The 111,617-nt window shown below is 61.8% G+C and carries 109 protein-coding genes, 1 tRNA gene and 2 pseudogenes (1 of these 112 running past the window's edge); 64 read left to right on the forward strand and 48 right to left on the reverse strand.

What is annotated here, in order from left to right:
* Positions 1 to 299: 299 nt before the first annotated feature.
* Positions 300 to 827 carry a phage tail protein gene (locus RFM52_RS22050; RefSeq protein WP_320293458.1) on the forward strand — a complete coding sequence of 176 codons (528 nt, stop codon included), beginning with the start codon at positions 300 to 302 and terminating at the stop codon, positions 825 to 827.
* A 27-nt stretch (positions 828 to 854) separates the two neighbouring features.
* On the opposite strand, the gene RFM52_RS22055 is transcribed toward RFM52_RS22050, so the two are convergent.
* On the reverse strand, positions 855 to 1,199 hold the full coding sequence (locus RFM52_RS22055) for a hypothetical protein (RefSeq protein WP_320293459.1): 345 nt from the start codon (positions 1,197 to 1,199) through the stop codon (positions 855 to 857).
* A gap of 159 nt (positions 1,200 to 1,358) precedes the next feature.
* On the opposite strand from RFM52_RS22055, the gene RFM52_RS22060 reads away from it, so the two are divergent.
* From RFM52_RS22060 to RFM52_RS22075, 4 genes are all read left to right on the forward strand, one after another.
* Positions 1,359 to 1,919 carry a DUF4142 domain-containing protein gene (locus RFM52_RS22060; RefSeq protein WP_320293460.1) on the forward strand — a complete coding sequence of 187 codons (561 nt, stop codon included), beginning with the start codon at positions 1,359 to 1,361 and terminating at the stop codon, positions 1,917 to 1,919.
* 325 nt (positions 1,920 to 2,244) lie between these two features.
* Positions 2,245 to 2,637: a RidA family protein gene (locus tag RFM52_RS22065; RefSeq protein WP_320293461.1), complete on the forward strand. Its 393-nt coding sequence runs from the start codon at positions 2,245 to 2,247 to the stop codon at positions 2,635 to 2,637.
* A gap of 167 nt (positions 2,638 to 2,804) precedes the next feature.
* The gene (locus RFM52_RS22070; RefSeq protein WP_320293462.1) at positions 2,805 to 3,593 is read left to right on the forward strand and encodes a type I restriction enzyme HsdR N-terminal domain-containing protein; all 789 of its coding nucleotides are present in this window, start codon (positions 2,805 to 2,807) and stop codon (positions 3,591 to 3,593) included.
* 17 nt (positions 3,594 to 3,610) lie between these two features.
* Complete coding sequence (locus tag RFM52_RS22075; protein WP_320293463.1) at positions 3,611 to 5,227, forward strand: RNA-directed DNA polymerase; 1,617 nt, start codon at positions 3,611 to 3,613, stop codon at positions 5,225 to 5,227.
* Between the two features lie 15 nt (positions 5,228 to 5,242).
* Here the strand turns inward: RFM52_RS22075 and carB are convergent, their stop codons facing one another.
* The 4 genes from carB to RFM52_RS22095 form a co-directional block, all read right to left on the reverse strand.
* Positions 5,243 to 8,746 (reverse strand): carbamoyl-phosphate synthase large subunit, encoded by a 3,504-nt coding sequence (carB, locus tag RFM52_RS22080; protein WP_320293464.1) that lies wholly within the window; start codon positions 8,744 to 8,746, stop codon positions 5,243 to 5,245.
* A gap of 236 nt (positions 8,747 to 8,982) precedes the next feature.
* The gene (locus RFM52_RS22085; RefSeq protein ID WP_320293465.1) at positions 8,983 to 9,795 is read right to left on the reverse strand and encodes an SH3 domain-containing protein; all 813 of its coding nucleotides are present in this window, start codon (positions 9,793 to 9,795) and stop codon (positions 8,983 to 8,985) included.
* A gap of 16 nt (positions 9,796 to 9,811) precedes the next feature.
* On the reverse strand, positions 9,812 to 10,570 hold the full coding sequence (locus tag RFM52_RS22090) for a metallophosphoesterase family protein (RefSeq protein ID WP_320293466.1): 759 nt from the start codon (positions 10,568 to 10,570) through the stop codon (positions 9,812 to 9,814).
* Positions 10,571 to 10,573: 3 nt separating this feature from the next.
* A complete protein-coding gene (locus RFM52_RS22095; protein WP_320293467.1) occupies positions 10,574 to 10,930 on the reverse strand; it encodes an ArsR/SmtB family transcription factor in 357 nt (118 codons plus the stop codon).
* A gap of 194 nt (positions 10,931 to 11,124) precedes the next feature.
* On the opposite strand from RFM52_RS22095, the gene RFM52_RS22100 reads away from it, so the two are divergent.
* Positions 11,125 to 12,303, forward strand: coding sequence for an MFS transporter (locus RFM52_RS22100; RefSeq protein ID WP_320293468.1), 1,179 nt, complete (start codon positions 11,125 to 11,127; stop codon positions 12,301 to 12,303).
* A gap of 31 nt (positions 12,304 to 12,334) precedes the next feature.
* On the opposite strand, the gene RFM52_RS22105 is transcribed toward RFM52_RS22100, so the two are convergent.
* Positions 12,335 to 12,799 (reverse strand): MarR family winged helix-turn-helix transcriptional regulator, encoded by a 465-nt coding sequence (locus tag RFM52_RS22105; protein ID WP_320293469.1) that lies wholly within the window; start codon positions 12,797 to 12,799, stop codon positions 12,335 to 12,337.
* 190 nt (positions 12,800 to 12,989) lie between these two features.
* Between RFM52_RS22105 and RFM52_RS22110 the strand changes: the two genes are divergently transcribed.
* Entirely contained in the window at positions 12,990 to 13,784 is a 795-nt protein-coding gene (locus RFM52_RS22110) for an SDR family NAD(P)-dependent oxidoreductase (RefSeq protein WP_320293470.1), read from the forward strand.
* 317 nt (positions 13,785 to 14,101) lie between these two features.
* On the opposite strand, the gene RFM52_RS22115 is transcribed toward RFM52_RS22110, so the two are convergent.
* On the reverse strand, positions 14,102 to 14,701 hold the full coding sequence (locus RFM52_RS22115) for a LysE family translocator (RefSeq protein ID WP_320293471.1): 600 nt from the start codon (positions 14,699 to 14,701) through the stop codon (positions 14,102 to 14,104).
* A gap of 95 nt (positions 14,702 to 14,796) precedes the next feature.
* Here RFM52_RS22115 and RFM52_RS22120 point away from each other — a divergent pair, with 95 nt between their 5' ends.
* Complete coding sequence (locus tag RFM52_RS22120) at positions 14,797 to 15,663, forward strand: LysR family transcriptional regulator (RefSeq protein WP_320293472.1); 867 nt, start codon at positions 14,797 to 14,799, stop codon at positions 15,661 to 15,663.
* A 16-nt stretch (positions 15,664 to 15,679) separates the two neighbouring features.
* On the opposite strand, the gene RFM52_RS22125 is transcribed toward RFM52_RS22120, so the two are convergent.
* From RFM52_RS22125 to RFM52_RS22140, 4 genes are all read right to left on the reverse strand, one after another.
* Positions 15,680 to 16,330, reverse strand: a complete 651-nt coding sequence (locus RFM52_RS22125; RefSeq protein ID WP_320293473.1) for a glutathione S-transferase family protein — start codon at positions 16,328 to 16,330, stop codon at positions 15,680 to 15,682.
* Between the two features lie 91 nt (positions 16,331 to 16,421).
* A complete protein-coding gene (locus RFM52_RS22130; RefSeq protein WP_320293474.1) occupies positions 16,422 to 17,072 on the reverse strand; it encodes a dihydrofolate reductase family protein in 651 nt (216 codons plus the stop codon).
* A 155-nt stretch (positions 17,073 to 17,227) separates the two neighbouring features.
* On the reverse strand, positions 17,228 to 18,070 hold the full coding sequence (locus RFM52_RS22135; protein WP_320293475.1) for a protein-L-isoaspartate O-methyltransferase family protein: 843 nt from the start codon (positions 18,068 to 18,070) through the stop codon (positions 17,228 to 17,230).
* A 38-nt stretch (positions 18,071 to 18,108) separates the two neighbouring features.
* Positions 18,109 to 19,467 carry an Nramp family divalent metal transporter gene (locus RFM52_RS22140; protein WP_320293476.1) on the reverse strand — a complete coding sequence of 453 codons (1,359 nt, stop codon included), beginning with the start codon at positions 19,465 to 19,467 and terminating at the stop codon, positions 18,109 to 18,111.
* Positions 19,468 to 19,693: 226 nt separating this feature from the next.
* Between RFM52_RS22140 and mntR the strand changes: the two genes are divergently transcribed.
* The 4 genes from mntR to RFM52_RS22160 all read left to right on the forward strand — a co-directional run bounded on the left by mntR (position 19,694) and on the right by RFM52_RS22160 (position 22,951).
* Entirely contained in the window at positions 19,694 to 20,152 is a 459-nt protein-coding gene (gene mntR / locus RFM52_RS22145) for a manganese-binding transcriptional regulator MntR (RefSeq protein WP_040996705.1), read from the forward strand.
* Positions 20,153 to 20,249: 97 nt separating this feature from the next.
* Complete coding sequence (locus tag RFM52_RS22150; protein WP_140640705.1) at positions 20,250 to 20,438, forward strand: hypothetical protein; 189 nt, start codon at positions 20,250 to 20,252, stop codon at positions 20,436 to 20,438.
* A 177-nt stretch (positions 20,439 to 20,615) separates the two neighbouring features.
* The gene (gene ypfJ, locus RFM52_RS22155; protein ID WP_320293477.1) at positions 20,616 to 21,518 is read left to right on the forward strand and encodes a KPN_02809 family neutral zinc metallopeptidase; all 903 of its coding nucleotides are present in this window, start codon (positions 20,616 to 20,618) and stop codon (positions 21,516 to 21,518) included.
* 164 nt (positions 21,519 to 21,682) lie between these two features.
* Positions 21,683 to 22,951 carry a TCR/Tet family MFS transporter gene (locus tag RFM52_RS22160; protein ID WP_320293478.1) on the forward strand — a complete coding sequence of 423 codons (1,269 nt, stop codon included), beginning with the start codon at positions 21,683 to 21,685 and terminating at the stop codon, positions 22,949 to 22,951.
* A gap of 108 nt (positions 22,952 to 23,059) precedes the next feature.
* Here RFM52_RS22160 and RFM52_RS22165 read toward each other — a convergent pair whose 3' ends face one another.
* Genes RFM52_RS22165 through carA form a run of 3 tightly spaced genes read right to left on the reverse strand, consistent with a single transcriptional unit; the run spans position 23,060 to position 24,970 of the window.
* The gene (locus tag RFM52_RS22165; RefSeq protein ID WP_320293479.1) at positions 23,060 to 23,443 is read right to left on the reverse strand and encodes a helix-turn-helix domain-containing protein; all 384 of its coding nucleotides are present in this window, start codon (positions 23,441 to 23,443) and stop codon (positions 23,060 to 23,062) included.
* 14 nt (positions 23,444 to 23,457) lie between these two features.
* Positions 23,458 to 23,709, reverse strand: coding sequence for a type II toxin-antitoxin system RelE family toxin (locus RFM52_RS22170; RefSeq protein WP_320293480.1), 252 nt, complete (start codon positions 23,707 to 23,709; stop codon positions 23,458 to 23,460).
* A gap of 58 nt (positions 23,710 to 23,767) precedes the next feature.
* Positions 23,768 to 24,970, reverse strand: a complete 1,203-nt coding sequence (gene carA / locus RFM52_RS22175; protein ID WP_320293481.1) for a glutamine-hydrolyzing carbamoyl-phosphate synthase small subunit — start codon at positions 24,968 to 24,970, stop codon at positions 23,768 to 23,770.
* 317 nt (positions 24,971 to 25,287) lie between these two features.
* Here carA and RFM52_RS22180 point away from each other — a divergent pair, with 317 nt between their 5' ends.
* Complete coding sequence (locus RFM52_RS22180; protein WP_320293482.1) at positions 25,288 to 25,737, forward strand: GatB/YqeY domain-containing protein; 450 nt, start codon at positions 25,288 to 25,290, stop codon at positions 25,735 to 25,737.
* 102 nt (positions 25,738 to 25,839) lie between these two features.
* Here the strand turns inward: RFM52_RS22180 and RFM52_RS22185 are convergent, their stop codons facing one another.
* Positions 25,840 to 26,838: a hypothetical protein gene (locus tag RFM52_RS22185; protein WP_320293483.1), complete on the reverse strand. Its 999-nt coding sequence runs from the start codon at positions 26,836 to 26,838 to the stop codon at positions 25,840 to 25,842.
* A gap of 283 nt (positions 26,839 to 27,121) precedes the next feature.
* Here RFM52_RS22185 and RFM52_RS22190 point away from each other — a divergent pair, with 283 nt between their 5' ends.
* Together RFM52_RS22190 and RFM52_RS22195 are read left to right on the forward strand one after the other, a co-directional pair.
* Complete coding sequence (locus RFM52_RS22190) at positions 27,122 to 27,832, forward strand: DNA helicase (protein WP_320293484.1); 711 nt, start codon at positions 27,122 to 27,124, stop codon at positions 27,830 to 27,832.
* Between the two features lie 46 nt (positions 27,833 to 27,878).
* Positions 27,879 to 28,436: a GNAT family N-acetyltransferase gene (locus RFM52_RS22195; RefSeq protein ID WP_320293485.1), complete on the forward strand. Its 558-nt coding sequence runs from the start codon at positions 27,879 to 27,881 to the stop codon at positions 28,434 to 28,436.
* Positions 28,437 to 28,439: 3 nt separating this feature from the next.
* Here the strand turns inward: RFM52_RS22195 and RFM52_RS22200 are convergent, their stop codons facing one another.
* A complete protein-coding gene (locus RFM52_RS22200; RefSeq protein ID WP_140804369.1) occupies positions 28,440 to 28,826 on the reverse strand; it encodes a DUF983 domain-containing protein in 387 nt (128 codons plus the stop codon).
* Between the two features lie 115 nt (positions 28,827 to 28,941).
* On the opposite strand from RFM52_RS22200, the gene RFM52_RS22205 reads away from it, so the two are divergent.
* The gene (locus RFM52_RS22205; protein WP_320293486.1) at positions 28,942 to 30,318 is read left to right on the forward strand and encodes an aminotransferase-like domain-containing protein; all 1,377 of its coding nucleotides are present in this window, start codon (positions 28,942 to 28,944) and stop codon (positions 30,316 to 30,318) included.
* 28 nt (positions 30,319 to 30,346) lie between these two features.
* Here the strand turns inward: RFM52_RS22205 and RFM52_RS22210 are convergent, their stop codons facing one another.
* The 3 genes from RFM52_RS22210 to RFM52_RS22220 form a co-directional block, all read right to left on the reverse strand.
* Entirely contained in the window at positions 30,347 to 31,528 is a 1,182-nt protein-coding gene (locus RFM52_RS22210; RefSeq protein ID WP_320293487.1) for an MFS transporter, read from the reverse strand.
* A gap of 126 nt (positions 31,529 to 31,654) precedes the next feature.
* Positions 31,655 to 31,864 carry a DUF2061 domain-containing protein gene (locus RFM52_RS22215; protein WP_320293488.1) on the reverse strand — a complete coding sequence of 70 codons (210 nt, stop codon included), beginning with the start codon at positions 31,862 to 31,864 and terminating at the stop codon, positions 31,655 to 31,657.
* Between the two features lie 185 nt (positions 31,865 to 32,049).
* Positions 32,050 to 33,714, reverse strand: coding sequence for a Na/Pi cotransporter family protein (locus tag RFM52_RS22220; protein ID WP_320293489.1), 1,665 nt, complete (start codon positions 33,712 to 33,714; stop codon positions 32,050 to 32,052).
* A 363-nt stretch (positions 33,715 to 34,077) separates the two neighbouring features.
* On the opposite strand from RFM52_RS22220, the gene RFM52_RS22225 reads away from it, so the two are divergent.
* The 6 genes from RFM52_RS22225 (at position 34,078) to RFM52_RS22250 (ending at position 40,811) form a co-directional block, all read left to right on the forward strand.
* On the forward strand, positions 34,078 to 34,440 hold the full coding sequence (locus tag RFM52_RS22225) for an RcnB family protein (RefSeq protein WP_320293490.1): 363 nt from the start codon (positions 34,078 to 34,080) through the stop codon (positions 34,438 to 34,440).
* Positions 34,441 to 34,576: 136 nt separating this feature from the next.
* The gene (gene dnaG, locus RFM52_RS22230; protein ID WP_320293491.1) at positions 34,577 to 36,523 is read left to right on the forward strand and encodes a DNA primase; all 1,947 of its coding nucleotides are present in this window, start codon (positions 34,577 to 34,579) and stop codon (positions 36,521 to 36,523) included.
* A gap of 429 nt (positions 36,524 to 36,952) precedes the next feature.
* Entirely contained in the window at positions 36,953 to 38,980 is a 2,028-nt protein-coding gene (gene rpoD / locus RFM52_RS22235) for an RNA polymerase sigma factor RpoD (protein ID WP_320293492.1), read from the forward strand.
* A gap of 198 nt (positions 38,981 to 39,178) precedes the next feature.
* Positions 39,179 to 39,472 carry a GYD domain-containing protein gene (locus tag RFM52_RS22240; RefSeq protein WP_320293493.1) on the forward strand — a complete coding sequence of 98 codons (294 nt, stop codon included), beginning with the start codon at positions 39,179 to 39,181 and terminating at the stop codon, positions 39,470 to 39,472.
* Positions 39,473 to 39,635: 163 nt separating this feature from the next.
* Positions 39,636 to 40,016 (forward strand): thiol-disulfide oxidoreductase DCC family protein, encoded by a 381-nt coding sequence (locus RFM52_RS22245; protein ID WP_320293770.1) that lies wholly within the window; start codon positions 39,636 to 39,638, stop codon positions 40,014 to 40,016.
* A 138-nt stretch (positions 40,017 to 40,154) separates the two neighbouring features.
* On the forward strand, positions 40,155 to 40,811 hold the full coding sequence (locus tag RFM52_RS22250) for a PadR family transcriptional regulator (RefSeq protein ID WP_320293494.1): 657 nt from the start codon (positions 40,155 to 40,157) through the stop codon (positions 40,809 to 40,811).
* Between the two features lie 176 nt (positions 40,812 to 40,987).
* Here the strand turns inward: RFM52_RS22250 and RFM52_RS22255 are convergent, their stop codons facing one another.
* Together RFM52_RS22255 and RFM52_RS22260 are read right to left on the reverse strand one after the other, a co-directional pair.
* The gene (locus tag RFM52_RS22255) at positions 40,988 to 41,248 is read right to left on the reverse strand and encodes a YiaA/YiaB family inner membrane protein (protein ID WP_040996673.1); all 261 of its coding nucleotides are present in this window, start codon (positions 41,246 to 41,248) and stop codon (positions 40,988 to 40,990) included.
* Positions 41,249 to 41,301: 53 nt separating this feature from the next.
* The gene (locus RFM52_RS22260) at positions 41,302 to 41,979 is read right to left on the reverse strand and encodes a PspA/IM30 family protein (RefSeq protein ID WP_320293495.1); all 678 of its coding nucleotides are present in this window, start codon (positions 41,977 to 41,979) and stop codon (positions 41,302 to 41,304) included.
* A gap of 175 nt (positions 41,980 to 42,154) precedes the next feature.
* Here RFM52_RS22260 and RFM52_RS22265 point away from each other — a divergent pair, with 175 nt between their 5' ends.
* A complete protein-coding gene (locus tag RFM52_RS22265; RefSeq protein WP_320293496.1) occupies positions 42,155 to 42,796 on the forward strand; it encodes a TetR/AcrR family transcriptional regulator in 642 nt (213 codons plus the stop codon).
* Positions 42,797 to 42,847: 51 nt separating this feature from the next.
* Positions 42,848 to 43,141, forward strand: a complete 294-nt coding sequence (locus RFM52_RS22270) for an HlyU family transcriptional regulator (protein WP_320293497.1) — start codon at positions 42,848 to 42,850, stop codon at positions 43,139 to 43,141.
* Positions 43,142 to 43,174: 33 nt separating this feature from the next.
* Here RFM52_RS22270 and kce read toward each other — a convergent pair whose 3' ends face one another.
* The 3 genes from kce to RFM52_RS22285 all read right to left on the reverse strand — a co-directional run bounded on the left by kce (position 43,175) and on the right by RFM52_RS22285 (position 45,225).
* Complete coding sequence (kce, locus tag RFM52_RS22275; RefSeq protein WP_320293498.1) at positions 43,175 to 44,107, reverse strand: 3,5-dioxohexanoate:acetyl-CoA acetone transferase; 933 nt, start codon at positions 44,105 to 44,107, stop codon at positions 43,175 to 43,177.
* On the reverse strand, positions 44,068 to 44,430 hold the full coding sequence (locus RFM52_RS22280) for a hypothetical protein (protein ID WP_320293499.1): 363 nt from the start codon (positions 44,428 to 44,430) through the stop codon (positions 44,068 to 44,070). The genes kce and RFM52_RS22280 overlap by 40 nt, the downstream gene beginning before the upstream one ends.
* Before the next feature lie 156 nt (positions 44,431 to 44,586).
* Positions 44,587 to 45,225 (reverse strand): FMN-dependent NADH-azoreductase, encoded by a 639-nt coding sequence (locus tag RFM52_RS22285; RefSeq protein ID WP_320293500.1) that lies wholly within the window; start codon positions 45,223 to 45,225, stop codon positions 44,587 to 44,589.
* 115 nt (positions 45,226 to 45,340) lie between these two features.
* On the opposite strand from RFM52_RS22285, the gene RFM52_RS22290 reads away from it, so the two are divergent.
* Positions 45,341 to 46,288, forward strand: a complete 948-nt coding sequence (locus RFM52_RS22290) for a LysR family transcriptional regulator (RefSeq protein ID WP_320293501.1) — start codon at positions 45,341 to 45,343, stop codon at positions 46,286 to 46,288.
* On the opposite strand, the gene RFM52_RS22295 is transcribed toward RFM52_RS22290, so the two are convergent.
* Positions 46,230 to 46,856: a TetR/AcrR family transcriptional regulator gene (locus tag RFM52_RS22295; RefSeq protein WP_320293502.1), complete on the reverse strand. Its 627-nt coding sequence runs from the start codon at positions 46,854 to 46,856 to the stop codon at positions 46,230 to 46,232. The genes RFM52_RS22290 and RFM52_RS22295 overlap by 59 nt on opposite strands.
* A gap of 66 nt (positions 46,857 to 46,922) precedes the next feature.
* Here RFM52_RS22295 and RFM52_RS22300 point away from each other — a divergent pair, with 66 nt between their 5' ends.
* Entirely contained in the window at positions 46,923 to 47,348 is a 426-nt protein-coding gene (locus RFM52_RS22300; RefSeq protein ID WP_320293503.1) for a VOC family protein, read from the forward strand.
* A gap of 15 nt (positions 47,349 to 47,363) precedes the next feature.
* On the opposite strand, the gene RFM52_RS22305 is transcribed toward RFM52_RS22300, so the two are convergent.
* Complete coding sequence (locus RFM52_RS22305; RefSeq protein WP_320293504.1) at positions 47,364 to 48,311, reverse strand: S1C family serine protease; 948 nt, start codon at positions 48,309 to 48,311, stop codon at positions 47,364 to 47,366.
* A 169-nt stretch (positions 48,312 to 48,480) separates the two neighbouring features.
* Here RFM52_RS22305 and RFM52_RS22310 point away from each other — a divergent pair, with 169 nt between their 5' ends.
* The 3 genes from RFM52_RS22310 (at position 48,481) to RFM52_RS22320 (ending at position 50,983) form a co-directional block, all read left to right on the forward strand.
* Positions 48,481 to 49,356 (forward strand): S1C family serine protease, encoded by an 876-nt coding sequence (locus RFM52_RS22310; RefSeq protein WP_320293505.1) that lies wholly within the window; start codon positions 48,481 to 48,483, stop codon positions 49,354 to 49,356.
* Positions 49,357 to 49,364: 8 nt separating this feature from the next.
* On the forward strand, positions 49,365 to 50,012 hold the full coding sequence (locus RFM52_RS22315) for a helix-turn-helix transcriptional regulator (protein WP_320293506.1): 648 nt from the start codon (positions 49,365 to 49,367) through the stop codon (positions 50,010 to 50,012).
* A 104-nt stretch (positions 50,013 to 50,116) separates the two neighbouring features.
* Positions 50,117 to 50,983: an SDR family oxidoreductase gene (locus RFM52_RS22320; RefSeq protein ID WP_320293507.1), complete on the forward strand. Its 867-nt coding sequence runs from the start codon at positions 50,117 to 50,119 to the stop codon at positions 50,981 to 50,983.
* 11 nt (positions 50,984 to 50,994) lie between these two features.
* Here RFM52_RS22320 and RFM52_RS22325 read toward each other — a convergent pair whose 3' ends face one another.
* Together RFM52_RS22325 and RFM52_RS22330 are read right to left on the reverse strand one after the other, a co-directional pair.
* Complete coding sequence (locus tag RFM52_RS22325; protein WP_320293508.1) at positions 50,995 to 51,513, reverse strand: TIGR00645 family protein; 519 nt, start codon at positions 51,511 to 51,513, stop codon at positions 50,995 to 50,997.
* 405 nt (positions 51,514 to 51,918) lie between these two features.
* Positions 51,919 to 54,309 carry an OmpA family protein gene (locus tag RFM52_RS22330; RefSeq protein WP_320293509.1) on the reverse strand — a complete coding sequence of 797 codons (2,391 nt, stop codon included), beginning with the start codon at positions 54,307 to 54,309 and terminating at the stop codon, positions 51,919 to 51,921.
* A 195-nt stretch (positions 54,310 to 54,504) separates the two neighbouring features.
* On the opposite strand from RFM52_RS22330, the gene RFM52_RS22335 reads away from it, so the two are divergent.
* Complete coding sequence (locus RFM52_RS22335; protein ID WP_320293510.1) at positions 54,505 to 54,951, forward strand: YcgN family cysteine cluster protein; 447 nt, start codon at positions 54,505 to 54,507, stop codon at positions 54,949 to 54,951.
* Between the two features lie 276 nt (positions 54,952 to 55,227).
* Positions 55,228 to 55,587 (forward strand): hypothetical protein, encoded by a 360-nt coding sequence (locus tag RFM52_RS22340; RefSeq protein WP_320293511.1) that lies wholly within the window; start codon positions 55,228 to 55,230, stop codon positions 55,585 to 55,587.
* A gap of 209 nt (positions 55,588 to 55,796) precedes the next feature.
* On the opposite strand, the gene RFM52_RS22345 is transcribed toward RFM52_RS22340, so the two are convergent.
* Positions 55,797 to 56,507 (reverse strand): SIMPL domain-containing protein, encoded by a 711-nt coding sequence (locus tag RFM52_RS22345; protein ID WP_320293512.1) that lies wholly within the window; start codon positions 56,505 to 56,507, stop codon positions 55,797 to 55,799.
* A gap of 224 nt (positions 56,508 to 56,731) precedes the next feature.
* Between RFM52_RS22345 and RFM52_RS22350 the strand changes: the two genes are divergently transcribed.
* Positions 56,732 to 56,807: transfer RNA gene (locus RFM52_RS22350), tRNA-Ile, on the forward strand.
* Between the two features lie 143 nt (positions 56,808 to 56,950).
* Here RFM52_RS22350 and RFM52_RS22355 read toward each other — a convergent pair.
* From RFM52_RS22355 to RFM52_RS22375, 5 genes and pseudogenes are all read right to left on the reverse strand, one after another.
* Positions 56,951 to 58,003, reverse strand: a pseudogene (locus RFM52_RS22355) (tyrosine-type recombinase/integrase); the annotation flags it as partial.
* 15 nt (positions 58,004 to 58,018) lie between these two features.
* Positions 58,019 to 58,264 (reverse strand): hypothetical protein, encoded by a 246-nt coding sequence (locus tag RFM52_RS22360; RefSeq protein WP_320293513.1) that lies wholly within the window; start codon positions 58,262 to 58,264, stop codon positions 58,019 to 58,021.
* Positions 58,265 to 58,737: 473 nt separating this feature from the next.
* A complete protein-coding gene (locus RFM52_RS22365; RefSeq protein WP_320293514.1) occupies positions 58,738 to 59,790 on the reverse strand; it encodes a CBASS cGAMP-activated phospholipase in 1,053 nt (350 codons plus the stop codon).
* A complete protein-coding gene (locus RFM52_RS22370; RefSeq protein WP_320293515.1) occupies positions 59,787 to 60,236 on the reverse strand; it encodes a type II CBASS E2 protein in 450 nt (149 codons plus the stop codon). The genes RFM52_RS22365 and RFM52_RS22370 overlap by 4 nt, the downstream gene beginning before the upstream one ends.
* A 1-nt stretch (position 60,237) precedes the next feature.
* Positions 60,238 to 61,497: a nucleotidyltransferase domain-containing protein gene (locus RFM52_RS22375; protein ID WP_320293516.1), complete on the reverse strand. Its 1,260-nt coding sequence runs from the start codon at positions 61,495 to 61,497 to the stop codon at positions 60,238 to 60,240.
* 214 nt (positions 61,498 to 61,711) lie between these two features.
* Here RFM52_RS22375 and RFM52_RS22380 point away from each other — a divergent pair, with 214 nt between their 5' ends.
* From RFM52_RS22380 to RFM52_RS22395, 4 genes are all read left to right on the forward strand, one after another.
* A complete protein-coding gene (locus RFM52_RS22380) occupies positions 61,712 to 62,032 on the forward strand; it encodes a helix-turn-helix domain-containing protein (protein ID WP_292316533.1) in 321 nt (106 codons plus the stop codon).
* A complete protein-coding gene (locus RFM52_RS22385) occupies positions 62,029 to 62,952 on the forward strand; it encodes an ImmA/IrrE family metallo-endopeptidase (RefSeq protein ID WP_320293517.1) in 924 nt (307 codons plus the stop codon). Before RFM52_RS22380 ends, RFM52_RS22385 begins: the two co-directional genes overlap by 4 nt.
* Before the next feature lie 107 nt (positions 62,953 to 63,059).
* Positions 63,060 to 66,473, forward strand: coding sequence for a type ISP restriction/modification enzyme (locus RFM52_RS22390; protein ID WP_320293518.1), 3,414 nt, complete (start codon positions 63,060 to 63,062; stop codon positions 66,471 to 66,473).
* 120 nt (positions 66,474 to 66,593) lie between these two features.
* Entirely contained in the window at positions 66,594 to 67,514 is a 921-nt protein-coding gene (locus RFM52_RS22395; protein WP_320293519.1) for an HNH endonuclease, read from the forward strand.
* A gap of 620 nt (positions 67,515 to 68,134) precedes the next feature.
* On the opposite strand, the gene RFM52_RS22400 is transcribed toward RFM52_RS22395, so the two are convergent.
* From RFM52_RS22400 to RFM52_RS22415, 4 genes are all read right to left on the reverse strand, one after another.
* Positions 68,135 to 69,487, reverse strand: coding sequence for a hypothetical protein (locus tag RFM52_RS22400; protein WP_320293520.1), 1,353 nt, complete (start codon positions 69,485 to 69,487; stop codon positions 68,135 to 68,137).
* 900 nt (positions 69,488 to 70,387) lie between these two features.
* Positions 70,388 to 71,671, reverse strand: a complete 1,284-nt coding sequence (locus RFM52_RS22405; RefSeq protein ID WP_320293521.1) for a HEPN/Toprim-associated domain-containing protein — start codon at positions 71,669 to 71,671, stop codon at positions 70,388 to 70,390.
* 257 nt (positions 71,672 to 71,928) lie between these two features.
* A complete protein-coding gene (locus RFM52_RS22410) occupies positions 71,929 to 73,995 on the reverse strand; it encodes a hypothetical protein (RefSeq protein ID WP_320293522.1) in 2,067 nt (688 codons plus the stop codon).
* Between the two features lie 96 nt (positions 73,996 to 74,091).
* On the reverse strand, positions 74,092 to 74,301 hold the full coding sequence (locus tag RFM52_RS22415) for a hypothetical protein (protein WP_320293523.1): 210 nt from the start codon (positions 74,299 to 74,301) through the stop codon (positions 74,092 to 74,094).
* Between the two features lie 393 nt (positions 74,302 to 74,694).
* Here RFM52_RS22415 and RFM52_RS22420 point away from each other — a divergent pair, with 393 nt between their 5' ends.
* From RFM52_RS22420 to RFM52_RS22430, 3 genes are all read left to right on the forward strand, one after another.
* On the forward strand, positions 74,695 to 74,886 hold the full coding sequence (locus RFM52_RS22420) for a hypothetical protein (protein WP_320293524.1): 192 nt from the start codon (positions 74,695 to 74,697) through the stop codon (positions 74,884 to 74,886).
* 676 nt (positions 74,887 to 75,562) lie between these two features.
* Positions 75,563 to 77,677: a ParB/RepB/Spo0J family partition protein gene (locus tag RFM52_RS22425; protein ID WP_320293525.1), complete on the forward strand. Its 2,115-nt coding sequence runs from the start codon at positions 75,563 to 75,565 to the stop codon at positions 77,675 to 77,677.
* Between the two features lie 881 nt (positions 77,678 to 78,558).
* Complete coding sequence (locus RFM52_RS22430; RefSeq protein ID WP_320293526.1) at positions 78,559 to 78,870, forward strand: DUF736 domain-containing protein; 312 nt, start codon at positions 78,559 to 78,561, stop codon at positions 78,868 to 78,870.
* A gap of 97 nt (positions 78,871 to 78,967) precedes the next feature.
* Here RFM52_RS22430 and RFM52_RS22435 read toward each other — a convergent pair whose 3' ends face one another.
* The gene (locus RFM52_RS22435) at positions 78,968 to 79,486 is read right to left on the reverse strand and encodes a Ros/MucR family transcriptional regulator (RefSeq protein ID WP_320293527.1); all 519 of its coding nucleotides are present in this window, start codon (positions 79,484 to 79,486) and stop codon (positions 78,968 to 78,970) included.
* Between the two features lie 416 nt (positions 79,487 to 79,902).
* On the opposite strand from RFM52_RS22435, the gene RFM52_RS22440 reads away from it, so the two are divergent.
* The gene (locus RFM52_RS22440; RefSeq protein ID WP_320293771.1) at positions 79,903 to 81,108 is read left to right on the forward strand and encodes a DUF932 domain-containing protein; all 1,206 of its coding nucleotides are present in this window, start codon (positions 79,903 to 79,905) and stop codon (positions 81,106 to 81,108) included.
* 175 nt (positions 81,109 to 81,283) lie between these two features.
* Here RFM52_RS22440 and RFM52_RS22445 read toward each other — a convergent pair whose 3' ends face one another.
* Positions 81,284 to 81,517, reverse strand: a complete 234-nt coding sequence (locus RFM52_RS22445; RefSeq protein WP_320293528.1) for a helix-turn-helix domain-containing protein — start codon at positions 81,515 to 81,517, stop codon at positions 81,284 to 81,286.
* Between the two features lie 79 nt (positions 81,518 to 81,596).
* Here RFM52_RS22445 and RFM52_RS22450 point away from each other — a divergent pair, with 79 nt between their 5' ends.
* From RFM52_RS22450 to RFM52_RS22560, 23 genes and pseudogenes are all read left to right on the forward strand, one after another.
* Positions 81,597 to 81,875, forward strand: coding sequence for a DNA -binding domain-containing protein (locus RFM52_RS22450; RefSeq protein ID WP_320293529.1), 279 nt, complete (start codon positions 81,597 to 81,599; stop codon positions 81,873 to 81,875).
* Positions 81,876 to 82,012: 137 nt separating this feature from the next.
* On the forward strand, positions 82,013 to 82,222 hold the full coding sequence (locus RFM52_RS22455) for a transcriptional regulator domain-containing protein (protein WP_320293530.1): 210 nt from the start codon (positions 82,013 to 82,015) through the stop codon (positions 82,220 to 82,222).
* A 70-nt stretch (positions 82,223 to 82,292) separates the two neighbouring features.
* Positions 82,293 to 82,811 (forward strand): DUF2285 domain-containing protein, encoded by a 519-nt coding sequence (locus RFM52_RS22460; protein ID WP_320293531.1) that lies wholly within the window; start codon positions 82,293 to 82,295, stop codon positions 82,809 to 82,811.
* A 118-nt stretch (positions 82,812 to 82,929) separates the two neighbouring features.
* Positions 82,930 to 83,226: a helix-turn-helix transcriptional regulator gene (locus RFM52_RS22465; RefSeq protein ID WP_320293532.1), complete on the forward strand. Its 297-nt coding sequence runs from the start codon at positions 82,930 to 82,932 to the stop codon at positions 83,224 to 83,226.
* A 21-nt stretch (positions 83,227 to 83,247) separates the two neighbouring features.
* Positions 83,248 to 84,114 carry a replication initiator protein A gene (locus tag RFM52_RS22470; protein ID WP_320293533.1) on the forward strand — a complete coding sequence of 289 codons (867 nt, stop codon included), beginning with the start codon at positions 83,248 to 83,250 and terminating at the stop codon, positions 84,112 to 84,114.
* A 307-nt stretch (positions 84,115 to 84,421) separates the two neighbouring features.
* Entirely contained in the window at positions 84,422 to 84,886 is a 465-nt protein-coding gene (locus RFM52_RS22475; RefSeq protein WP_320293772.1) for a DUF2840 domain-containing protein, read from the forward strand.
* Positions 84,883 to 85,443, forward strand: coding sequence for a S26 family signal peptidase (locus RFM52_RS22480; RefSeq protein ID WP_320293534.1), 561 nt, complete (start codon positions 84,883 to 84,885; stop codon positions 85,441 to 85,443). The genes RFM52_RS22475 and RFM52_RS22480 overlap by 4 nt, the downstream gene beginning before the upstream one ends.
* A 35-nt stretch (positions 85,444 to 85,478) precedes the next feature.
* Positions 85,479 to 85,805, forward strand: a complete 327-nt coding sequence (locus RFM52_RS22485) for a DUF736 domain-containing protein (protein WP_320293535.1) — start codon at positions 85,479 to 85,481, stop codon at positions 85,803 to 85,805.
* A 59-nt stretch (positions 85,806 to 85,864) separates the two neighbouring features.
* Entirely contained in the window at positions 85,865 to 86,899 is a 1,035-nt protein-coding gene (locus RFM52_RS22490; protein ID WP_320293536.1) for a lytic transglycosylase domain-containing protein, read from the forward strand.
* Positions 86,900 to 87,146: 247 nt separating this feature from the next.
* Positions 87,147 to 88,886, forward strand: a complete 1,740-nt coding sequence (locus RFM52_RS22495) for a relaxase/mobilization nuclease domain-containing protein (protein ID WP_320293537.1) — start codon at positions 87,147 to 87,149, stop codon at positions 88,884 to 88,886.
* Between the two features lie 34 nt (positions 88,887 to 88,920).
* A pseudogene (locus RFM52_RS22500) lies at positions 88,921 to 90,908 on the forward strand (conjugal transfer protein TraG).
* Between the two features lie 9 nt (positions 90,909 to 90,917).
* Positions 90,918 to 91,352 (forward strand): CopG family transcriptional regulator, encoded by a 435-nt coding sequence (locus RFM52_RS22505; protein WP_320293773.1) that lies wholly within the window; start codon positions 90,918 to 90,920, stop codon positions 91,350 to 91,352.
* Positions 91,353 to 91,670: 318 nt separating this feature from the next.
* On the forward strand, positions 91,671 to 92,588 hold the full coding sequence (gene trbB, locus RFM52_RS22510; RefSeq protein ID WP_430699217.1) for a P-type conjugative transfer ATPase TrbB: 918 nt from the start codon (positions 91,671 to 91,673) through the stop codon (positions 92,586 to 92,588).
* A 108-nt stretch (positions 92,589 to 92,696) separates the two neighbouring features.
* Entirely contained in the window at positions 92,697 to 92,975 is a 279-nt protein-coding gene (locus RFM52_RS22515) for a TrbC/VirB2 family type IV secretion system protein (protein WP_320293774.1), read from the forward strand.
* On the forward strand, positions 92,975 to 93,256 hold the full coding sequence (locus RFM52_RS22520) for a VirB3 family type IV secretion system protein (protein ID WP_320293539.1): 282 nt from the start codon (positions 92,975 to 92,977) through the stop codon (positions 93,254 to 93,256). The genes RFM52_RS22515 and RFM52_RS22520 overlap by 1 nt, the downstream gene beginning before the upstream one ends.
* A 12-nt stretch (positions 93,257 to 93,268) precedes the next feature.
* A complete protein-coding gene (trbE, locus tag RFM52_RS22525) occupies positions 93,269 to 95,818 on the forward strand; it encodes a conjugal transfer protein TrbE (protein ID WP_320293540.1) in 2,550 nt (849 codons plus the stop codon).
* A complete protein-coding gene (gene trbJ, locus RFM52_RS22530) occupies positions 95,815 to 96,564 on the forward strand; it encodes a P-type conjugative transfer protein TrbJ (RefSeq protein WP_320293541.1) in 750 nt (249 codons plus the stop codon). Before trbE ends, trbJ begins: the two co-directional genes overlap by 4 nt.
* A gap of 10 nt (positions 96,565 to 96,574) precedes the next feature.
* On the forward strand, positions 96,575 to 96,883 hold the full coding sequence (gene trbK-alt, locus RFM52_RS22535) for a putative entry exclusion protein TrbK-alt (protein WP_320293542.1): 309 nt from the start codon (positions 96,575 to 96,577) through the stop codon (positions 96,881 to 96,883).
* Entirely contained in the window at positions 96,880 to 98,274 is a 1,395-nt protein-coding gene (gene trbL / locus RFM52_RS22540) for a P-type conjugative transfer protein TrbL (RefSeq protein WP_320293543.1), read from the forward strand. The genes trbK-alt and trbL overlap by 4 nt, the downstream gene beginning before the upstream one ends.
* Positions 98,271 to 98,957 carry a conjugal transfer protein TrbF gene (trbF, locus tag RFM52_RS22545; RefSeq protein WP_320293544.1) on the forward strand — a complete coding sequence of 229 codons (687 nt, stop codon included), beginning with the start codon at positions 98,271 to 98,273 and terminating at the stop codon, positions 98,955 to 98,957. Before trbL ends, trbF begins: the two co-directional genes overlap by 4 nt.
* 47 nt (positions 98,958 to 99,004) lie before the next feature.
* The gene (gene trbG, locus RFM52_RS22550) at positions 99,005 to 100,015 is read left to right on the forward strand and encodes a P-type conjugative transfer protein TrbG (protein WP_320293775.1); all 1,011 of its coding nucleotides are present in this window, start codon (positions 99,005 to 99,007) and stop codon (positions 100,013 to 100,015) included.
* A complete protein-coding gene (locus tag RFM52_RS22555) occupies positions 100,012 to 101,223 on the forward strand; it encodes a TraB/TrbI/VirB10 family type IV secretion system protein (protein WP_320293545.1) in 1,212 nt (403 codons plus the stop codon). The genes trbG and RFM52_RS22555 overlap by 4 nt, the downstream gene beginning before the upstream one ends.
* A complete protein-coding gene (locus tag RFM52_RS22560) occupies positions 101,220 to 101,447 on the forward strand; it encodes a DUF2274 domain-containing protein (protein ID WP_320293546.1) in 228 nt (75 codons plus the stop codon). Before RFM52_RS22555 ends, RFM52_RS22560 begins: the two co-directional genes overlap by 4 nt.
* Here the strand turns inward: RFM52_RS22560 and RFM52_RS22565 are convergent.
* From RFM52_RS22565 to RFM52_RS22590, 6 genes are all read right to left on the reverse strand, one after another.
* The gene (locus RFM52_RS22565; protein WP_320293547.1) at positions 101,439 to 101,849 is read right to left on the reverse strand and encodes a LysR family transcriptional regulator; all 411 of its coding nucleotides are present in this window, start codon (positions 101,847 to 101,849) and stop codon (positions 101,439 to 101,441) included. The two genes, RFM52_RS22560 and RFM52_RS22565, sit on opposite strands and share 9 nt — an antisense overlap.
* 78 nt (positions 101,850 to 101,927) lie before the next feature.
* Positions 101,928 to 102,518, reverse strand: a complete 591-nt coding sequence (locus RFM52_RS22570) for an acyl-homoserine-lactone synthase (protein WP_320293548.1) — start codon at positions 102,516 to 102,518, stop codon at positions 101,928 to 101,930.
* Positions 102,519 to 102,595: 77 nt separating this feature from the next.
* Positions 102,596 to 103,279 carry a helix-turn-helix transcriptional regulator gene (locus RFM52_RS22575; RefSeq protein WP_320293549.1) on the reverse strand — a complete coding sequence of 228 codons (684 nt, stop codon included), beginning with the start codon at positions 103,277 to 103,279 and terminating at the stop codon, positions 102,596 to 102,598.
* Between the two features lie 315 nt (positions 103,280 to 103,594).
* Positions 103,595 to 104,839 carry a porin gene (locus RFM52_RS22580; protein ID WP_320293550.1) on the reverse strand — a complete coding sequence of 415 codons (1,245 nt, stop codon included), beginning with the start codon at positions 104,837 to 104,839 and terminating at the stop codon, positions 103,595 to 103,597.
* Positions 104,840 to 105,509: 670 nt separating this feature from the next.
* Entirely contained in the window at positions 105,510 to 106,763 is a 1,254-nt protein-coding gene (locus RFM52_RS22585) for an MFS transporter (protein WP_320293551.1), read from the reverse strand.
* On the reverse strand, positions 106,756 to 108,186 hold the full coding sequence (locus RFM52_RS22590; RefSeq protein WP_320293552.1) for an FAD-dependent oxidoreductase: 1,431 nt from the start codon (positions 108,184 to 108,186) through the stop codon (positions 106,756 to 106,758). The genes RFM52_RS22585 and RFM52_RS22590 overlap by 8 nt, the downstream gene beginning before the upstream one ends.
* A 397-nt stretch (positions 108,187 to 108,583) precedes the next feature.
* On the opposite strand from RFM52_RS22590, the gene RFM52_RS22595 reads away from it, so the two are divergent.
* The gene (locus RFM52_RS22595; protein ID WP_320293553.1) at positions 108,584 to 109,603 is read left to right on the forward strand and encodes a LacI family DNA-binding transcriptional regulator; all 1,020 of its coding nucleotides are present in this window, start codon (positions 108,584 to 108,586) and stop codon (positions 109,601 to 109,603) included.
* A gap of 146 nt (positions 109,604 to 109,749) precedes the next feature.
* On the opposite strand, the gene RFM52_RS22600 is transcribed toward RFM52_RS22595, so the two are convergent.
* Positions 109,750 to 110,520: an HAD-IIA family hydrolase gene (locus RFM52_RS22600; protein ID WP_320293554.1), complete on the reverse strand. Its 771-nt coding sequence runs from the start codon at positions 110,518 to 110,520 to the stop codon at positions 109,750 to 109,752.
* A gap of 546 nt (positions 110,521 to 111,066) precedes the next feature.
* Positions 111,067 to 111,617, reverse strand: partial view of a LysR substrate-binding domain-containing protein gene (locus RFM52_RS22605; protein ID WP_320293555.1) — the 3' portion only. Its footprint extends 337 nt past the window's final position; 551 of the gene's 888 nt are visible here — the last part of the coding sequence; its start codon lies off the right edge, out of view — the gene reads right to left on this strand; it ends in the stop codon at positions 111,067 to 111,069.

The raw sequence follows: 111,617 nt of genomic DNA on the forward strand, positions 1-111,617 counted from the left end.
GCTTTAAGTCTTTGTTTTGATGCATGTCGTTGTCCCAGAACCGCTGCACACTTCTGGGCGACATGCATTAAAGCGCGGCGTTGCAACCACCTGCGCGCATTCATTGTGAACGACTTCACATAGGCTGACGTTAGGGCATGCTAATGCGTCGTCGTGCCGGGCGGCCGATCGGCGGATCGACGCGGGCAAGGCGTCGGAGGAGGCTGTGCCGGCATGCGTCAGCCACTCCCAGGCGGGCTCCGGGGCGGGGGTTTCGGAGCCCGTCCGCTTTGCGTGTAGCGAGATGAAGGAGATCCGGCATGGCCCCGTTCACCGTCAATCCGCAGCGTTTCGACCCTTACAAGAACTACCGGTTCCGCTTGAAATGGGACGGCAAGTATGTTGCCGGCATTTCGAGGATCAGCGGGTTGAAGCGCACCACCGAAGTGGTCGAGCACCGTGACGGGGGTGCTGCCGGCAACACGCGCAAATCGCCCGGCATAACCCGCTTCGAGCCGATCACCATCGAACGCGGGGTGACCCACGACCTGGAATTCGAGCGTTGGGCGAACAAGGTGTGGGATCTGCAGATGGGGGTCGGCGCGGAAGTTTCGCTGAAGGACTTCCGCAAGGATATCATCCTCGAATTCCTCAACGAGGCCGGGCAGCTGGCGCTCGCCTACAGGATCTATCGCTGCTGGCCTTGCGAAGTGCAGATGCTGCCGGAACTCGATGCCAACGCCAATGCGGTGGCGATCCAATCGATGAAGCTGGAAAATGAAGGCTGGGAGCGCGACACCGCCGTGGTCGAGCCGGCCGAGCCCGGCTTCAGCGATCCGCCCGCCTGACCAACGCGAACCCTGAGCACCGCCGGTTCAGATATCCGGCGCGTTGCCGACCTTCTTCTTCATGTCGAGCGCCCAGGCGCGCCCTTCGTCGCCACCCCACAGCAGCCAGGCGATGTAGCCGGCCGAGGGATTGTCCTCGTTGCCGTAGTTCTTGCCCTTCTTGTCGACCTCGTGGCGGGCGAAATAGCTGACCATGCGCCGGATCGTCGAGGGCGACAGGGTCCTGCGGTTCTTCAGCTCGGTGGCGCGGGCGACGCCGATCTCGGTGCCGCCGCGGCCGAATTCTGCGCGCAGCCTGAGACCCTTGGCGGCATTGTCGGCCACGATCTGCGGGCAGCGCAGGTCGATTTCGTCGCTGTCGGTCTGGCGCATTCTTTGTCCCCCGTTCGGAAGGTTTAGCCTATGAAAGGGAATGCGGCAAAGCGGGGCGGGTTTCGGCGCGGCTTTTCTGGCAACCCGGGTTTTCAGGCAACCTGGGGGCCAATGCCGCGTTGGGGATAGCGGAGGGGCTGTTTCGGATCGGAGATCGAGATGAAAACGCTGCTGCCCCTCGTCGCCGTCGCGCTGCTTGCCGGCGCGCCCGCCGCGTTCGCCCAAACGAACGACACCAACACGGATGCGGTGGGACCGATGGTGACCGACAACAAGGTCGACACCCAGACCTTCGTCACGACCGTGCCCAACGCCAATGAATTCGAGATCCAGTCGAGCAAGCTGGCGGAGGAAAAGTCGGCATCGGCCGACGTCAAGGCTTTTGCCGCCGATATGATCAAGGACCACACCAAGGCAGGCGAGGACTTCAAGGCGGCACTCAGCCAGGGCCAGACCACCGCGTCGATCAAGCCCGCCGGCCCGGCGCTGCAGCCGAAGGAGCAGCAGATGCTCGACGAGTTGAAGGCTGCCACCGGCAAGGACTTCGACGCCAAATACATCAAGATGCAGACCGACGTGCACAAGGATGCGGTCGCGCTGTTTTCCACCTATGCCAATTCCGGCGACGACCCGACGATGAAGGAATTCGCCAAGAAGACGCTGCCGGTGCTGAAAATGCACGAGAAGCATGCGAAGGAACTGGCGGTCGCGCATCAGTGAGGGCTCTGGCCGAAGCTAATCGGCCAGCGACGCGCTCTACGGCCCCCCTCTCTGTCCTGCCGGACATCTCCCCCTCAAGGGGGGAGATCAGCCGTCACGCCGGCTTTCGCCAAATCTCCAACGTTGCAGGAAAGGTGAGGCGCAGAAGCTGCCAATCTCCCCCCTTGAGGGGGAGATGTCCGGCAGGACAGAGAGGGGGCGAAGGAACGCTACGTTGCGCGCTTTCCACTGGCAAATGCCGAACCGCCCGCCCACAGGGGGAGAAGGGAAGGCTGGCGTTCCCTTGCCGCCACTGTAATCTCCTCCGCAACAAGGGAGGACCACCATGGACAAGGAAGTCATCGAAGTGCCCGTGATGTCGGCGAAGGTGCGCGCGCTCGGCCTGCCGTGCTCGACAGCGGTGAGGGCCAACGGCTTCGTGTTTATCTCGGCGACGCCGCCGGTGGACATGGTCACCGGCGAGATGGTGCGCGGCGACATCGAGGTCCAGACCGAGGCGTCGCTGAAGGCGCTGAAACATTGCCTGGAAGCGGCCGGCACCTCGCTGGACAAGGTGGTGATGGTGCGCATCTACGCCGTCAATTCCGGCTTCTACAACGCCATCAACAGGGTCTATGCGAGGTATTTTGCGACCAACCCGCCGGCGCGGAGTTTCGTGCCGGTGGCGTCATGGCCGATGGAGTTCGATATCGAGATCGAGTGCGTGGCGGTGGCGTGAGGTTTCATTGTCCTCTCGAACTTAGGCCTGCCGACCGCGGTGACGACGGCTGCTCAAAGCTGGTGATTTCGCCATCGACTGAACACATTTTTCAAGCCGGCGTAATTTCTACTTGTCTTTAAAGTAAAGTCGTCCTCAAATCCCGGTGGGGATAGGGAGGGCGAGTCATGAATAAGCTACCTAAGAAGTTCGTCGACCGGATCGCGTCGAATATCAAGAAATACCAGCGCATTGCCGTAACACAGCAGAAATCGGATGTGGCCGAAGCCGACACCGTTACGCTAGTAAAAGACATCCTTGCCGAGGTGTTCGGCTACGAGAAATACGAGGAGCTTACCTCCGAGCATCAGATAAAAGCCACTTACGTCGATCTTGCGATTAAAATAGGCGGCAAACTTCGATTGCTTGTCGAGGTGAAATCAGCGGGTGCGGAACTCGCCGACAACCATTTGCGCCAGGTCATCGACTATGGCGCTCATCAGGGGATCCACTGGGTAATCCTGACGAATGCCGTCGAGTGGCGGCTGGTTCGGATCTATGTGGCGAACCAAATCAGCCACGAAGAAGTTTGCCGTATCGTATTAGCCGACGTGAATCCAAAAAATGAAGACCACCTGCAGTGCCTGTTCCTTTTCGCCAAGGAAGGGCTGACAATCGACGCCATGGACGCCTTTCATCAGCAGGCCCAGCTTTTCAACAAATTTACGGTCTCTGCGATCATGCGCTCCGAACCGGTGATAGCTCTTGTTCGGCGCGAGATTCGAAGGCTTTTCCCCGATCTCAAGGTTGGCAATGAAAACTTATCGCAGCTGATCGAAAACGAGGTGATTAAGCGCGATACGATCGAAGGGGACAAGGCGAAGGAGGCAGTGACCAGGATCAAGAAAGCAGTAAGCAAATTAGAAAGGGCCAAGGCCAGCGCCGCTGCCAAGACGCCCCCGGTCGCTGTGAACTAACTCTTTGGCTGTGCTGAATGTCCAAGCTACCGAACAAGGATACACGGCTGAAGCGTTTGCTGGAGGCAGGATACTTCCTAGAAGAACTGCCTCCACCATTTGTGAGCTCAGAATTTGCGAAGTTCCGTTCCCATTTCCAGAAAGTTCTTGATCCGAAGGTCCAACATTCAGCGTATGCTCGCTATTCCGTCCCACGCCATAATTCGGCTCGTCGAACGTTAGGAATTCCAAATCCAATTAACTATTTCTTTTTGGCGAAAGAGTTGAGCGATAACTGGGTAGAAATTCGAAAATTCTTGCGTCAATCATCGATTTCTGAGTTTAAACCGATCTTTGATACCTCCGGTCCTCGCGCGTTGTTTGGAATTAATTTCGAGCACGTGGAGGCTGAAATATCAAAATTGCAGGCGCTGCACAACAAATGCGTCAAGGTTGATATTTCTCGTTTCTATCCCACCGTTTATACACACTCACTTGGCTGGGCATTATACACGAAAAAGTTCGTTAAGGCCAACTTGCATAAAATTTACAAAGGTAGTTTGGGCGATAGGTTAGATAGGTTAGTTAGGTATTGTCAAGAGAATCAATCGATTGGATTACCAATTGGGCCGGATACTTCTAGAATTCTTTCTGAGATAATCTGTGTTGCAATTGAAAAATGCATCGCTGATAAAATTGTCCAATTTTCGGATAGGGCAGTCCGTTATGTTGACGACATTGCTATAGGGCTGAGTATCGAGGATAATCCGGAGCAGTTCGTATCTCATATTGCGTCGGCATTCTCCGAGTTTGGACTTGAGATAAACATTGACAAGACAAGAGTCATAGGTAAAGGGGAGCGGTTTCACCCGGAATGGATTTCTATATTGCGGGGCTACCGGATAACTGGAGTCACTAAGAGAAAAAACGAGATAGTCGAGGACTATTTTAAAAACGCATTGCACCTCTCATCCGATCACGAAAGAGACAATGTATTAACTTATGCCGTGAAGCGCTCCAGGTCGTTTAAAATAGATGATGACGAGTGGGATTATTACGAGAATTATTTATATAGGTGCGCGCGATACAATACGAATTCAATTGCTGCCGTTTCGCAAATTTTGATCGAAAGAAACTATAAGATGGCTATGAAGGGAAAATCGATAAACCTTTCGATGGCCAAGGCCCTAGTGTTAGACATGATAAAGCAGTACTCACCATTGGGCTTTGACTATGAAGTCAGTTGGGCTCTGTTCTTATGTAAAGCGCTTAAGATATCTTTAAATTCCAAGGAAGTAGCGCCCGTCCTAGGTATGACTAGCCCAACATGCGCGCTGATTGCGATTGATCTCCAGAACCTAGGATTACTTCCGAAAGGCTTGAATCTGAAATTCTGGCGGTCTTTCGCCAACGCGGACGGGCTGCGATCCGAAATGTGGCTGTTTGCTTACGAAATTGCCCGGAAGGGATGGCTGCCCACTATACCGAAAGATTACGTTAAAGACGACGATAATTTTGGAAAACTTCTTGAAAAATCAGTCTATTTCTATGACGAAACGAAAAATGTGAAATCGACGGCGTCGGAACAAAAAAAGGCCGCATCTCAGCTTTGGAAGATTAAGCTGGTCACCAGCAAGTGGAATGAATATTTCTAGAAATTTGAGTGACTTTCACCCAAAATACTCCTGCAGCGGCCGCACTTCGAGGTTCCCGGCCCGCAGCGCCGCAATCGCCTCCGCCACCGCGGCGGCACCCGACAGCGTCGTATAATATGGCACCTTCTGCATCAGCGTCGCGCGGCGCAGTGACTTCGAGTCCGACACCGCCTTCTGGCCGTCGGTGGTGTTGAAGACGATCTGGACCTGGCGGTTGCGGATGGCGTCCTCGATGTGGGGCCGGCCTTCCAGCACCTTGTTGATCTTTTCGGCCGTCACGCCGTTCTCGGCGAGGAAGCGTGCAGTGCCGGAGGTGGCCAGCACCTTGAAGCCCTGGCCGGCGAGGCGCTTTACCGCCGGCAGGATGCCTTTCTTGTCCTCATCGCGCACCGAGACGAACAGGGTGCCGGAGCGGGGGAGATCAACACCGGCGCCGAGCTGGCTCTTGGCGAAGGCCAGCGCGAAATCGCGGTCGAGGCCCATGACCTCGCCGGTCGAGCGCATTTCCGGCCCGAGAAGGATGTCGACGCCGGGGAAGCGGGCGAAGGGGAAGACGGCTTCCTTGACCGCGATGTGGCCGGGATTGCGCGGGTCGGGCATTGCGCCGTAATGCGCGAAGGCATTTTCCAGCGTCTCGCCGGCCATGATGCGCGCCGCGATCTTGGCGATCGGCCGACCAATGGTCTTGGCAACGAAAGGCACGGTGCGCGACGCGCGCGGGTTGACCTCGAGGACGAAAACTATCCCGTCCTTGATCGCATATTGCACGTTCATCAGGCCGCCGACGTTCAGCGCGCGCGCCAAGGCGGCGGTCTGACGCTCAAGCTCGTCGACGAGGTCGGACGGCAGCGAATGCACCGGCAGCGAGCAGGCGCTGTCGCCCGAATGGATGCCGGCCTCCTCGATATGCTCCAGGATGCCGGAGACGAAGGTCGCCTTGCCGTCGCACAGGCAATCGACGTCGACCTCGATGGCGCCGGACAGATAGGTGTCGAACAGCAGCGGGTTCTTGCCGAGCAGCGTGTTGATCTGGCCGGTCTTGTCGTTGGGGTATTTCTGCTTGATGTCCTCCGGCACCAGGCCGGGCACGGTGTCGAGCAGGTAGGTCTGCAGCATGCCCTCGTCATGGATGATCTGCATGGCGCGGCCGCCGAGCACGTAGGAGGGGCGCACGACCAGCGGGAAGCCGAGCTCGCCGGCGACGAGGCGCGCCTGCTCGACCGAATAGGCGATGCCGTTTTTCGGCTGGCTGAGGTTGAGCTTGTGGAGCAGCTTCTGGAAGCGGTCGCGGTCTTCGGCGAGGTCGATCATGTCGGGCGAGGTGCCGAGGATCGGGATGCCGGCCTTCTCCAGCGCGTCGGCGAGCTTCAGCGGCGTCTGGCCGCCGAACTGGACGATGACGCCGACGAGCTCGCCAGACGCCTGCTCGGCGCGCAGGATCTCGAGCACGTCCTCAGCCGTCAGCGGATCGAAATAGAGCCGGTCGGAGGTGTCGTAGTCGGTCGAGACCGTCTCCGGGTTGCAGTTGATCATGATCGCTTCATAGCCGGCGTCGCGCAGCGCGAACGCCGCATGGCAGCAGCAATAGTCGAACTCGATGCCCTGGCCGATGCGGTTCGGACCGCCGCCGAGGATGACGACCTTTTTGCGCGACGACACGCGCGCCTCGTTGGCGGGCTCGCCGACGAAGGGCACTTCATAGGTCGAGTACATGTAGGCGGTCGGCGAGGCGAACTCGGCAGCGCAGGTGTCGATGCGCTTGTAGACCGGATGAACGTCGAGCTTTGCGCGAGCCTTCTGAATCACGTCCGCGTCGGTCTTCGTCAGCGATCCGAGGCGGGCGTCGGAGAAACCCATCGCCTTCAGCATGCGCAGATTGACGGCGTCCTGCGGCAGGCCATGCTCGCGGACGCGCTCCTCCATGGCGATGATGCCGGCGATCTGCTCGAGGAACCACGGATCGATCTTGCACATGGCGTGCACGTCTTCCAGCGAAGTGCCCATGCGGATCGCCTGCGCCACCATGCGCAACCGGTCCGGCGTCGGCGTGCCGAGCGCTGCGCGGATCGCGTTGCGATCGTCGACATGGCTGGCGGGCGCGCTGCCGTGGCCGAGCCCGGGGATCTCGATTTCGTCCAGGCCGGTGAGGCCGGTTTCCAGACCGCGCAGGGCCTTCTGCAGCGATTCCTGGAAGGTGCGGCCGATGGCCATCACTTCGCCGACCGACTTCATGGCGGTGGTCAGCACCGGCTCGGCGCCGGGGAATTTTTCGAAGGCGAAGCGCGGGATCTTCGTCACCACGTAGTCGATGGTCGGCTCGAAGGAGGCCGGCGTCGCGCCGCCGGTGATGTCGTTCTCCAGCTCGTCCAGCGTGTAGCCGACGGCGAGCTTGGCCGCGACCTTGGCGATCGGGAAGCCGGTTGCCTTCGAAGCCAAGGCAGAGCTGCGCGAGACGCGCGGGTTCATCTCGATCACCACCAGGCGGCCGTCGGCCGGGTTGACGGCGAACTGCACGTTGGAGCCGCCGGTCTCGACGCCGATCTCGCGCAGCACCGCGATCGAGGCGTTGCGCATCATCTGGTATTCCTTGTCGGTCAGCGTCAGCGCCGGCGCGACGGTGATGGAATCGCCGGTGTGCACGCCCATCGGATCGAGGTTCTCGATCGAGCAGATAATGATGCAATTGTCCGCCTTGTCGCGGACGACCTCCATCTCATACTCCTTCCAGCCGAGCACGCTCTCCTCGATCAGCACCTCGGTGGTGGGCGAGGCGTCGAGGCCGGACTGGACGATGTCGTAGAATTCGGCGCGGTTGTAGGCGATGCCGCCGCCGGTGCCGCCCATGGTGAAGGAGGGACGGATGATGGCCGGCAGGCCGACATGGTCGAGCGCCTGGGCTGCGATCGCCATGCCATGGCTGATATAGCGCTGCTTGCGGTCGCCTTCGCCGAGGTTCCAGCGGGTCTCCAGCGCATCGAGCGCGGCATCGAGGTTTTCCGGGTTCTCCGCCTTGAGTGCTGCGCGCTCTGCCTCATGCGTCTTGCGGTCGGCATTCTTGACGTCGGTGGCGTTGGCCAGCATCGACTTGGGCGTCTCCAGCCCGATCTTGCTCATCGCCTCGCGAAACAGCGCGCGGTCCTCGGCCTTGTCTATTGCCTGCGCGTCGGCGCCGATCATCTCGACTTGATAGCGCTCCAGCACGCCCATGCGGCGCAGCGAAAGTGCTGTGTTGAGCGCCGTCTGGCCGCCCATGGTCGGCAACAGCGCATCCGGCCGCTCCTTGGCGATGATCTTGGCCACCACTTCGGGCGTGATCGGCTCGATATAGGTGGCGTCGGCCAGCTCCGGGTCGGTCATGATGGTGGCCGGATTGGAGTTGACCAGGATGACGCGGAAGCCTTCTTCCTTCAGCGCCTTGCAGGCCTGGGTGCCGGAGTAGTCGAACTCGCAAGCCTGGCCGATAACGATGGGGCCGGCCCCGATGATCAGGATCGACTTGATGTCGGTGCGTCTTGGCATATTCGAAAAATCCGTTCGGCGAGCAGCTTGCACGAAAAACCGGGACGGGAGGACCCGGCCGGTTGTGCTTGCGATTCTGGTATCAGGCTAGGAGGGCCTTATAGGGAAGAGTTTTGCGCGATGTAACCCCGAAAATGCGGGAGTAGGGCAGTAGGCAGTAGGCAGTAGGCAGTAGGCAGTAGGGGGATGCGTCCGCCTGCCCTACCGCCTAGTCCCTATTGCCTACTGCCTAATCCCTAATCTCCCAGCGCTAGCGCATCGGTGATCTCGAAACGCTCGGAGACGCCGATGCGGATCATGTTGAGGTTGCCCTCGCGGGTGAAGCGGAAGTCGTCGGGTGAATCCGAGCCGCTCGGCTTGCCGCCATGGAAGGTGATGACGCGGCTACCGCCATCCGGCCAGGTCACAGTCACGGTGCTGTCGCCGTCCTTATGCGCGACGCTTATCTCGCAACGGGTCATTGGCTGGCCGACCTGACGAGCGCAGGGGATGCCGGCGCCCGGGGCAGGGGCGTCGGGATCGGCGCTTGCCGAGGCCGCGAAGGCGAGGCCATAGGCGTCCTGCATGGCGGTCCTGCCGATCTCGGCCGCGGAGGGCGGCTCGGCCGGCTCACTGCCGCCCAGGCGCGCAGCGATATCAGGCGGCGGCTCCTCGGAAGGTGGCTGAGGCGCGACGGCTTCGGCGGCGGGCACGGAGACGTCTTCAGGCGCCGGCGCAGGATTGCTGGGGCTGAGATAGCGGGCGGGCGCCCATCCGGTGATGTGCGCGTCCTGCGTATCCTCGACCTTGCACCAGGGATAGTTGTTGACGGTCTTGCAGCCGAAATTCTTGACGGCCGTGCCGTTCGGCAGGCGCGCCGCCACCTTGCCACTCGGTGAAGCGGTGGCGCGGATGTTGAGGAGATCGTCCGGCGCGAGGCCGCCGATAATCGAAATGATCGGTTGCGGCGCATTCTGAGCCAAGGCCGGCAGCACGGCGAGCACTAATGGAGCGGCCAAGAGCAGCGTTGATGGGAGCGTGACCTTGCGCTTCATATGAGCTTCGCTCAATGGATATGAACTCCGTTCAATCCTTCATGAACCCGGTCCGCAGCGCGTGCGCCCACTCCGGCCGCCCCGCCTGTTCGGCCTGCTTTGCGGCGGCTTCATGATCATAGTCGACGGCGATGCTTTCGAAGCGGCTGGGACGGCCGTCATTGCCAAGCTCGACGATACCGTAGCGGGCGTGCGGTGAGCCCTGTTCGGAGACATGCGCCGGCGGCGTGTCGTCATCATAGGCCGGGCAGCCGACGCTGCCGGGATTGAAGAGGACCGGACCTCCAGGAATGCGGATCAATTCGTTGCGGTGGCTGTGGCCGCACAACACCAGGCGGCAGGCCGGATCGAGCGATTTCAGGCGGCGCGTTATGGCGGCGAGCGGCGCCCGCACCAGCTGGCCATCGACAATGGCGTCAGCGAGATATTTCTCGTCATGGTCCGGCCGGGCGTGGAAGGCGACGATTCCGGGCGCGACATCCAGCGTCATCGGCAGGGCGAGCAATGCCTCGCGCTGCGGCGCGGTCAGCCGCTCCTGGGCGTAGCGATCGGACGGCCACATGGTCTCATCGGCCGCGTCCTGCGCCACGCGACGGTCGTGATTGCCGCGCACCGTCGGCAGGTTGAGCGCCTGCAACCGTTCCATCGTCTCGCGCGGCCAGAGCGGGCCGGAGACGCAGTCGCCGAGATTGACGGTGATGTAGGCGCCGCCGCGCTGCTGGAGATCGTTCAGCACGGCGTCCAGGGCGAGCACGTTGCCGTGAATGTCAGCAAGGACAGCAATGCGCATGGGTCAGACCGAAACCTCGGCTTCGGACACACCGACGGCCGGCAGCGCCGGGTCGCCGTCGGCCGCGGCAATCACGCTGTCGAGCAGGCCGGGGAAACGCCTGTCGAGGTCGTCGCGGCGCAGCGTTATCAGCCGGCTGGTGCCGACCGCTTCGCTGCGGGTGACGCCCGCCTCGCGCAGCTTGGCGAGGTGGTAGCTGAGATTGGTCTTCGAGGCGAGGTCAAGGAACTTGCTGCAGTTCAGCGGCACGCCTTCCTTGCTCGCCAGATAGCGCACGATGGCAAGCCGGGTCGGGTCGCCGAGCACGGCAAGCACGATAGGCAGGCTGATCTGGTCGGCGGTTGGATGGGGCAGGCTCATGACCCAGAATTAAGCACAAACGGCACGAACTTCAACGCGGCTCCTTTCTTGGCCGACAGGCGCAGCTTCTTCATTTCCCGCCCGTCCTGACACAGGGCTGTCAGCAGGGTTCAGCTATTTTGTCCCGGCTCGGTTGACATCATGCCCTGCTGTGTCCAATTGTTCAATAACTTTTGAACTAAGGACAATTCCCCATGGACAAGCGGATCTTCTGGCTTGCGCTCGGATCGTTTGCGATCTCGACCGAAGGCTTCGTCATATCGAGCCTTCTTCCCGATATCGCCGCCGATGCCGGCATATCCGTGCCGCTCGCCGGCTCGCTGATCACCGCCTTCGCCCTCGCTTATGCGATCGGCGCGCCTGTGCTGGCGACGCTGACCGGCGAATGGGACCGGCGGCGCGTCATCCTGTGGACGCTGGTCTTCTTCGTCGTTGGTAATGTTGCTGCCGCGCTCAGTTCGTCCTTCGAGCTGCTTTTGATCGCGCGCATCGTCATGGCGCTGTCGTCCGGCCTGTTCGCGGCGACCGCGCAAGGCACGGCCGTGGCGCTGGTCGACGACCACCACCGGGCGCGCGCCATCGCCGTCGTCGTCGGCGGCACCACTGTGGCCGTGGCGGTCGGAGCGCCGCTCGGCGCGCTGGTCGCGGCGATTGCCGGCTGGCGCGGCACGTTCTTCGCCATCGCGGCGCTCGGCGCGCTGTCCGGCGCGATCCTGTGGTGGCGGCTGCCGCGCGGCATTATCGGCACCAGGCTGCCGCTGAAGCGCCGGCTGGCGGCGGCCATCCGCCCCGGCGTGATGCCGATCCTTGTGACGACGGCGCTTGCGCTGGTCGGAGCCTTCACGGTGTTCGCCTTCATTGCGCCCTTGGCCATCGAAGGCGGCGGGCTCTCGCCGATCGCGCTGCCGGGCATGCTGCTTGCCTTCGGCGTCGGCGCCGTCATCGGCAACATCGCCGGCGGGCAGGCCGCCGACCGCTTCGGCGCCACCCGCACCGTCGCCTGGTCGCTGACACTGTCGGCCGCGATGCTTGTCACCTTCTCGCTGATCCCGACCTTCCTGCCGCACCATTTGGCCGGACCGGCGCTGATGGCCATGATGGTGCCGTGGGGCATCGTCGGCTGGGCTTTCCCGCCGGCGCAGGCGAGCCGCATCATCAAGCTGGCACCCGACGCCGCGCCCATCGTTTTGTCGCTCAACGCCTCGGCGCTCTATCTCGGCGTCGCCCTGGGCGCGGTGGTCGGAGCCGCGGTGCTGCGCTTCGGCGCCCCGGCCGATCTCGGCCTGATAGCCGCCGTGTTCCCGATCATCGGCCTGGGCGTCGTGCTTGCCGGCAGAGCTCTGGCCCGACCGGTGGCGATGCCTGCCGAATAAAGCTGCTTCAAACCTCAATGGCGGCCGCTTCTCAGTTTGAAGGAGCGGCCGTTGGCATTTCCAAGTTCAAGTCGGCGACCGCGTCCAACGCCGCGCGCAGCTTCGCCGCCTGTTCCGCGCCGACCTTATCCTCGAATTCCCGCTGGGCGACGCTCCAAAGCTTGAGCGCCTCGTCGAGCTTGGCCTGGCCTTGCGGCGTCAGCCGCACGCGCTTGACGCGGCGGTCGTCCTTGTCGGCAAAAGTCTCGACATAGCCGTCGCGGATCAGCGGCTTCAGCGTGTGGCCGAGCGCGGAGAGATCCATGATCATCGCTTCAGCGATGGTGCCCATCGCCGGCTCATCGCTGATGTGGATCTGAAAGATCAGGCCGAACTGCGTGCTCTTCAGGCCCGAAGGCGCCAGCGCGTCGTCGTAGAAGCGGCCGAGGCTGCGCGCGGCGCGCCGCAGCGTGGCGTTGTTGCAGTCGCTGAATCCTGGCTTCCGAGCTTCGGTCATGATCACTCCTTGCCGGCGATGAGATCCGCCAGCCTGTCGCAGAAATAGTTTTTGCCGCTGCCGTTGACAAGATAGTGGCATATACCTACTTCGGAGAAAGTGGCATATGCCACTAATTGAAATCATAGGCTCGGCGGATGATGTCGTCGTCGGCGCCGAACCAAAAGAAGCCAAACAAAGGAACAGGACAATGAGCACGAAGGACAACAAGGGCACGGCCGTCATCACAGGCGGATCGTCGGGCATCGGTGCGGTCTATGCCGACCGGCTGGCGGGGCAGGGCTACGACCTGGTGCTGGTGGCGCGCCGCGCCGACCGTCTGCAGGAAGTGGCCGACAGGCTGGCCTATGCCTATGGCCGCAAGGTGAAGACGATTGTCGCCGATCTCTCCGTCGATGCCGATCTGCGCCGCGTCGAGCAGGCGGTCGCGGCGGACGACAGCGTGACGTTGCTGATCAACAATGCCGGCGTGGCCGGCCTGGAGACGATTGCCGACGCCGACGCCGACACGGCGGAGCGCATGATCAAGGTCAATGTCGTGGCGCTGACCAGGCTGACCAGCGCGGTGCTGCCGGGCCTGCTTGCGCGCAACCGCGGCGCGATCATCAACATCGCCTCGGTCGTCGCCTATGGCATTGCCGTCGGCGGCATCTACAGCGGCACCAAGGCCTATGTCGCCAACTTCACGGAAGCGCTGCAGAAGGAAGTCGCCGGCACCAGTGTAAAGGTGCAGTCCGTCGTGCCCGGGCCGATCCGCACCGAGCTGTGGGACGTCTCCGGCATCAGCCTCGACAGGATCAATCCGGACTGGATCATGAGTGCCGAAGATCTGGTCGACGCGGCACTTGCCGGGCTCGCCCAGGGCGAGACCGTCACCGCGCCCGGCCTTGCCGATGCGGCCGGGCTGGCCACCTATCTCGGTGCCCGGGACCAGTTCTTCGGCAGCCTGTTCTCCGGCAAGCCGGCGGCGCGCTACGCCGTCTGAGGCTAGTTCCTCGCCCCACGAAGTGGGCCACGGCATGCACACATCTTCTGTGATTGGCGAGACTGATCGGCCTGAGGCTTGATTGCCACGTGGTTCCCCCAATCCGTCGCTGCTTCGCAGCGCCACCTTTCCCCCCTCCGGAGGGAAAGGAAGGGAGCCCCGCTGGACGAGCGTTGAGGGCAAAAAAGCCTGGCGCCTTTCCTCTACCCCGTCGATCGGGGGAGAGGTGGCTCGGCGAAGCCGAGACGGAGTGGGGGTCGACCAGCGCAGCATAAGACAATGCATGCGCCAAGCCGTGGGGGAGAGGAAACAGTGTCTCAGGCCGACCGCCACATCGGGACGATCGAAGCGGCCAGCACGAGCGCCAGCACGACGTTGAGCGCCCGCCATTGCCATTCGGTCTTGAGCAGCCGCGCCAGGATCATGCCGGCCACGCACCAGATGGACAGCGAGATCGCGGCGGTGAGGCCGAAGGTCGAGCCGAGCAGCAAAGCGAGTTGCGCCGGCCCGTCGGCCAATGCAGCGAACGAAGCCGCCGCCCCCAGGCCCATTGCCCAGCCTTTCGGATTCATCCACTGGATGCCGGCGCCGCCGAAGAAACTGTTCGGCTTGGCCATGGTCACGTCGAGATTGGGCGGCCCGGCGCGGCCGATCTTGATTGCGAGCCAGACGAGGTAGAGCGAGCCGGCGATCTTCATCGCAAGCTGCAAGGACGGCATGGCAAGCAGCAGGCCGGCGAGCCCCGCGGCCGCCGCACCGGTTACCGTGGCGAGGCCCGCAGCGCTGCCGGCCATCAGCGGCACCGACCGGCGAAAGCCGAATTGAGCGCCCGATGCGGTGGACAAGGTGGTGGCGATGCCGGGCGTGGCGGTTGCCACGAAAGCGAACAGGATGAGGGGTAGGATAGGCTGAAGCATGGCGCGTTCCTTTTGGAAGGCATCATGTCGGGCTTGAGTAGCCATCAGTAAATGCAATGTTTGATATGGTTTGCATTAGGGATTATAATGCCGACATGACCCGCGACCTCGACATGACTCTCATCCGCACCTTCGTCACGACGGCCGACAAGGCCAGCATGACGGCGGCGGCCAATGCACTTCACCTGACGCAAGGCGCCGTCAGCCAGCAGGTCAAGCGGCTGGAAGAGGTGCTCGGCCAGAGCCTGTTCGAACGCGACCGCCGCGGCCTGAAGCTGACGCGATCCGGCGAGCGGCTGCTCGACAGGGCAAGGCGCCTGCTGCAGCTCAATGACGAGATCCTAGCCGAAATCAGGGGCGGGGCGGTTGCCGGGCAGGTGCGGATCGGCGTGCCTTACGATCTCGTCGGGACGCTGCTCGCGCCGGTGCTGAAGACCTATGCCGAGGCCTATCCGCAGGTCGAGATCTCGCTGGTCTGCGCTTCCTCGCCGGAGCTCGCGGCGGCCCTGGCGGCGGGCACGATCGACCTTGCCGTCATCGAGGAGCGCGTCGGTCCCACTGCCGGCGAATGCCTGCTCGTCGACCGGCTTGTATGGGTCGGCGCCAGAGGCGGGGCGGCACGCCTGAAACGGCCGCTGCCGGTTTCCATCGTCGCCGACACCTGCGCCTTCCGGCCGGCGGTGCTGGCAGCGCTTGGCGAGCACGGGCTCGACTGGCGCACCGTGTTCGAGAACGGCAACATCGATGCGACGACCGCGACGGTGCGCTCGGACCTCGCGGTGACCACCTGGCTTGCCTCGACGGTTCCGGCCGATCTCGACATCCTGTCCGATGCCGGGCTTCCGGCGCTGCCGAATTTTTCCGTCAACCTGCATCTGCCGAAGCACGCCACCCAGCCGGCCGCGCAGGCTTTTGCCGGCCATATCCGCGAGGGCCTCTCACGCTACCGCCAGGCGGCGTGAACGGCTGGGGGGCCGGTCAGCCGCTCGACGCGGCGATGGCGACCGCCAGTTGCGCCTCGAAAGCGCGCTTGAAAGCCGGCCGCGCCTCGCCGCGGGCGACATAGGCGGCGAGGTTCGGGAACTCGGTCAGCAGACCCGATCTTTGCAACCGGCGCAGCACGCCCACCATGACGAGGTCGCCGGCGCTGAAGGCGCCTTCGAGCCAGTCGCGATCGCCCAAGTGGCGGGAGAGCTCGGCCAGTCGCTTGCGGATCCGGTCGTCGACCAGGGGCAGGCGCTGGTCGCGCCACGGCGCGTCGCGCTCCAGGATCACGGCCGTCGTGCGGTCGAGGATCGGCTGTTCCATGGTGCTGAAGGCCGCGAACATCCAGGCGATCGCGCGCGCCTGTGCGTTTGCATCCTCGGGCATCAGGCCAGGGTGACGCACCGCGATGTGAAGGACGATCGCGCCCGACTCGAACAGAGCGAGATCGCCTTCTTCATAGGTCGGGATATTGCCGAAGGGGCTGATCGCAACATGCGCGGGTTGCTTCATCGCATCGAACGAAACGAGACGAACGTCATAAGGCTGGCCGACTTCCTCAAGCGCCCAGCGCACGTGCATGTCGCGCGCCAGCCCCCTGCCGCCGTCGGGCGAGCGTTCGAAGGCGGTAATGGTGGGTATCATCGGCGGCTCCTGACCGTTCAGTCGTCGTTGCGAAAGGGGCTTCATAAGGCGAATACGCGGCGGGGCCCGGCCGCCGCGCCGCAGCCTTGTGCTACTTCCAGTTCTTGCGCCGTTCCATCTCGGCTTGCGAAGGCTCCTGTTGAGCAAACGAGCCGGTGCGGATTTCGCCCGCGCGCTCATAGGTCGCGATGATGACGCCGGTGGTGGAGGTCTGCGATTTGACGAGCCTGAAGGCCGCCGGCATCGCGTTGTCGCCGAACAGCCGCTTGCCCTTGCCCAGCACCAGCGGGAAGACCATCAGCCGGATCTCATCGATCAGTCCGTTGGCGAGCAAGGTCTGGATCAGGTTGCCCGATCCCTGGATGAGCAGGTCGGGTCCGTCTTCCTGCTTGAGTTCCTTGAGCCTTGCAACGATATCGGGCCCGAGCGACTGCGTGTTCTGCCAGGTCAGCGTATCCGGCCGGTGCGTCGCCACATATTTGACCGCGGGGTTGAAGACATCGGCGATCTGATCGTTCTGATACGGCCAATACGCGGCGAAGATGTCGTAGGTTCTGCGGCCGAGCAGCAGGGCGAAGGGCTTGGAGAACAGCTCCTCCATTGCCGCGCCCCCCACCTCGTCGAAGTAATGGAAGGTCCAGCCGCCGAACTTGAAGCCGCCGACCGGATCCTCTTCCGGGCCGCCGGGCGCCTGCATGACGCCGTCGAGGCTTACGAATGTGGCGGCGATGATCTTGCGCATCTGGTTTTCCTTTTGGCTGATCCGCGCCGTCGCGGCCGGATTTCTGGTTAGAGCGTTTTGACGCAATTCCCGACGGAAAACCGCTTCGCACTTTTCCCGGAATTGCTCCTAGGACGAACGGCAAGGCGCGTTTTCGACAAGGGCCTTTAAAATTTCTATCGCGTGCTGTCGGCGGGGACAGCACGCGATGAGAACCAGACGTCGCCGAACACGGCGGTTGCCGTCCGGTCCGGTGTCCTGGCCGCCGCCAGCCAGATCGAGCGGGTGCGCGCGGCACGCTCGCGGGTCGGTATTTTCGCGCCCGGCTCGGCCGTGGAGGCGCCGACGCAGGGGATGAACCAGGAACCCATGAAGGGTCGGCAAGCAAAGCCGTTTTCCAGGCGGGTTACGAGGACCGCGAGGCCGACGGTTTCGGACGGGCGCCACGGAAAGATCATGCGGCCGCCGGGCTTCAACGCCTTCAGCCATGCGGCGGGCGGAGCAACGACGCCGGCATTGACATAGATGATGTCGGATAGCGGCAGCGGATTGGCGACGGCGTCGCCATGGATCACTTCGATGTTGCCGTATCGGGCGAGGTTCGTCCTGGCGCGCGCGGCGAGACCGGCCTCGAGTTCGAAGGCGGTAACGCTGCCGCCCGGCTCGACCAGCTTCGCCAGCAGCGCCGTGTAGTAGCCCGTGCCGGCGCCGATATGGGTGACGTGCTCGCCAGGCTTCGGCCCGACCTTGCCGAGCCACATGGCATGCAGCAGTGGCTCGCCATTGTTGATGGCCTTGTCGGCATCGAGCACGACAAGCACGTTCTGGTAGATATAGCTTGGATCGGCCGTCGGCGTTTGGATCCTGCCCTCGCCGGCGAAGACGGTCCAGGGCCCGGAGCCGAGAAAGGCCTCACGCGGAACGGAAGCAAACACCTGCTCGATGCGCGGGTCGGCCGAACGCGCCTGTGCGGCCATCAGCCTGGCGTAGAATTTGCGGGCGTCGTCCGATCCGGCCATGCTTGAAGAAGATAGCGCGGCCGGGCGCGAATGTCGCGTCAGCCGGCGATGGTGTCGTAGAGCAGCTTGAAGTTGAGAACGAGGATGACGGCGGCAACCACCCAGGCCAGCGCCGCGACGCCGCGCGGTATGGCGAAATTGCCCATCTTCTTCTTGTCCGACACGAACTGCACAAGCGGGATGACCGCGAAGGGCAGTTGCATCGACAGCACCACCTGGCTGAAGACCAGCAAATGAGCTGTGCCCTTCTCACCGTAGAACGCGGTGACGGCCACCACCGGCACGATGGCGATGCCGCGCGTCAGGAGGCGCCTTGCCCATTGCGGGATGCGCAGCCGCAGGAAGCCTTCCATCACGATCTGGCCGGCAAGCGTCGCGGTGACCGTCGAGTTGAGGCCGGAGGCCAGCAGCGCGACCGCGAACAGGATCGAGGCGATGCTCAAGCCCAGCAGCGGCGACAAGAGCTCGAAGGCCTGGCCGATCTCGGCAACGTCCTGGTGCCCGGTGTTGTGGAAGGCGACCGCCGCGACGATCAGGATCGAGGCGTTGACGAACAGCGCAAGGATCAGCGCAATGGTCGAATCCGTCGTCGCCCATTTGATGGCGTCGCGCTTGCCTGCATCGGTGCGCTCATAGGCGCGGGTCTGCACGATCGAGGAATGCAGATAGAGATTATGCGGCATGACCGTCGCACCGATGATGCCGATGGCGATGTAGAGCATCGTTGGATTGGTGACGATCTCCGGTGACGGCACGAACATCGAATGCAGGATCGTGCCGGCCGGCGGCGCGGCGACGAAGATCTGGATGGCAAAACAGCCGAAGATGATGATCAGCAGCGCGATGACGAAGGCTTCGAGATAGCGGAAGCCTTTGTTCATCAACAAAAGCACCAGGAAGGCGTCGAGCGCGGTCAGCACGGCGCCGCCGATCAGCGGAATGCCGAACAGAAGCTGCAGCGCGATCGCCGTGCCGATCACTTCGGCGAGGTCGCAGGCGATGATCGCCAGCTCGCAGGCGATCCAGAGCATCAAATTGACCGGGCGCGGATAGTAGGCGCGGCAGGCCTGGGCAAGGTCGCGCCCGGTGGCGATGCCAAGGCGGGCTGACAGTGCCTGCAGCAGGATCGCCATCAGGTTCGACAACATGATGATGAAAAGCAGCGTGTAGCCGAACTGGGCGCCGCCAGCGAGGTCGGTCGCCCAGTTGCCCGGATCCATATAGCCGACCGAGATCATGTAGCCCGGCCCCATGAAGGCGAACAGGCGGCGGAACCAGACGCCGGACTGGGGCACCGCGATCGAGGCATTCACCTCGCGCAGACTCGGCTGCTCGTCGTCGGGCCTGTCGAATCGCCATGCGGGTCGGGCTACGGTTGCTGCATCGGCGTCGGACATTGGGGGGATTTCCGCTGGAATGTATCGAATGTGCCTTTTATCTACGCCATGGCTCAACATTATGCAATAGGCTATATTTCATTGATTATGCTTTCGTGTACGCTAAAGCAAGGCTGGCGGCAGGCTGCCGCAGACGCCGGTTGCGCATGCGCGGGAATGCAAATAAACGGCCGGACCATCAGGGTTCGTGTTATGGATGCGATCCCGATTCAAGGAGGAGCGCGTATTGGCGCTGAGGAACAAACCAGTTCGACGCGAGGAGCCGCTTCCCGATGCCGAAATCCATTCGGAAGGGTTCCGGCAGCAGCGCCAAGCGCGCCGCAGCGCGCTGGTTGAGGACTATGTCGAGCTGATCGCCGACCTGATCGAGGACGGCAACGAGGCGCGGCAGGTGGATATCGCGGCAAGGCTCGGCGTTGCGCAGCCGACGGTGGCAAAGATGCTGACCAGGCTGTGCGCCGATGGGTTGGTGTCGCGAAAGCCCTATCGCGGCGTGTTCCTGACCGAAGCCGGCCGCAAGGTCGCCGAGGAAAGCCGCATCCGCCACCAGACGGTTGAGGCGTTCCTGCGCTCGCTCGGCGTCAGCGCCGAGACGGCGCGTATCGACGCCGAGGGCATCGAGCACCATGTCAGCGCCGAAACGCTGGAAGCTTTCCGCCGGGCGATGACGCATCGCCAGGCCTAGGTCTCCGGCCAGTCCGATTGGATTGAAGCGGAACCGACGCATCTCCGCCGCATTACTTCCCACACATCGCGCGATTATCGCGCTCAAGGAGGAAGCAATGGGCGTCGAACAGGCACCGACCGCTAAAGGAAAGCAGGCAGCCAGGGGATTGCGGCAGGCGGCCGCCAAGGACGAGCGCAAGACCGAGGCCGAGACCGGCCATCCGCTGAAGAAGGGCGCGGCGCGTTTCGAGGAACGTTCGAAGAGTTCGGACGGCAAGAGCGCCGGCGCCAAGCAGAAAAGTTGAGGTTTTTAGCCAGTTTATGGTCGGTCGGCTTTACCTGCCTGATTGAAGTTTCCGGCGCGGCCGACATCTGGCCGGAGCGAAAAATTCTGTGACTTAGGCCAGCCGTTGCGATAATTGTCTGTAGGGGGCGGTCGCGGGCCAGTCCCTCCAGGACATTCGCGTTTGCGAGGAGTTGCCATGCTTTGGAGAGGCCGTCGTCAGAGCGACAACATCGAGGATGAACGCAGTGACAGCGGCGGTGGCGGTGGATTGGGTGGCGGCGGCCAGTTCCAGCTTCCCATCGGTGGCCGTACCGGCGGTGGCGGCAGCATCCTCCTGGTTATCCTGGTCGTGCTCGCGGGATGGTATTTCGGCTTCGACCCGTCGCAAATCCTGGGCGGCGGCGATGGCGGCCAGATCACCGACAACAGCGGCTCGCAGGACAATGGCGGCGCGCCCGCCAATGACGAGATGAAGCAGTTCGTGGCGACGGTGCTGGCGGAAACCGAAGACACCTGGACCGGCATCTTCAAGTCCCAGGGCCTGACCTATGAGGATCCCAAGCTGGTGCTGTTCAGCGGCCAGGTCCGTTCGGCCTGCGGTTTCGCCTCGGCGGCGGCCGGGCCGTTCTATTGCCCGGGCGATCACAAGGTCTATCTCGACATGACCTTCTTCCAGCAGCTCGACCAGCAGTTCGGCGCCTCCGGCGAGTTCGCGCGTGCTTATGTGGTGGCGCATGAGGTCGGCCACCATGTGCAGAATCTCACCGGCATCATGGAGAAGTTCAACCAGATGCGGCAAGGCATGAGCGAGGCCGACGCCAACCAGCTCTCGGTGCGCATCGAGCTTCAAGCCGATTGCTTCGCCGGCGTGTGGGCCCACTACACCCAGCAAAAAGGCATATTGGAGCAGGGCGATATCGAAAGCGCGCTGAATGCCGCCAAGCAGATCGGCGACGATACGCTGCAGAAGAAGATGCAGGGCTATGTCGTGCCGGAAAGCTTCAACCATGGCACCTCGCAGCAGCGGCAGACATGGCTGGCGCGCGGCTACAAGAGCGGCAAGCTGTCCGACTGCAACACGATGAGCGGTCCGATCTGAGGCGTCGCTGCCGCTTCTTTTAGGGTGACGACGACGATCGAAGATGGCTGGCAAGGGATGTCAGCATAAGACTGTTGCCTTCGTTCGCGGATTGTTCCCGCCGCCAACCTCGCCTATAAGGTCCGTCCCGCCCGTGCCCCAGGGCGGATGAGGAGCTTGTCACCATGATCGACCCGAAAACCGCCAAGCGGGGCCTTGCGCTCGTTTTCACGACGCTGCTGCTCGACATCATCGGCTTCGGCATCATCATGCCGGTGCTGCCGGCCTATCTGGAGGAACTGAGCGGCGTCAGCGTCAGCCAGGCCGCGATCGAGGGCGGCTGGCTGTTCTTCGTCTATGCGGCGATGCAATTCTTCTTCGCGCCGATCATCGGCGGCCTGAGCGACCGCTTCGGGCGCCGGCCGGTCCTGCTTGCCTCGGTGCTGACCTTCTCGATCGACAATTTGATCTGCGCCGTCGCCTGGTCCTATCCGATGCTGTTCATCGGCCGCGTGCTCGCGGGCATTTCCGGCGCCAGCTATTCGACGACATCCGCCTTCATCGCCGACATCTCGAACGACGAGAACCGGGCGAAGAATTTCGGCCTGCTCGGCATCGCCTTCGGCGTCGGCTTCGTCATCGGCCCGGTGCTGGGCGGGCTGCTCGGCACGTTCGGGCCGCGCGTGCCGTTCTATTTCGCCGCCGCGCTTGCCTTGGTGAATTTCCTGATCGCGATGTTCCTGCTGCCGGAGACGCTGGATGAGAAGCATCGTCGCCGCTTCGAGTGGAAGCGCGCCAATCCGGTCGGCACGCTGATGCAGATGCGCAATTATCCGGGCATCGGCTGGATCGGGCTGGTGTTCTTCCTGATGACGCTCGGCCACATGATGTATCCGGCGGTCTGGTCATTCGTCTCCACGTATCGCTACGGCTGGAACCAGCAGCAGATAGGCCTTTCGCTCGGCGCCTTCGGCCTGTGCGGCGCGATCGTCATGGCGACGGTGCTGCCGCGGATCATTCCGAAACTTGGCGAGTGGAAGACGGCGGCGATCGGGCTGACCTTCACCGCGCTCAGCGCCTTCGGCTACGCGTTTTCGACGCAAGGCTGGATGATCTATGCGGTGATCGTGGCTGGCTGCCTGGAAGCGCTGGCCGATCCGCCGCTCAGAAGCCTCGCCGCCGCCAAGGTGCCGCCTTCGGCGCAAGGCGAATTGCAGGGCGCGATGACCTCGATCTTCTCGATCACCTCGATCATCACGCCGCTGCTCTACACCGCGATCTTTTCCTGGTTCACGAGCCCGACGGCGCCGATTGTGTTCGGCGGCGCGCCCTATGTGCTCGGTGCGATTTTCCTGACGCTGGCGGTCATCGTCTTCGTGACGAAAGTGGCCAGGCCGACGCCGAGGGAAGTCGAGCGCATGCACACACAGGAGGCTGTGACGGACCCGGCCTGAGGACGACTAAAGCGCGTCGCAATCTTCAGATTCGCTCCATGCGCTTTAGGTTTTTGATTTACGCATGTCTTTATCCCGAAACCGGTTCCCACTTTCGGGAGACATGCTTTAAGGCTCGATCCATTCTCCGGGGATATCGAGCGCCTTCGCCAGCATTGCGCTGGTCTGCTCAGACGGCTTGCGACGATTGGATTCGAGGTCCGACAGGAAACCCTGGCTGACACCGATCGCCGCGGCCAGCTCGGCTTGGGTAAGCTTTCGCCAGTTGCGCAGCGCCTTTAGTCGACTGGAGCCGCGCAAGACATCCATGGTCACGTCCGCCGGCAGCGCCCTTTCGGTTCTGAGATCGGCTTTGCGCTCGTCATAGATGGCGACATCCGCAGCATCTTCGAGAGCCTCCTCGGCGGCATGCAGCAACGCCTCGTAATCCGCTTTAGGGATCACGACCAATTCCTCGCCGGTTGAGGTTTTAATGATTTGCGGGGCATTCATGACTTCTTGTCCTGCTATGACCTGCTGTAGGTTGTTGTCTCGCGTTTTCCTATGTAGATCGCCAGGATAGTGGCGCGGTCCTCATCGAATATAACTCGGTAGCGACCGATGCGCAGCCTGTAGCCGTCTCTACCAGCTAAACGCTTGACATCTCCTCGACCGCTTATCGCGTAACCTATCAGGCCCTCGGATACCTGCCCCCGAACGTCGGCGGGTAGATTGTCGAGATCACGAGCCGCGGCTGCCGAGAGGATGATAGTCTTCACCGGATATCGCCGCAGCTATCTCTATTTCGGCGATATTATAGCTAACATGCGGAGCGTGTCAACGCTCCGCCAACGCGTCCTCGCCGCGCCGCTCGCGGATCAGGTTGACGAAGCGGCGGAAGAGGTAGTGCGAATCCTGCGGGCCGGGCGAGGCCTCGGGATGATGCTGGACCGAGAACACCGGCCGGCCGGTCAGCGCGATGCCGCAATTGGAGCCGTCGAAGAGCGAGACATGGGTTTCCTCGACGCCTTCGGGCAGCGAGTCGGCGTCGACGGCGAAACCATGGTTCATCGAGACGATCTCGACCTTGCCGGTGGTGTGATCCTTGACCGGATGGTTGGCGCCATGGTGGCCCTGATGCATCTTCTCGGTCCTGCCGCCGAGCGCGAGCGCCAGCATCTGATGGCCGAGGCAGATGCCGAACACCGGGATGTCGGTCTTCAAGAGGTTCTGGATCACCGGCACGGCATATTCGCCGGTCGCTTCCGGGTCGCCGGGGCCGTTCGACAGGAAAATGCCGTCCGGCTGCATCGCCAGGATCTCCTCCGCACCCGTCTTGGCCGGCACGACGGTGACCTTGGCGCCGAGGCCCGCCAGCAGACGCAGGATGTTGCGCTTGACGCCATAGTCGACGGCCACGACATGCATCGAAGGCTCGCCCTGCTCGCCATAGCCTTCATTCCAGATCCAAGGCGTCTCGCGCCAGACCGAGGACTGGCCGGACGTGACTTCCTTGGCGAGATCGAGGCCGATCAGGCCTGACCAGGCCGCGGCCTGGCGCTTCAGGTCCTCGATGTCGAAGACGCCATCGGGCGCATGCGCGATGACGGCATTGGGCATGCCCTTCTCGCGGATCAGCACGGTCAGCGCGCGGGTGTCGATGCCGGACAGCGCGACAATGCCACGCCGCTTCAGCCACTGGTCGAGATGACCGGCTGCGCGATAGTTTGACGGGTCGGTGACATTGGCCTTGAAGATGGCGCCGACAGCGCCCGCGCGGGCGGCCGGATGCAAATCCTCGATATCCTCGTCATTGGTGCCGACATTGCCGATATGCGGGAAGGTGAAGGTGACGATCTGGCCGGCATAGGAAGGATCGGTGAGGATTTCCTCGTAACCGGTCAGCGCGGTGTTGAAGCACACTTCCGCAACGGCCGATCCCGTGGCGCCAAGGCCGCGGCCCTCGATCACCGTGCCGTCGGCGAGGACCAGAAGGGCGGTCGGCTTTTCGGTGGCCCATGGGGCGGTGGTCGTGGCCATGGCGGCACTCCTGTCGGTCGCCTCAATCGGTCGGCGGGACCGTTTGCGCGGCAAGGCGCGCAAGCTGGATATTTCAGCTCCCACGCGTTGATTCTCGTTGGTCATGTCGTTTTCCCAAAACCGCTAAGCACTTTTGGGCGACATGACTCCATTGTCTCATGCAGGACCGAGTACATAGGGGAAGGCGCCCAAGCGGTCAATGTCGCGACCTCAGACCAGACACAATTTGCTTTCGTCCAGCAATATCAGCGGCTTGCAAGGATTTGCCTTGCCCGTTCGGCAAAGCTATTGTCCGCCGCATTCGAAGGAGAAGCACGATGCGCGAGAAAATCGCCGAATCCACCAAGAGCGCGATGAAGGCGCAGGACAAGGATCGCCTGCCAACGTTGCGGCTGATCCAGGCCGCGATCCACGACCGCGACATCGTCAATCGCGGCGCCGGCAGGCCGGCGGCGGGCGATGACGAAATCCTGCAGATCCTGTCCAAGATGGCCAAGCAGCGCGAGGAATCGGCCAAGGCATTCGAGGACGGCAAGCGGCCGGAACTTGCCGCCAAGGAACGCGCCGAGATGGAGGTCATCCTCGGCTTCCTGCCGAAGCAGCTCGACGATGCGGCGATCACGGCCGCCGCGCGCGAGGCGATCGCGGCGACGGGTGCCGCCAGCCAGAAGGACATGGGCAAGGTGATCGGCGCGCTGAAGCAGAAATATGCCGGCCAGATGGACTTTGCCAAGGCGAGCGCCATCATCAAGGGGCTGCTTCAGTAGACAACAGCCTAGAGCGGTTCAGCGTTTCACGGAATCGCTCTAGGTTTTTGTTTTTACGCAATTCCGAACGGAAAACCGCTACGCACTTTTCCTGGAATTGCTTTAGTCCTTGCACATCGGCACCGGTTGCGGCGGCGGCGCCGGATGGTCCTTCTTGTACTGCGCGATGATCGGCTCCAGCGACTTCTTCGGCCAGAACTTGGGCGTGCCGATCTCCTTCAGGCAGGAGGCGTTCCAATAGGTAGCTGAGCCTGAGAGCGCCTGGCCAGCGGCCTTGGCCCGGACGACAGCGGCGATGTCGCGCGATTCCGGATAGATGTAGAGCGTCGTCGGGCTGTTCTTGACCATCGGGATGATCTGCTCGGCATCGGCGGGCGACCAGCTGGTGCAGCCGTTGCTGCGGCCGCCAGCATAGTTCACCAGCTTGCCGAACGGGACAAAACCGTCATGGTCGGCGTAAGAGCTTTGCGGGTTCTTGCGCATGCACAAGCCCTTCAGAATAGCTGCAGGATGGCCGCCGATGACGCGCTCCCGGGCATTGGCGGCCTCGCCCTCGCCGTCGAACTGGATGAAAGTGCGCATGAACACCGCGTTCTGCGCGCCGACGCGGTAGTAGCCCTTGAAGGAGGTCTTGGTCTCGGCGGTCATATAGGCGCCGCCGGCCGTCAGCTCGGAGTCCATCGCGTTGCCGAAGTTCTTCGCGCAACGCCGGCCGTTTGAGAAATCGGCGACCCCTTTCAGGTTGCGGCCGCCGCCATGCCCCGAGGAAACCGCGCGGAAAAGCTGCTTGGCTTCGCAGATGACGTAATAGCGCTGGCCGAGCACGTTGTTGCCCAAATCGCCGGGACGCGTCGCGTCCATGGCGAAATAGCAGGGGTTGCTGACCGAGCCATCGCTGACCTTCTTCTGGTAGAGCGCGCGCGCCCGCTCCAGAACGACCTGCGAAATCTGGCCCTCGCCGTCGCCGACATGGCGCTGCAGCCAGTCGGGAACGGTCGACGGTCGCAAGGCCGCGAACGAGCTGACGGACGCCGTCAAGGCGGCGAGGGTCGCGACAAGACAAAAGATGGCCGCGCCCAGCGGAACAGATCTCAACCGCACCGGTTTGCCCCTCCTGTCGAAATGTCTCGCACCCGTGAATCACACGGGCCGATCATAGAAGGTCTTGCATCGATCGGCGAAACACTTCTAGTTCAGCGACGCCTTTTGCAGGTCGGATTTTCGGACCGCTTCGATTGCGCTATGATCTGATTCCGGCGCGCCCACGCCTCCTCCCTCCATCGGGATGCATCGTTCATGCAGGGCAATCCGTCACCCGACCAACTGTTCGCGCGCCAGGCATAAGGAGGGGTTGTCGAGACTGCTCGCGGCAGGAGGTTGTTCGATGCGGCTTTCCGCACCCGTCTATCATCTGAAGCGCCGGGCGAGGCTCCTGTCCCGCCGGGAAAATGTTCCACTCCATACGGCACTCGACCGCATTGCCGGTGAAGAAGGTTTTGGCAGCTGGAGCCTGCTTGCGGCGAAAGCCGCCGAGGTCAAGCCCGCCGGCACCCTGTTGGCGCGGCTGCTGCCCGGCGACATGGTTCTCGTGGCGGCGCGGCCGGGCCAGGGCAAGACGCTGATGAGCCTCGAGCTCGCCGTGGCGGCCATGAAGCAAGGCAGTCGCGCCGTCTTCTTCACCCTGGAATACATGCATGCCGACATCCTGGACCGGTTCCGCGACATCGGGATCGACCCGGCCGCCTTCGACCATCAGTTCGAGTTCGACAATTCCGACGCGATCAACGCCGACTACGTCATCGAGACGTTGCGGTCGGCTCCGCGCGGCACGCTGGCGGTCATCGACTATCTGCAACTGCTCGACCAGAAGCGGGAGAATCCCGAGCTCATGGTCCAGATCCGCGCCTTGAAGTCGTTTGCCAGGGAACGGGGACTGGTGCTGGTCTTCATCTCGCAGGTCGACAGGTCCTTTGATTCCTCCGGGAAACCGGTCCCGGATATCGGCGATATCCGGCTGCCGAACCCGCTCGACCTGTCGCTGTTCGACAAGGCCTGTTTCCTGAACAAGGGCGAAATCCGGTTTCACGCGACTTGAGGGCGATCCGTGCCGCGGCTATGCGGGGCATGACAGGAAACGAACCATGATCGAAATCGTCAGACCGGCGCTCGAGCATTTGCCTTCCTACAAGGCGGCGCTGGAGCGCGGGTGGTCGCCCGACAATGTGCGGCTCCTCGAAGCGACGCGCGAGCAGCTTGAGGCGATTGAGAAAGATCCCATTGAATTTCTCGCCGGCCTTGACGACCCCGAAGCGAAGGGGTCGCCCATCACCTTGCCCGACGGCACCAAGGTCGCGCGGCTGCCTGGCTTCCGGCGCTGGATCTGGGATGGCGAGGCTGCCGGCTCGATCGGCTTTCGCTGGCAGAAGGGCACGTCGGCGCTGCCCTCGCATGTGCTTGGCCATATCGGCTATGCGGTGGTGCCGTGGAAGCGGAACCGGGGCTATGCCACCGAAGCGCTGCGGCTGATGCTGGACGAGGCGAGGGCGGTCGGGCTCGACCATGTCGAAATCACCGCGAAGCCGGGCAATCCGGCTTCGCACAAGGTCATCACGGCCAATGGCGGCAGGCTGATCGGTCGCTTCTTCGAGGATGCGGCCTATGGCGGCGCGGAGAGCCTCAAGTTTCGCATCGACCTTTGAAGGTTACTCGCCGGGCCTGGCCAGCCGTCCTTCTTCCGCCTTGTGGTAGAACTGGCTTGCCACGAGCCAGCCTTTGAGTGGCCTCAGCGGCGGGATGCAAGTCGCCAGAACGATCGGGATCGAAACGAAGGCGTGGAACCACATGGAGGGCTCGAAAGTCACCTGCGCCCAGACGGCGAACAGCACCGAAGGCACACAGGCAAAGCAGATGACGAAGAAGGCCGGGCCGTCGGCGGGATCGGCAAAGGAATAGTCGAGCCCGCAGACATCGCATTTCGGAGCCAGCTTCAAGAACCCCTCGAACAGGTGGCCCTCTCCGCAACGCGGGCAGCGGCCCCGGATCCCTACCTGCCAAGGTATCAGACGTGGATAATGTGCAAGGTCTTCCATGATCGTCGCTCCAACGGACCTCGCGTGAGGCCCAGCCTGGCCTTGAGGTCTCGGATGCATACATATATCATACTTGTATGCATACAATGCGACAAAATGTATGGATTGGTGATAAGTGACCGGCGAAAGCGACATCGGCTGGCTCCCGGTCCTGGAGACAGGGCCGCGACCGGTCTATCTGAAGATCGTCGAGGCGCTCGCGGATGCCCGCTCGAACGGCCGATTGCAGCCCGGCGACAGGTTGCCGCCGCAGCGGGAACTCGCCCGGTCGCTGGGGGTCGACCTCACGACCGTCACGCGGGCGTTTTCAGAAGCCCGCCGCAGGAACCTTATCGACGCGACGGCGGGCCGGGGCACCTTCGTCACGCCAGGCGAACCGGAAGAGCCTGTCCTTGATCTCAGAATGAACATTCCGCCGGCACCCGTCGGTCTCAACCTGCCGACCTTGATCAGGACGGGGATCGAGGGGTTGCTCAAGCGCTCCAGCGCCGAAGCGCTGCTTTCCTACCATCCCGGTCCGGGCTCGCCCGTGGAGCGCGCCGTCGGCTCGTTGTGGCTCGCCGAAGCGGGGGACAGGCCGCCGGTTGACAGGGTCGTTGTCGGATCGGGCGCGCAGGCGTTGCTCACGGCCGTCGTGCTTTCTCAGACCCGCGAGGGCGATACGATCCTCGCCGATACGCTGACCTATCCCGGGCTGATCGCGCTGGCCGGAGCCGCGCGACGCAAGCTCGCCGCTGTCGCAAACGACGGCGAGGGTATGCGGCCGGACGACCTCGAAGAGGCGGCGCGGCGGCATGGCGCCCGTGTCCTCTACCTCAATCCGACGCTTCAAAATCCGACCGCATCCGTCATGCCCGAAGGCCGGCGGCGGGAACTCGTCCGCATGGCCGACAAGCTCGAGCTGACCGTCATCGAGGACGATCCCTACAGAAGGTTGCTGGCAGGCCCTCCACCGGCCTTTCTGAACCTGACGCCGAAGCGGACTTTCCATGTCGCGACATTGGCGAAATGCATCTCGCCTTTCCTGCGCACGGCCTTCCTGGCGGCCCCTGACCCGCTGGCCGCCGAGCGGATCGCGGCTGCGATACGCGGCACGACGATGATGGCGCCGCCGCTGATGACGGGCCTCGCCTGCGAATGGCTGCGCAGCGGTCTTGCCGGGGAAATCGCCGCCGCCGTGCGCACTGAAGCGCAGGCCAGGCAGGAGATCGCGCGCAGCATCCTGCCCAACGGTTTTGTGGCATCGGAGTCCGGCCTGCATCTGTGGTATCCGCTGGAGAGCCAGTTGCGCTCCGCAGAACTCGCCGACATCGCCCGTCGCCGAGGGCTCGCCATCAGCCCGGCGGAAGAGTTTGCCGCCGGGCAGGAGTTTCCCAACGGCTTCCGCCTGGCGCTGGGCGCCACGCCCAACCGCGAACGGTTGAAGGAAGGCCTTGAAAGCCTGGCCTCCATCCTTTCGGGAGCGCCAGACTCCTCGCGACCGAAGGTCTGAGGCAGCAAATTGAAAGCTTGGCGGCCTGTTACTCGGCCGCCGCGGGCAGCGGCGGCGTCGCCCGGCTGCGCCATTCCCAGGCCTGCGAGGCGGCAGCCACCACCACCGCCACAAGCATGGCCAGGGCGCCGGCCAGCGGCAGGCTGCGATAGCCGTAGCCGGCATTGAGCATAGCCGCGCCCAGCGAGGCGGCCAGCGCGATGCCGACATTGAAGCCGGACGGGATCAGCGAGGAGGCAAGGTTGGAGGCATCGGCCGTCCAGGCGAGGATGCGCGTCTGGATCGGCGCGCCGATGGCGAAGTTGAGACCGCCCCAAATGACGATGGCGACGACCATCGGCACCGGGTAGGGGCTGACGAGATGGATGACGCCAAGCGCCACCGCCTGCAGGGCGAGCATGACGATCAGCGACGGCATCAGCTTCCAGTCGGCGAGCTTGCCGCCGACCAGGACGCCGATCGTGGCGCCGACGCCGTTGAGCAAAAGCACAAGGGGGATCAGGCTCTCGTCGAGGCCCGTCACTTCGAGCAGCATCGGCGTGATGTAGGTGAACAGCGCGAACTGGCCGATCATCAGCATCAGCATCAGCATCAGCGACGTCCAGACCTGCTGGCGGCCGAGCACGCGAACCTCGCGCGCCAGCCCGGCCGGCCGGTTGGCGGCGCCCGCCGTGCGCGGCAGCAGCGCCAGCATGGCGACGATCGCGATGATGCCCAATGCGCCCATCACCCAGAAGGTCGCGCGCCAACCCCACAGGCTGCCGATCGCCGTGCCCACTGGCACGCCGATGATATTGGAAACCGTCAATCCCGAGAGGATGACCGCGACCGCACGGCCGCGCTGGTCCTCGCGCACCAGGCTGACCGCAACCACCATGGCGACGCCGAAATAGCAGCCATGCGCCACCGCGGTTGCGATACGCAGCAGGAGCATCGAGGTGAAATCGGGGGCCAGCGCGCAGGCCACCTGGCCAAGGGTAAAGGCGATCGTCAGCCCGATCAGCAGCGTCTTGCGCGAGACCTTGCCAGTGGCCAAAGCCAAGAGCGGGCCGCCGATGGCAATGCCGCAGGCATAGCCCGAGACGAGATAACCGGCGGTCGGCACCGAAACGCCAAGGCCCTGCGCCACCTCCGGCAGGACGCCGGCGATGACGAATTCGGTGGTGCCGAAGGCGAAGGCGGCAAGGAAAAGGGCAATCAGCGGCAGCATGGTTCAAAACATAAGCGAGGAATGCATGCCTCAAACCACGCCCGGGCGGGCGCGGCAATGCAGAAATTGGCGATGGCGCTTTAGCTTTTCTTGACTGGACCGATCAGAACCGGCCTGTCGCCGCGACTATGCCGCCGTTTTGCGCCCGTAGGGGATCTTCAGCCAGGCCCGTTCATGCAGGTAGTAGAGCAGCGACTTGGTGGCGACTTCGGTGAGCCCGATGGTGGCCGCGAGCTTGATGCTGCCGGTGACCACCAGGGATATGATCATCGTGTCGATCGTGCCGGTGGCGCGCCAGGAAAGCGCCTTGACGAAGCTGCGCGAATGCGTGTCCATTGACGGATCGTCCTCCCAACAGGTCCTCAGGCGATCCTTAGCCGACGGAAGCGAGGATGAGCAAAGACTAATTTTTCCGGCTGCCTTCGATAGCGGTTGACCGTCTCACAAAAACCGGTCAACCGCCTTTTTGTTTTGCGCAAATTCCGGACGGAAAACCGCTTCACACTTTTCCTGGAACTGCTTTAGCTCGCCTTCAGCCGCGAGCCGCCAAGCAGGCCGCGCTCCTCGAGCACCGGATAGGCGATCGAGGCGAGCAGCGAGTTGATCTGCTTCAGGTCGCGGATGGTGTCGAGGTGGATCGAGCTCGTCTCGACGCTCTTGGCGGTGCCTTCGCGCAGGCGCAGGAAATGGCTGGCGCTGGTTTCCTTCTCGCGTTCGCGCAGCAGGTCCTTTTCCAGCACCAGTTGCCTGGCGGTTTCCGGATCGCGCGAGACCAGCACGTTGAAGGCGAGCCGTGCATTGGCGAGCACCGAGGAATGGAAGGCGCAAAGCTCCTGCCAGCCTTCGGGGGTGAACTCCAGGCCGCGCTCCAGCTTCTTCCTGACATGCACCAGCATGTTGCGCACGATGATGTCGCCGACCTGCTCCAGCTTGACGCAGGCGCCGATCAGTTCCTGGCACCGCAATGCCTCGTCCTCGCTCAGCGGATTCCTGGTGATCTTGGCGAGATAGAGCTTGATCGCGGCGTGCTTCCTGTCGACGCGGTCGTCGAGCGCGGCAAGCGCCTTGATCTTGGCGGGATCGGCATCCTCGTAAAGCTCGATGATGCGCTTCAGCATGATCTCGACCGTCTCGCAGACCCGCACCACTTCGCGCGTCGCGTTGGCCAGCGCCTGGCTCGGCGTATCGAGGGCGCTCTCGTTCAGCGCCGACAGCTCGACGACCTCGAGCGCGGCGGCCGGTTGCGGGTCGCTGCCCAGCGCCACGATCTTTTCGGAAGCGCGGTAGACGAGCCCGGCCAGCGGCAGTCCGGCCAGCAGGATCAGCACGTTGAACAAGATGTGGGCGTTGACGATCTGATCCGGCGCGGTCTTGCCGAGGAAGGCGACATCCGGCTTGAAGGTCATGATCAGGACCAGCATGATCAGCGAGCCGAGGCCGCGCATCAAAAGGTTGCCGATCGGCACGACGCGCACTTCCGGTGGTGCCGACCGCGTCAGCATCGGCGCGATCAGCGACGAGCCAAGGTTGACGCCAAGCACCAGCACCACGCCGAGTTCCGGCGTGATCAGCCCGCGGCCCGCCAGCGTCGCCATCAAGAGCACCGCGGCGATGCTCGACTGGAACAGCCAGGTGACCAGCGCGGCCAGGAGATAGGTGGTGATGGAATCGCCCGAGAAATAATTGATGATCAGCGGCATCAACTGGCTGTTGCGCAGCGGCTCCGACGCCTGACCGATCATCTCCAGCGACAGGATCAGCAGGCCGACACCGATCAGGATACGGCCCACCTGGCGCCAGTCGCGCCGCTCGGTGGCCATGAACATGACCGTGCCCGCGATCAGGCAGAGCGGCACCAAAAGCGTGAGGTCGAAGGTGAGCAGCTTGGCGACCAGCGCCGAACCGATCTCGGCGCCCCGCACCGCCAATTGTCCGGCGGCGCCCGAAACGATGCCGGCGCCGGCGAAGGAGCCGACCAGCAGCGTCACCGCGGTCGAGCTCTGCAGCGCGACCGCCAGCCCACAGCCGGCCAGCACCGCCATGATCGGATTGCGCATGGTGGCGCGCAGCCTATGGCGCAGCACGTCGCCATAGGCGCGCTCGACGCCTGTCTTCACCATGCGGGTAGCGAACAGCATCAACGCCACCGCGCCGGCAAGGTGCAAGAGGACGACGGAGCCGCTCATGGCCGACCTCGCGGGGCGGCTCCGGCGACGCGGAGAGGGATGCGAATCTTAGCCATATCGTGGCCTGGAAATATACCAGTTAAGATTAGCCGAATAATAGATTTTTCTGATGCGATGATAGCCTTTGGTCGACGCGCCATGTCGGAAATGAACGCGGAGCGCATTGGTTGCGCGGGCCGCGCGACGACGCTTCGCCCGGAATGAAGCGACACCTGGACGGCTGGGCCGGGCGCGATCCGGAATCTTGTTGAAGCAGTCTGCGCAAGCATCGGAAACCATTACAGAATTGTAATTCTCATGTTCAGTTTCAGTTCATCCATCGGCGGCTACTCCTCTGCCTATCGACAATAAGGAGTACTGACCATGAAGCGTCTCATACTTTGCGCCGTCACCGCCTCGATGCTGGCCGCTTCGGCCTTCACCGGCCAGGCCGCGCCGCTCGCCCAGCCGAGCGCGCCGCGGTCGAATTACACCCAGGTCGACTGGCAGAAGCCCGACCGGCATGTCGACAAGCGCGTCATCGTCAAGAAGAAGGTGGTGAAGCGCAGCCATTGGCGCAACGGCCAGAGATACTCCAACTGGAAGCGCCACCAGCCGGTCCGCGACTGGAACCGCTACGGCCTGCGCCGTCCCGGCCCCGGCCAGGAGTGGATCCGCGTCGGCAACGACTATGTGCTGGTCAGCATCCTCTCCGGCATCATCTTCGGCGCGATCGCCGCGCAGTAATCCGCCGCAATCCGGAAATTCAGAAGGCGGCCGCCCGGCCGCCTTCTTTTCGTCTGTGAAAAGCGGGTACGATGAGTGAGACAGAGTCGCCGTGCCCGGGCGGCTTGATTATATGGAGGGCAAACGAGCTTTCCCGATGCGCTTTCCGCCCGCCTTCCTCGACGAGATACGCGACCGCGTGCCGATTTCGCAGGTCATCGGCACGCGCGTCGCATGGGACAGGAAGAAGACCAACGCGTCGCGCGGCGACTACTGGGCCTGCTGTCCGTTCCACGGCGAGAAAAGCCCGTCCTTCCATTGCGAGGACAAGAAGGGCCGCTATCACTGCTTCGGCTGCTCGGTTTCGGGCGACCATTTCAAGTTTCTCACCGAGCTCGACGGCATGAGTTTTCCCGAGGCGGTCGAGAAGATCGCCGAGATGGCCGGCGTGCCGATGCCGGTGCGGGACGAACGGGAGGAACGGCGCGAGAAGGAACGCGCCAGCCTGACCGACGTCATGGAAATGGCGACCGCCTTCTTCCAGGACAGGCTGCAGAGCGCCGACGGTGCCAAAGCCCGCGCGTATCTGCGCGACCGCGGCCTGACGCCGGCGACGCAGCAATCCTTCCGGCTGGGCTATGCGCCCGACAGTCGCAACGCGCTCAAGGAACATCTCGCCGCCAAGGGCGTGCCGAAGGCCGACATCGAGGCCTGCGGCCTGGTGCGGCATGGCGACGACATTCCGGTCTCCTATGACTGGTTCCGCGACCGCATCATGTTCCCGATCCCGGATTCGCGCGGCAAGATCATCGCCTTCGGCGGGCGGGCCTTGGCGCCCGATGCGCTCGCCAAATACATGAACTCGCCCGAGACGGAGCTCTTCCACAAGGGCAATGTGCTCTACAATTTCGCGCGCGCCCGCAAAGCCTTGGCAAAAGGCGGCACGGTGATCGCGGTCGAAGGCTATATGGACGTGATCGCGCTGGCCCAGGCCGGCTTCGAGAACGCCGTGGCGCCGCTCGGCACGGCGCTCACCGAAAACCAGCTCGAGCTTCTGTGGCGCATGGCGCCGGAGCCGGTGCTTTGCTTCGACGGCGACAAGGCCGGGCTGAAAGCGGCGTGGCGGGCGGCCGATCTGGCCCTGCCTTCGGTGCAGGTCGGGCGCTCGGCTCGTTTTGCGCTGCTGCCGGAAGGCAAGGACCCCGACGATCTGGTCAAGGCCGAGGGGCCGGACGCTTTTCGAACTGTGTTGGCGGAGGCGCGGCCGCTTGTCGACCTTCTGTGGATGCGGGAGACCGCCGGTGGCGTCTTCGAAACGCCGGAGCGGCGCGCCGAGCTGGGAAAGAGGCTGGGTGAGCTCGCCAGCCGTATCCGCGACGAGAGTGTGCGCTACGAATATCAACAGGTGATGCGCGAGCGGGTGCGGAGCTTCTTCGGCTCCCAACGCGAGGCCAGGCAGGGTCGCCCGGACCGCGGCCGGCCGGGAGAGCGCGGCCAGGGCAAGGCCACGACGCCCGGCGGACAGTTCGCCAAGGGCGGAGGCGGCCGCATCGCGATCACCGAAAGCCTCGGCCAGTCGGCGCTGGTCAAGCGCGGCGGCGAGGGCATGTCGGTGCGCGAGGCGACGATCATCGTGGCTCTGGTCAACCATCCGGCGCTGATCGACGAGAATTTCGCGCATGTCGAATTCCTTGACCTGGCCAATTCGGATTTGCGAAAACTCCACGCGGCCATTCTCGACGCCATGGCGCATGACGCGGCTGATGAGCGCGGCGCGGTCATCGCCACCATCGAGCGCGCCGGTTGCGGCGGCATCTGGGAGCGGGCGGTGGAGTTGATCAAGCGCGCGCGGCAGTGGCCGGCGCTGGAGACCGCAGCGCTCGACGATGCCCGCGACGCCTTCAACCAGGCGCTGCACTTGCAGCGCAGCGCCCGCACATTACATAGAGAGCTGAAACAGGCGCAAGCAGCGCTCGATGCAGACCCTTCGGATGAAAACTTCCGGCATCTCATCGAGATTCAAGCGCAATTCAACGATGTGCAGGCAACGGAAGCGCTGATCGAAGGGTTCGGCGTTTCATCGGGCAGGGTTGGCCGCGTTTAGGGCCGGACACCAGCCATTGGAAGTGAAGTGGAAATGCGCAGCGCGTCGAATCGACGCTTCTAAGTCGGGTAATTGATTCGCTTTTTTCATGCGAATCATGCCAGAGGCGCTTGACCTTCTGGCAGATTGGCGGAATCAGGACGATTCGAAACGTTAACCGTGCCCCGGCATCGGCGGGAAATTCGAGCGATGTGAGGTGCCGGTGACGGCTGGACAGGCAAAACGCCTGCTCCAGATATCAGGGTTAATCTGGACTTAATGCATGTCGCCCAAAAGTGGAAACCGGTTTGGGGCAAACGAGATGCACAAAACAAAAGAGATGACGCGGTTGCCGGGCCGGTAAAAAGCGTTCCGGTGCGAGCGCATCAGGCCTAACCGGTCCGACAGTTTACGCGGCCTCGATATTCGGCCGCTTGGAGACGACAAAGAATGGCGACAAAGGAAAAGGAAGAGGTCGAGACCGAACGCGAAGGCGCCACCGATGGCCCTCTGCTCGACCTTTCCGACGATGCTGTCAAGAAGATGATCAAGGCCGCGAAGAAGCGCGGCTATGTCACGCTCGACGAGCTAAACGCGGTGCTCCCCTCTGAAGAGACGGATCCGGACCGCATCGAAGACATCAATGCGATGCTCAGTGACATGGGCATCAACGTCGTCGAGGACGACGAGCAGGGTGAAGAGACCGAAGCCGAGCCGGCCGCCGACGCAGAGGAAGACGCCAACGAACTCGCCGAGCAGACCGGCACCGCCGTCGCCGCGACGCCCGCCAAGAAAGAGCCGACCGACCGTACCGACGATCCGGTGCGCATGTATCTGCGCGAGATGGGCTCGGTCGAGCTTCTGTCGCGCGAGGGCGAAATCGCGATCGCCAAGCGCATCGAGGCCGGCCGCGAAACGATGATCGCGGGCCTGTGCGAAAGCCCGCTGACCTTCCAGGCCATCATCATCTGGCGCGACGAGCTCAACGAATCGAAGATCCTGCTGCGCGAGATCATCGACCTCGAGGCGACCTATGCCGGCCCCGAGGCCAAGCAGGCGCCCGTCGTCGAACGCATCGAGGAAGCGCCCAAGCCCGAAGAGAAGCCGCGCGGCCGCGCGGCGGCGCGCGAGGAAGAAGACGACATCACCAATGTCGGCGGCGACACGCGCGGGCTTGAGGAAGAGGAAGACGACGAGGACGAGGCGAGCCTGTCGCTGGCCGCGATGGAAGCGGAACTGCGCCCTCAGGTAATGGAGACGCTCGACGTCATCGCCGACACCTACAAGAAGCTCAGGAAGCTGCAGGACCAGCAGGTCGAGAACCGTCTGGCCGCCGCCGGCACGCTCTCGCCCAGCCAGGACCGCCGCCTGAAGGAGCTGAAGGATCAGCTGATCAAGGCGGTGAAGTCGCTGTCGCTCAATGCCGCGCGCATCGAGGCGCTGGTCGAGCAGCTCTACGACATCAACAAGCGCCTGGTGCAGAACGAGGGCAAGCTCTTGCGTCTCGCCGAAAGCTATGGCGTGCGCCGCGAGGAATTCCTCAAGGAGTATCAGGGCTCCGAGCTCGATCCGAACTGGACCCGCTCGATCGCCAACCTGACCTCGCGCGGCTGGAAGGAGTTCACCAAGAACGAGAAGGATGCGATCAAGGAGCTGCGCGCCGAGATCCAGAACCTCGCCACCGAAACGGCGATCTCGATCCTGGAATTCCGTAAGATCGTCAACCAGGTGCAGAAGGGCGAGCGCGAAGCCGCGATCGCCAAGAAGGAAATGGTCGAGGCGAACCTTCGCCTGGTCATCTCCATCGCCAAGAAATACACCAACCGCGGCCTGCAGTTCCTGGATCTCATCCAGGAAGGCAATATCGGCCTGATGAAGGCGGTCGACAAGTTCGAGTACCGCCGCGGCTACAAGTTCTCGACCTACGCCACCTGGTGGATCCGGCAGGCCATCACCCGCTCGATCGCCGACCAGGCGCGCACAATCCGCATTCCGGTGCACATGATCGAGACGATCAACAAGATCGTGCGCACCTCGCGCCAGATGCTGCACGAGATCGGTCGCGAGCCGACGCCGGAGGAGCTGGCCGAGAAGCTCGCCATGCCGCTGGAAAAGGTGCGCAAGGTGCTGAAGATCGCCAAGGAGCCGATCTCGCTCGAAACGCCGGTCGGCGACGAGGAGGATTCGCATCTGGGCGACTTCATCGAGGACAAGATGGCGATCCTGCCGATCGACGCGGCGATCCAGGCCAATCTGCGCGAGACGACGACGCGCGTGCTGGCCTCGCTCACGCCGCGCGAGGAGCGCGTTCTGCGCATGCGCTTCGGCATCGGCATGAACACCGACCACACGCTGGAAGAAGTCGGCCAGCAGTTCTCGGTCACCCGCGAGCGTATCCGCCAGATCGAGGCCAAGGCGCTGCGCAAGCTCAAGCATCCGAGCCGGTCGCGCAAGCTGAGAAGCTTCCTCGACAGCTGAGCGGAAACGCATCCATACGAAAATCGAAAGGGCGCCACGGCGCCCTTTTTGTATTTCCGGCCTGCCGCCTTGCCGGGTTCGCTGGACAGGAGGATAATTCGGGGTCGGATGCATTTATGGGCGACAAGCCGGATGCCCGCCCGACGCCAGCCGTCAATGGCCAGGCGCCCGCACCGTGGCCCCGGAGGGAGGTGTGCCATGACAACCTACATCGTGCTTATCAACTGGACCGAACTGGGCGCCAAGAATGTGCGGGAGTCACCCAAACGGCTCGATGCCGCCAAGAAGCTGCTGGGGGAAATGGGCGGCTCGTTCAAATCGTTCTACCTGACCATGGGCGAATTCGACATGGTCGCCATCGTCGAAGCCCCGGACGATGCGGTGCTCGCCCGCTTCGCGCTGCTGTTGTCGTCGGGCGGCAACGTCAAGACGCGGACGATGAAGGCATTCCCGGAATTCGCCTATCGCGAGATCATCAGCTCGCTTGGGTAAGGCGACTTAAAGCAGGTCGCGTGAAAAAGGATTCACGCAACCTGCTTTAAGTCTTTGATCTTAAGCATGTCTTTGTCCCGAAACCGGGACCACTTTCGGGAGACATGCTTTAGGGATCGGCGTGGCTGTTGCGAAGCCGCGCCGCATTCCCGATAGTCGCGCCATGCCGAAGCCTTTGCTCACCGTCTGGTACAACACACGCTGTCCGGTGTGCGATGCCGGCATCAACCACCAGAGGCGGCGGCTGGTCGAAGCGGTCAAGGCCGGCCGCGTGGAATTCCGCGACATCAATTTCGAACCTGAGGCGCTCTCTGCCTTTGGCGCCTCGCTCGAGGATATTCGCCGGCGGCTGCACGCGACCGATGCCGGCGGACGGCTGCTGGTCGGCGCCGACGTGGCGATCGCGGTGTGGCGGATCACGCCGGGCGAGGGATGGCTGGCGAGCTTGTTCGGCAACCCCGTCGCGCTGCCGCTCACGCGCTTTGCCTATAACCGTTTCGCGGACCTTCTCTACGCCTGGAATCGGCGCAAGGGCCTTTGGTAGGCGGCTTCGCCTCTCGCATCACCGCGACATGCGACGGGTCTTGGTGCAGCCTGCGATACATCGTAAGATATATCTTGACTCCGCGAAAGGTGCGCCTTACTTACGATGTATCGTAAGATATAACTCAGGGAGCAATCCATGCACAGACACAACCACTTCGGCGAGCGCATGTTCATGCATATGGCCGGCAAATTCGGTGGCCGCGGTGGCGGCGGCTTCGGCCCCTTCGGCCATGGCGGCAGGGGCGGCGGACGCGGCGGCCCGGGTGACATGTTCCGCGCCGGGCGCATGCTGGCCGACGGCGATCTCAAGCTGATCACGCTGTCGCTGCTGGCCGATGCGCCGCGCCACGGCTACGACATCATCAAGGCCTTGGAAGAGCGCACCAGCGGCATCTACAGCCCGAGCCCGGGCGTGGTCTATCCGACCCTGACCTTCCTGGAGGAGGCGGGCTACGCGGTGTCGTCCAGCGAAGGCAACAAGAAGGTGTTTTCGATCACCGAGGCCGGCAAGGCGCATCTCGAGGAGAACCGCGAGATGATCGACAGCGTGCTCGAGCATCTCGAGCGTTTCGGCCGCAAGATGGCCGCGGCGCGCGAGTGGTTCGGCTGGGGCGATGACAAGGACGAGGGGCGCCGCGGCCGTTCGGAAACGCGCGACCGGTTCCGGGCGCTGCGCCATCGGCTGCGCGCCGCGCTCGGCGACATCGCCGACGCACCGGAAGACAAGCAGGCCGAGGCAATCAGCATCCTCGAAGACGCCGCCGAGGCGATCGAGGCGCTGTCGCGCCGCTAGAGCGTTTCACCGTTTCACGGAAACGGCGAACCGCTCTATCCCTTTGTTTTTACGCAATTCCGGACGGAAAACCGCTCACACCTTTCCTGGAATTGCTCTAAGGCATTTGATTTGGAAAGCCAAGAAGCCCGGAGTGATCCGGGCCTCTTGCATTCAGTCAGAGATCGGGCAGGGGATTATTCCTTGCCGACATATTCGCTGATCAGCTTCTCGTTGCGCGCCTTCTCGATCTTGGCGGTGGTCTCGGCCGCGATCCGCTCGTCGGTGCGGTACTTGACCAGGTTCACCAGGCTGCCGGTGAGCAAGAGCACGCCCATCGCCCAGTAGCCCTTGGTCGAGAGGTCGACCGGCGCCAGCCACAGCGACAGGCCGAGCATGAAATAGGCGGCGCCCACCGACACGGTGTTGAACAGGATGTAGGTCTGATTGCCGTTCATCGTAGCGTTCCTTCGGTTTGATCTGATTTGATCTGTCTGGGGAAATTACGGGTTCAGTTCAGCGATTTCAGGCGTGCCAGGACGTGCTCGGCGCGCACCTTGGTGGCCGGTCCGTGGCCCGCTTCGGCGAGGCGCTCGCGGATCGCCTCATGGCGCAGCTCGCCGTCGATCTCGTCGAGGATACCGGCCTCCTCGAACGGGTCGGAGCTGTCCTTGATGCGGGCGAGCAGGTCCTCCGCCTCGTTGATGCTGGCGGTGCGGCCGATCGAGCGGTTGAGGCGCGACTGCGCCTTGCGTTCGGCATCGATCGCCCTGGCGGAAATCATGCCCTGGTTGAGATCGATGATGCGGCGATGCGCCTGCTCTACGGACAGACGCATCCGCAAGGTCTTCTCGCCGAGGCTCTTGACGGTGGCGCGGCGGATCTCGCGCTCGTTCTCGAGCTCGGCGATCGCTGAAGCGCCGCCTTCGGCAAGCGCCTGGTTGTTGGCCGAAAGCGCGCTGAGCGTGCGGGTCTCCAGGTCGGCGATGCGGCGGTCGAGCTGGTCGAGGCTGGTCTGCTCTGAGCGCTGGCGCACGATCAGCGAGCCGAGCGTCTGCTTGGCGGCGGCGAGGCCCGCCTCCGCGTCGCGGATGCGCTGGGCCAGGAGGTCGATGGCGAAGCGGTCTTTCAGATTGTCCTCGGCCCGTGCGCTGGCGCCGTCCAGCAATGTCTTGATCAGGCTAAGCATGGTCTTCTCCCTGTTTTCGTGAACGCTGTTCACAAATTCAACATAACAGGAAATGAACATTGTTCAAGGTCTATTTTGAACGCTGTTCACGAGACGCTGGACATGGTAAACGCAAGCGAATGGAATGCATTCCGAACCGGGTTTGCCGACTCCGGACATAAGGACAGGAAAGAGCATGGCGCTGGACAAGGAAGAGATGAGCGAGAAGGTGCTCGCCATTGCCGAGGCGCTGCTCAACGAGGGCGGCGCCGACAACCTGAAGGCGCGCACCATCGCCGAGCAGGCCGGTATCTCGGTCGGATCCGTCTACAACCTGTTCGCCGATCTCGACGAGGTGCATCGGGCGGTCAACATGCGGCTGCTCGACCGGCTCGGCGCGACAGGTATCGCAGCGATGGCCGATCTCGAAAGGCAAGGGGTGACCGATGTCCGGCACCGCATCCTGGCGATGGCCGCCGCCTATGTGCGTTTCGTCGAGGCGCATCCCGGCAGTTGGCCGGCGGTGCTTGCCTTCAACCGCCGCCGCGCGACGCAACCCGGCCCGGATGCCTATGACGCGCTGCTCGACGCTCTTTTCGACATCGTCGCCGGCGTGCTCAAGGCAGGCGATTTCGACCTCGACGATGATCGCCGGGCGCTTGCGGCGAGGGCCTTGTGGTCAAGCGTGCATGGCATCGTGACCAGCGGCTATGTGGCGAATTCGAACAGCAGGCAGGCCGAGGAGATCTGGCATCAGATCGAGCTCTTGGTTGGCGTTTTCGTCAAGGGACTGGAACACGGCGGCGCATTCGCGCATGCTGAGACAAAGTCCGAATGAACAGGGGCGCCGTGAATCCTCGGGTGCCCGCGTGAATGGGAGTTTTGAAAAATGTCTTTTCTGAAAAAGCTTTTTGGCGGCGGCAGTAGTGAGGCGACGGAGACCGGTTCCGCCAAGCCGGCCAAGCAGGTCGAACACAAGGGATTCCTGATCAGCGCGACGCCCTACAAGGCCGAAGGCCAGTACCAGACCTGCGGCGTCGTCTCGAAGGAAGTGGACGGCGTGATGAAGGAGCACCGCTTCATCCGCGCCGACCGCTTCGCCGGACTGGACGATGCCGTCGACATATCGATCAAGAAGGGCATCCAACTGGTCGACGAGCAGGGCGAGCGGATATTCGGCTAGCCATTACGGCGGCTCGTTGCCCTTTCATCTCGCTCAGAACGCGACCTTGTCGCCGCCCTTGAGCTGCAGGATCTGGCGGGCCTCGTCGGGCGTGGCGATCGAGGCGCCGAGGCCTTCGATGATCTGGCGCACCTTGGTCACCTGCTCGGCGCTGGAGCGGGCGAGCTTGCCCTTGCCGATCCACAGCGAGTCCTCGAGGCCGACCCGCACATTGCCGCCCAGCGCGATAGCCTGCGTGGCGATCGGCAATTGATGGCGGCCGGCGCCCAGCACCGACCAGTGGTAGTCGTTGCCGAACAGGCGGTCGGCCGTGCGCTTCATATGCGCGACGTCTTCCGGATGCGTGCCGATGCCGCCGAGGATGCCGAACACGCTCTGGACGAAGAACGGCGCCTTGACCAGGCCCTGGTCGACAAAATGCGCCAGCGTGTAGAGATGGCCGATGTCGTAGCACTCGATCTCGAAGCGCGTACCGTTGTCGGCGCAGGTGCGCAAAATGTGCTCGATGTCGCCAAAGGTGTTGCGGAAGATGCGGTCGCGCGAGGATTCGAGATAGGGCCGCTCCCAATCATGCTCAAAGGTCTTGAAGCGCTCCAGCATCGGGAACAGCGCGAAATTCATCGACCCCATGTTGAGCGACGCGACTTCCGGAGCGAACACCTTCGCCGGCCTGACGCGTTCCTCCACGCTCATCGTCGCGGCGCCCCCGGTGGTGATGTTGACGACGCAATTGGAGCGCTGCTTGATGACCTGCAGGAAAGGCGCGAAGGCCTCGGTCGACTGGTCGGGGCGTCCGTCGACCGGATTACGGGCATGGAGGTGGACGATCGCCGCACCCGCCTCGGCCGCCTCGATGGCCGCGGTCGCGATCTCCTCGGCCGTCACCGGCAGATGCGGCGACATTGACGGGGTGTGGATCGAACCCGTTACCGCGCAGGTGATGATGATCTTGTTCTGGTTCGCCATTTGATGCCCTGACTCGCTGTGACCGCGTCTTGTTTGACGGCCCGCCTATTGACCGCGCCTTGCGTGATGCCGGAGATGAACTGCTTCGACAGCACGATGTAGAGCAGCGTAATCGGCAGCGCCGCCAGTGTCAGCCCGGTGAACAGCACCCCCAGTCGGTGGTGAATTCGCCGACGAACACGGTCAGCCCTTGCGGCAGTGTCTTCAAATTGTCGGACGTGATCAGGACCAGCGGGGAGAAAAAGTCGTTCCAGCTTTTTTATTGCGCCGACGCCGATCGCCGTCAGCACGCTGGAAGATGTCGGAACCGCGCTCGGCGCCATGAAGCTGGCGCTGGATGACAGCCTGGGACTAATCCTGCGCGAGAACCGCCATCCGCCCGTGGTGCTCCCCACTTAGGAAGGGCAATAGAAAGACCAGACGCAAAAAGAGGCAGGCGCTGGCGGGCGCCTGCCTATCTCATTTTCCGGCGTTGGCGGTCAGGCCGCGACGGCGGCGTGGTCGGCGGTGGCGGCCGCGATCGCGTCGACCTTGGCGGTGGCCTTGGCAAGGGCTGCGGTGACGGCGTCAGCGCCCATGCCGACGCCCTCGACGCGGATGACTTCTACGTCGGTCATGCCGAGGAAGCCGAGCACGCTGCGCAGGTAGGGGACCGCATGGTCCATCTGCACTGCGGCGCCTTCCGAATAGATGCCGCCGGAAGCGAGCACGATATAGACCTTCTTGCCGTTGACGAGGCCCTTCGGACCGCCTTCGCCATAAGCAAAGCTCTTGCCCGAGCGGGCGACGTGGTCGACCCACGACTTCAACGTCGATGAGATGTTGAAGTTGATGAAGCCGGTGGCGAGGATCACGGTGTCGGCGGCGAAAACCTCGTCGAGCACGGCGTCGGAAACGCCGACGACCTCGGCCTGGCGCGCGGTGCGGGCCTCGGCGGGCGTATAGATGCCGGTGGCGTAATCAGGATCGATATGCGGCAGCGGATTGGCGACCAGATCGCGCACGACGAGCGTGTTCGACGGATCGGCGGCAACGAGCTTCTGGGCAAGATCGGTGGCGACGCGGGTCGAGTGCGAAGCGTCGCCGCGCGGGCTGGACGTAACGAGAAGAATAGACATGGCGGTGTCCCCTTGGGGTTGGATTGAACTTTCCCCGCCAATATGGGATTGCCGCTCTATCAGGATAACTGGTATAATATGTATACAATCCATCAATAAAATGGATGATATGAGCATGCAACCGAATCCGACATTGGATCAGCTCCAAATCCTGGTGGCGGTGGCCGATACCGGCAGCTTCTCGGCCGCGGGCCGCAAGCTCAACCGGGCGCAGTCGGTGGTGAGCTACGGCATCGCCAATCTCGAAGCACAGCTCGGCCTGAAACTGTTCGAACGCGAAGGTGTGCGCGAGCCGCAACTGACCGATGTCGGTAAGGCGATGCTGGAGGATGCGCGGCGCATGATCGGCGTGCTACAGCGTATCCGTTCGCGCGCCGACGGTTACCGGCAAGGGCTGGAGGCGGAGGTGGCGGTTTCGGTCGACGTGGCGCTGCCTTCACCCGCGCTGGTGCGCGTGCTCAAGGCCTTCGAAGCCCAGTTCCCGGCGGTGACGCTGCGGCTTTATATCGGCTCGCTCGGCCTGATCATCGACCAGGTCGTCAGCGGCCAGTCGGATCTTGGCTTCGGCGGCTTGCAAGGCGATGCCGACGTCAATCTGCTGCGCATCGGCTTCATCTCGCTGGTGCCGGCCGCGGCGCCGGACCATCCCTTGGCCAAGCTGCCGAAGCCGGTGGCCGTCGAGGACCTGCGCGAGCATATCCAGCTCGTCGTCACCGACCAATCGGAGCGGACGCGTGGGCGCGACTATGGCGTGTTTGCCTATCGGACCTGGCGATTGACGGATGTGCGCACCAAGCATGCGCTGATGCGCGAAGGCCTTGGCTGGGGCGGCCTTCCGCGCTGGCTGATCGCCGACGACCTTGCCAGCGGCCGGCTGGTCGAACTCGATCTCGAGCCCTATCGCGAGGTGCGCTCGCCGCTCTATGCCATGCACCGGGCCGACCGCAGCCCTAAGCCGGCGGCATCCTGGCTGATCGACGAGTTCAAGCGGCAACTCGGCTGCTTCAACGAGATGGAGCCGGGCGTGTGGACCGAGGAGGGGCCGGAGACAAGCCGTCCATGAGCGCGATCAGCACCGCGCGGTAATCCGCGGCGGACGCGCCGGCCTCGATGGCCAAAGCCGCCCGGTCGAAGGCGGCCGCCAGCAGCGCGGTCAGCGCCTCGGCCGGCAATCTGGTCATTGCTTGCGCGCGCATCGCTGCGACCAAGCCTTCGCGCAGCGAGCGGTTGCCGTAGCGGTTGTCGATCTCGTCCATGGCCGCGCGCCCGAGCACGGCCGGCCCGTCAAGCAATAGGAGACGCGTGCGGCCGGGCGCGCGCATCGCTGCCAGATAGGCATCCGATCCGGCGATCAGCGCATCGCGCGCGGAGAGCGAGGGCGGGGAGGCGTGGTCGATCTCCGCCGCCACGGACGCTGCCTCCTGCTCGACGACCGCCGCGAACAGCGCCTGCTTGTCGGCAAAGTGATGGTAGAGCGCGCCCCGCGTCACTCCGGCCTCGGCGACGATCTCCGGCGTGCCGGTCTCGGCATAGGATTTTTCCGTAAACAGCTTTCGCGCCGCGCGGATCAGATCGGCGCGCGTCGCCTCGGTGCGGTCGCGGTTGGAGCGACGTCCGGACCCTTGTTGCATACATGCAGCCTGTATGTTATTTGAGCTTACATACAGACTGTATGTTGGATGAGAGGAGAAGGAAAGATGAAGACGACAAGCTATTATCCAGTGCTGATGACCGGCGATGTCGCAGGCACCGCGGATTTCTATGTCGAGCATTTCCGCTTCGAGCCGCTGTTCGAGAGCGACTGGTATGTCCATCTGCGCTCCAGCGAGGACAGGCGCGTCAATCTCGGCATCGTCCAGGGCGACCATGAGACAATCCCGGAGGAGGGGCGGGGTCGCGCATCCGGCCTGCTGATCAATTTCGAGGTGCGCGATCCCGACGCTGTCTATGAGCGGGTTGTTGCCGCGGGCTTGCCGATCCTGCGCACGCTCCGCGACGAGCCCTTCGGCCAGCGCCATTTCATCACCAGGGATCCCAACGGCGTGCTGATCGACGTCATCAAGCCGATTGCGCCAAGCGAGGAATTTTTAGCGCAGTACGCGGAAGGTGCGGCCGGCAACTGAGCCGCGCGAGGGTTCTCAGTTCGTCCGCGCCACCGGCGTCACCGCCACCTGGCTGACGCCGGTACGCCGCACGACCGTGCACAGCGTCTCGCGACCGATACGCTCGGCGTCGAGCATGCGCACGAGGTCGTCGACGCCGGTCACCGGCCGGCCGTCTATTGCCGCGATGATGTCGCCTTCCTTCAGGCCGGCCTTGGCCGCGGGACCGTTCTTCTCGACGCTGCGCAGGCGCACCGCCGTGTTCGTGGTCACCTGCGACAGGAGTGCCGCCCGGCGCGGCAGGTTGGTCGTGTCGGCGGAGACGCCGATGAAGGCGCGGCGGACGCGGCCGAAGCGGATGATTTCCGAGATGACGAAGTTGGCGGTGTTGGAGGCGACCGCAAAGGCGATCCCCTGCGCGCCATGGATCATGGCAGTGTTGACGCCGATCACCTCGCCGGCAGACGACACCAGCGGTCCGCCCGAATTGCCGGGATTGAGCGCGGCATCGGTCTGGATGACGTCGTCGATCAGCCGGCCGGTCGAAGCGCGCATCGAGCGGCCGAGCGCGGAGACGACGCCGGCGGTGACGGTCCATTCGAAGCCGAGCGGATTGCCGATCGCGATCGCGATCTGGCCGCGGCGCAGGCGCTTGGAATCGCCGAGCGGCGCGATGTCGGCGAAGCTGCCGTCGGCACGAACGAGCGCGATGTCGGTGTCGGGATCGCGGCCGAGCACCTGGCCTTCGCGCGAAGCGCCGTCCGGCATCGTCACGCGCACGGCGCGCGCATCGCCGACGACATGGAAATTGGTGACGACCAGCCCATCCTGCGCGATGACGAAGCCGGAGCCGTGACCGCCGGCGCCGATGCGCTCGATGCGGCAGACCGCCGGTCCGATGCGGTCGACGGCGTCGGCGACACTTGACGAATAGGCATCGAGCTGAGCGTCGTCGGATTGGAGTTTTTCGGCCGCTAAAGCCATCGGCGGGCTCCCGTGTGATCTGGCGAAAATGATGACTATATGTGCGGAGCGGTCGCGATTGCCGCGACCTGACCATATGGCCAGTCCGGCAGGCGACTAGCCGTCAGGCGAGTACCCCCGTCGGCGTTCCGGAGCGATATCTGGGTCACCGAACCCAGGAGACAGTCTTATGAGCGACTTCAACCTCAGTGCCTTTTCCGACGCGATCGCCGATGTCGCGGCGGCTGCTGCTCCGGCAGTGGCGAGCTTCGTCACGCACCACCACCGCACCGCGAGCGCCTTCCATTGGAGCGACGGCTTCTTCGTCACCGCCGAGGAAGCGGTTGAAGCCGGCGAGGAGATCGAATTGACGCTGGCCTCCGGTGAAGCCATGAAGGCAGAGCTTGTCGGCCGCGATCCCTCAACGGGCGTAGCCCTGCTGAAGCCGGCTTCCGCCACTGCCGGTTTGCCACAGCTGGCTCAGGCCGGCGCCGTGCGGCCCGGCCATATCGCGATCGCCGCCGGCAACAGTGATGGCGCCGCGCTTGCGGTGTTCGGCACGGTCGGCGAGGTCGGGCCGGCCTGGCGCTCGATGCGCGGCGGCACGATCGACCGGCGCATCAACCTCGCCATCAACACCGGCGGGCGCTTCGAGGGCGGGCCGGTGCTCGACGCCAAGGGCGGCCTGATCGGCATGCTTCTGTTCGGGCCGCGCCGGCGCGCGCTGGTCATGCCTTACGAGACCATCGAGCGTGCTGTCGCGACGCTGCGCGAGAAGGGCCATGTCGCGCGCGGCTATCTCGGCGCCGGGCTGCATCCGATCCGCAACGGCGACACGAAAGGCGCCATGGTGATGAGCCTCGACGATAACGGCCCGGCCAAGGCCGCCGGCCTGCATGTCGGCGACATCGTCGTCGCCTGGAACGGCGAGGCGGTACATGGCCCGCGCGAGCTGATCCGCAAGCTCGGACCGGACAGCGCCGGCACCACCGTGACGCTCGGCGTTTCGAGCGGCGGCGCTGAGCGCGACGTGTCGATCACCATCGGCGAGAAGCCGCTGAGCTGAGAGGGCCGATGGCAAGCAGCGCAGCACAAACGATCGCGAGACCAGAGCCGGCAAGCCACCGGCTGACGGTGCTTGTCGCGCTCGCCGATGCCCAGCGGGCCGAGCAGCTTGCCGATGCGCTGGCCGCGAGCGACGATCTGGCGCCCGCATTGGCCGGAAGCGGCGTCGGCCAGATGGCGGATGTCGCCATCGCCGATGAGGCTGGCCTCGAAAGCCGGGTCGTCAGTTCGGCCACGCCCATAGTCCTGCTTTCTAGGCGTGTGGGCAGCGAGCGGGTGGCGGACAATGTGCTGGCCGTGCTGCCCACCTCCGCAGATGGCCTGCTGATCGCCGCCGCGGCGCGATTGGCGGCCTCAGGCTACCGCGTCGGCAAGGCGCCGCCGTCCAAGGTCCTGCATGACGATTTCCATGATGACGAGCTTGCCGGGGAAGAGACGCCTGACGACAACCAGCCTCGTCCGGCTCTGTCGCCGCGGGAGGCCGAAGTGCTGGCGCTGCTGGCCGAAGGTGCGCCGAACAAGGTCATCGCCCGGCGGCTCAACATTTCCGTCCACACGGCAAAGTTCCACGTCGCCGCCATCCTGATCAAACTCGGTGCCGCCAACCGGACAGACGCCATAGCAATCGCCATGCGGCAAGGGCTCGTGCTCGTCTAGGCCTCTCCCGCAAGACGCAGCGTAATCTCCGATTGGCTCCTTGGGTCTTGCGCCACGGCCGTACGCCGCGCAATTTGCCTGCACATCGAAGAGGGAGGCGAAGGATGTCGCTCAACGGAAAGACGCTGTTCATCTCGGGCGGATCGCGCGGCATCGGGCTGGCGATCGCGCTGCGGGCGGCCCGCGACGGCGCCAATGTGACGATCGCGGCCAAGACCGCCGAGCCGCATCCGAAGCTGCCGGGCACGATCTACAGCGCGGCCGAGGAGATCGAACAGGCCGGCGGCAAGGCGCTGCCGGTGCTTTGCGACATTCGCGACGAGGCGCAGGTCGCCGAGGCGGTGGCCAAGACGGTCGAACGGTTCGGCGGCATCGACATCTGCGTCAACAATGCCAGCGCCATTCAGCTCACCGGCACGCTGGAGACCGACATGAAGCGCTACGACCTGATGCACCAGATCAACACGCGCGGCACCTTCCTGGTCTCCAAAATGTGCATTCCCCACCTTAAGTTGGCAAAGAATCCTCACATCCTGAATCTGGCGCCGCCGCTCGACATGAAGGCCAAGTGGTTCAAGAACCACGTCGCCTACACGATGGCCAAGTTCGGCATGTCGATGTGCACGCTTGGCATGAGCGCCGAGTTTGCCAAGGAGGGCATTGCCGTCAATTCGCTATGGCCGATCTCGACCATCGACACGGCCGCCGTGCGCAATTTGCTGGGTGGCGCCACGGTCGCGGCGATGAGCCGCTCGCCCGACATCATGGCCGACGCCGCGCACGCGATCTTCCTGCGCCCATCGCGCGAGGCGACCGGCAATTTCTATATCGATGAAGAGGTGCTGCGTGCCGAAGGCGTCGCGGACTTTTCGATCTATGCGCCCGGCGCCAAGGGGCAACTGGCAGGCGATTTCTTCGTACCGGACGAAGTGTTTGCGAGGACCGACACCAACATCAGGAACATCTACTGAAAGGAGCGGATCTATTCCGCCTCGGCCTTCTTGCCCTTCGCCAACGCCATCACCCGGTCGATATAGGCGAGCATAAGCGCCGAGAAGACGAAGGCCAGATGCATGACGGTCAGCCACATGAGCTGATCGCTCGTGTAGGAAGCGTGGTTGAGGAACACCTGCAAAAGGTGGATGGACGAGATCGCGACAATGGTCGAGGCGACCTTGACCTTCAGCGAGCCGACATCGATCGTTCCCAGCCAATGGACCTCGCCGTCCTGCTCGTCGAAACGGCTGACGAAATTCTCGTAGCCCGAGATGATGACCATCACCACCAGCGAGGCGACAAGTGCGGCGTCGATCAGCCCCAGCATCTTCAGGATCGTGTCGGTGTCGCCGAGCGTGAAGGCGCTCATGATGAACTCATAGAGCTTCTTGCCAAAAGACAGCGCGTAGGTCGCCAGCGCCACGCCGAGCCCGAGATAGAAGACCACCAGCAGCCAGCGCGAGGCCAGGATGACGGATTCGATGGCGAGTTCGAGACGCTTCATAAAGGGTTCCGGTCAAATTGCGATAGAGCGGTTCACCGTTTCACGGAAACGGCGAACCGCTCTATCTCTTTTGTTTTGACGCAATTCCGAACGGAAAACCGCTTCGCACTTTTCCTGGAATTGCTCTGGGCCGTATTTCGGTCAGGTAGCCCCCGTTTTCAAGACAAAAAACCCCGCCGGGGAGGGGCCCGGCGGGGCTCAGTGTGTCCCGCTGGAGTCGGGACAGGGCAGGGAACGCCCTGAAGAAAATTTGGGTGTCGTAATGCGGCAATTCAATGAGTTAGCGGGATAACCGGAACAAATCTTCTTGAGCCGGACAACAAAAGGCCCGTCCTGTGAGGGACGGGCCTTGGCTTTTCGCGCTGATTCCAAAAATCCGATCAAGCTTTTGAAATCAAACGTGCATCACTGCTCGCTGTTGCTCGCCACCGGCGCCACCAGCGAGGTGATGCGGCGGATCGCGACACGACGGTTCTCCCGGTTCGGGCCGGGTGTGTTCACCTTGAGGTATTCCTCGCCATAGCCTTGCGTGGTGAGGTTCTCGGCCGGGATGCCAAAGGCGTTGGTCAATGCCTCGGCGACCGCCTCGGCGCGGCGGTCCGAGAGGGCGAGGTTTGCCTCCGGCGTGCCGACGGCGTCGGTGTGGCCTTCGATCAGGAAGGTCTCGGCCGGGTTCTTCTTGAGCAGTTTTTCGATCGCGTTGGCGACGCCATCGAGCTTCTGCACCTCGGTGTCGGAGATGGTGGCCGAGCCGAAGTCGAAGTTCAGCGTGTCGAGGTCGATACGCCGGGCGATATCGCGCACGCGGGCCGACCGCTTCACCTCGTCGATCGAGTATAGACGCTGCACCCTCTCCACCGGCGGCTGCTCGAGGAAGGTGTAGTAGTCGTCGTCACTCTGGACATCCTCGGAATCGAGGATGTAGTCCCGGCGGGGTATGTCGAGCCGCATCGGCGGCAGGTCGTCACCAGGATCGCGCCACTCGTCGACGTCGTGGTAATAACGCTCGTCGACATAGCTCAGCACATATTCGCGGCCGTCCGGCATGATGCGCGAACGCCTGACGACATCGCCGTTTCGGTTGCGGATGGTGACGATCCTGACGCCGTTGTCGCGCTCCACGATTTCACGGGTTCGGCCGCCCGAAAGATCCTCGTAGTAGACGTCTCTGGCGCCGCGCGTGATGCGAGGTGCCTCGTTGCTTTCCACGAATGTCTGGTTGTTGAACTGGAGGATCACGCGGTCTCCGAGTTGCTTGACCACGTCAGCACCCTGCGGCCGCCGGCGCTCGCGGACAACGTCCTGCGGCGTGAGTTCGACGCGCTTGCCCTTTTCCTCGGTCACAGGAGCGATCTTTTCAGGCTGGATCGCCTGCTGCGCCGTCTTGTCGTCGGTGGGCGGCGGGCCCTGATCGACCGGGGCAGGCTGCTGCGCCTGCTCGCCACCCTGCTGCTGTCCGGCCCGATTGGCGTTCTGGCCATTGCCGGCCTGGCCATTTTCGGTTTGAGCGCCACCGGTCTGGGCACCGCCGTTCTGGCCGTTGTCGTTGCGGCCCCGGTGCTTGCGCACGGCATCTTTCTGGCTATCCAGAACCGGAGCCTCGTTCGGGTTGGCGGTTTCGCCCTGCGCGGCGTTGCCGCCGGCGGCCGGTTGGTTATTGTTGGCGGGCTGGTTGCCGGTGGCTGGCTGTTCGCCGGTGGCAGGTTGCTGCTCGCCGGTGAGGGGCTTACGGCCAGTCTTTGTTTGCTCGCCGGTCTTTGGTTGCTCGCCAATTGCAGGCTGCTCGCCGGTTGCGGGCTGTTCACCATTTGCCGGCTGTTCGGCAGTCGGCTTCTTGCCGCGCTTCTTCTTGTCCAGGGTCTGTTCGCCCTGAGCCGGCTGCTCGCCATTCTGCAACGGTTGCGCCTGCTGCACGGGTTCGCCTGCCGGCGCGGTCTTCTGGGTCTGCTCGGTCGGTGTCTGTCCTGCCGGAGCGGTCTCGTTCTGCTGGTTCTGCTTGTGCTTCTTCTTGAACTGGTTGCCGCCCTGCTGGTTATCATTGGCAGGGGCGGTCTGTTCGGTCGGCGCAGCCTGCTCGCCGGCCTGCCCGGCCGGTTCGCTCTGCTGTTGATCGTGCTTGCGCTTCTTGCGGCCCTGGTTGCCTTGCTGGTCGCCCTGTTGCTGGTCGTTCGCGGCGGGCGCGATCTGCTGCGCGGGCTGTTCAGCCGGCGCCGATTCGATCTGCTGCTGGTTGCGCTTCTTCTTGCGCGGCTGCTGCTCGTCGGTCGCAGGCTGGCCGCCCTGATCGGCGGGGGCCGCCTCGATCTGCAGCTGCTGATCGCGCTTCTTGCGCGGCTTGATCGGCTGCTCGTCGGTCGCGGGCTGGCCGCCCTGGTCGGCGGGCGCCGCCTCGGTCTGCTGCTGCTGGTCGTGCTTCTTACGCGGCTTGAGTTGCTGCTCGGCGGGCGCGGCTTCCCCGGACTGACCATTATCCATCTGTTGCTGGTCTTGCCGTTTCTTGCGCGGTTTCTGCTCGGTCTCGGCAGGCGCGGCCTGTTCGGCTGCCGGCGCCGATTCGCTTTGCTGCTGCTGGTCGCGCTTCTTTTTGCGCGGCTGTTCCCCTTGCTGGCCGCTGCCGGCTTGGGCGCATTCCTCGGCCGACTGGCCTTCGGCGCAGGCGGTCTGCGCGAGAATGAGTGGCGCGCCATGCAGGCTGCCCGAAGCGACACCCCCCTGCAGCGGGTACGCGCCCAACGGCGCGGATGCCATCAGCAGGCCGATTGCCGTGCCCGCCAGAATCCGTGGTTGGCGTTTCATATCAATTTTCTCCTAGTGGGGTCCCATCCCTGCCCAAACTTTCATCAACCGCAATTGGTTCCGTCAGGCATTGGCGCCAGCCAAGGATGCCCGACCGGCGTTTTGAAGGCAATTTCGTGTTTTTCTAATGTTGATACGGGGTCAGCGCCACAGCAGCGCTTGACCGGAAGGCCGCGGAGGGCCAAATCCAGCAAAATGACCGCTCCGTTCTGGAAAACCAAGACGCTTGAGGCGATGACCCCGGACGAATGGGAATCGCTTTGCGACGGCTGCGGCAAATGTTGCCTGTCGAAGCTCGAGGACGAGGATACGGGCGAGATCTTCTGGACAAGCGTCGGCTGCAGGCTGTTCGACGCGCAGAACTGCCGTTGCTCCGACTATGCCAACCGCCTGGCGCGGGTGCCCGATTGCGTCGGCCTGACGCCGCAGAATGTGCGCACCATCACCTGGCTGCCAAAGACCTGCGCCTACCGGCTTATTGCCGAGGGACATGATCTCTACTGGTGGCACAGGCTTGTTTCGGGGAGCGCCGAGACTGTGCACGATGCCGGCATTTCAATCCGGGGCCGTGTGAAGGCCAAGGAGACCGATCTGGCCGACCCGGATGACTACTTTGATTATATACTGGATGACGAGCCCTGACGGGTTTGCATCTGGATGACGAGCCCTGACGGGTTCACGTCTGGCGACGAATCGTAACCGGTTCGCAACGCATATTGATGACCAAGGCTGAGCCGTCCGCGTTTAAGGACGAACCGTGGTGAGTTCGCGTTTAAGCACAACGAGCGACGAACCCTGGCGGGTTCGCGCTTATATGAACCGAGCATGAATGGCCGGTTCGCGGAAAGTTCAGACACAAAAAGGCATTTTCCAATCATTGGTTCTACGGGCGACAGCCCACAACAAGGAGAGAAGACGATGTTCACCACGATCAAGACGGCAGCCCTTTCGGCCCTTGTCGGGCTTGGCACTTTGGCCGCCATCCCGGCGCATGCGGACAGCCTCTATCTCGGTTTCGGGGACAGGCACGACCCGCGTTTCGGCATCTACACCGGCGACGACGACGGCTATCGCCGTGACTGGCGCCGTAACCGCGACCGCGACTGGCGCGGCTGCTCGCCGGAACGCGCCCTCGACAAGGCCGAGCGCATGGGTCTCGATCGCGCGCGCATCGTCGACATGAGCCGCCGTACCGTGAAGGTGGCCGGCCGCCAGTATGGCGACCGTGTCGTGGTGGTGTTCGCCAACGAGCGCGGCTGCCCGATCATCTATCGCTGAGACTGGAGCTGATCCTCAAAGAGGATTGCCGCTGGATATGATCTTCTGCGAAGATCAATCCCAAAGCATCGATGAGCTGGAAGGACGATCCTCTGCGAGGATCGCCTCTTAGCGGAGCCCCTCAAATAAGGCGCGGCTCCAAAAAGCCCCGGAGGATCGATCCTCCGGGGCTTTTTATTAACGGCATGCCTTGCGACGCCGGCCGGATGTCACTTCAGCTCGAAGGTGACCGCGACCTGGACGTTGTAGGAATTCTCGCCGGCTTGCACCGGCACGGCCGAACGGGCCGCATCGAACGACTTGGCCGCCATCGGCATCGGCACCGGCGCGACATTCTGGTCGGTGATCTCGAGCACCTTGCCCAGGCTGACGCCGGCAGCTTCAGCGAGCGTCTTTGCCTTGGCCATCGCGTCGGCGACGGCCTTCTTGCGCGCCTCGGTGATCGTCGCCTTCGGATCGTCATTGGTGAAGGTGATGCCGCCACCTTGATTGACGCCGAGCGACACCGCCTTGTCGAGGATCTCGCCCGTCTTGTCGATATTGCGCACGCGCACCGACAGCGTGTTGGTCACCTGATAGGCGACGAGCTCGGCTTCCTGGCTGCCGTCGGCCTTGTTGGTGTAATTGTAGCGCGGGTTGATCTGGATGCCGGCGGTCTGCAGGTCGCGGTCGGCGATGCCTGCGGATTTCATCGCCGCGATCACCGCCGCCATGGCGTCGTTGTTGGCATCGAGCGCTTCGCGCGCGCTCTTGGCCTCGCGCATGACGCTGAGCGAAAGAATCGCCATGTCGGGCGCCACGGTCGCTTCGCCTTCGCCGGACACGATGATGCGGGGCGGGGGCTGGGTGTCGGCGGCGCGTGCAAGCGCCGGGAACGCGACCGCGGCAGCGAGCGCGATGGGCAAAAGATGTCTGGTCATGAAAACTCCTCGAAGTCTGCAGTCCGCAGCACCCGCGCCGCATCTCACTCGACCCCGCAAAGGCGCCGATTCCCTGCGATGCGGTGCATGGGCCTGGACCTGTTCACGCGCCTTATGGGCGCAAGCCGCTCTACGCAGCGAATATGGGCTGATTTTGACGGTTCCCGCCAGAACCTTTGAAAGCCTTGTGCAGACGAGCGAAAAACACTAAGCCAGCCCGCGTGGGGCCTGTAGCTCAATGGTTAGAGCCGGCGGCTCATAACCGCTTGGTTGGGGGTTCGAGTCCCTCCGGGCCCACCATTATCGTTATTTATCAATGGCTTACGGGTAGGTTCGCCAACAGGTTCGCCAAAAGGTTCGCCAACCATCGGCTTGCGGGTCACCAGCCGCACGACTCGATCCATGCCTTGCACCGCCAGACGAACCTGGGATGCCTCGCGCGAATAGAGTTCTGCGTGTTCAATGTCGTCGTGACCGAGCACGTCCATAAGCTGCCTAGTCGAGGCCTCTGCCTCGGCGAGATAGACGCCAAGTGACTTTCTTAGTCCGTGCAACGTCAGGCCTTTCGGAAGCCCCGCGAGCTTGCACCAATGCGCCATCGTCCCGGTCAGGGATTTGGCGGAGAACCGCTCGCCATAGGCGGTCACCAGCACGGTTTCGCCGCGCTTGTCGGCTGCATCGAGGATCTCGGCTAGCATCGGCGTTATGGGCACGAAAAGCCGCTTGCCCCCGGTCCTGTTCTTGTTCTTTGCCTGGATGATGTCGAAGCCGTCGAACTGACGTTCTTCGCCATCGATCATGACCCTGCGTGTGACCCTCTGATCCCATCGCAAATCGGCGACATCACCGCGACGATTGCCCAGCCAAAGCGCGAGGCCGTAGCAGGTGCGTGCGGCCGTCCCGATCGCCCACCGCCGCTCAAACTTCTGCATTGCTTCGCTTGGCCAAGCTTTCCAGCCGGTGTAGGCAGGACGCCATTCCACGGCCGCTGTCGGGTCTACTTCGATCCAATCCAGCCGCATCGCGACGTTGACAAGCTTGCGTATCGCGACCAGCAGATGCTTCGCCTTGTGCGGCGTTGCGATGAAGCGACCCAGGAGCTCTTCGACATGGACGCGCCGAAGGTTCTTCACAGGCACATCCCGCCACGTAAGCGGGTGGTCCTGGACAACCCTCAGCCCCAGAAATTCCTCGATCAGACGGCTGTTCTTTAATTTCGTGCTCTCGTCATGGGCAAGCCACTTGACCGAGGCCTTCAATCGCTGCTCAGCCGAACCGAAAGTGCCCGGCAACGCGGCCCCGGGCATCGTTACAACCGGCGCTTTGCGGACTTTTCGGCCCTCGACCGCGGCCTGATAGGCTTCCTCGAATGCTGGCTCATTTGGGGCCGGCAGCGACACTAGGCGTCCGTTGGCGCGGTAGCGCCAGCGCGTCGTTCCATGCCGATCCTTGTAGGAGGATAGGCCCGGATATTTGTCTCTCAGACGCCGTTCCATCAAGGAACCAGACTATTATCCACGATGATTCCCTTGCAAGAGAAAGTCGACAATATTTTCGTCATCGTCACCGGAAAGATCGGTAAACGCTGCCTCCAGTTTGAGGCGATCCCAGACCACACGACTATCTATTTTCTTTGGCTTCGGCATGCGTCTGTCGGCAACCATTTGGTCGAATTTTGTTACTCCGACGCCAACGTATCGTGCTGCTTCCTCGCGCGACAGGCCACGCGGAGGGTAGGAGATGACGTCGCACTTCATTGCCTTGATCCTCGAGCAGGGCAGGCGGCGTGCACGGCGCTAGTCCAAGCACTATGCCATCCGCGGGTATCTCGTTCCAAATAGTCGGAGGCCGGGATGTGGGGAAGGCTCATGTTTGGCTTGGCTTGTAGTGGTGCTATCCCGACGTGCAAACAGGACACTCTGGCGCAGCGAGACGCAGTCAGAGGTGGCCGCTCTTGCGGGTGCGGAGAGGATGTCTCGGTCTTGAAATTGGTGCGGTTGATGATGGTATGCCCGGGCGAACGTCTCAAGCGAAGCCAAGGCGGCGAACATTGCTGTTAGTCGCATCCGACGCACGGCTAGAGGACTCGCCCACTACCACGACATGGCCGCGATGGTTCGACGAACGCTTGCTTCCGTTCGATAGCATTCTCATCCGTCCGAAATCACTTCAGGATGCCGTCAAGGGCGCCTGCGAAGGCACGGACCAACTGAGCTGGAATGGAACGCAGCTAACCTGAAGCCTGGGCCGGGACGACGGGGCAGGTCTCGAAGACGTCGGCGCCATCTTCCAGGAACAGGTTCTGGACATGGTGCCCTGAGCCTTCCACGAGACTACGCGCAACGAGAGGCAACTCGCGCAGCGAACGGGCAACATCATCAAGGGCGATTGGCTTGTCGCTCTCTGGAACGTCGATCCTGACCACGTTGTTCTTGCCCAGCAGCAGATAGGCCTGACCGAGCGCGTTCTTGGACTGTGCCCGGGCGGCAGCATTGAAGCTCCGCATGAAGGCCCACTCCATGGCTCCTCCAGATCGCGCTTTCTCGTCGACGGTGAAGGTCGCTTCACCGGTGCCCAGGCTCAAGACGCGGACATTCTCGCGCGGGACGTCAAAGCAGGCGAGCGCATCTACGACGGCATTCATGACAGGATTGTTCGCCCAGATTCCGCCATCGATCATGATGTAGCCGTCGTCATCCACTCCGGGATAGTAGGATGGCGCAGCGGTCGTGTGCAGCGCGACATGGGCGAACTTCTTGTGCCGATCCTTCTGATAGTCCGGGTGATGCGGTGTCTTATATAGGAACGGCTCTCCGTGGCGACCTTCGAAGCTGGGTATCACCAGGCGCTTGGCTGAAGAATCGAGCACCATGTCGCCGAAGATGCGAAGCAGTTCGTCTTTCAGAACATTCTGGTCATGCTTGGGCTTGAACACCCAACGGACCGCGCGGGCCCACTTGCTGACGCCGGAACGGGGAGGAAATATGCGGTCACCTCGCTCGAGATAAATGTCCAATGCTTGGCTGGCCGTCATTCCGCGGCCGAGCGCAAGCGCAATGATGCCTCCCGTGGAAGTGCCGGCGATCATGTCGAAATTATTGGCGATGGACGCTCCACCAAGGAACCGCTTCTCGATCTCTGCAAGGTAGGCGGCGGGGAAGACCCCCCGAATTCCGCCACCGTCAATCGACAGGATTCTGAACAGGCGGTCCTTAGGCCAGGCGAGCTTTTTGCGCGCATGCTGAATGGTCCCATCTGACCGACGAGGGGGCATGTAGGTCATTGTGCATTCTCCGTTGAGATCGGCACCGAATCACCGGCGTGGCGGCCGCCACCGGTCCATTTGCCGGTCATCAGCCAAAGTTCGTAACAAGTTAGCCAATCGAGGGTCCAAAGAACGATGGTGTGCGCCAGTGCCATGGATGCATCCCATTCACCTGTCCGCGGATCGAAAAGGCAAAGCGTCGGGTCGTTTGACGGTGGGTAAACATGGGGGAGTTCTCCTTCCTCGTTGCCTGGTAGGCGAACAAGGATCGGAGCGAGCACCCTGACCTGAGGCATCGAACCGATCTGATAGCGAATCTCGATCGTGTACCAGCAGTGTTGCGCGCGAACCCGCCCCACCCATCGTGCCGACCGGAGTCGGCGATCAATGTTGCGTGGAGCGAGTTCGGGCCAGGTCGCCTTCATCGCGGCGATCTGCTCCTCAAGAGGAAGGAGCTGCGCCATGTCAGATTTTCTTTCCGAAGAAAGTATGTGGCTTTGCTGCCGCGACGGTCGGGGCGGCGACGGATGTGGCGGCCGTGCCGGTGATGATCGAGGGTTTCGGGAGGACCAGCCCGCCCCGGCGGCCGTAGAGCTGCTGCGACTTCTGAATTGCGCCTCCGACCTCGGCAGCGATATTTTCTGCCGCGCGTGTCACGACGCGGTCTCCGAAAATGCGCCTCAGCCATTCCATCATGTCGTCGGGGAACATCTCGCCCTGACGCATCTTTTCCAGGCCGTCGACTAGCGCGCGAAGATGACGGGCGAATTCGTTTTGCTGATCGACCGACTCCGGCCAGCGGTCCGTGAACACGTCGTCGTCGCAGACAGGGTTGGCGACGTGGAGGTTCTTTCCGTAGAGAGATGCGTTCTCAATGTCAGCGATGATCCACTTTGAGATGCGGATCACCATGGCTGAAAGTGCCGTGTTCGGCTGGGCCGCCCTTCCGGCATAGAAGGAAAGCATCACCGATGGTGGGATGCGCCCCGCATATCCGGCATAAATGATGTTGCGGAACCGTTTGATCAGCTGAAGTGCAAGTGTAGCGGTGTTCTTGACGACAAAGTCGGCTTGATCGGGAACATCGTCCACCTCGGCCTCCGCGCGAAACCGCAACCCGTCGAGATCGCGCCACCGACGATGAAACTCCTCTGCCATCCGGGCTTCGACCGGCGTCCTGGCGTGATACCACTCGGCGAAGCCATAGGCATTCATGTCCACAAAACGGTCAGCGGCCGACGGCTGCGGACCTTTGGCATGGGTGATGAAGCTCTCACGCTCCCGCGTTCCGAAATTCCGCAATGCCGGCGTCACGTCGAGATGCATCTTGTCGGCATAGTAGAGCGTCACACAGCGGGTCTGCCTGCGGATACGCTGGACAGGATAGTCGGCGAGCGCCTTCTCGAGCTCTTTCAGGATATCGAGGGGCGTCATCGACCGGAACCGGCCGCCGAGCTGCGACACGACATCGAGATCATACTCGTCGTCGGTGCCACGATTGGAAATAGTGGCGTCGATCGCCATAGATCCTTGCGGATAAAAGTGCTCGATCTGATCCCTGAAAGCCACCGTATCCTCAAGAAAGGTCCTGACCGCTTCGTAGCGGCCCGCTGCCTTGTCGTGCAGCGAGGGCGGGAGCTGGATGCTTAGCGCGATTTCGGCGAGGATACGGTCGAGAGGATCGTCAAACGGGTTGAGACCGTTAAAGGCAAACTGCGTAGTCAAGTTTCTTCTCCATCCCGGGACTCAGTCCCGATTGATCGTTGATCGTCATGTTGTCCTCCCTCTAAGTCGGTAGTGTCACTATGAACTAATTCAAAATGCCGCTACTCCGAACAAAGATGGGTAGCTTGAATGCCGCTGTCAAGGGCCCTACAGTATGCCTATTCCGAACTTGTGAATAACGGGGAGCCAGGAAGAACCACGGTGGTAAGCTGAAATGAAATTTGGTACTCGGATCAAAGACTTGCGGACGAGGCGAGGGCTTACGCTGGATCAGCTTGCCCAGGAGACTAATTCGTCGAAGAGCTACATCTGGGAGCTGGAGAACAAGAATCCGCCCCGCCCGTCGGCCGAAAAACTCGCTGCCATCGCCGCGGCATTGGGGGTGACGGTCGACTACCTTATCGGCACGGACGAGCAGACTCTGGAAAAGGCTGAGGACAAGGCATTCTTCCGCGAATACAGTAGTCTACCCGAAGAGACGCGACGTCAGCTTCGGGAAATGGCCAAGATCCTTGGAACGAAGAAGGGCAAATGACAGAGCCGAACCGGCCGCGGCCGTTGAGAGAGGCTACTCGCATCACCCAGATGCTCGATCTTGTCCTGGGTCCGGACCGGTTCGACCGCGGACCCATCGACGTTCGGCAACTGGCGCTTGAGTATTCAGCCCAGATCGAGCCCAATGGCCCCATTCACGAGGTCTCAGCACGAAACCTGACCGGTTGCGTTGGTGCACTTGTTTATAGTGAAGCCAGGCCTCGCCAATGGGCGATACTGTACAACACCGACCAGTCGTCCGGTCGGCGTGCTTTCACGATCGGGCACGAGCTTGGACACTACGTGTTGCATAGAAAGCTGATTGAAGAGGATGACGCATACGATCACGGCATCTTCTGTGATGAGAACAGCGTCGTTCGCCGCGAAGGCTCAGGCATTGAGAAGGAGGCCGACGAATTTGCTGCAGCGCTCCTGATGCCGCTCCACGACTTTCGCAGGCAGCTTCCTGCAAAGAACCGTCCCGATTTCGAAATCCTAGGGCGCCTCGCAAAACGCTACGGCGTGTCGTTGACCGCGACGATTTTGCGTTGGCTCGAATACACAGAGACCAAGGCGATCATGGTCGTATCCAACGAAGGTTTCGCTCATTGGGCAAAGTCGAGTGGCCCGGCATTCAAGGCGGGGTGTTTCATTCGGACGAAGAACTCGGTCTTCGCATTGCCCCAGAGGGCCTTTGCAGCTCGGGGTGATTATTCGGATGTTGCGATTACCGGGACGATGCAGCCTGCCAATGTCTGGTTCCCTGATCCGGTCTATGAAATGTGCTTTCGATCCGATCGATACGACCAGGAAATCACCCTTTTGCATTTTGTGGGCGAAGGGCCGCGACAGCAAGCTGAAGAGGAAACTCCAGATACATTCGATAGATTCGTTGCCGCTGGCCAGCTTCCATATCGGTGACTGGCGACCAATAGCGGACCACATGCTGATCAGGCTGTGGGTGAATCAATCTTTGTTTACCAATATTGTGTTCAAATCTCTGCCCCGGGACTGGGTGGAGACAAAGAGTGCAGGAGCTTCGCGTTGCGCTTGAGGATTATGAGCGTCAAACGCGTGCGCTCGCTGCACAACCCGGCGTCACAGAAGAAAGCTACTATCCTTGGATCCGACAGCTTCTTTCGACGGCACTATCACATCTGAAATTTCCATTCGAAGTTCGCACCGGCACCAGTGAGCTTCGTCCAGATAGGGGGCGAGATCGGCCCGACTTCGTCCTCGCTGACGGAGCATTGATCGCCGCATACGGCGAAGCAAAAACTCCAAGTACTAGTATTCAAGAACTCGCTTTCTCGACAGACAGAAACGATCAGATTGGCCGATATCTCGCCCGTACGGGCGTAGTTCTTGTCTGCAACGTTGGCGAAATCGGCTTGGTGTTATGCCGCGCGGGCCATAGTCGTGGGTCGGATCGTGTGAAGCCCGGCGACCGGGAGCTGGTCCGAACAGCTTGTTTGTGGCCGGCCGGACGAGCCGGTCGCGAAACAAACGACCTGGTAGAATTGCTTCAAACTACTCTGCTGGATAGCGTGCCAATTGGAGAGCCGGCCACCCTTGCCCGTGTATTGGCGCTGCAGGCCAAAGCAGCGAAGGCAGCTCTGCCAAGCGATCTCCGCGGTCTCGAGACCCTTCTTGAGGACTACAAAGACGCATTGGGGCTTAGCTTCGACCTAGATGACGAGGAAGGTCGTGAGTTTTTCAGGTCGACGCTAATTCAGACGGCCTTCTACGGTCTGTTCGCGGCTTGGGCGCTATGGCAGCGCGAGCAGGACGGCACCAGTTTTGGTTGGGACCGGATAAACCGATATCTCAGGATTCCGTTCTTGGCGGGCCTGTTTCACGAATTCCGAAACCCGAGCCGCCTAAGGCATCTCGATCTGGAACGTCACCTTGACCGTGCAACTGACACATTGAATCGGGTGGAGCTCGAAGTCTTCCGTCAGCAGATGACCTTTCCGTCTTTGTCAGACGGAGACGTCGCCAGCGCCGCGATGACCTACTTCTATGAACCGTTTCTAGAAGCTTTCGATCCGGCGCTCAAGAAGACTATGGGAGTGTGGTACACGCCCCCCGAGATAGTTCGGTACCAGGTCCGGCGAGCACACGAACTCCTTAAGCAGGAACTTGGCTGTCCGCTCGGTTTGGCAGATGAAAACGTAGTTCTCCTCGATCCGTGTTGTGGGACTGGGGCCTATATTCTCGAAGCAGCACGTTGCATTGCCGAGGAACTCCGAACGACAGGCGAAGAAGGACTCGTCGGCCTCTCGCTGCTCAAGGCTCTAACAACCCGAATTTTTGGCTTTGAGGTTCTCACTGCACCGTTCGCGATCGCACAACTTCAGCTCTACGTGATGCTGAGTGATCTAAGAGCACCGCCGCCAAACGATCAGCGGCTTGGCATCTTTCTTACCAACGCTCTCACCGGATGGAACGACCGACGTCAGCTTCACCTCAACTTTCCGGAACTTCAGCAAGAATTCGAAGCTGCGCAATCGATCAAGCAAGATGCTGATATCGTTGTTATATTGGGCAATCCGCCCTATGACCGGCAGGCCGCAGTCAAGATGGAGGAGGAGGCCGGGCTGATCGATCACTACAAAGGGGTTACCTATATTGAACGAAGGCGACGCGACGGCATCACAGAGCTGGTGCAAGATCGAACGACATTGTTGTTTCGCCACTGGGGCGTGCGCAAACAACTGCTCAATGACCTCTACGTCAGGTTTTACAGACTGGCAGAACGGGAGATCGCTGAGGAGCGCGACTTCGGGCTGGTATCTCTGATCACAAATTCGTCCTGGCTAACCGGGCGTTCTCACCCAATCATGCGGGAGTCCCTGCTTTGTAACTTTCACGAAATCTGGATCGACAACCTGAACGGTGACAAATACCGAACCGGCAAAGTCATCCCCGCGGGAATCGCTGGTGCAGGCACTGCCGATCAAAGCGTTTTCACCACCGAGAATGACCCAAGAGGCATCCAGACAGGCGTTGCCATCGCAACGTTCCTCAAGAGAGGAGCCGAGCGCACTAAACCGGAAGAGACCGTTGTTCAATATCGAGATTTCTGGGGGAAGGCGGCCTCGAAACGTCGGCAATTGCTCTCTCCGGAAAGCGCAGCGCAATATCGTCGGCTAACGCCCACGAGGCAGAACCGTTGGCGGTTAGCGCCGCACGCACATGCCGCCGGTTATGAGGCGTGGCCAAGTCTAGAAGAGCTTTTCCCAATTCGCATGCAGGGAATAAATCCCAATAGGGGCATTACCGGCAGTCTCATTGACGTGAGTAAGAAGACTCTAACGGATCGCATTGCCGCATATGTCAAAGCCGAAAGTTTCGTAAACGCGTCGAGCGCCTGTCCCGGGCTGGCGATTCCGCGCGCCCGTTACGCCCCGGAGAAGGTCTGGAACAGCCTCCGGAAGCTGGGCTTCGACGAGAGTCGCGTTAAGCCTTATCTTCTGTTCCCGTTCGACCAGCGGTGGATCTACTATGAGGACAGACTCAAACTATTAAATGAGCCCCGGGAGACGCTCGGGGCCAATGTTGACTGTGAGTGCTTCCTGATCGCGGTGCCTGAACCGCGCAAAGTCTCGGAAGCAAGACCACTCTTTTCCCGGACGCTTCTAGATCTGCATGTTCATGACCGCGGATCGGTCGCCATTCCGGCTGTCGTTAGGATTGACGCCCTGACTGGAGGCCGTTTGGCCAATATGTCGCCAGAAATCTGGGCTTCGCTTCGCGAAGCTTGGGACAAGGCGGGGGGACTCGAAGCCCCCGATGCTCATCTCTGTGCAAACGAGTTGGTCCACATTTGTTTGGCGATCATGAACTCGCCCGCTTATCGCATGGAGCATGCGAGCGCTTTGGCGGCCGACTGGGCTCGGGTGCCAGTACCACAAAATCCGGCACTAGCTCGACAGGTGGGTGAATTGGGTCGTCTTGTCGCGGCCCTGATGGACTGTTCGACCGACGCATCGTCCGTGCTTCGTGAAATACTCGGCCGTGATAAGGTGGCCAGCATTGCAGCAATCCGGCGATCAGACGGTCAACCCATGAGCGCCGACGACCTTCGCGTCACCATTTCCTACTTTGGGGCGGCCCCGGGACGTTTCGTGCCAAGCGACGATGTTAGCGGAGAGCTTTGGATCAACAATGATGTATATCTAGCCAACGTTCCTATGATGGCATGGCGATATGAACTTGGGGGCTATCAAACCATCCGGAAATGGCTTGGCTATCGTCATGTCACTCGCCTCGAGGGGAGGCCTATGACGTTGGAGGAGCAGCGCTGGCTTCGGAACATGGTCCTTCGGCTAACCGCCCTTTCGGCTCTAGAAGCGCAGATGGACGAGTTGTATTCGGCCGCTTCCGAAGATGCGTTGATCTTTGGCAATGAGATACCCTCTATTCAGGCTGCTGAGTAGATCACTAAATTTTGGACAAGCGCTCATTGATGATGTCTCCACACTGCGTGCGCGGAGGCGATCACCGTCATGGTAGCTGCCTGATATTGCTTCAGTATCGTCTTTATTACATGATACCGCGTGCTCAAGATTTTCGTCGCTGTCACCGACAAGGACTGGTTCGATTTCCTGTCCGGTAGTCAACCGGACGAGGTGAATTTTTGGGCGCCAAGCGGGCGGACGAATTTCCGCGCCCTAAGGCCGGGAGAGCTTTTCCTCTTCAAACTCCATGCACCGATGAACTTCATCGTCGGCGGAGGTATCTTCTCGACTTCTTCGAGTCTCCCGCTTTCGCTTGCTTGGGAGGCGTTCGGCATGAATAACGGCGTCCGCAGTCTTCCTGAAATGCGTGAGCGCATTCGTCGGTATCGTCCAGATGATCCACTCAGTTCCCGCGTCGATCCGGTAATCGGATGTCGGATTCTCACGTCCCCGTTCTTTTGGCCTCGTGATCTCTGGCTTCCCATCCCCGCCAGCTGGAAATCCAATATCGTGGTGGGGCGTGGCTTTGACGCCAACGAAGACGAGGGTCGAGCGCTTTGGGAGGCAGTGTTTTCGCGTACTGCAAGTGCCATATCTCCCGCCGGCTGGGAACAGCCAGCGAAATACGGAGCTCCTACGCTGGTGAAGCCGCGGCTCGGGCAGGGTGCATTTCGCGTCATCGTGACTGACGCCTATGAGCGGCGCTGCGCCGTCAGCGGAGAAAGGACACTTCCAATTCTCGATGCGGCGCACATCCGCTCCTATGCTGACGGAGGGATGCACGAGGCTGCCAATGGTGTGCTACTGCGGACCGACATCCACAAACTGTTTGATCTTGGTTACGTGACGATCGACGAGAAGCGGCGATTTGTCGTTAGCGGCCGGCTGAAGGCGGATTTCGAAAACGGCAAGCACTACTATGATTTGCATGGCGATGCGCTCCGTGATCCCAGAAGTCCGGCAGCGCTTCCGTCACCGGCTGCACTACAATGGCACCGTGAAAACAGGTTCTTGGGATGAGCCGAGGCTGCTCAGATCTCCTCTCCGGAGGTGTGCTTAAGCCTGCCACCGACGGGGCGACAGATACTAGCTCCGCGCCAAGCGAAGCGGCCTCATCAGGTCGCCCGTCGGTGACACCCCTCCGATCGGCTCCGCCTCGCTCCGGCCCGTCACTGACGGAACTAACCTTCAACGGACATCATGAACCCGAAGGTGGGGCATTTTTCATGACGCAAACGGGCAGTTCCGGATGGCGTTTGACAACCCGTATCTGGGCCTCTAGCCGAGGTTTCTGGCGCTCCAACGCCAGAAGGATCGCTGACCAGTTCGGCCCGCTTGAAACCGATGCGGAGATAACATGCGGCTGTGACAGCCACATAATACCGGAAATTAGCGCGAGTCGCTTGGCTCTCGGGCAATTAGGGATTAAGTAAATGGTGCTAAGGAGTGATCATGTCTGATCTCAAAGAACGGTATGGGACTGCTACGCGGGCCGCCAAGGAGGCGATTAGGCAGCGCAAGGATACCCCGCGTTCGGCCGAAGAGCAGCGCGTTTTCGACGCATTTCGGAAGCAGGCCCGATCTGCCTACAGCGCACTAAAGCAAAAGTCGCTCACAAACCGAAATAACCGGACCGGTTCCTAACGGGCTTTTCCCGTGCCTAGCCATTTTGGCTTGGCAAGAGGATCTGCGGATATCCCCTCATAGCCTTTGAACACCCACCGGTGAGCGTTGGCGTCGTCCGATCGCCCATCCAATGTATGTTCAGTCTTAGTGTCGGCCTTAAGGACGAGATGGATGGCGTCACTGCTTCTTGGCAATTCGAGTCTTTGCACGCCGTGCGCCTCGTCTTTCCAAAGTCCGATCGCGCTGGATTGCGGGTATTTTTTCGCCTGGTTCTGACGCTCGATAAGTCCCAGCGAAGTGAAGGTTAGTACGGAAGACCCGGGGTCTTCCGCCAGTACCGTCGCATAGCGTGCGGGCCAACGGCCCTCAAGCTGCGGCCCATCCATCAATAGCGCGACGACCAAGTTGGGGCCAACCGCGCGCAGCACTGCCTGGCAAGGGTCGACCCTGGCTAAATCCTCACAAATCAGCGTCGTCAGGGACGTGCCGCCTCGGTAGACAAGCAGGTCCAGGCTACGGCCGAGCAAATTCAGATGTTCCCACCAACTGCGCGACGGTGGAAGCGCGCCTTCAATTTGGTAGTCCTTTATCTGGGGCTCGGTCAGCTTCCATCGGTGATGCTTCTCCCGAATTAGGAAAAGCTGATCCAGCCCACCGGTCAACTTGCCCTCGCCCACGAGGAAGAATGGGGCAATCGCAACGAAATTGCCTTCTCGCCCGTGGCGGTCGCTACTGATGCCGGAGATGAGGAAGTCAACGCCAGATTCCTCAGCTAAAGCACGCGCAAGTTGGCGAAATAGCGCCAGATCAAGCGATAACTCAGGCAAGACGACGCCATCGACCCGACGCTCGCCCTTCCGCGCGGCCCTGACCAGGTCCAGCACAAATACGACAAATGCTTTGCGGCCCTCGCTGTCCCCAATCGCTGGAAGCCATTGCTGCTCGACACCAAACCAACCCCATCGATTTCGTGCGTCACCCGCAGCTACGAACACTGAGGCATCAACCGCATACGGATAAGGTATCAGGAGCAGTCCGAGGTTCTGTGGCGCTGCACCGTCGGCCTCAAAAGGCGACGTCACCCAACTGGCGCGCACCGAGCCTTGCCCGGGCAGCATCGCGAGATGATGGCTAAGTGATCGCATCGTGCATCCGACCGCAGGAGTGCGGGATTTGGGTTGCACGCAAACGATGCTCGGATCCGCAGTCGATATCGTGGCTGGGCCGCTTTGGATTCGCCTGAATTCGCGACCGCTGATCACGTCACCTTCTGTGAACGCCTCGGCGACCGGTGCATAGAAAATGTTGTCTGCCACAAAGCCGACGTGCCGGCTGGCTTCATCTGAAATCATCAAGAGCTCGACCATGATAGGCCACCAAGAAGGACATAGTCCGTCGGGGGCCAAATTGGTGAATGCCAACTCTGACGAAAACGGCTGAAGGGCACGCCAAAGGTGGGTGATACGCGCAGGAACCGCCGGAAGATTGCCGGGAGGGACGGTTGACTCTCTCCAGCTTTTGCCGACGCGTATTGCCCGCGCTCGCATCCTGCCATCGACGATGATCTGCCTATCGGGGCTAGGAGCGCCCGACTCAGGGGCGACGTGATGATAGGCCCCGCTTGCCTCGAGAACATAGGCAGCAAATGCGAAAATATCGGCTGGCAGAACTGGCGCCTCGGCAAAGCCTAGAATCCGCCGAGACGCGTCAGGGAACAGAAGCTTAAAAGCTTCACCAAGAGTCAGCATAGCGCAAGGCCCCCGCAGCGTCTGTCGTGCTAGTTCTTAACCGTGATTCGGGTTAGTTGGAATCATGCATTGCATGGGACGAGTTCTGCGACGGACTGCTGCATGGCCCTCAGCAAGAAGCCGCCCAACTCGTTCGACCATAATATCGGCAACCTTGCGGCCTTTGCGCTGAACGGCGGGTGCCTTGGCGCCGTAATCCGATTGGAGACTAAGTGCAGCGTCGATACCGTAGATGCGCAATAACCCATCGATACCTGTGGAATGAAATGCTCGCACCAGGAAGTGCCGGACGGGAGTCTCGAAGGGGGTTGCAGGCACGGTGAGGTCGGCCCAAGTTTCGTCGTTGGCACAGCCCGTCAGTTCCGTTGCCGCGTCGGACAAATTCAAGTGAGCAGGCGTTCGACCTCGACGGTTTCGCCATGCGTCCGAATAAATCCGTGGAAGCCGAGTTAGAGTGCTCACTGATGGCGGCGCTACATTGCGAACAGGCCTCGGACAAAGGTCCCGATTCGTTCGACGCTAATGCGGAGCGACGGCGCTAAACAGCGACGCCTCAGCGACCAACGCCTCGAGCACCTGAATGAGCTTGGAAAGGTCATATTGGCCAGACGCCAGCCCTTTAGCATCCTGTTTCATGAAATGGCGGTCATACGATTCCTTGTGCTCCAGAGCGCCCTGCCACAACCGTATCTCCCGTTTGAAATTGCTCCAGATCACCCGCGCGGGCGGATAGTCGGGTAGATTGAGGTCGAGGTAGCATTCGATCGCGGCGGCGCGACCGTTGATATCGCAATTGCTGAGACCCTCCGGGCCGAGTGCTGGAAAGCTACGCAGCTCTTGGACGTCGGGCAAGACCATGCAGCGCAGGTTCGGCGGCATCTTCAACTCTTTGAGTTTGCCGTACGCATCGATCCCTTCCGCATCATTATCGAGGAGGAAGAGGACTTGGTTCTGGATGTCGATCCGCAACAGTCCTTCGGCAAATCGGACGAGATTGCCGGTGCCCCAGAAGTGATGCCGCTCGTCGCCGTCGATAAAGCGGAAGAAATCCGCCACGTCAGGGCGAAGAAGATCGAGGGCGCGGCGCAGGATGCGAGCATCTGACGCGCCTTCTGTTGCAATCAGGATAGTCTGTCCCCGACTTGCACCGGCAACAAAGGCCTCGCGGCTGACCCAACCCGCGTTCACAATATTGCCGAACTGCCACGTCACCTCGGCATCGGCATTCCGCGGGTCCTGGGCGAAGATCAACAGCATTGATGCGGCGCTGAGGATGCAGACTTTTGACGACAGGTAGCTCGCCTCAGACCAATACATGTCGGAGTTCTCGGTCCAAGGGATGCGCGCAAATCGCTCCGCATGATTTGCAAAGCGGCCCTGCGAAATGAGGTCACGGCCTTCGGTCTCGAATTCAACATAACCGTCAGCAAGGCTCATCAAAGGGAAGAGGTTGGCGAGAGCGCAGAATTCCTCGAACGTCAGGTGCTCCCGATGTTGTCCGCCGGATACTATTTGAGAGCCGGCCAAGACAGCCTCGTACTCCGACCTTGCGGTCTCCAGCGTATGTCCGAGGATCTCCAATCTCGGAACGAGCCGCGACAGCGGGCGGACGAAGGAAAGCTCGCTTTCCGCGAGATCGACTTCCTCCTCCGGATGATCGACATAGTAGTCGTAGTCTATGCCGTCGCACGGTCGACGCGCCAAATCCTGGCTCTGAAAAAGGTAGCCGTAGTCATTACCCATATTGTTCTTGGCATAGTCGAGGGAAACGCAGCCCACCTTCAACTCAATAGAAGTACCCATGACTTAAACCTTGCCCCTCTATCGGCTTCGTGAGATCCCGCTCCCACCAGTGGATAACGTCAGTCGATTTTCGAGCGCAGCCGCCGCCCAGCTCTGGCGTGCAGAATATCGAGAAGGGCCACACGGGCTAACCTAAGATGAAGAGGGGCCGCTTCACCGGGAAAACAGATACACGTCGGCCCAGGACGGCGCGGCGACGCTTGCCTCTCCGGAGCGCAAAATTGCCGGCCTGACTCGTCAGACCGGCAATACCTGCGTTACCCCGCAACATCGGTTTTCGACGATGTTTCCTGGCGCTCCAACTCGTCCTCCGCGTCGTCGCCGACATCGGCGTACGGGTCGCTATCCTCCACTTCTTCGTCTTCGTCCCGATCGACCAGCGGGCTAGCCTTGGTGCCATAGGCTCTGCGGAAGGTGCGCGCCCAAATCACCATCTCCTCATCAATTCGGCGCAGTAAATCCCGCCAGGCTTCAGTGAGACGGGGCTCAACTCCCCGCGCTTCTACCAATGGCTGACTGTCATCTCCGAGCACCTTTGTCAGGTCCGCAAAAGCTTGGTCCACGGCATCAAATGCGCGGCTCAGAGCCGAAAGTGCATTGTCATAGCGGTCAGTGGGAGTATCGCCGGGTCGCGCAGCCTTGGCCTTGCCTGGCGGAGGAAACTCATTGCGAAGATAGATGTCGCTGATGGTCTGCTCTGACGAGCCGTCCGACTGAATCTTTACCTCACCAGACTCGTTAACCGCTCGCAGAGCCCTATTGGTCTCGAAGTCGAGCAGCGCCCGTCCAAGCTGATGAACCCCGTAAATGGAGCGACGCATCGTGTCGAGGATCTCGCCCGGTGTCCGGCGATCAGGCTGAGCGTTTCCTGATGAGCCGCGGTCGGCGTTCAGACGACCCGAAACCACCAAAGGGTATGAGGCGCGGACAGCCAGTTCCAGCGATGATGGCCCTGGTTCCTCCCCCGAAGTGCCGGTCTCAATCGCCTCGCGCACCTCCGAAAGTGCCGCCTGAATCAACTGATCGCTGGTCCTTCCCGTTGCCTCCCACTTCGCCCGATGCGTCGGCTTCCCGAAGGCATGGCGCAGGTAACGCCTGATTTGGTCGACCTTGGCAGGTTCATCTGCTACAGCCCGAAGGATGAGCGCTGTCGCCAGCTCGTTCATCATCTTTGTGGTGATCCGCTTTCGGGTCGACTGGCTTGTCACCGCAACCCGGATCGCCTCATCAAAACGTTCATCGTCATTCGTGAAAAGCTGGACAATCTGTGCTGCACGTAGCACCGGGTCTGTCGGCAGATGCGCTGCCGCCGCTTCTGATCGCGTACACGAGCCAGCAAAATAATCTCGTTGCGTCGATGAGATGAGATCCCGCCGGTGCAGTTCATCGAGCACTTCATCAGCGAGAGACTCGTTTTCTGGCCCTTCACCCCAAGGCTTCGGAGGATCTACGTGCCGCAAAGCAACGAGAGACTTCACCGCGGTCGGGAATCCGGTGCTGCCAGATGCATGCGGGCGAAACCCGAGCAAGATAAGGGCGGGAATACGCTCACAACGCAGCGCGACGACCGTCTCCTTATCACGCTCTCCGCGCTCGAAGGCGTCATTCAACTTACGAATATGAGCGCGGAATCTCGCATCGTTGTCATCGTATGGCACGTCGGCCGAATGGATGCGGAGGAGATTATGGACCGCGGTAGCTCTTGACGATCCCTCGACGGTAGTCAGCGTCGTCGCGGGTGCTGATCCGTCCGCGTGCAGGTACGTCGTCGGGACAAGCCACACGGCCTCCATCACCCCCTGTGACGCGATTGATGCACGCCAGTCGTTCTCCGCGAGAACGAAGGCCGCGGCCTGCTGACTTGCCCAGATCAGCTGGTGCCTGCTCTCGATGTCGACCGCGAGCTCAGCCTTCTCAGGATGGTTCTGATCCAGGCTCCTCGGCTCAGGAACCGGGCGGAACTTCGAATCCTCGCCGCCGCTGCCCGGATCAATGGCGAAGGGGTGACGACGAGAGGGAAGGGTACGCGGATTGCGCGGGTCAGGCATCGTGCGGCGCGCCCACACACTCGTCCGAACGCCGAGAAGCGTTCCGCCAGGAACTGCGATCCTCTCCACATCGGGGTCGGTTGGCTCGCCAATCGACTTCCGGACTTCAGACGGATCCACAACGGCAGCGGCGATCGAGGCTGCCGAGGCTTCAGACAGACCGAAGGCTTCGATCAATTTCTCCGAGAGAGTCTGTCGCGCCTTCGCATGTGCATATTCGGGAAGCCGCTCAACAGGACGCGGCAGGACGTGGCCATCCGTATTTTCAGGATTCATTGAAATCTCCATGCGGGCAATTGCTCGGCCCAAGAATTCATTGTCAGGGAATGAGCCGCCTCGCTTCCATACGAGGCGGCCCCATTCGCGGCTTGATTACAAGATGATCGACGACCGCATCTTCCGCCGAATCGTGGCGAACAAATTCTTCATTCCGCGGTGGTCAGACGGTGTGTCCGGCGCAAAGACCGGTCCGTCCATGTTGGGATGCTCGATCCGCCAGTGACCTCCACGGGTCTTGTTGGCAATGAAGCCCTGACGTTCGAGCAGGCGTCGCGCTTCTTTCATCTGACTGCTTGCAGCCACTTCCATTCTCCATAGGCAGGCGGCCGACAGCACACAGCTCATCTCGGCCGCAACACGGGGTTGAGGTTTCCGAGGTGCCAGGAGAATGGGTAAGATGCTCCATGCGCATCCTCCTTCCGCTTACCGGCAAATTCCGGCGTCACCGAAGGCGGCAACAGCGTGGAAGGAGTTTCCGAGACGTACAGAGCGACCCGGCGAACCGGCGTGTCCCTGCGTAGCCGCCCCTCGCTTCAGAAGTGAGGGTGAAAAACCCGCGTAGCTGCGTCGCGGTGTATTGAGCATGAAGAAGCGCGGTGAAAAGTCAATAGAGGAGTGTCATTTGGATGGAAGGTCCGCGACTGCACTCAACCAATTTGATCCAGATCCGGGGATCGCCCTGTTGGCCGCCGTAACATGGCGGTGCTGGAATCCTTTGTCTATGGCGACCCTGAGGTAGCCGGGGTTCGCAAATTCCTCTCGCTCGACGAAGTGACACCAGCGCTGATGGCCAAGTCCGGGCTGGACAGGCTCTTCGTCGAAACACGCAACGCCCCTCTCTATGTTCGCCTTTTGTGCTTCGATAGTTGCATAAAGGGCATAGTGTAACTGGCTGGGATCGTCACCGCGGGAAATCCAACAAGTCACAGAGCGTCTCCCCACCAAGAGCGCACATGGCACGTTCCACAAGCTCATGCGCGCGCACCGATCGCCACCGCGAACGCAGTTTAAACGCATTCCGACCTTATGGTCACGTACGCTGGCTGAGGATGAGCGGATTCCGCTCTGGCGGACGAGGCGCAATTCATACGGCACTCCTCGCCGGGGGTAGTCGGCCCCGCGTCCCGCCTTCGGCGGCGCTATGCTGACGCTCCTTCGGCTACCCTCTTAACCGGTCTCGTCGTTGCAGTCGGTCCCGCGTCGCGCCTGCGGCGCCGAAATGGCTGACGCTCCTACGGCTGCTTCTTTCTTTGGACAGCCGGGGCACTGCCCCGACTCGACAAATCCAGCACGCTGAGAATCCTTGGCAACATTCGCAAAAAGAGGGGAGAGATGGTCTTGGCCATCTCTCCCCCGCGAATGCCGCCTGCGACAGAGCCGGGCCGCTTGCTCGCAAGGCGGCGCATGATTGTCATTTCTGAACTGATCCGATCCGCCCCGCTCGAAACGCGCAGCCCAGCTCCGCTCGCCGGCATTCGCCCCCCTCTCTGCCGCGCGCTCACGCGCCCCCGGAAGGCATGCCGAGGGACATGCCTTCGGCATGTAACGGAAAAGGAACAGAACCATGACCATCCATTCAAAGAACGTTGAAGCCGCAAATGCCAGCGAGAGCGGCACCGAGGTTTTCATTCCGCTGAACAAGCTGAAGAAGTCGCCTCGCAACGCGCGCAAGACGCCGCACAGCGAGGCGATCATCGAGGCCTATGCGGCGAGCATCGCCGCCAAGGGTATCTTGCAGAACCTCGTGGTTGAGCCCGAGCTTGATGGCGAGGGCGCGGAGACCGGCTTCTATCTCGTCAGCATCGGCGAAGGCCGCAGGCTGGCGCAGCTGCTTCGCGTCAAGCGCAAGCAGATCAAGAAGACCGAACCGATCCGCTGTGTCGTCGATACCAAAAACGATCCGCACGAGATCAGCCTGGACGAGAACGTCACGCGCGAAGCCATGCATCCAGCCGACCAGTACGAGGCGTTTCGGCGTCTCAACGAAGAGCGCGGGTGGGGCGCGGAAGAGATTGCCGCCCGCTTCGGCGTGACGGCTCATGTGGTGCGGCAGCGCCTGCGGCTTGGTGCCGTCAGCCCCAAGCTCATGCAGGTCTACCGCGACGGTGATCTTACCCTTGATCAGCTGATGGCCTTCGCCCTCACCGAGGATCATGCCCGGCAGGAACAGGTTTTCGACGGCCTGACCTATAACCGCGATGCCTACATCATCCGCCGTGAACTGACACGGACCCACGTCGCGGCCACGGATCGCCGCGCCATCTTCATCGGCGCGGAAGCCTTTATCGAGGCCGGCGGCATGATTATTCGCGATCTGTTCACCGATGACCGTGGCGGCTTCTATGATGATGCAGCCTTGCTCGACCGGATGGTCATCGAAAAGCTCCAGAGCGTGGCCGAAACCATCAAGCAAGGCGAAGGCTGGAAATGGGCTGATGTCCATATCGACTATCCCCATGCACACGGCCTGCGCCGAACCTACCCGCAGCCGGTGGCTTTGTCGGAAGAAGACGAAGCCGCCTATGCGGTGGCATTCGAGGCGTTCAACCGGCTGACGGAAGAATGGAGTAGCGCCGAGGAATTGCCTGACGATGTCGACAAGAGATTCGGTATGCTTGAGGCAGAGATCGAGGGCGTCGATGCCCTGCGTCACGCTTACGACCCGGATGTCATTGCGCGGGGCGGGGTGTTTGTCGTGCTTTCCCATGACGGGACGGCCCGCATCGAACGCGGCTTCATCCGCGCCGATGACGATCAGCCGGAAGCCCAAGATGGCGACAATAGTTACACCATCAATGGTGACGGTGAGATCATCGAGGACGGTATCAGTCCTGACGCTGATAACGATGGCGACGACGAAGTTGAGGACGCCGGCAAGCCGCTTTCCGATCTTCTCGTCCGCGACCTGACCGCCCACCGAACGCTTGGCCTTCGCCTTGCGCTTGGCGAGCAACCGGACATCGCCCTTGTCGCCGTCACACACACGCTTGCTGCGCAGACTTTCTATCAGGGCGCGGAAGCCCATTGTCTCGAAATCCGACCGACCAGCCCCTACCTTGCTGGCCACGCGGATGGCATCGAAGACACGGCAGCGGCCAAGGCGCTGGCGGACCGTCATACGGGATGGGCGGCGGACATGCCGGTCGATGTAGCCGACCTGTGGGGCTTCATCGCCTCGCTTGATCACGCCAGCGTCATGGCGCTGTTTGCACATTGCGCCTCACTCACCGTCAACGCGGTGAAGCAGCCTTGGGAGCGCAAGCAGCGCGCCCACGAAACGGCGGACAGGCTGGCAACGGCGGTGGCGCTCGACATGACGGCACATTGGAGGCCGACCGCGCGCACCTATCTCGGGCGTGTCACCAAGGCGAACATCCTCGCTGCAGTGTGCGAGGCAGTGAGCGAAGAGGCAGCGGACAGGCTTGTCGCGCTAAAGAAGCAGCCGATGGCCGAAGCCGCCGAACAGTTGCTTTCTGGAACCGGTTGGCTTCCGGCACTCATGCGCACAACGGAGTATCCGACGCTGGTCGAACCGCTTGACGTAGCCGGTGAGGCAGCGGCGGACCCGGACGGGCTGTCTACGGCGGACCTTGTGCCTGTTGAAGAGACGGACTTGGCCGCAGCCGATAGCGGCAGCGCGGCTGAGGATGGCGAACCCTTCCACGTCGCAGCCGAGTGACACGCAAAGACCGGAGGCGCTTCGGCGGCTCCCGTCAGCCTTCCATCAGCCGTGAAAATCTTCGGCCGCGCGACCCGCGCGGCCCGGGACCTCGACAATACGACATGATGCTACGCTGAGCAGCGGGCAATATTCGTATGCATCGAGAAGATCAGAGGGTAGGGCGCCAGCTGGCCTTGCCTAGGCTGGTCTCGTTCTTGGCTTCTCCCAACGTCGAGTTTCATGCCCGCGACGCAAAGGCCGGCGGCGGACTCTCCCGGCAAAGCACCAGCGAGACACGCAAGCTTTGTGGTTGGCCTGATCACTCGGCACAGCGACGGAACGTCAGGTTAGATGGATCGTCCGCCTGTGGTCTCAATCAGGCTCATAAAGATCGGAGCGGGGAAGCTCGGGTCTTCGGGCTTGACGAAATGGCAGTTGCTGCTCTTCCGCAGTTCTATTTTCCAAACCGCTGAAATGCGATTGGGTCAGGGCAAAGAGCGGGGAAAGCCTGACTTTGTGATCAAGCGCCGCAGGGAAGTCATGCCCGTCTTGCCGGGAGTATGCTTCGCACTGATCCAAGACCCCTTTTGCGATGTGAATCCGAACGGATCGCCATTGCGACGGGTCCTCCTCCTGGCAAACCACGCCCATGGCGTCCTCGAATGGATTGGGTCTGACCGAGGACCGGCCTCGCCTCGATCGTCTTACCACAACAGCGGCGCTGCGTTTTCTTCCCCTGTCCGCTTTGCGGCCATTCCTTGCGATCCAAGAAAGCCTCACCCCGCCGTCTTCCACTTCGTTTCAGTCCCTTTGGGGATGCGGACCGATCGTCCCCGGTCCCACGACCACCATCGAGGTCGCGACGGGCGCGGCTCGATAGAACAGAAGGAACCACAGCAATGGCTACGATCGGCATCTTCACCAGCACCGCAAAGGGCTTCAAGGGCTCCGTCAAGACCCTCAACCTCAACGTCAAGACCGTGGATTTCGTCCCCGCCGAAGGCGACAACGAAAAGGGTCCGGACTACCGCATCTTCGCCGGCGCCACCGAGTTCGGTGCGGCTTGGAAGAAGACTTCGCGCGAGGGGCGCGACTACCACTCCGTCAAGCTCGACGATCCGAGCTTCCCCGCTCCGATCTATGCGAGCCTGGTCGAGACCGAAACGCAGGGCGAGTTCTCGCTCATCTGGTCCCGCCGCGCCGCCGAGTGAAACCGGCAAACAAGACAAAGCCCCGGCGCGACGCGCCGGGGCTTCACCATGCTCACGTCCGCCACCGCCCGGACAATAGGCAATTCACTGCGGCAGGCTAGATCTTGGCGGCAGTTTTGCTCGTTTTCTTGACCGGTGACTTTGCAGTCGCCGCGGTCACGGTCGCTGCAGCGGCGCGAGGTGCCCGTTTGGCCACTTTGGGTGCCGCTGCCTTACGTCCGAGCCCCGACGCTTTCGCCAGGACCGAGCGTGCGGCTGCGTAGTTCGGCGCCACCATCGGATAGTCGGAGGGCAGGTTCCATTTCTGCCGGTATTCCTCGGGGCTCAGATTGTAGTGGACTCCGATATGGCGCTTCAGGGATTTGAACTTTTTTCCGTCCTCCAGGCAGATGATGAAGTCCGGCGTCACCGACTTCCTGATCGACACCGCCGGTTCCTGCTTGACCACAGGTTCCGTCACTGGCGTGCCGATCCCTTGCAGAGCGGCATGGATATCGCCGATCAGCTTCGGCAGCTCGCCGACCGGCAGCGGATTGTTCGATACATAGGCGGCGACAATGTCGGCGGCGATCGACACGATTTCCGTTTGGCCGTCTTGTTCGGATGAAATGGTCATGCAGTTTTCCTCTTGGTCTATCGGACGCACCAAAGACGTGTGATTACCCGTTCCGCCAATTTGGCAAATAGTCCGTTTCCTTTCTACAATCCACTCCTCTCGCCAATATTATAACGGCAAGCTTCGCTTTCATCGTTCTGATCGGCTGCGGAGTACCCTTGCCGATCCATTGGGAAGCGAGGAACTTCCCCTCGCTTCCCCGCCATTGCCGCCTGTGCAGAGCAGGGCCGCCGGCTCGCAAAGCGGCAGATTACGCCACAACTTCCGATCGTTTCCATTCGCCCCGCTCGACCGTGCAGCTCGGCTCCGCGCGCCGGCATTGGCCCCCATCACTCCCGCGCGCTCACGCGCCCCCGGAAGGCATGCCGGGGGACATGCCTTCGGCATTCAAGGAAAAAGGAGTGACCACGATGAACATGATCACGAACACCAAGAGCACTGACAACAACCAGCAGCAGCCTGTTTCCGAGGCCTTTCGCGTCGACATCTCGCGCGGCGAGCGCATCGGTCGCGTCTCGTCGGAATGGTTTTCGCGCCCCGATGACGAACGCTATCTTTCGCTGACAGAACTCTACGACGCCGTGCGTAGCCGAGCGGATCACGCCACCGCCCGCACTGTGGAGAGCCGCGCCATTCGTGTCGAAGCGAGCCGTGACAATGCGGAGAGGCTTTCTCTGATAGTCCCCGGGCAAGACCAGCCGATTGCGCCCACGCATTGGAGCTTCGGCCAGCTTTGCAGCCTTATTGGTGCGCCCGCGACGTACATGCGCCAGCTTCCCGCACCGCTGGCAGGCATCAACCTGCAGCACGGCTTGCTCAATCACCGCGCCGAGCTTGTGAAAACCCTGGAGGCCGAAGACGGACGCATCGAGCTTCGCGCCGTCACTGGCCCTGACTACGGCCGTATCTGGGACCGCGAACTTGTCGCCGCCGTCATGAAGATCGCCGGCAACGGTACCGGCGACACCATGTGGAAGGTTCCCGGCGTGCTGGATTGGGCGACCATGACGCATAACCCGTTGGTAGACATCACCAAGGATACCACCACGCTCTACGCCAGCGACCGAGACGTGTTCCTGTTTCTGGTTGATGACAAACACCCGATCGAAGCCGGACGGCTGCCGAACGGAGAGCCGGATTTGTATTTCCGGGGTTTTTATTGCTGGAACAGCGAAGTTGGCAGCAAGACCCTTGGGATAGCAAGCTTCTATCTCCGCGCGGTATGCATGAACCGCAACCTTTGGGGCGTGGAGGGGTTCGAGGAAATCAGCATTCGGCATTCGAAATTCGCAGCGCAGCGTTTTGTTCACGAGGCAGCGCCGGCGCTGACGAGTTTTGCCAACTCATCGCCGGCGCCATTCATCGCCGGCATCAAGGCCGCCCGCGAAAGGATCGTCGCCCACAGCGATGACGACCGCGAAAACTTCCTGCGCAAGCGCGGTTTGTCCAAGGCCGAGACTGGGAAGATCATCGAGGCAGTCTTGCAGGAGGAAGGCAGGCCGCCCGAAAGCATCTTCGATTTCGTGCAGGGCATGACCGCGCATGCACGAACCAAGTCCCATCAAGACAGCCGTCTCGAGCTTGAAGGAAAGGCAAAGGCGTTGCTTGAGAAGGCAACCTAACGGTCTCGACACTGCGCGGTCGGAGATCCGGCCGCGCACCTCAACGACGGAGTTTTACACCGATCCGCGAACGCGGATCGACTGCCGCGGCCGTCTGGCTAGCGGCCGCCGCTCGCCGGGCTCCGCCCGGCTCGCGACGCGACTTCGGCCACGGAGACGATAAGGAAAGCCAGGTTCACCGCGATTTTGTAGCGCGCAAGGGAGGCCGCTTCAGTAGATCCGCTGCCTCGACACCGAGAACTTTTGCCAGTTTGTCGACGACATCAATCGTCGCGCCATAGATGCTGCGTTCTAACGCACTGATGTAGGTGCGATCGACTTCTGCGCGGTGGGCCAGCTCTTCCTGTGAAAGCCCGGCCGACTGTCGACACCGCCTCAGATTGCGGGCAAATACCTCGCGTATTTCCATGCCTGCGAATGCAAGGCATTGTCGAGTATCCAACCACGGAGTATTCTCTACAAAATGACTTCAAGAAGGGAAATCGCGTTTGCTCAAGCCGCTGCTCGATCCCGATGTCGCTGATGTTGCGCCGGACGTCGCCATCCTGACCGGCTACGACGAGGAGCGTCTCCTCACTTACGTCCGCCTTCTCGATGCCGCAGCCGAGGATGCTGATTGGCGAGAGGTGGCCAGGATCGTTCTGCACATTGATCCCGCGAAAGAGCCAGAACGGGCATTCCGGGCTTGGGAAACACATCTCGCTCGTGCTCGATGGATGACGACCAACGGCTACCGGTATCTCCTGGCAGGCGGTGCACCACACTAGGCATTCTCGAATCCGGAGCTGTGCTGAATCAACAAACCGGTTTGCCGAATCTCTGACTACCCAAGCCAACCGTCGCTTCGGATGCTGACTTCGAAGCTCACGGCCAACTGTGGGCATCGGATGAAGGGACCGTTGCCATGTCGCGAAGCGGTTGGGCCGATCCGGCAGCGTACGAGCATATGCGCGACTATGAAGCCTCGGAATTTGCCGCCGAGTATCTGATCCGTAATGACGCCTTCGCTGCGGAAGCTGACCTGCTGACATCGGCTATGATCACGCCTGGAGAATTGATCGGCCCGCCAGACTTCGCCGGGCGATGGGGCGCGCGATTTCACAGTTGTCGGTGATGAGCCCCTATCACCCAAACACATCGTCTGGACGGAAGAGGCTTCGCCACGGGTTCTTCGCGCGACAAGGTTGGCAGCTTCCGCGGGCTCTTTGCGGCCGGCCATTCGATTAATTCAACTTGGCACGGCCGACATCTGGACCGAGGCGGAGCAACGTCATGTCGTATGGCCAAGCACCTCCGGGAAGCACCACATCCTTATCGATACGCCGGACGACGCCGATAGCATCGATGCCGTCGTATTGGTGCTCGATGAGAACTTCGAAACTCGCCTCGATGCGGCTCGTCGGTTCTGGCGGTCGCTGAACAGTCGCCCGTCTGGCACTTCGTATGGCTCCCTGCCACAACAGACGAAGCTGAGACACATCCTCAATCTGCGCGCCCACGATGCGAAGCGAGCGAAGGCGGCCTACCGTCGCATCGCCGAAGAGCTCCTGTCCAGCGATCCGATAGCTGCGCGCGACTGGCGCGACCATCATCTTCGCCACAAGGTGCGTGCGATCCTGCGCCGTGCCGACCGGCTGGTCGCGGGTGGCTATCGCGACCTTCTCCTCTATCCCCAAAGCCGCGGCCGTAAATCTGACCGCTGAGATCCTTTCGGCGGGGGTACAAAAACACGGCACCGATCTTTGCCCTCCCTTCCTTTTTCTCAATTCGGCCATCGTCCGTTTCGCGCGTCCCGGCAGGCCAGGACGACAGCAGAACCGAATGGAGATCGAGCAAATGTCGAGTGGTCCCGCGGACGCGCACAAAAAATATCTTCGGACGAAGGAGGCTGCTCCTGTCGTCGGCCTTTGCGCCCGTACCTTGGAGAAGCACCGGACCTACGGTACCGGTCCCAAGTACCGCAAGGTCGGCGGCCGTGTCCTCTACGACATCGACGATTTGCACGCCTGGATCGAGCTTGGCGCGCGAACGTCCACCAGCGACACCGACGCTACTTATCTGCCGCCCGCGAAGCCACATGCGGCACGCGCGCCGGCTTATGCCGGCAAGCCGCGCTGAGCCTGGTTCCTGAGAGCGGACATGCGGCCACCTCCAACAGACCTCGAACCCATCGCGCTTTTCCATGCGCGGCCCGGCAATATGGCGTTGCGCGATGCGCAAGACCTGATGGCCTGGCCGTTCTTCTCGCTGGCCAAATCGCGCCGGATCACACCGATCGATTTTCGGATGGGGGAGGTCGCCATCCGCGTCGAGGCGACCGTCGAGCACGGCATGGCAACCATCTGGGATGCCGACATCCTGATCTGGGCGGCGTCACAGATTGTCGATGCGCGTGACAATGGGTTGCGCACCTCACGCATGATGGCGGCAACGCCGCACGAAATCCTGACCTTCATCGGTCGCGGCACGTCCGCCCGGGAATATCAGCTGCTCAAGGCAGCACTTGACCGGCTTCAATCGACCACCGTCGCCACCTCGATCCGCCAGCCCACCGAGCGGCGCATGCATCGCTTCTCCTGGATCAACGAATGGAAGGAGCGGGTCGACAATCGCGGCAGGCAGCTCGGCATCGAGCTTGTTCTGCCGGACTGGTTCTACGCCGGCATCATGGTCGATGCCTTCGTGCTCACCATCGACCGCGCCTATTTCGACCTGACAGGCGGCATCGAGCGCTGGCTCTACCGTCTCGTGCGCAAGCATGGCGGGCGACAGGCGCATGGCTGGTCGTTCGACTTGCGCCATCTCCACGTCAAATCCGGCAGTCTCTCCGCATACAAGCGCTTCGCATTCGAAGTTCGCGGCATCGTGCGCCGCCAATCACTGCCGGGCTATCGGCTCGTGCTCGGCATTTCCCAAGCCGGCGGGCCACTGCTCACGTTCAAGGCCAGTCACCGGGATCCGTTCAGCCGCTTCGGAAAGACGAGGGCGACGGAGGACAACCTGTGAACCAGCACGTCATTTCAGGAACCCGCGGACACGGGATTTCGGGAACCCGATCCTCGTCATTTCAGGAACCCGAACCGCACTCAACCTGTGGAACCGGAAGCCGAATTCGCGCCTCTAACTTATCTAACTTCGAATCCTTCGGATTCTTTCTAACGGAACGTCCGGTTCCGGAGGTCCGTGGACGACTTCTGTCACGGCGCCGTTGGTGCGCGTGCAACAAGATCGATTGCCGACTCGTCACCATACTGAATCAGCTTCAGGCATCAGCTGCCAAATCGACTGGCCACCTCCTGCAACCGAGGGCGGCATGAGCGACCTCACCCATGTCGAACTGCTGTGGCTGAAGAAGCGGATTGAGAACTACATCCGTTTCGGCAAACCCGTCGAAAACAGGATCATCGATAAAAGCCGCCGCGTCGTCGCTTTCGAGGTTGGAAGCATCTTCGCGTTCGTCCGCTGGACGGCCAACGACTTTGGTACAATCGCCTCGCGCATCGACATTCTGCGCGCCGTCGGTGCCGGCAAGCGCTGTTCGACCGTCGCCTATGTGCGACCTGGCGCCGATATCCTTTTGACCGCCATTGGCTGGCCGAAGGTTGAGAAAGTGCTCGAGATCATCGATGCCGTCGAAGCGCTCGGCATCGACGCGATGGATGTCTCGCCGGAATACTGGCGACATGTCCATAGTCGCCTCGCTGCGCGTGAGAATCCAAGGGCTTACACAAGGCAGCGGCACGAAGCATGGCTGCTACGTCGCAGGATCGAGCCATGAGCGCGCGCGGCAAGAACGTTGTGGCAATGCTCGCCGGCGCGGCGCTTGTCGTCTTCCCAGCCTTAAGCAGAGAGACGCCGTGGTTGATCTGGAACGCATCGGCGAGCGTGCCGATCGGACTCTATCGCGTCGAGCCTGGCCGCAAGATCCATGTCGGCGATCTCGCCGCCGTGATGCCGCCCGAGCCGCTGGCGGACTTCCTCGTAGAGCGCGGATATCTGCCGCGCGGCTTGCCGCTCTTGAAGCACGTCCTGGCGCTCGGCGGTGAGACCGTCTGCCGCCAAGGGACGGCCATCATCGCGCGTGGCAAGACCTATGGATATGCGCGCGACCGCGACGGCAAAGGCCGATCCCTGCCCGTCTGGGAGGGCTGCCGTGTGCTTGTCGACGGCGAAGTATTCCTGATGAACCGGGACGCCGCCGACAGTTTTGACAGCCGCTATTTCGGCCCACTGCCAGTCACCGCCATCGTCGGCCGGGCGGTCCCTCTCTGGACCGTCGACCGCATTTCCCCGGCGCCGGATGCTTCCGGCAAACCGGCTCCCGGCGAGCCGTGACGGCTCGTTTCCCTTCACCACGAAAGGACAACTGCATGACTCAGATCGGCACTTTTACCCGCAACGATGACGGCTTCTTCGGAAATATCTGTACGCTGACCATCGACGCAAAGCTCGCCATCCTCGCCGTCGAGAAATCGGATGTGGAAAATGCACCGGAACACCGCATCTACTGCGATGGCGTCGAGATCGGAGCGGCGTGGGATCGCACCGGCGACAAGGCCGGCGCTTATCTCTCTGTGCTCATCGACGATCCGTCGTTCACGCAGCCGATCCGCGCCAATCTGTTCCAGGTTGCCACCGAAAAAGACGTCTGGAACCTGCACTGGAGCCGGCCCTCGAAGCGCGAAGAGCGACCCTGAGTTCGATGTTTCGATCGCGCGTCATCGATCTTGTACTAGCAAACCCTTTGATAGATCGAGTGCCGGTCAAACCCTTCGACCCGATCGCCGGTCAGGCGGCCGTCGCGCGCAGCGGAGGTCAAGGGCGACCGGGCACTTGTCCTTCGATGGGGGCGTTGTTTGCGCTGCCACGCATGGGACCCAGGTCCGGTCGGCGAAGCCTTGCCCTTGATGGAAGCGAGCACGGCGGCAGGCTGTCGGCGTGTCGGGACGGCGGCGCACGCGTCATCGTCCAACAATGCATTGCGATGCTCTCCGCATGCGCATTTATCATACTTGGCTCCGCGGTCGACGCAGCAGAATTGTCGCCGCGAGCGGTGCTCAAACCTTGCATCCGGACAGCGATCGAGACGAGGGGCGACTGGTCCGCCTACGTCTGTGAGGCTGCCAAACGTTTTGACCTTCCCGAGCGCTTGATACGCGCCGTGATGGATATCGAGAGCGTTGGTGATGTCCATGCCTTCTCACCCAAAGGTGCCATGGGCTTGATGCAGATCATGCCTGCCACGTGGCGAGAGCTGCGTATCAAACACGGTCTCGGCAACGATCCATTCGATCCTCGCGACAACATCATGGCCGGCGCCGCCTATCTTCGCGAGATGCTCGATCGCTTCGGTCCGAAAGGTTTTATCGCCGCCTACAATGCCGGACCACAACGCTATGAGGAGCATCTTTCGACCGGTCGTTCGCTGCCTCGCGAGACGATCGACTACGCTGCGAAGCTTATGCCGCTGATCAAAGGCGCGATCGAGATTGCTCCTCGCTCGCAAGGATTGGGAACCAGGTCGAGCGCGGATCGCTCGCAGCTTTTTGAGCGCGGCGCTCGCGCGACGAATGACGCCGTTTCGCGCGGCAGCGGAGGCGTCGAGCGCGTCGGCCAGACTGTATTCACGGAAATCCGTTCAGCCGATGCGCCGTCGAAGATCGACAGCGCGGTGAACGATCTGACGGCGCTTGAACCGCCGCCGCATACTGCGTCCGAAGATGTTCGTCCCACAATGAGGCGGGCTGCGAACAACCTGTTCATCCCACGATCCGCCGGTGCTGCGCGATGACCACCGGATTTGTCGCAAATGGCACTTTGGCCTGTTCTGCCGTGGGATTTGCGGCGGGAGGGGAGCTCATCGGGGAAGTCGGGGAGGGATGGCTAGATAAAAGGCCGCGATGTGCGGCTGTTGGCGGTCGTGGTTTTTCAAGGGGTTACGCAGCAGTTTCGCGAGGTGCGCTGGTGTTGCGCCCCTCGCGGCAATCCGGTTTTCCAATTTTTCTCAGCGACTTGGCGCGATGTGCGCGGCATCTGCCATGAGCGGCGAGGGCGATTTTCGCATTCGGCTAGGCCGCATCCGCTCGACTCGAGCCCAGCAGTCCAGGCCGTTCATTGCCCAGGCACTCGCCGCTGCACAGAAGGCCGGCGGACACGTCTCGCGATCCGGCAGGATCACGTCCGGCAATTGCTCGCGCTTCGGCCGCGGCCAGCGTGCCGCCGTTCAGGCCAACCGCCTGTTGACGGGACGCTCCCGCATCGCCGTTATCAAGACGCGCGTTGTTCGGCACCTGGCGCGATCGGCACCGCTGTCGGCGCACCTCAATTATCTCCGCCGCGAGGGGGTCACTCGCGATGGAGAAAAAGCGCGGTTGTTCGGACCCGAAACCGACAATGCCGACCCGAAAGACTTTGCCGAGCGCAGCGTGGACGACCGGCATCACTTCCGCTTCATTGTCTCGCCCGAGGACGCGGTGGAGATAGCCGATCTCAAGACCTTCGCCCGCGACCTCATGGGGCAGATGGAGAAGGACTTGGGCACGAAACTCGATTGGGTCGGCGTCGATCACTGGAACACCGACAACCCGCATGTGCATATCATCCTGCGCGGACGGGCCGACGATGGCCAGGACCTCGTCATCTCTCGCGACTACATCAAGCAGGGAATGCGCGACCGGGCGCAGGACCTCATCACCCAGGAGCTAGGGCCGCGCACCGATCACGAGATCCGTCGCAATCTCGAACGGCAGATCGAGGCGGAACGCTGGACCAATCTCGATCGCCAGCTTGCGCGCGACGGCTATCGCACAGCCGTCATCGACATGGCGCCAAGCCCAGACCGCCAGCCCGACGAATTCCATGCTTTGAAAGTCGGGCGACTTCAAAAGCTGGAGGCCCTCGGCCTCGCCGATCAGATCGGTCCCGGCCAATGGGTCATGTCTGAGAATGCCGAAGTAATGCTGCGCGAACTCGGCGAGCGCGGCGATATCATCAAACGCATCCATCGCGGCTTGACCGAAAGCGGCATCGAGCGCGGGACAGCGAACTATGTGCTGGCCGGCGAAAGTCTCGATGATCCCATAATTGGCCGCCTGGTCGATCGCGGCCTCGACGATGAGTTGAAGGGAACGGCCTATGCCGTGGTCGATGGCACGGACGGACGCACCCATCACATCAAGCTGCCCGACCTCGACGCCGCCGGCGACAGCGCGCCTGGGTCGATTGTCGAGCTTCGCAAGTTCGATGATGCGCTGGGTCGCCGACGGGTGGCACTTGCCATCCGCTCCGACTTCGACATCGAACGGCAGATCATCGCGACCGGGGCCACCTGGCTCGACCGCCAGGCGATCGCGCGCGAGCCGGTGGCCCTCGGTAGTGGCGGCTTCGGCGCCGAGGTCCGCGACGCCATGGGCCGCCGCGCAGAACGCCTGATCGAACAAGGTTTTGCCGAACGCCAAGGCGGCAGCATGACATTTACCCGAAACCTGATCGACACCCTGCGCAAGCGCGAGATCGAAGCGCTGGGCGATAAGCTCGCCGCCGAGATCGGGCGTCCCTTCAATCGATCGACCAGCGGTGACTATGTCGCCGGCAATTACCGCCAGCGTTTCGCGCTCGCCTCCGGGCGCTTCGCCATGATCGATGACGGGCTCGGCTTCCAGTTGGTGCCCTGGTCGCCCTCGCTGGAAAAGCAACTCGGCCAGCATGTCTCCGGCGTGACGCGCAACGATGGCGGCATCGACTGGACCTTTGGCCGAAAACGCGGGCTCGGGCTGTGATCCACATATCGTCATGAGGAAGGGAAGCGTCGCCATGTCCGCCACCAAAATCCTTTGGGGCCAGATCCTCATCGTCTTCTTGATCGTGCTCGTCACCACCTGGGCGTCGACGCAATATGTCGCTTGGCAGCTCGGGTTTCAGCCGCAGCTTGGAACGCCCTGGTTCAGGCTCGCAGGGATGCCGGTCTACTTGCCTCCAGCGTTCTTCGCCTGGTGGTTCTCTTATGACGCCTACGCGCCGGAGATTTTCACCAAGGGCGCTTACATCGCTACGTCAGGCGGCTTCATCTCGATCGCGGTCGCCATCGGCATGTCGGTGTGGCGTGCACGGGAGGCCAAGAATGCAGAGACCTACGGTTCGGCGCGCTGGGCCGAAAAGGGCGAGGTCAAAGCTGCGGGCCTGCTCGGTCCCGAAGGTGTTGTCCTCGGTAAGCTGGAGCGCGACTATCTTCGCCACGATGGGCCAGAGCATGTTCTGTGTTTCGCACCGACCCGATCCGGCAAGGGCGTCGGCCTCGTTGTGCCATCGCTTCTGACCTGGCCGGGCTCCGCGATTGTCCACGACATCAAGGGCGAGAACTGGCAGCTCACCGCCGGTTTCCGGGCTCGTCACGGCCGCGTTCTGCTGTTCGACCCGACCAATGCGAAATCCTCCGCCTACAATCCTCTCCTGGAAGTGCGGCGTGGCGAATGGGAGGTCCGCGACGTCCAGAACATCGCCGACATTCTGGTTGATCCCGAGGGCTCGCTCGAACGGCGCAACCACTGGGAGAAGACCAGTCATGCCCTTTTGGTCGGCGCCATCCTGCACGTCCTCTATGCCGAGGCCGACAAGACGCTTGCCGGCGTCGGGGCCTTCCTGTCCGACCCGAAGCGACCGATCGAATCGACGCTCGCAGCGATGATGAAGACGGCACATCTTGGGCCAAGCGGTCCCCATCCCGTGATCGCGTCGGCTGCTCGTGAACTGCTGAACAAGTCAGACAACGAGCGCTCCGGGGTGCTATCGACCGCCATGTCGTTCTTGGGCCTGTATCGGGATCCCGTCGTCGCCGAAGTGACGCGCCGTTGCGACTGGCGCATCGGCGACATCGTCGGCGGCAAGGATCCGGCCACGCTTTACCTCGTCGTGCCGCCGTCGGACATCAACCGGACAAAGCCTCTGATCCGTCTGATCCTCAACCAGATCGGTCGCCGGCTCACCGAAAATCTCAACGAGAAATCGGATCGGCATCGACTGCTGCTGATGCTGGATGAGTTCCCGGCACTGGGTCGGCTGGATTTCTTCGAGAGCGCTTTGGCGTTCATGGCGGGATACGGCCTGAAAGCCTTCCTCATCGCTCAATCGCTGAACCAGATCGAAAAGGCCTACGGCCCGAGCAACTCGATCCTCGACAACTGCCATGTGCGCGTCAGCTTCGCGACCAACGATGAGCGGACTGCGAAGCGGGTGTCGGACGCGCTCGGCACAGCCACCGAGATGAAGGCCATGAAAAACTATGCCGGGCACCGTCTGTCGCCCTGGCTTGGTCACCTGATGGTCTCGCGGTCCGAGACCGCGCGACCGCTGCTCACCCCCGGCGAGATCATGCAACTCCCACCGGCCGATGAAATCGTCATGGTGGCGGGTACGCCACCAATCCGGGCAAGGAAGGCGCGCTACTACGAGGACCCCGGTTTCAGGAGCGGATATTGCCACCGCCCGTCCTGCCAAGATCGAAGGCCGCGCACACAGACGACTGGAGCGCGCTGCCGCGCCCCGTCCGGTCGGAGATCAACACGCCTGTCGGCGACCAGGCGCGCGCCGATGATAGCGATCCGACGGAATCCGAGCGCCGGCATCAACCGGAGTTGAGCAGGGTCCGGACCGTCGAGAAGAAGGAGCCAACCGACAACGAGTTCGTGCTCGATCCAGGCGACGACCTGGAGGACGACGCCATCCGCAACAGTCGGATGAAGCGCATGATGCAGGGCGTCGCGCGGCAGGTCTCGCTCGACCCAAATGACGGTATGGAGCTGTGAAAGGCGATGCTGAAGAAGCAGCCTAAAAAACAGCGCCTGTCCGTCTATCTCGATCCCGATGTCATGAAGGCACTGGCGGCATATTCCGCTCGCCGAGATCAATCCCGGTCGCTGATCGCGGAAGCAGCAATCGCCTCCTTCCTATCGCCGGATGCCGCGGAGCGTCAGGAAGCGGCAACCACCAAACGCCTCGACCAGCTCGACCGACGGATGATCCGCATGGAACGCGATCTCGGCATCGCGGTCGAGACACTGGCCGTGTTCGTGCGCTTCTGGCTGACCACCAATCCACCGCTGCCGGAACCCGTCCAGGCCGCGGCGCGGGCCAAGGGCGCCGAGCGCTACAACGCATTTGTCACGGCGCTTGGACGACGACTCGCCAAAGGTCCGAAACTGAGACAGGAAATCTCCGAGGAAATCCCGTCCGAAGATGGCGCGACTTAGTTGTTGCCCCTTGGTCGTCCGCAAGGCGTGCGACCCAGCTGCCTTGTGATTGGCGCGGAAATCACGCCGCGCCGCCTACGGACACAGATGATCCTCCAGCAGAAGCGCAGCTGAGTACAGCCAGCGAAGCCGCCTCCACCGCATTCCGCAAGTCTCTGTACGTCGCTACGCTACTGCCCGTTTTGCTTGTTGCAAGGCTCGCATCGGTGCCTCTTTTAATCATCCCCGTCAGCGGCGCGGACCAACTCGCCGCGCAGAATGGGGATCATCGTGGCGATCAATTATCAGAGTAGTGTAGCGATCTCGCGCGGCGCGCGCATGCTGCGTACCGCGCTCGGCCCGGCCATCGCAGGGTTCCTTGAGGACCCCTCGATTGTTGAGGTGATGCTCAACCCGGACGGGCGTCTGTGGGTCGACAGGCTGAAGGAAGGTCTCTGCGAAACCGACGAGCATTTAAACCCGGCCGACGGCGAGCGAATCGTGCGCCTGGTTGCTCACCACGTCGGCGCGGAAGTGCATTCCGGTTCGCCGCGTGTATCGGCGGAGTTGCCGGAGACAGGGGAGCGGTTCGAAGGCTTGCTGCCACCGGTCGTTTCGGCACCCGCCTTCTCCGTCCGCAAGCCGGCCGTCGCCGTGTTCACGCTCAGGGATTACGTCGCCACCGGTGTCATGACGGAAGCCCAGGCCGATGTGCTGCGCCTCGCTATCGAACGGCGCAAGAACGTGCTGGTCGCTGGCGGCACCTCGACCGGCAAGACCACGCTAGTCAACGCCTTGCTAGCGGAGGTCGCCAAAAGTTCCGACCGCGTCGTGCTGATCGAGGATACGCGCGAACTACAATGCGCCGCGCCCAATCTGGTGGCGCTGCGGACCAAAGACGGCGTCGCCTCGCTTTCCGATCTGGTGAAATCGTCCCTTCGTCTTCGCCCCGACCGTATCCCGATCGGCGAAGTGCGTGGCGCCGAAGCCCTCGATCTCTTGAAGGCGTGGGGCACCGGGCATCCGGGCGGCATCGGCACCATCCATGGCAGCACCGGACTTGGTGCACTGCGCCGCCTCGAGCAACTCGTGCAGGAAGCCGTCATCACGGTCCCTCGCGCGCTGATCGCAGAGACGATCGACATCATCGCCGTGCTGGCCGGCCGCGGGTCGGCCCGCCAGCTTGTCGAGATCGCGCTTGTCGACGGGCTCGATCCCGCCACCGGCGATTACCGCATGCTCGAGGCCAAACTCTAGGCCCAGCCAACCACCCCAGCCTGATTGGAGCTTCAAATGAATCCGAACCGCTTTACGTCGTTGCCTATCCCTAGAATTGCTGCGGTGCTTCCGCTGACCGCTGCGACGATGATGGTCACGGCCGTTATGAACTTGCCAGCTTACGCGGCGGGTTCCTCAATGCCGTGGGAGCAGCCGCTTCAACAAATCCTCGAGTCGGTGGAGGGGCCGGTCGCCAAGATCGTCGCGGTGATCATCATCATCGTCACCGGTCTGTCGCTTGCCTTTGGCGACACGTCGGGCGGCTTCCGCCGGCTGATCCAGATCGTGTTCGGCCTGTCGATCGCCTTCGCCGCGAGTTCGTTTTTCCTGTCGTTCTTCTCGTTCGGCGGCGGGGCGCTGATCTGATGGCAGGGTCCCCGCAGGAAGGCGAAGAAGTCCGCGGCTTTTTTGCGCCGGTGCATCGAGCGTTAACCGAGCCGATCCTGCTCGGCGGCGCGCCCCGCGCGGTCGCCATCGCCAATGGAACGCTGGCTGGTGCGGTCGGGCTCGGTCTGCGACTCTGGCTCGCGGGCATCGTCATCTGGGCGATCGGACATTTTGCGGCCGTCCTTGCGGCCAAGCGCGATGCGCAGTTCGTCGACGTGGTTCGCCGGCACCTGCGCTATCCCACACATTTCGGCTGCTGACAGGTTTTTCCCATGATGAACCTCGCCGAATACCGTAAACGCTCGCAAAACCTCGCCGACTATCTGCCATGGGCCGCACTGGTGGCTCCGGGGGTGACCCTCAACAAGGACGGCTCGTTCCAGCGAACCGCGCGGTTTCGTGGTCCCGATCTCGACAGTGCGACACCGGCTGAACTGGTCGGCACGACGGCACGCCTCAACAATGCGCTGCGCCGTCTGGGTTCAGGCTGGGCGATCTTCGTCGAAGCCGCTCGGCTTGCAGCGCAGCACTATCCGGAAAGTCTCTTTCCCGACAGCGCTTCGGCACTGGTCGATCTTGAGCGCCGCGAACAGTTCGAAGGCGAGGCCGACCAGGGCTCGCCTCAATGGGCCGATCGACAGACGCACGTTGAACTCTTCGAGAGCAGCTATTTCCTGACCTTCGTCTGGCTGCCGCCGGCCGAGGAGGCATCTCGGGTGGAAAGCTGGCTCTACGAGGGCCGGGAAAAGATCGGAATTGATCCTCCGGAGCTTTTGAACAGTTTTGTCGACCGTACCGACCGGGTTCTGAACCTGGTCGAAGGTTTCGTTCCCGATGTCGACTGGCTCGATGACGGCGAGACGCTCACCTATCTGCATTCGACGATTTCGACCAAGCGTCATCGTGTCCGCGTTCCCGAGACGCCGATGCATCTCGACGCGCTACTGGTCGATCAGCCACTCGCCGGCGGGCTGGAACCGCGGTTGGGTGATTTCCATCTGCGGACGCTCACCATCATCGGATTCCCGACGATGACCTTCCCGGGCATTCTTGACGAACTCAACCGTCTTGCCTTCGCCTACCGATGGTCGACGCGGGCGATCATGCTCGACAAGACCGAGGCCACCAAGCTGCTGACGAAAATCCGTCGCCAGTGGTTTGCCAAGCGAAAATCGCTCGCCGCGATCCTCAAGGAGGTGATGACCAACGAGGCGTCGATGCTTGTGGATACCGACGCCGCGAACAAAGCCGCCGATGCCGACGCGGCACTTCAGGATCTCGGCTCCGATCAGGTCGGCGAAGCCTATGTCACCGCGACTGTGACGGTGTGGGATGCAGATTCCTCGATCGCCGATGAAAAGCTCCGGCTGGTGGAAAAAATCATCCAGTCACGCGATTTCACCTGCATTGCCGAAGGCGTCAACGCCGTCGAGGCCTGGCTCGGGAGTATCCCTGGTCATGTCTATGCCAATGTCCGCCAGCCGCCGCTGTCAACGCTGAACCTGGCGCACATGATTCCGCTGTCGGCGGTCTGGGCAGGGCCGGCAGCTGACGACCATTTTGGCGCGCCGCCGCTGTTCTTCGCCAGAACGGAAGGCTCAACGCCATTCCGGTTCAGCTTACATGTCGGCGATGTCGGCCACACGCTTGTGGTCGGGCCGACCGGCGCCGGCAAATCCGTGCTGCTCGCATTCATGGCTTTGCAGTTCCGGCGCTACGAGAACAATCAGATATTTGCCTTCGATTTCGGCGGATCGATCCGCGCGGCCGTGCTCGCGATGGGTGGCGACTGGCACAATCTCGGCGGCAATGCGTCGAGCGGACCGGACCACGTCGATCCGCTGGCTTTGCTTACGCTGGCCGATCTCTCGGATGACGGCGAGGCGGTTTCGCTGCAGCCGCTGGCCGGGATCCATCACACACCCGAACGCGCCTGGGCGGCCGACTGGCTTGTCGACGTTCTCCTTCGCGAAGGCGTTCCTATCACCCCCGAGGTTAGGGAACATCTCTGGTCGGCGCTCACTTCGCTAGCCTCGGCGCCGGTTCAGGAACGAACCCTCACCGGCCTGTCGGTGCTGTTGCAATCCTCGCAGCTGAAGCAGGCTTTGCGGCCCTATTGTATCGGCGGCCCCTATGGCCGGCTGCTCGACGCCGAGTACGAGCACTTGGGCGAAGCACCGGTCCAGGCTTTCGAGACCGAAGGCCTCATCGGCACAGGTGCCGCGCAGGCGGTGCTTGCCTACCTGTTCCATCGCATCGAACAGCGAATGGATGGACGGCCGACGTTGTTGATCATCGACGAGGGGTGGCTCGCGCTCGACGATGGCGGCTTCGCCGATCAGTTGCGCGAATGGCTGAAAACCCTGAGGAAGAAGAACGCTTCCGTCATCTTCGCCACGCAATCGCTCTCCGACATTGACGGCAGCAGAATTGCGCCGGCCATCGTCGAGAGCTGCCCGACACGGCTGTTCCTGCCGAACGAGCGCGCCATCGAGCCGCAGATTACGGATATCTATCGTCGCTTCGGATTGAACGACCGCCAGATCGAGATCGTTGCCCGCGCTACGCCGAAACGCGACTACTACTGCCAGTCGCGGCTCGGCAACCGGTTGTTCGAGCTCGGCCTTGGTCCGATCGCGCTAGCCCTTTGCGCGGCATCGTCGAAGACCGATCAGGCAGCGATCGCGCGGGTCATCGCCGAGGCCGGCCAAGAACGCTTTCTCGAAACCTGGCTTGCCAATCGCGGCCTCTCATGGGCGGCCGATCTCGTTCCTCACCTTGCCAATGTCATCGAGCAACCCACAGTGGAGATTCCATCATGAATCCTGTTCGCAAGTTTCCTGGCCTTCGTCATATGGCGGCGACAGGCGTCATCGCTATCGGCGTCACGCTGTCTTGCGGCCCCGCATCCGCGTTCATCGTCTTCGATCCCACTAACTACAGCCAGAACCTGCTGCAGGCGGCTCGCGCGCTGGAGCAGATCCAGAACCAGGTCACCTCGCTTCAGAATGAGGCACAGATGCTGATCAACCAGGCGAAAAACCTTACCTCGCTGCCGACATCGCTGCTTGGCCAGATCGAAGGCAATTTTGCCGACATGAAGAACCTGCTCGGCGAGGCCGACAGGCTTGCCTATAGCGTCCAGGACATCGATAGCCAGTTCAAGTCGACCTACGAGAGCTTCGGGTCGGATCTCTCCAGCCAGCAGCTTGTCGATGGCGCGCGCGAGCGCTGGCAAACATCCGTGTCGTCCTTCGAGCATTCATTGAAGGCCGGCGCCGTGGCCGTCGACGATATCGAGGGGACGCGGCAGCAGACCAGTGCGGCGGTCGACGCCAGCCAGTCGGCGGTGGGCATCCTTCAGGCAACCCAGGCCGGCAACCAGCTTCTCGCCGTTCAGGCAAAGCAGGTCGCCGACCTTACCGCGCTGATGGCCGCACAAGGGCGAGCCGCTGCCCTTGAGCAGGCGCGCAAAGCCGCGGCCCAGCAACAGGCGCAAGAGCAGTTCAGCCGCTTCATGGCGGGCAGCAGCTACTCCCCATCCTCAGTCCGCATGTTCCACAACTGAGGTTATCCAAATGGATTTCAAGATCGCCGCCCGGGTGACAGTCGTCCTTGCCCTTTGCGCTGCCATGGCCGCCACCCTCATGGTGTTGCGCGGCAACGGCTCGCAGGACGCGTCCTCCCCGCGCTCCGCACATCCGGGCGGCGAGCCATCGATAGCTGAGCTGGCACGATGCCGAAGCATTGGCATGGCAGCCGCCAGCGACCCAGACTGTCGTACGGCATGGGCGCAGAACCGCCGCCGCTTCTTCGGCACCGACACACCGGCCATGCCGGCGCCGGAGCGCTTCGGGTCACCGGCACCAGCAGCGGTGTCGCCATGAACGACACCGGTGTCATCGACCGCTTTCTTGAGACATTCACGCGTTACATCGATTCCGGTTTTGGTCTGCTCGGCGGCGAAGTCGCTTTTCTGACGTCCACCCTGATCGTCATCGACATCACAGTCGCTGGCCTGTTCTGGGCCTGGGGTGCGGACGAGGATGTGTTGCACCGCCTCGTGAAGAAGACGCTCTACATCGGCTTCTTCGCCTTCATCATCGGTAATTTCAATCGTCTCGCCGGCATCGTCTTCGAGAGCTTTTCCGGACTCGGCCTGAAGGCAGGAGGATCCGCGCTTTCGGGTTCCGCACTTCTGCAGCCGGGCCGCGTCGCGCAGGTCGGCATCGATGCCGGCAATCCGATCCTCGAAGCCGCCAGCCAGTTGATGGGCTACGTCTCGTTCTTCGAAAATTTTGTCCAGATCGCCGTTCTGATGATCGCTTGGGCAATCGTCCTGATCGCGTTCTTCATTCTCGCCGTCCAGATATTCGTCACTCTGATCGAATTCAAGCTGACGACGCTTGCGGGCTTTGTGCTGATCCCCTTCGCCCTGTTCAACCGGACAGCCTTCCTCGCAGAAAAGGTGCTCGGCAACATCGTCGCCTCGGGCGTCAAGATCCTCGTGCTCTCTGTCATCGTCGGCATCGGCTCGGGCCTCTTCGGTGAGTTCACCCAAGGCTTCGGTGCGGAACAGCCCACCATCACCGATGCGCTGTCGCTTGTGCTTGGCGCGCTGTCGCTGATGGGTCTTTCGATCTTCGGTCCGGGCATTGCGACGGGCCTCGTCTCCGGCGCGCCCCAGCTTGGTGCGGGTGCTGCGGTCGGCACGAGCCTGGCCGCCGGCGGCCTTGGCGCTGCCGGTTACATGGGAGCGCGTGCCGGCTTGGGCGGGGCGGTAAGCGCAGTCGGTGCTGGAGGACGCATGTCGGCTGCGGCCGCGCGGAGCGGTGCCCATCTGGCGGGAAGCATGTCGACCGCCTATGGGTTCGCCGCCGCAACATCAGGACAGAGCGGGGCGGGCGCCGTCGCCGCCGGTCTTGGCGGTGTCGCGCGAGCCGGGGCCGGCGCCGCAGCTCAGCCTGTCAGGCAGGCCATATCGCGGGCTGCATCGGCGCTATCCGGCGGCGTTCAATCGGGTCGCTCTGCCGCATGGAGTGCAACCGGCGGACAATCGCCGGTCGGCAGTTCCGGGCAAGCCGCAACCGGTCCGTCCTCTGCTAGCCCATCTTCGGGATCTTCTGCCAACGCCGGCTCGCCGCCGGAATGGGCCAACCGCATGAAGCGAGGTCAGACAATGAGCCATGGCGCGAGCGTGGCCGCGCATTCCGTCCGCTCCGGTGATCACGGTGGTGGCTCGATGAGTGTTTCCCTCAATCAGGACGACCGCCGATGAACCTCTTCAAACGACCCTCAGTTCGCTACGGCAAGACGCCACAACCGGAGACGCCTTACCAACGTGCCGCTCAGGCCTGGGATGAGCGTATCGGTTCGGCCCGCGTCCAGGCGAAAAACTGGCGGCTGATGGCGTTCGGTTCGCTGATGCTCGCAGGTGGTTTTGCTGCGGCATTGGTGTGGCAGTCGACGCAAGGCTCCGTGGTTCCCTGGGTTGTACAGGTCGACAAATTCGGCGAGGCTCAGCTTGTCGCCCCGGCTGTTGCCGATTATCAGCCGACCGATCCGCAGATCGCCTGGCATCTCGCCCGCTTCATTGAACAGGTCAGAAGCATCCCGGACGATCCGGTTATCGTCCGCCAGAACTGGCTGCATGCCTATGATTATACGACGGACCGCGGCGCGATCTCCCTCAACGACTATGCCCGCCTGAATGATCCGTTTGCCAAGGTCGGCAAGATCCAGGTCGCGACCGACGTTTCCAGTGTCATCCGTGCCTCGCCAGACTCGTTTCGCGTCGCCTGGAGCGAGCGCCGCTACGAGAACGGCAGCCTGGCCGCCACAGAGCGCTGGACCGCCATCCTCACCATCGTAATTCAACAACCCCGAGATGCCGACCGGCTGAAGGCCAATCCACTCGGAGTCTACGTCAACGCCATCAACTGGTCGAAGGAGCTTTCATGATGGGTGCGGCTCGAATGCACAAAACGACGAAGCCCTTTGCACGCAAGATGACGAGGACGCGTGTGCTTGCCGCGGGGCTGCTCTGCACGACTGCGCTCGCCGGTTGTGCCTCGAAAAAATACATTCCGCCCCAGATCAGCTACGATGACGCCGCACCTGCCGTTCAGAAGATTGATCCCCCCGGCCCAGTGAAGGTGGTGGAGCTGCCGAAACCGCTTCCACTGCCGGGCCAGTTGAAGTCGGTTGAAAGCCGGAAGGCGAAAGCCGAGCCAGCCGATCCGAAGCAGCGCATCAGCCAGGCGAATGAGGCGGCACGAATGCAGCCCGTCCGCGACGGCTTCATCAACGCAGTCCAGCTCTATCCGTGGAGCGAGGGTGCGCTCTATCAGATCTACGCCGCACCAGGCCAAGTTACAGACATTGCGCTGCAGCCGGGCGAGCAGCTCGTCGGTTCTGGCCCGGTCGCTGCCGGCGACACCGTGCGCTGGATCATTGGCGACACGGAAAGCGGGGCAGGGGAGCGGCTTCAGGTCCACATCCTTGTGAAGCCGACGCGGCCAGATCTCCAGACCAACCTCGTCATCAACAGCGATCGTCGCACCTATCATCTTGAGCTGCGCTCGACCGAAAAGACCTATATGGCCTCCGTGTCGTGGCAGTATCCGCAGGATGAGCTGATCGCGCTCCGGCGCCAGAACGCGCAGGCTTCCGCCGCCCAGCCGGTCGCTTCTGGCGTCGACATCCAGAAGCTCAACTTCCGCTACCGTATCGAGGGCGACGCGACACCCTGGAAGCCGCTACGCGCTTTCGATGACGGCACGAAAGTCTACATCGAGTTCCCTTCGCGCATCGATCAAGGCGAGATGCCGCCGCTGTTCATCATTGGTCCATCTGGCGGATCGGAATTGGTCAACTACCGTGCCCGTCAGAATTTCTATGTCGTCGACCGACTGTTCGCCGCAGCCGAATTGAGACTTGGCGACAAGACCAGCGAGAAGCGCGTCCGGATCGTTCGCACCGACGGCGAGCCTCAACACAGCGTGGGGCTGTTCCGATGAGCGACTCCGCGAAGAACCAGGACATCAGGGCGGAACTACGCCTCCGGCCCGAACCCACCAGGGTGACCCGGCTGTCGCGCAAGGTCCTGATCGGTCTTGGCGCTGTAGCCAGCGCGGCTATCTTTGGCACGCTCATCTGGGCACTCGATAGCAAACGGCGCGGCAACGAGCAGCCGTCCGAGCTATTCAGCATCGAAAACCATACGACCGCTGACGGACTGCAGGGCCTGCCCAAGGACTATTCGGATGTCCCTAAACTCGGACCTGCTTTGCCCGGCGATCTCGGACGCCCGATCCTGCGCGCGCAGGAGCACGGACAGTTGATCCAGGTGCCGGATGTCCGCTCACCTCGCACAGATCCGGAAGAACAACGTCGCCTCGCCGAGGTCGAAGCTGCGCGCGTAGCCAAACTGTTCACCGACACGAACGCGCGAGCAAGTCCGGCGGCGCAAGGCGTTGGCGTCGGAAATGCCACCGCCGACACGATCGCTGGTTCGACGCCATCGACCGAAGTACCGGCGCCCGATCCGGGCGCCGCCCAAAACGTGCAGGATCGCAAGCTAGGCTTCGTCAACGCGCCGACTGATCGCCGCACCGTCAGTCCTGATCGTCTGGCCGCGACGGCCTCGCCCTACGTCGTGCAGGCAGGCACGATCATCCCGGCGGCACTCATTACCGGCATCCGTTCAGACCTTCCTGGTACGATCACCGCTCAGGTGACGGAAAATGTCTACGACAGTCCTACAGGATCGTACCTGCTGATCCCTCAGGGCGCGCGGTTGATCGGCCAATATGACAGCCAGATCGCCTTCGGCCAGTCGCGGGTGCTGCTGGTCTGGAACCGGCTCATTTTGCCTGACGGAGCCTCGGTAGTTCTGGAACGCCAACAGGGGGCGGATGTGGAAGGGTTCTCGGGGCTGGAGGATGAGGTCGATCATCACTGGAGCCAGCTTTTCCGAGCTGCCGCGCTCTCCACTCTGTTGGGTGTCGGCACAAGCCTCGGTTCCAGCAACAACGAAAGCGATATTGCCAAGGCTATCCGCGAAAGTGCGCAGAACTCCGCCGGTAACGTTGGCCAGCAAATCGTGGGTCGCCAACTTGACGTTCAGCCGACGCTGACGGTTCGCCCAGGTTTCCCGGTTCGGGTCATCGTCAATCGTGATCTGGTCTTGGCTCCGTATGGCAGCACTAGTAAGGAGCCGTCGTGACCAAGCTGAAGCTCTCCGCCATTCCGGACGACCGCCCGGTGAAGATCGCCATTGAGCTGCCCGCGGCGGTGCATCGCGATCTTGTCGCCTATGCTGAGGTGCTTGGCCGTGAAACAGGTCAGGCCACTACCGATCCTGCCAAACTGATCGCGCCGATGCTTGCCAGATTTATGATGACGGATAGGGCGTTTACTCGAGCTCGCCGCAGCACTAAGTCAGGGTGAGCGCGCCGCGGCTCGCTTCATATCTACGAGATTGAGGCTGACGTCGGGCGTGCTCCGGATGAAGTCGACAATTACTTCCAGGAACTCGCTGATTTGCGCGGGCACGCTGGAGGCGTCGCTACCGGCTTGCTGGCCCCGCTTATCCGCCGTCGCAAGGGTGCCGTCGAGATCTCCCAGAACTCGATGAAGGTCGCGGAGGAGTCGTGCACCGGCCGCAGTTGGCCGGACTCCGCCCGGGTGACGCTGGAAAATCGCTGTCCCCAGCGAATGCTCGAGATCCCGGATACGACGGCTCAGGGCAGAATGGTGTATGCCGGTGCGTCGGGCGGCCCCGAGGAAACTGCCTTCCTCGGCGACGACAAGTGCGCAATCAAGCGTAAGGAGCTGGACCCGTCGCCGCATTGCGCTTCCTTCTCTAGACGTGCCGCCTTGACCGTTTGAGGATGAGGGATCGCAAGGGCCGACCGCAATCGGGCCCACCTAGGAGGCTGCGGTGCGCATTTCGCTTAGCCTGGCGAGCGTGCGTTTATCGAAGCTCGCAGTGACAGCTAAGGTCTCTTCGCCACTGATTATGCGGGGTAGCCCGAGAGGCGTGACCCTGAAATGCAGCTGAACGAGCCTGAGCAACCAGAGCGGGTTCATCTCGATGATGATCGTGTCCACACCGTTGTGGACGCCCCACTCGACGATGCCACTAAGCAGCGTATTCGCCACCGGGCTTAGCATCCGCCCGCGCTCTCGATGGCCGGCCTCGACACAGTAGCGTGTCCACTCCCAGATATTCGGGCCGACGGGTCGATCGACTTCACACAGGGAGGAAAGGACCTCGGACAAAAGATGTGGCTTGGTCGATGGCAGCAGACGCTGATAGCCGATGACACGGCCATCGTCGTCCATGAAGAGCATGTGAACGGCGTGCTCGTTGTCGAACCGGTCGATCTCCCGACCGTCCTCGCGTCGCAATTCCGACCAGCCTCTCTCCTCCACAAAGACCTTGTGGCGAAGACGGAAGGCCTGTTCCATGTCTTCGCGATAGAGGTCGACATTTTCATTTGTCACGATGTGCAGCATCGGTTGTCCTTCCGGATTAAGGTCAACCGGCAGTCTGCCGTCGTCATTCCCGTTCGGGCATCACGTAAATCCGTGGGTCATGTAAGCAAGCCGAGCCTGAATGCTTCGGCCACGGCGTGGACGGTATTCTGGACCCCCAGTCTCTCGCGCACCGCGCGCAGATGACTGTCGGCGGTATGGCTGCTTATGCCGAGGCGATCGGCAATAGCCTCCACCGGCAGCCCCAGGGAAGCCCATTGCAGGACGTCATGCTGGCGGGGTGAAAGGCTGACTGTTCTGCGTTCGCCGGTTCCCTCAGCCAGAATTACGGCCTTTCCGAAAGCATATGCAGCGACGAGGACGAACGCGTCCTGTTCGTCGGGCGGCAATTCAAGTTTTTCGCCTGCAATTGATAATCCGACTCGCCGCCGTTCAACGGTCAGGAATGAAAACGTCATTCCCTCGCGCAAACCAAATTCGGCCGCCTCATCCATGACACGACGGCCGCTGGACCAGATTTCACCGAGGCCACTGAGATCACGCCACGAAAATGGCTGGCTTCCATGCGCGACGAGATGAATGGCCGGATCGCGATAGAGGTAGCCTCTTGAGAAGTAGCGCTCAGACCACTGATTTGGCCATGCGTCCAGAACGATATGCGAAATTTGTTCCCGCTCTAAAGCACCAGGAGGCGGGATCAGGCCAGCAAGTAAGTTCGTCGCTCCGAAGGTCCCAGCAAAATCAAGCAAACGCGCACAAATCTCCGTTGTGGTCGAGCTCATTTGCAGTTTGTGCAATAGCGCATATGTATTATCAAGTGGCCGACGCCACGCGGCAGTCCGGCCACCCTTTTCGCGACGTACTCCGTTACTCTGAATGGGGGCTTTAGAGTCGGACTTCCGCATCGGGAGAATCACCTGCGGGCACTTCGATTGCGCGACAAGCACCGACTTGAGTCAGCCAAGGGTTGAGCAACCCGCCGCGTCGGCTACCCGGGGCCTGACCGGTCCGTGACAGGCGCACTGGAAGCCACCCTCGCCCTCATCGCCATCCAGCCGGTCTAAGTTGGCCCGAACGGATCGCCGCCGTTTGAATGATTAGTATGTGCGCCTTAGACGGACGCCGCCAATCCAAGCGTCCTCCGAGTCAGAACTGGCAAGCGTCTGGTTGAGGTAACCGAGTTCGCCAATTATCTCGCAGCCCTTGCCCATGGCGTACCGAACATCGCCAGTCACCGCCAACCTGCTGAAATCCTTGCCGGCGGCCATGTCGACGTTGACGAAGCTGCCGATCAGGTAGGCCTTGATAGCTGGCGTTAGCTGGGCGCCGACTTCGCCCGTCAACGACCAACCCTTGTTGGTTGCGAAAGCATCGCTCGCGCTGACATAGCTCGCGTCGGGCGTTGAGAGCCCCAGGTAGTTCATAACGCCATCGGCATAGGTGCCTTCAGCGACGAACTCACCGTTGATGGATGGAATCTTTATTGTCGCGCTAGCGCCGGCAGCCCATTTGCGGTCGGTATCGTACCCCGGGGCCGCATAGCGAATTTCATGCAGGGCACCGAACGCTGCTACCTGTCCCCAATCCTGCTGGAGGCGCACAATGTCGACAAGGTCGGGGATCCGCTTGCCGCCGTAACCTAACGATTCACCGCCGATTTCGATCGCGGGGTCCACAGTCGTGCGATGCTCGCCGCCATCTTCAATCGAGATAGTAGCGGAAAAGCCCCTTCCAAAATCGGCCGTGTAGGCGAGCAGGTTCACGGTACTCTGTGACGAGTAGTAAGGACCGAAGATCGAATGAGCGTAGTCTAGGTCATAAATGCCGAAGTAAGTATGCGCGAAGCCGGCAGTCCAGCCGTCCAACTGCAGAAACGCCTTGTCGATGACGAAAGTACTGCCAATCTCGCTTTCGCTGTTTCGCCCCACCCTGGCATTAACCTGGAGGAAGGAGCGCAAGAGACCGTATTCTGTGCGCGTGCGCGCATCGAATTTGATGCGACCTTCGGCTCGGAAGTCGTAGGCGTCCTGCTCGCTATTACGTCCCGCCTTCGGTTTGGTCGTGCTGTAATTAAGTGGAGCGGGCTGATAGGAACGATAGTCGGCGCGGACTTCGCCAGAAATGCGCAGGCAGGTGTCGGTACCGGGAATATAGAAATAACCCTCTCCGAATTCAGTGCAGATTTTCGCGAATTCAATTTTATTGGTCGTCGGGGCCGCGGGGTTCATATCTTCGGCCGCATAGCCAAATCGAGCAGGTGTCACCGATGTTTCTGCGTATGAAGGGATCTGTGAAGTAACAACTGATGCGCACGTAGAAGCGAGAAAAGCAAAGATTTTCATGATGTTCCTCCTTTATATTTCAGATGCTATGAGCCGTGTAGATTGACACTTATGCGTTCAAGTCAGAGAACTTGGAAAAAGCTGCGTCATTCCGCAGGCCATGGCCGCGGAGCAAGGTGAAAATCTTCACCTGAATTAGGAGTCGCTTGGCTCACAGGTTCCCGTCATGGCGGCTGCCTGTGGTAAGTGGGCATTGGCGTCAGAACACAGCGCGCCGCTGACAGACGAATGATGACGTCATCCCAACGGCCCAGTAACTGAGGGTCTCACTTGCTGCCGAAGCGTAGGGAAATAGGAACGCAGCCAGGCCGTCACACCTCTACCCGAACCCATCCTGTTGGGGATAGCTGCTGGCGTGGGCCCAACCGCTTGGCACGTCCGGTCGCACGCTGGTCACCGTATGGATCGGAGGAAACCATCTCTCCATATGAACCTCGGTCCCGGGCATCCCGCAGCAATCCATCTGGTGATCGAACGATCGCTCAGCAAAGGTGCGCCAATCATCTGAGGTTTCCAGTTCCTCATCCTCGGAGGCCGCCGCCATGATAAATCTGGGTGACTTGAGGAAAGCATCTGGAACGGCCTTCATGTGTACACCCCGATGAGACTTCGCTGCATCGCATGATTGTGGATTGGGCAGGGCAGGACTGGTGCTCTAAACATGGCCCCCTCACGCTCCATACCCGCGCGGCACGATTCTTGTGCGAGGTGACGAAGCCTGGAAGCGCTCGGGAAATGCACGAAGCACACTGAAACCGATCGATGCGATGACAAGCATCCCGGCAGCGCCCTCCAGCACTGCGACGTAGGAGCCCGTCAGATCAAAGCACAGGCCATATGCCGTGGGCGACAAAGCGGTTCCGGCGACGACAAAGGCGTAGAGGACACCGTAGACGCGTCCATAAGAGCGCAGCCCGAAATAGCGCGCAACGAGGTAGCTCACGAGATCAATCTCAGCGCCGAAAGCGAGCCCGGCCGCGAGCAGACCGGCGACCGCAAAGGTCGCCCCGCCTTGTGCAATCAGGAGGAACCCAGCCGCGCTCACCAGCATCACGATCGCGGCCACGCGAGGCGCGAAGAAGCGGTCAATCAAGAAGCCCGTGAGCAGCCTCCCAAAGATCAGGAAGAAACCGCCTGCGCCCATCAGTCGAGCTCCCGTGACGGCCGAAACACCTTGGTCGGTGAGCATGGCGATGAAGTGGCTGCTGAACCCGCCAACCGCGAGCGCAACCAAGAAGAAGACAACGCCCATCCCCCACAGCATCCTGTCGGCAAGAGCCTCGTGAATGGCAGAGCCAGGTAGACTCTCACTTTCGTCCATAGCGCGCTCCGACGACCCGAGGAGCAGCAGGATGAAGGGTGTCGCCAATGCCACAATGATCGCCAGCGTCACATATCCGGCGCGCCAACCATAACTGCTGATGATTGTCGCCAGCACGGGCGGTATGGTCGCGCTTGAGAGTCCTGTCCCTATCAACGAAATGCCGAGAGCGCGTCCACGAGCCGCGGCGAACCGTGTGTTGATAATCCGAGTGTAGGTGGGTGTCGCGCTTCCTGCGGCGAGCACGCCGACGGCGATGAAAAGTGCATAGTAGAGCGGCAGCGAGGAACTGATCCGGCTCATTGCCAGGAAGAACAGGCAAAGGCTGCTCAGGCCCGGGAGGATCACGCGCTTGGCGCCGAAGCGATCGATAACAAGGCCCATGAACGGCGCGATCACGCCTATGCACAGGAAAAGCATTGTCGACCCCAGGGACACTTCGGCGCGTGTCCACCCGAAAGTGCTGGTAAGTGGGCCGAGAAATAGTCCAGAAGTCCCGAACGGCAGAGCATGAACCCCCACTGCAAGGCCGATCATAGCGCCGGTGAGAGTCTTCCACCCGTCTCGGAACTCGGCCGATGCGGTAACATTCTTCTCATCCATGACATTCACTCCCTGAACACTTTTTTGTCTCGTCGACGCTCAGATAGGTTCCCTGTCGCACCAAGATCTGCCGTACCCTGGACACGGCGACGTCGCGGGGCTGAACACCAGATTGAACTGCGACCGCGGCGGCCACCCCGGCCGCCTGGCCGGTCAGCCAACACTGGGGAATTTCGCGTAGTATCGAATGGGTTGTCGGATCGCAGGAAACATGACGTCCTGCTGCCAGCAGCCCCTCCACTCGTTCCGGTACCAGGCACCCGTAGGGGATCGAGAGGTTAGGCCATTGCGGCGCCAAGGATGGTGAGACACCGATCTCGTCGAGGGCAGGGTACTGTCGCGTCCAATCTTCCCGTGTAACGCGCTGCATGCCTACGAGACGTCTGGAGTGCCGGACGCCCAATTGAGATCCGGACAAAAGGAGGTCGGCTTGTGCAAATCCAGGCGCATGGGCTCGATAGAATGCGAGATGCGCTAGCATTGCTTCGCGGCTGAGCAGCTCCGCTTCGGTTAGATCGAGCACATCCACGCCGCTGAGACCGGAAAGGCGTGGCCCCATGAACAACGCGACATCGTCACGCCACGACACCACGGGACGTTCGAAGCCGCGCGGGCATGCCCGTCGCCCCTCCGCCATGAAGGCCGCAAAAGCAGCGTGCTCCGTGTAGCGGAAATCCAGCCAGGCCGGCATGTCGACCGAGCCGAATAGCCACGACGTGTTCATGCAGTGGTGGATCGAGCGCTCCTCGATATCGGCGTCCGTGCGTGCTCCCGCCTGAAAAAAGAGGTCACCGTCCCCAGTGCAGTCGACAACTACGCGGGCCTGAATGGCTTTCCGACCCTCCTTGCCTTCGAGAAAGACGCCGGTGACGGCCCCGTCGTCGCTGCAGAGCGGACGCGCGCCCCAGGCGTGCAGGACGAGCGCCACGCCGCTCTCTTGGACGAGCTGCTGGCTTGCGCTTTTTAAATGCTCAGGGTTGATCGTCGGAGCCCATGTGACCACGTTGTGGTGTGCGGAAGAGCGTTGTCGCCAGTGGTCGACAAGCGCTGCATCCCGGCTGCCGAGCGCTTCCCAGTTAGGCCCAGCAATTGCTGAAGGCGGGAGTCGCCCGAGGAGATCTTCCGCGAACCCACGGACAACGAGTTCGCCGGACCAGTCTGTCATGCGGTCGATCCATATGACGAGACCGCCAGTCGATAGTCCTCCCAGATGATTATATCGCTCGATCAACACAACGTCTGCACCAGCTCGTGCTGCGGCGACGGCTGCGGCTGTGCCCGCCGGTCCGCCGCCAACCACCAGCACCTCACATTCGCGAAGGACTGAAATGGTCCGAGCAGGCTCGATCACGACCCCTTCTGATCGTCTGCGCTCGATCCGCTTGGTCGGAAATATGTCATCGTTGTCGGCCAGGCTACCCATGCGCCATTACTCCGTCGAAGCTGTAGAAGGTGGAGAGCGCCGGCGAGCTGCCGGAACCGTTTGGCCGACAAACGCAGTCCCAAGGCCACGCCGATGGCCTGTTAGGTACGGCGCGCCCGGTCAGCTTGGCCAGCCAGCGCCGAACCCTGCCGAAGGCCCTGGCCTTTGCATCGGACGAACGAGAAGCGGCCGAAACACTTTGATCTGGCTTCCTATGCCAAGACCGCAGCGATCGGCTTGCGAAACGCTCCACAGCTTTCCTCCCTTGTATTGGGGCCGTTCACATCGGCTCTTGTTGATGCAAGACTTGTGCAATCGTTATCTCAGACATTGCATAGCTTTTTCCAGCGGTCAACGCTATATTCTGAACCCGATCGGATTCGGCTGGACGGAGAGAATGTCGGATACTTCGAACGAACGCTCGAGCGGGCGGATTACGATGGTAGATTTAGCCCGCCTGGCCGGCGTTTCAGTTCCGACGGTGTCGCGTGCTCTTCGCAATCTTGACAGCGTTCTGCCGGAGACACGCACCCGAATCCACGCGCTGGCGGCGGAACACGGCTTTGTCGCCAACGCCGCGGCGCAGGCCCTTCGTGGCAGGGCCGCGCGCAAGACCGCGATTGTGTTCGATTTTCAGTCTTCGGGACCGGGGAGTACCTCCCCCGACGCCTTCATTTTCGAACTCTTGGGCGATGTCGCACATGCGTTGACCATCCGAGATTTCGAGGTAACCCTGTGTCCGCGCGAGAATTCCGTGGAGCGCTACGAAAGGCAGCTCACCGAGATCGGGGCGAGCGGTGCAATCTTCCTTGGGCAGGGCGGCCAGCATGAAATGTTACAGGCATTGGCCGCGCGATTTCCGATAATCGTCTGGGGCGCGGTACTGCCTGAGGCTCTCTATTGCGCCGTGGGTAGCGACAATTTCAAAGGAGGGCAGCTGGTAGGAGAAGAGCTCAAGGGACGGAAGCGAACATCGATTCTGCTTCTTGGCAATCCGCAGACCGAGCAGGTTCGGCTCCGTTTTGAGGGCTTCAGAGCAAGCTATGGTGTTGGTCAGCATCGTATGATTGAGACGCTGCCTGTTGGCTTCTCCTACGAAGAGGCCTATCGCGCCGTTCTCAATCGCATCAAAGATACGCCCAAGCGCTTGGACGGTATATTTGCGGCCACCGACACCTTGGCAATGGCTGCCATTAGAGCCGTCCGCGAGATCGACCTTGTTGTCCCGGATGATGTCGCTGTGGTCGGCTACAATGATATTCCTCAGTCTCAGGCCTTTGATCCGCCGCTTACGACCATTCGCGAGGATGACCGCCGCGCCGGGAGTCTGCTCGTGGAGAAACTCATGCAAATCCGTGATGGCGTACGGGCCTCCTCTGTCCGGTTGGATGTGACCTTGGTCCGTCGCGCCACCTGAAATCGCGTGCTCAGAGTTAATGTCAGCTAGGATTTGGCTGTGGCGGACCTCCATCATACGCTCGTGCGGACGTTTCAAAGTTCTGTCGCGCCCTGGGGGTCGGGACGGAATTCTTGCTAGTCCGCACATGATGTCATGCCTAGGCATCAGGCCCATATATGGTCTGCAAGATCGGCTAGCCGGTCGACAATCACATCCGGCCGGAAAGGAAAACGAGCGACATCTGCCCGTGCCGTTGCGCCGGTAAGAACAAGTGCGGATCGCATCCCGGATTCAAGGCCGGCGAGGACGTCGGTGTCCATTCTGTCGCCTACCAGCACCGTCTGCTCCGCCGTGACGCCCATTTTTTCAAGGGCGCATCTGGTCATGAAGGAATTCGGCTTGCCGACAAAATAGGGCTTGAAGCCCGTTGCTTCAGCAATGAGGGCAGCGACCGCCCCGCAGGCTGGATGCATTCCCTTTTCGGCCGGCACGGACGGGTCCGGACTGGTCGCGATGAAACGCGCTCCTGCACAAAGCAGCCGCGCGCCGGTCACGATCTCCTCATAGTGATACGAGTCAGCGTCACCGAGCACGACAAAGTCGGGGGAAAACACCGTAAATCGACAGCCCGCTGCCTGCAGCGCCGACATCAGTCCCAGATCGCCGACGGCATAGACCGAAGCGTCCGGAAGCTGTTCGCTAACAAACCGCGCGGTTGCCATAGCCGAAGTGTAGATGTGGTGAGGCTCAATGGGAAAACCCATCCCGAGAAGACGGTGCGCGTGATCCTCCGGGGTGTACCTGGAGTTATTCGTGAAGATTTGAAAGGCGCGCATGTTTTCGACCAGGGCACGGACAAATCCGACCGATCCTTCGACCGGAACTCCCCCGAGTACAAGTACTCCGTCCATGTCCAGAAGATAGGCAATTTCCATTGACGTCTCCGCATTAGGCTCCAGCAGGTATAAACGCGAAGGGAATCGACCTTGAAAGTCGTTGAGGTCTGTCATCTTGGAAATGGGACGTTCCGGCTTGCAAAAAGGCTAGGCTCAGGGACCGGCCAGTCGCAAAGCGAAAGGGCCGATGAGGCGGTAGGCTTTAATCCAACGCACTGAAAGCCCACGTCCTGCTCTTGTGCTCCACCATTATCGTCAACACGGGTTGATCGACCCTTTGTGAGATGCAGAGAGACTGAGTGAATGGAGAAGCTGCTCCTGATCTTTCGGTTCGCCTCACGAGGGAATCTGAGGAAGATGAGTTGGCGAACCGTAGGGCAACCTGCTGATCTACTGAGAGAACGCTGTCCCTCAGCGACTAGAATAATCGTTATGAGTCAAAAGCTGCGAAGCGGTTCGCCAAGTCGACGGGGAGCTGGTTCAGCCACTCAGCGAAGGGCAGCTTTCGCCGCAAAGTGGCCGGTCGACCCTACTGAGTAAACGCCTCAAACACCGTCCGACGCGCCAAAGACCGCCGATAGCAATCTAGGAAAAGCTTTCTTCTAGATAGATGCGGAACTCACGCTCGAACTGTTCCTGGAGCAGGGAGGACATATGCGTGCGGCTGCGCGTCAGGTAAACGTGAGAGGGTACGTACGGGAGGAACGGCTTGATGACGAGCGTTCCGCGCCAGCGTTCGGCCGAGAACTTGTCGACTATAGAAACGCCGAGCCCCTCTGCCACGAGAGCACAGGCTGAGTCGCTGAAATGTGCGTCGAAACGGGCTTCGACGCGAACTCCGGCATCGTCGAAGCTGCGCTCGACTGCCTGACGCGATCCGTCTTCGCGCCCCAGCTGGATGAAGCTTTCGTCGCGGATGTCGGAGGCTTCTATCGTGTCCCTGTCGCTCAAAGGGTGTCCCGCCGGCAGCACGCAGACCGAAGCGGTCTCGAAGATGAGGTCGCAGGTTGTCGCCGGATCGATTGCTGGCATCGTCATCAGGCCGATATCAAGCTGCTTGCTCGCCGCAAGCTCGGCGATCCGAACAGAGGACGCCGGCATCAGCGCCAGGCGCAGCTTCGGATGGCGCCGCGAGA

It is taken from the genome of Mesorhizobium humile (assembly GCF_033977215.1).
In the GTDB taxonomy this organism is placed as follows: Bacteria; Pseudomonadota; Alphaproteobacteria; order Rhizobiales; family Rhizobiaceae; genus Mesorhizobium; species Mesorhizobium humile.

Bases quoted from the DNA above. Each gene is read 5' to 3' on its own strand.
- RFM52_RS22475 (WP_320293772.1), top strand. From the start codon at position 84,422: ATGAGCGACCTCACCCATGTCGAACTGCTGTGGCTGAAGAAGCGGATT.
- RFM52_RS22200 (WP_140804369.1), bottom strand. From the start codon at position 28,826: ATGGAAGACCTTGCACATTATCCACGTCTGATACCTTGGCAGGTAGGG.
- RFM52_RS22365 (WP_320293514.1), bottom strand. From the start codon at position 59,790: ATGACCTACATGCCCCCTCGTCGGTCAGATGGGACCATTCAGCATGCG.
- RFM52_RS22250 (WP_320293494.1), top strand. From the start codon at position 40,155: ATGCACAGACACAACCACTTCGGCGAGCGCATGTTCATGCATATGGCC.
- RFM52_RS22070 (WP_320293462.1), top strand. From the start codon at position 2,805: ATGAATAAGCTACCTAAGAAGTTCGTCGACCGGATCGCGTCGAATATC.
- carB (WP_320293464.1), bottom strand. From the start codon at position 8,746: ATGCCAAGACGCACCGACATCAAGTCGATCCTGATCATCGGGGCCGGC.
- RFM52_RS22095 (WP_320293467.1), bottom strand. From the start codon at position 10,930: ATGAGCCTGCCCCATCCAACCGCCGACCAGATCAGCCTGCCTATCGTG.
- RFM52_RS22465 (WP_320293532.1), top strand. From the start codon at position 82,930: ATGGAGATCGAGCAAATGTCGAGTGGTCCCGCGGACGCGCACAAAAAA.
- trbF (WP_320293544.1), top strand. From the start codon at position 98,271: ATGAACCTCTTCAAACGACCCTCAGTTCGCTACGGCAAGACGCCACAA.
- RFM52_RS22280 (WP_320293499.1), bottom strand. From the start codon at position 44,430: ATGGCGCCGAGCGCGGTTCCGACATCTTCCAGCGTGCTGACGGCGATC.
- RFM52_RS22050 (WP_320293458.1), top strand. From the start codon at position 300: ATGGCCCCGTTCACCGTCAATCCGCAGCGTTTCGACCCTTACAAGAAC.
- RFM52_RS22485 (WP_320293535.1), top strand. From the start codon at position 85,479: ATGACTCAGATCGGCACTTTTACCCGCAACGATGACGGCTTCTTCGGA.
- RFM52_RS22195 (WP_320293485.1), top strand. From the start codon at position 27,879: ATGATCGAAATCGTCAGACCGGCGCTCGAGCATTTGCCTTCCTACAAG.
- RFM52_RS22150 (WP_140640705.1), top strand. From the start codon at position 20,250: ATGGGCGTCGAACAGGCACCGACCGCTAAAGGAAAGCAGGCAGCCAGG.
- RFM52_RS22110 (WP_320293470.1), top strand. From the start codon at position 12,990: ATGAGCACGAAGGACAACAAGGGCACGGCCGTCATCACAGGCGGATCG.
- RFM52_RS22240 (WP_320293493.1), top strand. From the start codon at position 39,179: ATGACAACCTACATCGTGCTTATCAACTGGACCGAACTGGGCGCCAAG.
- RFM52_RS22430 (WP_320293526.1), top strand. From the start codon at position 78,559: ATGGCTACGATCGGCATCTTCACCAGCACCGCAAAGGGCTTCAAGGGC.
- RFM52_RS22090 (WP_320293466.1), bottom strand. From the start codon at position 10,570: ATGCGCATTGCTGTCCTTGCTGACATTCACGGCAACGTGCTCGCCCTG.
- RFM52_RS22515 (WP_320293774.1), top strand. From the start codon at position 92,697: ATGATGGTCACGGCCGTTATGAACTTGCCAGCTTACGCGGCGGGTTCC.
- trbJ (WP_320293541.1), top strand. From the start codon at position 95,815: ATGAATCCTGTTCGCAAGTTTCCTGGCCTTCGTCATATGGCGGCGACA.
- RFM52_RS22435 (WP_320293527.1), bottom strand. From the start codon at position 79,486: ATGACCATTTCATCCGAACAAGACGGCCAAACGGAAATCGTGTCGATC.
- RFM52_RS22385 (WP_320293517.1), top strand. From the start codon at position 62,029: ATGACAGAGCCGAACCGGCCGCGGCCGTTGAGAGAGGCTACTCGCATC.
- RFM52_RS22570 (WP_320293548.1), bottom strand. From the start codon at position 102,518: ATGCTGCACATCGTGACAAATGAAAATGTCGACCTCTATCGCGAAGAC.
- RFM52_RS22480 (WP_320293534.1), top strand. From the start codon at position 84,883: ATGAGCGCGCGCGGCAAGAACGTTGTGGCAATGCTCGCCGGCGCGGCG.
- RFM52_RS22100 (WP_320293468.1), top strand. From the start codon at position 11,125: ATGGACAAGCGGATCTTCTGGCTTGCGCTCGGATCGTTTGCGATCTCG.
- RFM52_RS22325 (WP_320293508.1), bottom strand. From the start codon at position 51,513: ATGAAGCGTCTCGAACTCGCCATCGAATCCGTCATCCTGGCCTCGCGC.
- RFM52_RS22285 (WP_320293500.1), bottom strand. From the start codon at position 45,225: ATGTCTATTCTTCTCGTTACGTCCAGCCCGCGCGGCGACGCTTCGCAC.
- RFM52_RS22335 (WP_320293510.1), top strand. From the start codon at position 54,505: ATGACCGCTCCGTTCTGGAAAACCAAGACGCTTGAGGCGATGACCCCG.
- RFM52_RS22520 (WP_320293539.1), top strand. From the start codon at position 92,975: ATGGCAGGGTCCCCGCAGGAAGGCGAAGAAGTCCGCGGCTTTTTTGCG.
- RFM52_RS22140 (WP_320293476.1), bottom strand. From the start codon at position 19,467: ATGTCCGACGCCGATGCAGCAACCGTAGCCCGACCCGCATGGCGATTC.
- trbB (WP_430699217.1), top strand. From the start codon at position 91,671: ATGCTGCGTACCGCGCTCGGCCCGGCCATCGCAGGGTTCCTTGAGGAC.
- RFM52_RS22115 (WP_320293471.1), bottom strand. From the start codon at position 14,701: ATGCTTCAGCCTATCCTACCCCTCATCCTGTTCGCTTTCGTGGCAACC.
- RFM52_RS22300 (WP_320293503.1), top strand. From the start codon at position 46,923: ATGAAGACGACAAGCTATTATCCAGTGCTGATGACCGGCGATGTCGCA.
- RFM52_RS22360 (WP_320293513.1), bottom strand. From the start codon at position 58,264: ATGAAGTGCGACGTCATCTCCTACCCTCCGCGTGGCCTGTCGCGCGAG.
- RFM52_RS22065 (WP_320293461.1), top strand. From the start codon at position 2,245: ATGGACAAGGAAGTCATCGAAGTGCCCGTGATGTCGGCGAAGGTGCGC.
- kce (WP_320293498.1), bottom strand. From the start codon at position 44,107: ATGGCGAACCAGAACAAGATCATCATCACCTGCGCGGTAACGGGTTCG.
- RFM52_RS22270 (WP_320293497.1), top strand. From the start codon at position 42,848: ATGTCTTTTCTGAAAAAGCTTTTTGGCGGCGGCAGTAGTGAGGCGACG.
- RFM52_RS22340 (WP_320293511.1), top strand. From the start codon at position 55,228: ATGTTCACCACGATCAAGACGGCAGCCCTTTCGGCCCTTGTCGGGCTT.
- RFM52_RS22060 (WP_320293460.1), top strand. From the start codon at position 1,359: ATGAAAACGCTGCTGCCCCTCGTCGCCGTCGCGCTGCTTGCCGGCGCG.
- RFM52_RS22180 (WP_320293482.1), top strand. From the start codon at position 25,288: ATGCGCGAGAAAATCGCCGAATCCACCAAGAGCGCGATGAAGGCGCAG.
- RFM52_RS22290 (WP_320293501.1), top strand. From the start codon at position 45,341: ATGCAACCGAATCCGACATTGGATCAGCTCCAAATCCTGGTGGCGGTG.
- RFM52_RS22220 (WP_320293489.1), bottom strand. From the start codon at position 33,714: ATGAGCGGCTCCGTCGTCCTCTTGCACCTTGCCGGCGCGGTGGCGTTG.
- trbG (WP_320293775.1), top strand. From the start codon at position 99,005: ATGACGAGGACGCGTGTGCTTGCCGCGGGGCTGCTCTGCACGACTGCG.
- RFM52_RS22470 (WP_320293533.1), top strand. From the start codon at position 83,248: ATGCGGCCACCTCCAACAGACCTCGAACCCATCGCGCTTTTCCATGCG.
- RFM52_RS22215 (WP_320293488.1), bottom strand. From the start codon at position 31,864: ATGGACACGCATTCGCGCAGCTTCGTCAAGGCGCTTTCCTGGCGCGCC.
- RFM52_RS22190 (WP_320293484.1), top strand. From the start codon at position 27,122: ATGCGGCTTTCCGCACCCGTCTATCATCTGAAGCGCCGGGCGAGGCTC.
- RFM52_RS22310 (WP_320293505.1), top strand. From the start codon at position 48,481: ATGAGCGACTTCAACCTCAGTGCCTTTTCCGACGCGATCGCCGATGTC.
- trbK-alt (WP_320293542.1), top strand. From the start codon at position 96,575: ATGGATTTCAAGATCGCCGCCCGGGTGACAGTCGTCCTTGCCCTTTGC.
- RFM52_RS22600 (WP_320293554.1), bottom strand. From the start codon at position 110,520: ATGGAAATTGCCTATCTTCTGGACATGGACGGAGTACTTGTACTCGGG.
- RFM52_RS22210 (WP_320293487.1), bottom strand. From the start codon at position 31,528: ATGCTGCCGCTGATTGCCCTTTTCCTTGCCGCCTTCGCCTTCGGCACC.
- RFM52_RS22405 (WP_320293521.1), bottom strand. From the start codon at position 71,671: ATGGGTACTTCTATTGAGTTGAAGGTGGGCTGCGTTTCCCTCGACTAT.
- RFM52_RS22445 (WP_320293528.1), bottom strand. From the start codon at position 81,517: ATGGAAATACGCGAGGTATTTGCCCGCAATCTGAGGCGGTGTCGACAG.
- RFM52_RS22130 (WP_320293474.1), bottom strand. From the start codon at position 17,072: ATGCGCAAGATCATCGCCGCCACATTCGTAAGCCTCGACGGCGTCATG.
- RFM52_RS22345 (WP_320293512.1), bottom strand. From the start codon at position 56,507: ATGACCAGACATCTTTTGCCCATCGCGCTCGCTGCCGCGGTCGCGTTC.
- ypfJ (WP_320293477.1), top strand. From the start codon at position 20,616: ATGCTTTGGAGAGGCCGTCGTCAGAGCGACAACATCGAGGATGAACGC.
- RFM52_RS22160 (WP_320293478.1), top strand. From the start codon at position 21,683: ATGATCGACCCGAAAACCGCCAAGCGGGGCCTTGCGCTCGTTTTCACG.
- RFM52_RS22320 (WP_320293507.1), top strand. From the start codon at position 50,117: ATGTCGCTCAACGGAAAGACGCTGTTCATCTCGGGCGGATCGCGCGGC.
- RFM52_RS22440 (WP_320293771.1), top strand. From the start codon at position 79,903: ATGATCACGAACACCAAGAGCACTGACAACAACCAGCAGCAGCCTGTT.
- RFM52_RS22575 (WP_320293549.1), bottom strand. From the start codon at position 103,279: ATGAGCTCGACCACAACGGAGATTTGTGCGCGTTTGCTTGATTTTGCT.
- RFM52_RS22565 (WP_320293547.1), bottom strand. From the start codon at position 101,849: ATGCGGCGACGGGTCCAGCTCCTTACGCTTGATTGCGCACTTGTCGTC.
- RFM52_RS22580 (WP_320293550.1), bottom strand. From the start codon at position 104,839: ATGAAAATCTTTGCTTTTCTCGCTTCTACGTGCGCATCAGTTGTTACT.
- RFM52_RS22260 (WP_320293495.1), bottom strand. From the start codon at position 41,979: ATGCTTAGCCTGATCAAGACATTGCTGGACGGCGCCAGCGCACGGGCC.
- RFM52_RS22595 (WP_320293553.1), top strand. From the start codon at position 108,584: ATGTCGGATACTTCGAACGAACGCTCGAGCGGGCGGATTACGATGGTA.
- RFM52_RS22315 (WP_320293506.1), top strand. From the start codon at position 49,365: ATGGCAAGCAGCGCAGCACAAACGATCGCGAGACCAGAGCCGGCAAGC.
- RFM52_RS22330 (WP_320293509.1), bottom strand. From the start codon at position 54,309: ATGAAACGCCAACCACGGATTCTGGCGGGCACGGCAATCGGCCTGCTG.
- RFM52_RS22410 (WP_320293522.1), bottom strand. From the start codon at position 73,995: ATGAATCCTGAAAATACGGATGGCCACGTCCTGCCGCGTCCTGTTGAG.
- RFM52_RS22420 (WP_320293524.1), top strand. From the start codon at position 74,695: ATGGCGGTGCTGGAATCCTTTGTCTATGGCGACCCTGAGGTAGCCGGG.
- RFM52_RS22455 (WP_320293530.1), top strand. From the start codon at position 82,013: ATGTCGCGAAGCGGTTGGGCCGATCCGGCAGCGTACGAGCATATGCGC.
- rpoD (WP_320293492.1), top strand. From the start codon at position 36,953: ATGGCGACAAAGGAAAAGGAAGAGGTCGAGACCGAACGCGAAGGCGCC.
- RFM52_RS22295 (WP_320293502.1), bottom strand. From the start codon at position 46,856: ATGCAACAAGGGTCCGGACGTCGCTCCAACCGCGACCGCACCGAGGCG.
- carA (WP_320293481.1), bottom strand. From the start codon at position 24,970: ATGGCCACGACCACCGCCCCATGGGCCACCGAAAAGCCGACCGCCCTT.
- RFM52_RS22135 (WP_320293475.1), bottom strand. From the start codon at position 18,070: ATGGCCGGATCGGACGACGCCCGCAAATTCTACGCCAGGCTGATGGCC.
- RFM52_RS22425 (WP_320293525.1), top strand. From the start codon at position 75,563: ATGACCATCCATTCAAAGAACGTTGAAGCCGCAAATGCCAGCGAGAGC.
- RFM52_RS22120 (WP_320293472.1), top strand. From the start codon at position 14,797: ATGACCCGCGACCTCGACATGACTCTCATCCGCACCTTCGTCACGACG.
- trbE (WP_320293540.1), top strand. From the start codon at position 93,269: ATGATGAACCTCGCCGAATACCGTAAACGCTCGCAAAACCTCGCCGAC.
- RFM52_RS22495 (WP_320293537.1), top strand. From the start codon at position 87,147: ATGAGCGGCGAGGGCGATTTTCGCATTCGGCTAGGCCGCATCCGCTCG.
- RFM52_RS22400 (WP_320293520.1), bottom strand. From the start codon at position 69,487: ATGGTCGAGCTCTTGATGATTTCAGATGAAGCCAGCCGGCACGTCGGC.
- dnaG (WP_320293491.1), top strand. From the start codon at position 34,577: ATGCGCTTTCCGCCCGCCTTCCTCGACGAGATACGCGACCGCGTGCCG.
- RFM52_RS22125 (WP_320293473.1), bottom strand. From the start codon at position 16,330: ATGATACCCACCATTACCGCCTTCGAACGCTCGCCCGACGGCGGCAGG.
- RFM52_RS22075 (WP_320293463.1), top strand. From the start codon at position 3,611: ATGTCCAAGCTACCGAACAAGGATACACGGCTGAAGCGTTTGCTGGAG.
- RFM52_RS22165 (WP_320293479.1), bottom strand. From the start codon at position 23,443: ATGAATGCCCCGCAAATCATTAAAACCTCAACCGGCGAGGAATTGGTC.
- RFM52_RS22055 (WP_320293459.1), bottom strand. From the start codon at position 1,199: ATGCGCCAGACCGACAGCGACGAAATCGACCTGCGCTGCCCGCAGATC.
- RFM52_RS22265 (WP_320293496.1), top strand. From the start codon at position 42,155: ATGGCGCTGGACAAGGAAGAGATGAGCGAGAAGGTGCTCGCCATTGCC.
- RFM52_RS22105 (WP_320293469.1), bottom strand. From the start codon at position 12,799: ATGACCGAAGCTCGGAAGCCAGGATTCAGCGACTGCAACAACGCCACG.
- trbL (WP_320293543.1), top strand. From the start codon at position 96,880: ATGAACGACACCGGTGTCATCGACCGCTTTCTTGAGACATTCACGCGT.
- RFM52_RS22585 (WP_320293551.1), bottom strand. From the start codon at position 106,763: ATGGATGAGAAGAATGTTACCGCATCGGCCGAGTTCCGAGACGGGTGG.
- RFM52_RS22590 (WP_320293552.1), bottom strand. From the start codon at position 108,186: ATGGGTAGCCTGGCCGACAACGATGACATATTTCCGACCAAGCGGATC.
- RFM52_RS22555 (WP_320293545.1), top strand. From the start codon at position 100,012: ATGAGCGACTCCGCGAAGAACCAGGACATCAGGGCGGAACTACGCCTC.
- RFM52_RS22305 (WP_320293504.1), bottom strand. From the start codon at position 48,311: ATGGCTTTAGCGGCCGAAAAACTCCAATCCGACGACGCTCAGCTCGAT.
- RFM52_RS22380 (WP_292316533.1), top strand. From the start codon at position 61,712: ATGAAATTTGGTACTCGGATCAAAGACTTGCGGACGAGGCGAGGGCTT.
- RFM52_RS22370 (WP_320293515.1), bottom strand. From the start codon at position 60,236: ATGGCGCAGCTCCTTCCTCTTGAGGAGCAGATCGCCGCGATGAAGGCG.
- RFM52_RS22225 (WP_320293490.1), top strand. From the start codon at position 34,078: ATGAAGCGTCTCATACTTTGCGCCGTCACCGCCTCGATGCTGGCCGCT.
- RFM52_RS22245 (WP_320293770.1), top strand. From the start codon at position 39,636: ATGCCGAAGCCTTTGCTCACCGTCTGGTACAACACACGCTGTCCGGTG.
- RFM52_RS22255 (WP_040996673.1), bottom strand. From the start codon at position 41,248: ATGAACGGCAATCAGACCTACATCCTGTTCAACACCGTGTCGGTGGGC.